Source organism: Niveispirillum sp. GW835-FHT14G11, assembly GCF_058793615.1.
The window spans coordinates 115,344-229,839 of the sequence record NZ_JBXAFZ010000006.1; the positions used below are offsets into that span (position 1 = coordinate 115,344).

Below are 114,496 nucleotides of genomic sequence, written 5' to 3' on the forward strand. Positions count from 1 at the left end.
TGCTCTGGGCGTTCAGCATGCGGGCGATGCGCCCGTCCAGCATGTCGAACAGGGCGCCGACCGCGATGGCGATCACCGCCTCCTGGTACTTGCCCTCCATGGCGAACCGAATGCCGGTCATGCCCGATGCCAGATTGAGCATCGTCAGCATGTTGGGCAGCATGTTGTTCAACGACAGGCCCTTCAGGCGGGGCGGGCGAAGCCCACGGCGCATCCGGTGCCGGTGACCCGCGCGGCTGGGCTGCGGGTTCTCCTCGACCGGCATCAGCGGACCTCGCCCTCGCGCTGTTCCTCGATGCTGTTCAGGTCGGCCAGGATGGTCTCCCCGGCGATCATCTTCTGGCCGACGACGACCAGCGGATGCACGCCATCGGGCAGATAGACGTCGCAGCGGCTGCCGAAACGGATCAGGCCATAGCGTTCACCGGCCTTCAGCGCCTGGGCCGGGGCCACCCACCAGATGATGCGCCGTGCCACCAGACCGGCGATCTGCACGAAGGCCATCTCGCGCCCGTCGGGCAGGCCCAGGCGGATGGACATCCGCTCATTCTCGTCGCTGGCCTTGTCCAGGTCGGCGTTCAGGAACTTGCCGGGCTTGTACTCGGCGGCCTTGACGACGCCATCGGTGGGGCAGCGGTTCACATGCACGTCGAAGACGTTCAGGAACACGCTGATCCGCGTCAGCTTCTCCTCCCCCATGCCCAGTTCGGGCGGGGGTGCGGCCTTGGTGATCAAGGTGACACGGCCGTCGGCCGGGCTGATGACCAGGCCCGGCTTGGTCGGCGTCACGCGATCGGGGTCGCGGAAGAAATAGACGCACCAGGCGGTCAGGACCAGCCCGATCCAGCCCAAAGCCGGCGACCAGGTGGCCAGCAGGGCCGACACCACGGCGAACAGGGCGATGAAAGGCCAGCCGGCCTTGTTGATCGGGACGATGACGGTTTTCAGCGCGGACATGTCTTTCGCGGCTACCCGCTAATGGTGGAACAGGCGGCCATATTAGACAGTCGCGGCCGGGATTAGAAGCGTCATGGCCGATCGGCCCCTAATGCGCCGGGTTTAAGCCGGAATAGCCCGGTCCGGTGACATTGACCCGGTGCCGAAGGCATGATTGAAAAGTCCGATACCATCTCTCTTTGACGGGGACATGATGCGCGCTGCCCTGGTCCGGTGCCTTTGCCTGTGCGGATTGCTGCTGGTCGCCGGATGCGGCGGGGGTCCGCAGCAGGCGGGTGGCCTGCCGCAACCCGTCGCCGATGCACCCCCCGTCCGCGATCCGCGTTTCGTGGCCAGCCTGCCTGACGGGCCGCTGACCATGCCGGCGGATACGGCCGAGGCGGCGCAGGCCCTGGCCGAAGCCCAGACCCAGCAGGGCGCGGCCGCCTTGCCGGCCTTCGCCAAGGCGGCAAAGCTGGGCAGCACGGAGGCCCGGTTCACCTACGCCTTCATGCTGATCAGCGGTATGGGCCAGCCGGAGCAGCTGGGCACGGGCTTCGACATCATGCTGGCCCTGGCCAAACAGGGCCATGGCGCCGCCGCCCTCTATCTCAGCGTCCTGTCACAGAAGACGGACAATCCCGCCATCCATCAGCATGGCCCCTATTGGGCGAACATCGCGCGCCGCGCCGGCAACGAGACGGCCCTGACCGCCTATGCCAAGCAGCTGGAGGAACTACGCGCCAAGGGCGACCTGCCGCCCGGCAGCGGCAACGGCGATTATTTTGACAGCGCCATCACCTTCACCCAGCCCCTGAAGGGCAGCTATCAGGGTGTACCGCTGGAATACAAGACGGCGGCTGCACTGCTCCCCGGCTGGCGGCGCTGGCGGCAATCGCTGCACCAGATCGACGGCAAGGCCTATGACGTGCTGGACATGGCCAATGAGGACGGGCAGGTGGTGAAGCTGTATTTCGACATCACCGCCTGGTTCGCCAAGGAAGTGGTGGACGGCGTTCCGCAGGTGCGGTGAGGCGTCTATCTTCACTGGCCTCGTTTCCGGTCAGCGGCTATAGCATCGCCCCCATGCCCGACTTTCCCGCCCTTCCCATCGATGATGCCCTGCCGGCCCTGTTGTCGGCCCTGGCCCATGGCACCACCGCCGTGTTGCAGGCCCCGCCCGGTGCCGGCAAGACCACGCGCGTGCCGCTGGCCCTGCTGGACCAGCCCTGGGCAGCAACGGGGCGCATCATCATGCTGGAGCCCCGTCGGCTGGCCGCCCGCGGTGCCGCCCGGCGCATGGCGCAGATGCTGGGGCAGGAGGTGGGGCAGACCGTCGGTTACCGTGTGCGCATGGACAGCCGGGTGTCGGCCGCAACCCGGATCGAGGTGGTGACGGAGGGCATCTTCCTGCGCCGCCTGCAATCCGACCCGTCGCTGGAGGGCGTGTCGGCGGTTCTGTTCGATGAATTCCATGAACGCAGCCTGGATGCCGATCTGGCGCTGGCCTTCTGCCTGCAGGCCCGCGCGCTGCTGCGCGACGATCTGCGGCTGGTGGTGATGTCGGCCACGCTGGATGGCGGGCCGGTGGCCGATCTGCTGGGCGGGGCCCCCCTGGTCACCTCGGAGGGCCGCGCCTTCCCCGTGGAGACGCGCTGGGCCGAACCCGGCCCCACCGACCGGCCGGATGAGCATATGGCCCGCACCATCCGCCGCGCGCTGGGGGAGGATGAGGGCTCCATCCTGGCCTTCCTGCCCGGCAGCGGGGAGATCAGGCGGGTGGAACGGCTGCTGGCCGACGCGCGTCTGCCCGCTAATGTCCTGCTGACCCCGCTCTATGGCGATATGAGCCTGGAGGCCCAGGATATCGCTATCCGCCCGGCCCCGGCCGGCCAGCGCAAGGTTGTGCTGTCCACCTCCATCGCCGAGACCAGCCTGACCATCGAGGGCATCCGCATCGTCATCGATAGCGGCCTGTCGCGCCTGGCACGTTTCGATCCGCGCAGCGGCATGGGAAGGCTGGAGACGCTGAAATCATCGCGCGCGTCGGCCGACCAGCGCCGGGGCCGCGCCGGGCGCCTGTCGGCCGGCATCTGTTATCGCCTGTGGTCGGAGGCGTCGGACCGCGCCCTGACCCCCTTCGCCCCGGCGGAGATCACCCGCGCCGATCTGGCGCCGCTGGCCCTGGAACTGGCGCAATGGGGCATCGTCGATGCCGATGAGCTGTCCTGGCTGGACACACCACCTGCCGCCACCCTGGCCCAGGCCCGCCATCTGTTGCAGCAGTTGGGCGCCATCGACGACCATATGCGCATCACAGGGCATGGCAAGGCCATGGCCGGGCTGGGCGTGCATCCGCGTCTGGCGCATCTGGCGCTGCGCGGCAAGGAACTGGGCCGCACGCGGCTGGCCTGCCGCATCGCCGCCTTGATCAGCGAACGCGACATCCTGCGCGGCGGCGGCCGGCGCGATGCCGATCTGCGCACGCGGCTGGAATTCCTGGATGAGCGGGGGCGCGGCGGCTATGTCGATCGCGGCGCCCTGCACCAGGCGCTGGAACAGGCCAGGCAGTTGGAACGACAGCTGGGCGGGCCGCCCGGCGACATGGACCATGGCGATGCCGGTCTGCTGCTGGCGTTGGCCTATCCCGACCGCATCGCCCAGCGCCGGGCGGGGGCGGCGGGGCAGTTCCGCCTGTCGGGCGGGCGCGGGGCGGCGCTGGACCCCACCGACGGGCTGGCAGCGGCCGACCTGCTGGCCGTGGCCGATCTGGACGGGCAGGGCCGCGATGCCCGCATCTATCTGGCCGCCCCCGTCACCCAGGCGGCATTGGAAGAAGCCTTCGCCGATGAAATCCGATCAGAAGCGGAAGTGCTCTGGGACGACCGCCAGCAGATCGTGCAGGCCCGCCGCCGTCGGCGCCTGTTCGAACTGTCGCTGAAGGATGAGCCGCTTTCCAGCCCGCCGGCCGATCTGGTGCTGCCCGCCATGCTGGCAGGCGTGCGGTCGATGGGGCTGTCCTGCCTGCCCTGGAGCAAGGAGCTGGAAGGCTGGCGCCGCCGCGTCGCCTTCCTGCATCGCGCTTCGCCCGACCGCTGGCCTGATGTTTCCGATGAGGGGCTGCTGGCCACGCTGGAAGATTGGCTGGCGCCGTACCTGTCCGGCGTCACCCGCCGGGCGCATCTGGACCGGGTGGATCTGCATGCGGCATTGACCGGCATCCTGGATTGGAACCAGCGCCAGGCCATGGATACCGAGATCCCCACCCACCTGACCGTGCCCACCGGCAACCGCATCCCCATCGATTATAGCGGGGAGGAGCCGGTGCTGGCGGTGCGGTTGCAGGAACTGTTCGGGCTGGCGCAAACCCCGCGCCTGGGCGGCGGGCGCATCCCGGTGCTGCTGCACCTGCTGTCGCCCGCTCACCGGCCGGTCCAGGTGACGCGCGACCTGGCCGGCTTCTGGGCCGGGTCGTACAAGGAGGTGAAGAAGGAACTGGCCGGCCGCTATCCCCGCCATTACTGGCCCGACGACCCGCTGATCGCCGAACCGACGGCCCGGGCCAAGGGGCGGGGGACTTAACGCGCCATGAACAGCCGCAGCCCCCGCACCCCCGGCACCGGTTTCTCCACGAAACCATGGGCCTGCGCATAGTCCAGCAGCGGCTGTTCCAGCACCGCCTCCTCCCGCCCCAGCAGGATGGCGGCCGGCGGACGGCGCTCCAGCAATAATGCCAGATCCCGCCGCCCCACGGCGTTCAACGACCGTAACCTCTCCGGCGGCAGCCGGTCGGCCGTGCGGAAGAAGAACGGCCCCGCCGACAGTTCCGGATAGATGGAAAGCCCCGCCTCCAGCGCCGGGATCGGCGACAGGGTCGCCACCGGCCCGTCCAGCCCGGCCGCCTGCATCTGTGCCCGGATCGCCTCACCCGCGGCGGCAATACGGCTGACCATCCATTTGTCCTGCTGGATCAGGCGCGGGGCGTTGGCCAGCAGGACCAGCGTGCCGGGCAGGGCACCCAGCAGAACGCACGCCGCCAGCAAGGCGCCCCGCACCCGCCCCGTCGGCTGCATCGCCGCCCAAGCCGCTGGCAGGGCCAGCAGGGTGAACGCCGCGAATGGCATGAAATACTGGATATAGGGCGGGCGCGGCAACAGGCCGAACACCAGCGCCCCCAGCATCAGCAGCCCCGGCAATCCCACGCGCGACCGCGTCAGGAAGGCGGCCGTGGCCAGGAACAGCAGCCCGGCCAGCACGGCATCGGTGAACACCCGGCGGTTCAGGAATTCCGCCAGGTACTCCAGCGCGAAATAGGCGGACAATCCGGCTTCTGCATGCCACAGCGCCGGGGTGACGCGGTGATAGGTGAACACCCCCTCCACGAACCCTTCCCAGCCCATCAGCGGCCAGGGCAGCAGGCAGGCCGCGCCCAGCACCCCACCCGCGACAAGACCCGGCACCATTCCCCGCCGCTGCCATAGCAGCCACAGAACCATCACCAGCGGTGCGAAGCCGTAGGACAGCTTCATCCCCACGGCGCCGGCCAGCAGCAGCCCGGCCAGGGCCGCCACCCCATGGCGCACCCGGGGGCGGTCCAATTCGCCCATCACCAGCACTGCCGCCCACAAGGCCAGGGCACAGGGCGCCATGTCATTGCGCAGACTGTCGATGGCCGGCTGCACGGCGGTCGACGCGGCGAACAGCAGGGTCACTGCCATGGCCAGCCGGCGATCATCCGCGCAAGCCCGCGCCTGGCGCCAGAGTGCGGCCAGCGCCAGCAGCGTGAAACCCAGGTTCAGCAGCCGGCCGGCCAGGAAATAGCCACTATCCAGCCCCAGCAGCCGGTAAAGCCCCGACAGCAGCGCCAGATAGGCGGGTGGCTGCAGGTAGAGGAAGTCGCGATAGGGCACCGCGTCCATGGCCAGCACCGAGGCCGCCACGAACTGTTCCTCATCATGATTATAGCCGCGCCCCACCGCGAAGGCCGCCAGCAGCAGGGCCAGCGCCAGCCAATGGAGGACAGAGGGCAGGGGCGTCCTCAATCCAGGTGCCAGGCCAGACCACCCGTCGGCAACGGCCGGCTGTCGGCCGTGGGCGACTGGCCCGCCAGGAACAGCAGCGCCTGTTCATACGATGCCGTGGCATTGGCCACCGTGAAGGCGGACGCCCGGTGACGCAGCACGGCGTCGGCCACGGGATGGGCCAGGGTCGCGTCCATGCCATCGGCCAGCGCGGCGGCGTCATCCACCGGCACCAGCGGCCCCAACGCCCCCTGGCGCAGCAATTCGCGTGAGCCGCCGGGACAGTCGGTAGAGATGACCGGGCAACCCATGGCCATGGCCTCCACCAGCACGCCCGGCATGCCTTCCCAACGCGAGGACAGCACGAACAGGTCCGCCGCCGCCATGCGGGCAAACGGATCGCTGACCAGTCCGGGGAAGCTGACATGGGCGGCGATACCCAGGCTGCCCGCCAGTGCCTGCAGCGCTGCCCGGTCCGGCCCGTCGCCGGCCAGGGTCAGGTGCGCCGGACGGCGCGACAGCAGCCGGGCGAAGGCGCGCAGCAGCGTGTCGAAGCCCTTCTGCTTCACGAACCGGCCCATGGAAAGCAGTTGCGCAGGCTCAGCCGCGCCCCGCTGCGGCCGGGCAGCAAGGGACAGCCGGTCGGGCAGGATCGGGCTGGTGACGGAGATGACGCGGTTATCCGCCATGCCCGTCACGCGGGCGACGTCGCGGGCGACATCGTCGGACACGGCCAGCACCCCGTCGGCGCGGCGCCACAAGGCGGCTTCCGGCAGGCGCCGCAGGCTGACCCCGCCGCCGCGCCGCCGCGACAGATGGTTGCTGGCGCGCAGCACCAGACCCGTATCACGCCGCCCGGCCATGGCGTGGGCCAGGATGGCGGGGACCACCGCATGGTTGGCCATGCCGACCAGCATATCGGGACGCTGGGTGCACAGATAGCGCGAGAGCGGCCGCAATGCGGCGATCAGTTCTCCTGTCCGCGCCCCGCCACTGGCCACAGACCGGGCGTTGGCTTCAGCCAGCGGCAGCCGCATGACATTGCCGGCCACCAGCCCCACCTGCGGTCCGCCATCCAGGGCGGTGACCAGATCGACACGGTGGCCGCGCGCGGCCAGGCCGTTGGCCAGCATGATGGAACGGCGCTGGGCGCCACCGGTGCTGAGCGAATGCAGGAACAGGGCGATATGCATGGGGCGGCTTTGATGGCGGTGGCGATCTCGATCCGCCATCCTAGCGACGCTCCCTGACAGTTTTCTGACCGTTGGGCGTTGCTTGCGTGACCATTGCCATCCAGTACGATACACCACCGGCATGATCCATGCCGGTCAGGCCGGCGACCGCCGGCCCGCGCCTCGTGGCGCGCAAGCCAAGCCCACGGATGTGGGCGCCCGGCGCTTGAGGGCGTACGAAGCCAAGCATGACAAAAATTTAAAGAAATTTCGCCGCAGGGTCTTCGCAGGCGCGGCGTATAAGGCTCATACGCGCCAACCCGTTTGCCAAAGAAGCGATGATGCAGCCTGCGCCCCAAGTGACGACCAAGGCCCATGCCAAGCCACCCGGAGGGCGCCCCAAACGCTCCCTGTTCCGCCGTCGCAACATCCTGCTGGGGCTTGGGCTGTTGGCCATTGCTACCGGTGTCTATTGGTGGCAGGCGGGCAGCACGGCCACTGGCGACGGGGCCGGCGATTACATGACCGCCAGCGTGGACCGCGGCAATATCGAAGACGCGGTGACCGCGGTGGGCAATTTGCAGCCGCGCGACTATGTCGATGTCGGCACCCAGGTGTCGGGCCAGTTGCGCAAGGTGCATGTCGAGGTCGGCCAGCAGGTCAACCAGGGCGACCTGCTGGCGGAGATCGACCCCACCGTGTACCAGACACGGGTGGAGGCCGACCGCGCCCAGCTGGAGAATTTGCAGGCGCAGTTGACGCAGCGCCAGGCCGAACTGGCACTGGCCCAGCAGCAATATACCCGCCAGAAGAACCTGATGGCGGAGAACGCCACCAGCGAGGACGCGTTCCAGAGTGCGGAGAAGACGCTGCGCGCCGCCGACGCCGCCGTGAAGGCGGTGAATGCCCAGATCCGGCAGACCAATTCCACCCTGCGCGGGGATGAGGCGAACCTGGGCTATACCAAGATCTATGCGCCGATGTCGGGCACGGTGGTGTCGCAGAATGCCAAGCAGGGCCAGACCCTGAATGCCAACCAGTCGGCCCCCATCGTGCTGCGCATCGCCGACCTGTCGATCATGACCGTGACCACCCAGGTGTCGGAGGCCGACGTGTCGCGCCTGCGCCTGGGCATGCAGGCCTATTTCACCACGCTGGGCCGGCCGGATCGCCGCTGGCGCGGTACCCTGGCCAAGATCAACCCGACGCCGGAGGTGGTAAACAATGTCGTGCTCTACAACGCGCTGTACGATGTGGAGAATCCGGGTGGCGAGTTGATGACCCAGATGACGGCGCAGACCTTCTTCGTGGTCGCGTCGGCCGAGAATGTCCTGCGCGTGCCCGTTTCCGCCTTCCAGCAGCGCATGCGCCCGCCCGCTGCGGCGGGTTCCCAGGCGGGGCCGCAGGCCGGCGGCCCCCCGGCCGCCGCTCCGCCGCAGGGCGGCCAGCCGCCGGCCGGGGCCGATGGCGAGCAGCGCCGCCGCCGTGACGGCAATGCCCCCGCCGGTGCCCCGGCAGGTGAGGGGGCCCCGCGTGAACGGCCGCGCATGGTGCAGGTGCTGAAGCAAGACGGCACGCTGGAGGAACGCCGCGTCATGGTCGGCGTCAGCGACCGGGTGAATGCCGAGATCGTGTCCGGCCTGGCCGAGGGCGATCAGGTGGTGGTGGGTCGCAAGCCGTCGTCCGGCCAGTTGAAGGCCCAGCAGCAACAGCAGCAGCAGAACATGCAGCGCATGCGCCCGCCGGGGATGCTATGAGCACGCCGCACAATCCGGGGCAGGCCACCCCGCTGATCGAACTGGTGGACATCACCAAGACCTATTCCAACGGCGAGATGGCGGTGCAGGTGCTGAAAGGCATCTCGCTGAAGATCTATCCGGGTGAATTCGTCGCCATCATGGGCCAGTCGGGGTCGGGCAAGTCCACCTTGATGAACATCCTGGGCTGCCTGGACCGGCCGACCACGGGCCAGTACCTGTTCGACGGGCGCGACGTCTCCACCTTCGACCGCGACATGCTGGCCATGCTGCGGCGCGAGGCGTTCGGTTTCGTCTTCCAGTCCTATAACCTGATCCCCATGTCCACGGCCGTGGAGAATGTCGAGGTCCCGGCCATCTATGCCGGCATGAGCAAGGTGGCGCGCCATGAGCGGGCGTCGGAACTGCTGACCACGCTGGGCCTGGCCGAGCGCATGGATCACAGGCCCAGCCAGCTGTCCGGCGGCCAGCAGCAGCGCGTCTCTATCGCCCGCGCCCTGGTCAATGGCGGCCAGGTGATCCTGGCGGACGAGCCGACGGGTGCCTTGGACAGCCGCAGCGGTGAGGAGGTGATGCGCCTGCTGACCGATCTGGCGTCGCGCGGCCATACCGTCATCCTGATCACCCATGACCGCGACGTGGCCAACAATGCCCGCCGTCTGGTGGAGATCAAGGACGGCCAGATCGTCGCCGACCACCCGACCGACCATGCCGTCGAACGGCCCGCCCCGCCGCCCGTGCCTGCCCGCACCATCCAGGTGCCCGAGGAGGGGGAGGATTCGGGCTGGACCGCCAAGGAGGTGTTCGAAGCCTTCATGATGGCCAAGCGCGCGCTGTCGGCGAACCTTTACCGCACCATCCTGACCCTGCTGGGCATCGTCATCGGCGTGGCCTCGGTCGTCACCATGCTGGCGGTGGGCAACGGCTCGCAACAGGCCATGGTGGAGCGGATCAGCGCCATGGGCACCAATCTGCTGGTGGTGCGTCCCGGCGCGCCGGGGCAGCGCAATTCCAATGGCGTGGCGACACTGGTGGCTGAGGATTCCGCGGCCGTCGCGAAGCTACCAAATGTTACCGTTTCGGTGCCGGAATACTCGGGCGGCATGACCGCGCGGGCCGGCAACCTGGACTATCAGACGCAGATTACGGCGACGACGCCGGATGTACAGCAGGCCCGATCCTGGGAACCGTCCAGCGGCACCTTCTTCGACCAGGAGGCGATGACCAGCTATGCCCCCGTGGCCGTCATCGGCCAGACGGTGGCCAACAACCTGTTCCCCGGCCAGGACCCGGTCGGCCGCTACATCCTGCTGCGCAATGTGCCGTTCCAGGTGATCGGGGTGATGTCGCCCAAGGGCGCCAGTCCCGGCGGCCAGGACCAGGATGACGTGGTGTTCGTGCCGCTGACCACCGGTTCCTACCGGCTGTTCGGCCGGCGCGACCTGCGCACCATAACGGTGCTGGTCGATGACCTGGCGCAGATCGACGAGACGCAGGCCCTGATCACCAGCCTGCTGACCGCCCGCCATCAGGCGGAGGATTTCCAGATCCGTAACACTGCTTCCGTTATCGACACGCTGTCGGCGATCCGCGAGACCTTGACCATCCTGCTGGGGTCCATTGCCGCCATCTCTCTGCTGGTGGGGGGTATCGGGGTGATGAACATCATGCTGGTCAATGTCACGGAACGGACACGGGAGATCGGCATCCGCATGGCCACGGGGGCCCGCGCCCGCCATGTCATGCAGCAATTCCTGCTGGAGGCGCTGCTGGTCTCCGCCCTGGGCGGGGTCATCGGCGTGGGGCTGGGCATCGGCATCTCGCTGTTCCTGACCCTGTTCAAGGTCGATATCCAGCTGACCCTGTCGCCTATGCTGCTGGCCTTCTCCTGCGCGTTTGCCACCGGTCTGATCTTCGGCTACACGCCCGCCCGCCGGGCGGCCTTGCTGGATCCCGTCGTGGCGCTGGCGTCTGACTGAACCTTATTTCCTGGATGATCCGCATGATCGCCCGTACCTCCCGCCTGCTTCTGCCCCTGCTGCTGTCCGGCACCGCTTTCCTGTCGGGTTGTGCCGGCGGCGATTACGGTTCCACTGCCAGCCCCGTCGCCCCGCCCCAGGCCTGGAAACAGGCCGATGCGGCCACCGCCGCCACGCCCTGGCCCGCCGCCGACTGGTGGGGCGGGTTCGGGTCGGCGGAACTGGTGTCGCTGCTGGCCGATGCGCGCCAGGCCAATCCCGATCTGGCCGCCGCCGCCGCCCGACTGCTGCAGGCCGATGCCAGGGCGCGTGCCGCCGGTGCCGACCTGCTGCCCAGCCTGACCGGGTCCGCCGGGATCAGCCGGCAGGAAAGCGACGCGTCGGGTGCCGGCGGCCGGTCGGGCCGCACCGGCACCAATGTCGGTCTGTCGGCCAGCTATGAGCTGGATTTCTGGGGCGCCAACCGGGCCGCCGCCGACAGTGCTTCCATCAGTGCCGCCATCAGCCGGCTGGACCAGGAAACAGTGGCGCTGACCGTCACCTCCACCGTCGCCAACACCTATTTCCAGGTTCTGTCGCTGCGCGACCGCATCCGCAGCGCGGAGGAAAACCTGGAACTGGCCGAACGCGTGATGAAGGTGGTCGATGCCCGCTACCGCAATGGTGCCGCCACGGCGTTGGAGGTGGCGCAGCAGCGCACCTCGTTGACCAGCCAGCGCGCCGCACTGCCCGGCCTGCGCCAGCAGGAACTGGCGGCGTTCAACAGTCTGGCCGTGCTGCTGGGCCGGGCGCCGGGTGACCTGCCGGTCGTGGCCACCGGCCTGGGCGGGCTGGGTCTGCCGGCCACCGGCGTGGGCGTGCCGTCCGACCTGCTGGAACGCCGGCCCGACCTGAAGGCCGCGTCACGGCAGCTGGAGGCGGCGGGTGCCGACATCGTCATCGCCAAGGCCGCCCTCTATCCCGCCGCCAGCATCAGCCTGTCGGGCACCTTGTCGGGCACCGGCATCTCCAGCCTGGTCAATGCGCCCACCGCCGTGGCCAATGCCGGCCTGTCCCTGGCCCAGAGCATTTTCGACGGCGGCCGCCGGTCGGCCAGTGTCGAGGCCGCCCAGGCCCGGCGCGTGGAACTGGTGGAGACCTACCGCAAGGCCATCCTGACCGGCTTCTCCGACGTGGAGACGGCCCTGGCCGCCGCCCGCAATGCCGAACGCCAGCGGCAGTACCAGGAAGAAACCGTGCGCCTGTCGCGCGAACTGTTCCGCTTGGCCGAAACCCGCTATCGCGAGGGCGCCACCGACCTGCTGACCCTGCTGGATGCGCAGCGTTCCCTGCTGTCGGCCCAGGACCAGCTGACCCAGGTGCGGCTGGCGGAAATGCAGGCCGCCGTGTCGCTCTACCGCGCGCTGGGCGGGGGTTGGACGGGGGTGTGAGGAACAAGCCCCTCCTTCGCCCAGGGAAGGAGGGGTATCCATGGGGATCGGTCAGAGACCGCCCAGGGCCAGCAGATCGTATGTCTGGCTGCCGATCACCAGCGTCTCGACTGCGCCAGCGCCGACAATGTTTCCATTGTAGAAATTTGAAATCTCGATCAGGTGCGCCAGGACACCGTCCGCCGCATCGGCATCATCATAGATAATCAACGAATTACCACTGCGGGTAATCGTGATACCCCCAGAACTACCTGACAAAATCAACTGATCATTTGTGCCGGACGTATCGGATATATAGTCGTATCCGCCATTTGTAATATTATGGTAATATTTGTCATTTCCGGCACCGCCCACCAGATCATCATTACCACCTTCGCCATACAACGAATCATCGTTCGTGCCGCCATACAGGATGTCGGCGCCGGAACCACCATACAGCGTATCGTTTCCAGCATCCCCTGTCAGTATATCGCTGCCAGATTCACCCATGATAAAGTCATTGCCGGCACCGCCATAAGCTAAGTCATTATCATTTCCGCCATAAATACTGTCGTCATAATTGGCACCAAACAATGTATCATTACCTCCATATCCCTGGATGATATTAGTTTCATTGCTGTAGCCTGATATGTAGTCAGCACTGCTGCCGCCTTGAAATAAAGCCATTTTCCATCTCCATCGGGATTTATAGCCGTCACATAGACGGTTGCGAGTATGTCTATATATGTTATAATCCTATAAGTCAATCAAATGAGGACGCATAAATGTCTATATCATCTATCAATAGGGTTTATTTACCACAGACCGGCATATCCCGTGACCAGGAGCCGGAGAAACCACTGGAAACACGGGAGGAGGCGCCCGCCGTCGATGTGCGGATCAGCGAATTCGCCCGCGGCCTTTCCTCTTCCGGCTCCTCGCTGTTCTCCGCCCTGTCGGATGAAACCAAGAACCTGATCGGCAATCTCATCAGCAGCGGCGGCATGTCCCAGGACACGGCGCTGAACGCCATCAACTATTTCGCCAAGTTGAAGGACAACAGGTCGGTGGCGGACGAAGGCGGGCAGGGAACGGCCACCGCCGCTCCGGGGCTGGATACACTGCTGGCCGGGTTCGAAAAGGGCGGCGGGCTGGACGTGGAGGCGCTGCGCCAGGCATCGGCGGACTACCGGCGCACAACGCTGGACAGCCTGAACAAGTCGCTGGCTGCCGGCAAGACCGGCTACTCGCTGGAGGAACTGTCGGCCGGGGCGGAGGCGCGGCGCCTGGGCCTGGGCAATCTGGTCGCGCGGGACGCGGAGATTGACCTGTCACTGGGCGCGCTGTAATAGAACGGCCTGCGTTCTGACCCGAGCCCCCGGCACCTACGCCGCCAGAACCCGGTTGCGTCCTTCATGTTTGGCACGGTAGAGCGCTTCGTCGGCGCGCCCCAGGGCGGGGCCGATGCTGGCTTCGCCGGGCTGGATGGCGGCGGCCCCCATGCTCACCGTCACCTTGATGGGGCCGCTGTCGGTGGGGACCGGCGCCTGCTCCACGATGCGGCGTAGGCGTTCCCCGGTTTCAACGGCCTGGGCCAGGGTGCTGTCCGGCAGCACCAGGGCGAATTCCTCTCCCCCCAGGCGGGCGAAGACATCCTGAACGCGGATGATCTGGCTGATGCGGTGCGTGAACCCGGCCAGGACCTTGTCACCCGCCGCGTGGCCGTGGCTGTCATTGATCTTCTTGAAATGGTCGATATCCATCAGCAGCACGGCGATGTCGCAGCCCGTGCGGCCTTGCCGCCCGATCTCCCGTTCGCACAGGGAGAAGAAGGTCCGGCGGTTCAGCGTGCCCGTCAGCGGGTCCGTCTGGGCCAGCACGGCGAGGTGGTGGTTGGCCAGGCGCAGCTCCATCTCATCCATCACGATGGCGGCAAGATCGGCCAGGGTCTCGCGTTCCGCCGGTGTCATCGCGCGTGGTTGCAGGTCGATGACGCACAGGGTGCCAAGCGGCTGACCGTCACGGGTGACCAGGGGGGCGCCGGCATAGAACCGGATGCCGGGATCGCCGGTCACCAGTGCATTGCCGGCAAAACGCGGGTCGCTGGCGGCATCCCCCACCACCATCACGGCACGCTGGCGGATGGCGTGGTCACAGAAGGCCAGGGAGCGCGGGGTCTGCGCCACTTCCAGCCCCACGCGCGCCTTGAACCATTGCCGGTCCTGATCGATCAGGGAAATCAGTGCGATCGGCACACGCAACACCCGCTTCGCCATGGCGACAATGCGGTCGAACTGCACTTCGGGCTGGCTGTCGATGATCTGGTAACGCTCAAGCGCATGCAGGCGCAACGCTTCATCCAACCGCACATCACAGCTTTCATCGCCGGAAAGGGTTTCCAAGGTCGCCATCGTCGTCCCCCATTACCCTGTGCGCGGCGGTATGGTTCACCAACCGAACAAAATGTATATCCTTTTGAGAGGGGCGAGATACCTATCCATTCGCTGTGCCGAGGTCGGCGCCCTAGGCCGGATGGGGTGCAGCCGGCAGCAATCGGCCTATGGACAACAGGTTATGACCTGACGACCGTGATCGGCGCCAGCGTGGCCCCCAGCACACGCACGATATCGGCCGGGGCTGCCGCGATCTGCAATCCGCGACGCCCGCCATTCATGATCATCTCCGGCAGGTCGCCGGCGCTGGCATCGATCAGGGTCGGCAGGCGCTTGCGCATGCCCAGCGGGCTGATGCCGCCGATGACGTAACCTGATACCCGCTCCGCCACCTTGGGATCGGCCAGCGCCGCCCGCTTGCCCCCGGCCGCACTGGCCAGGGCCTTCAGGTCCAGCCGGGCAGGCGACGGGATGACGGCGCAGACCAGCCCCATCCCGTCCACATCCGACACCAGCGTCTTGAACAGCATGGCCGGATCGACACCCAGTGCGGCGGCCGCCGCCATGCCGATGGCGTCGGCATCCGGATCGTAATCATATTCCAGCAACCGATGCGCCACGCCGGCGGATTTCAGCGCATTCACGGCGGGCGTGGCCTTGGCGGACATGAGGGTCGGGTCTTCCATCAGGGGAAAGGGGGGCCCATCTTTTGCGGGCGGGACCCGGCGGGTCAAGCCTTATGGCCAGCCTGCCTGAAGCGCTTTGGCGACAGAGCGGCCGCATCAGGGCTGTCATAAACCGATACAATTTGGGACGCGGTCACGCCTTCCCGTGGCGGGCCGGCCGTGCCATGGTCGGGTTCCTGGCGATCCATGAACCCCCGAACCCGATGCAGGCGACAGAGAACCCCCATATCCTTCTGGTCGATGACCACCGCGACATCCGCGAAACCCTGACCCGCTTCCTGGAAAAGCACGGGATGCGCGTGACGGCGGCGGAGGATGCGGCGGCGGCCCGGCGGCGCCTGCGCGCCTGTGCCGCCGACCTGATCGTGCTGGACGTGATGATGCCGGGGGAGGACGGGTTGAGCCTGTTCCGCCATATCCGCGAGACCATGGACACGCCCGTCATCTTCCTGACCGCCATCGGGGAGCCCACCGACCGCATCGTCGGGCTGGAGATGGGGGCGGATGATTACGTCACCAAGCCGTTCGAGCCGCGCGAGCTGCTGGCCCGGGTCCGCGCCGTCCTGCGCCGCGCCCACAGCCTGCCGGTGACCGGCGGCCGCAAGAAGGGGGAGGAAAGCCGCCTGACCTTCGATGGCTGGCTGCTGGACCTGAACCGGCGGGAACTGCTGGGGGCGGACGGCGTCGTCGTCTCGCTCTCCACGGCGGAATTCTCCCTGCTGGAGGCGTTCGTGCGCCATCCCAACATGGTGCTGACGCGCGAACAACTGCTGGACCTGACCAAGGGGCGGGAGGCGGACGTATTCGACCGCTCCATCGACAATCAGGTCAGCCGCCTGCGCCGCAAGATCGAACCCGACCCCCGCAACCCGACCCTGATCAAGACCGTCTGGGGTGGGGGCTATTGCCTGGCGACGGAGGTCAAGGCGGCATGAGGCGGCTGGCCGCCTTTCTGCGCCAGCCGCGCAGCCTGTTCACCCACATGGTGGCACTGCTGGTCGGCGCCATGCTGGTGGCCAAGTTCGGCAGCTGGACGGCGTCGCTGGACGACAAGGCCGCCACCGTGCGCCGCACGCATCTGGAGGAGATGCTGCCCCGCATCGCCAATACCAGCCGCATCATGGGCACTCTGCCGCCGGAACTGCGCGTCACCACCCTGGGCGCCATCCATGCGCGGGAAACCCGCTATACCGTGGATGACCAGCCCCTCATCCGCCCCGACTATGAACTGAAGGACCCGCAGGCCGTCGCGGCGCGCGACCGGCTGATGGACCTGCTGGACCTGCCGCGCAGTGCGGTGCTGTTCAAGATGTGGAACAAGTCGGAGAATGCCGATCCCAGCTGGTTCCACAATCCCTGGGCCGCCATCGCCCCGGTGGAGATGGGGATGAAATTCTCCATCCGCCTGCCCGATGGGCAATGGCTGAACGCCGTCAACCGCCGTGTGATCCAGCCGACGGTGTGGAGCAGCACATCGACCTGGACCCTGCTGACCTCCATCCTGATGGTGGCGCTGGCCACCTTCTATATCTCCCGCCGCCTGTCGCGGCCCCTGCGTGACCTGGCCGACGGCGCCGACCGGCTGGGGCGGGGTGAAAGCGTGCCGCCGCTGGAGACGGAGCGCGGGCCGGACGAGGCGCGCCGCGCCGCGCATGCCTTCAACGCCATGAGTGCGCGCATCCGCCGCTTCGTGGATGACCGCACCCGCATCCTGGCCGCCATTTCCCACGATCTGCGCACCCCCATCACCAATCTGCGCCTGCGGGTGGAGTTGCTGGAGGAGGGGGAGACGAAGGCCCGCATGCTGGAAACGCTCGACGAACTTCGAGCGACGGTGGAGGCCACCCTGTCCTTCACGCGTGAGGAGCTGGGGGAGGAGGCGGTGCGCGCCGACCTGTCCACCCTGGTGGAAAGCGTGTGCGATGATTTCGCCGATACCGGCCACCCGGTCAGCTTCACCGCCGCCGACCGGCTGCCGCTGACCTGCCGCACCAGTTCCCTGCGCCGCGCGGTCCGCAATCTGATCGAAAACGCCCTGGCCTATGGCGGCACGGCGCGCGTTTCCATCCGCAGCGACGGGACGGGGGCGGAGATCATCATCGCCGATGACGGGCCGGGCATCCCGGTGACCGATATGGAGCGGGTGTTCGAACCCTTCGTACGGCTGGAGGCGTCACGCAACCGCCGCACCGGCGGGGTCGGCCTGGGCCTGTCTATCGCCCGTTCCGTGGTGCGCGGCCATGGCGGCGACATCCGCCTGTCCAACCGTCCCGATGGCGGCCTGGACGCCGTCGTCACCCTGCCCATTGTGACCGGTCCGCCGGTGGATGGCTTGGTCTACCGCAAGGCGGCGTGATTGAAGGTCTACATCCCTTTTATTATCGCCTTCCCGGTGACAAGCCGGGACCCAGCGGCCACAGGATCAAACCTCGACGCAGCATCATCAAAGCTGCCGATAGGTCGGGCCTTTGGCTCCTGGGTCCCGGCATTCGCCGGGAAGGCGAGAGAGAAGATTCTATCGAAACCTGAAACACGCTAAAGCCATTTACTGACATCACCATCCCCGCCGCAACCCCTGGTCCCAATCATGGCTGACCCGGCCATACCCCGCCGCAAAGCGCAGGTCCGACAGGCTCAGCGCCCGGTCCAGCCGTTCGGCATGCTCGCGCGCCAGCGGCCGGACCCGCACCCGTGCCAGCGTCTCCACATGCGAACCCAGTCCGGCCAGCGGCAGGGTCAGGCTCAAGCCCAGCCGGCTGGTCCGCAGCGTCGCCGTGCCATCCAATGCCAGTTCCAGCCCTGACCCGAATTGCCGCGACAGGGTGAAGGTGCCGCCCCAGTCGCCGGCCAGGTAGCGGCCCAGCGCCAGTTCCGTGCGGGTGCCGCCGTCGCGCCCCTCCCACCCGGCATTGACGAAGCCCGTGGTCCGGCCCGTGCCGCGATAGATGGTCTGCACGGTCGGCGGCCGCTTCCACACATGATGCGCCACTGCCCCGACCGACCAGCGGGCCTTCAGCGGCTGATAGCGCAGCTCCGCCCCGCCGCCGCCATACATCGCATCCAGATGCCCCCCCTCCACCAGCAGATCCAGCGATGGTGACAGCGCCCGGACATAGGCCATCTGCGCCCGGTCCAGGCTGTACCGCCGGTGCAGGTACAGTGCCGCATCATCCCGCCCCGCCGATGGCGGCTCCCATCTGGGCCAGGGGATATAGGCGGCGGTCGCCACCCGTCCCTCACCGGTCAGGATCAGGCCGGCAAAGGGCAGCAGGTGCAGCCGCAGCCCCGCCGACAGCCGGCTGGCCCAGAGGTCGCCACGCGCCCCCGGCTCCAGCTCCGACATCACGTCCAGCTGTGCTTCCCAATGATGCGACAGGCTGCCGGGCGTATCCGCCCGGCGGAACCGGGCATGGCGCCGCAGTTCCGCCGCACTCAGCCGATGTCGGCGCAGCGCCGCCACATCCGTGCCCAGCAGCCCAACCTCCACACCTGGCAACCCCAGCCGATGGCTGGACAGCGTGACGCGGGGTGGCACCACGGCGTCCTTGGGCAGGGCGGCATGGAAGGCGGCACCGGCTGACTGGAACGGCCCGATATCGGTGAAGGCCCCGCCATCCGGCCGCCGCGACAGGCCGAACAGCGGCTCCGCATGGGCGCTCCCCGCCAGTTGGAACGTGGCCCCCGCCATCAGACCGCGATCCCGGCGCCAGCCAAAGGACAACACCCTGCCGGGCTCCAGCGTCCAGGCCGCCTCCAGCATGGCCCCGTCCGGTCCGCCCAGCCCCCCCGACAGCCAGCCGCGCACACGCGCCACGCGCACTGGCAGACGCAGATGCAGCAGCGGATGCAAGACGCCATCGCCAGCCCGCGCCATGCCGGTGCTGGCTTCCGCATCGCCCAGCCGCGCGCCCAGCAACAGAGCGTCCAGCCGTTCCGTCCGGCTGCCGCCATGTCCGCGGCTGTCCAGCACCAGAAGGGGCAGGGCCCCCCGCCCATCCGCCAGTTCGACCGCGAAATCGGCTTCCGCCCCCGCATCGCCCTGGCGGATGGCGGCCACCAGCGGCCGGATGGGGCGCATGGCGAAGGTCAGGCCGGGAACATTGTCGCTGGGTGTGTGCGTGGCGATCCAGGCTGATCCCGCCGCCGGCAGCCAGGCGCTGGGCTGGTCCGACGGCGGACCCGCGGCCCGGCAGGGCAGGGCCAGCGGCGGCAGCAGGATCAGGGCGAGGATCGGGCGCATGCGGCCTTGGTGATGAACGACACGCCTGCACTATTCATCATGAGTGCCAGGAAAATCAATCACCAGTCGGTGCTTAAACCTGATGCAGATACAATTGGTAGTCGATGTCTGGCACCATCCCCGCCACGCGCAGCAATTCCGCCTGTTTGATCGCCAGAAACGCGCGGTGCAGGTCGGGCCCCAGCGCCCCTTTCAGGAAGTCCGACCCCTGTGCCTGGGTGATGGCGGCGCGCCAGTCGGCGGGCATGGTGCGGGCGAACGGCGTTTCCTGGGTGAAACCCTGATAGTCTGCCGCCGGGCCGGGATCGATGCCTTGGGCGATGCCATGGCGGATGCCGGCAAGCACCGTCGCCGCCACCAGATAGGGATTGGCATCAACGCCGGCTGGCCGGTGTTCCAGCCGCCGGGCCGCGACCGGCCCCGCCGGCACCCGCAGCGCCACCGACCGGTCATTGATGCCCCAGGTCGGCTGCACCGGCGCATAAAGCTTGGCCACGAAACGCCGCCAGGAATTCGCATGCGGCGCGAAGGCCAGCATGCCGTCACCCATGGTTGCCGCCAGCCCGCCGATGGCGTAGCGCAGCAGCGCGGTGGGCAACGCCGCCCCGTCGGCTTCCGCGAACAGGTTGCACCCCTGCCCGTCATTCAGGGAAACATGCAGATGCATCCCCGATCCCGCCTGTCCGGCCAGCGGCTTGGCCATGAAACAGGCCACCATGCCGTGCCGGCGCGCCAGCGCCCGCACCAGCCGCTTCAGCATCACCAGATCGTCGGCCGCGCGCAGCAGATCGGTGCGGTAATGCAGGGTCAGCTCATACTGCCCCGGCGCATATTCGGAAATCAGGGTTTCCAGCGGCAGGCCCTGCGCCTTGGCAGCATCATAGACCGGCCCGAAGAAGGGCTGCATCCCGTCCAGATCGTCCAGCCCGTAGACCTGCACCTGCCCATGCCGCCGCCCGTCCAGCGCCATGGATGCCGGCCTTGGCTTGCCATCGGCACCGGGCGTTGCATCCAGCAGATAGAATTCCAGCTCGAACGCGCCGGCCGGATAGCGCCCGTCGGCCGCCAGCGCCGCCAACTGTGCCGCCAGCGCGTGGCGCGGGTCCGCACCATGGGGCGTGCCGTCCAGATGGTAGAGGCTGACCAGCACCTGGGCGCGGGCCGGGCTGGTCCAGGGCAGGGGGACCAGGGTGCCGGGCACCGGCCAGGCCCGCAGATCGGCATCACCCACCGACCAGACCAGCCCCGTTTCCTCCACATCCTCCCCCGTCACATCCAGCCCAAGGATGGAGGAGGGGAGGTGGCGGCCCTGCTTATAAAGCCCCTCCAGCTCATGCCGGCGGATGATCTTGCCGCGTCCGATGCCATTGGCGTCGGTCAGGACGATATCCACGGCCTCCACGTCCGGATGGGCGGCCAGGAAGGCTTCCGCCTCCGCCCAGGGGGCGATCTGCACCTTCATGCCGCGACCTTCCCTTTGGCCAATATCCCCGCCACCTCGGCGAATGCCGCCACCAGCGCATCGACCTGCGCCATGGTCGTGGCCGGACAGACCAGCATCATATTGTGGAAGGGCGCAATCAGGATGCCGCGGTTCAGCAGGGCCAGATGGATGGCCTGTTCCAGCGGCCCGGCATGCGCCGCCTCCGCCTCACTGCCATTGCGCAGCGGGCCGGGCGCGCAGATGAACTCCACCCTGGCCCCCACCCGCACCACATGCCAGTCCAGCCCCTGGGCGGCGATGGCGTCGCCCAGCCCCGCCGCCAGCCGCCCGGCCAGCGCCTCCATATGGGCATAGGCGTCCGCTGTCATCACCCGCTCCAGCGTTGCCCGCATGCAGGCCAGCGCCAGGGCATTGGCCGACAGGGTGGTGCCCATGCCGGAATGGCCCGCCGGGGTCGCCGCCCGCACCGCGTCCAGCCGCCGCGCCACATTGTCGGTGAAGCCCCAGACACTGGCCGCCACCCCGCCGGCCACCGGCTTGCCCAGCACGAACAGGTCAGGCTCCAGCCCGTGCGCCCCGCAATAGCCGGCGGGGCCGGTGGAGATCGTATGCGTTTCGTCGATCAGCAGCAGCGTGCCCGTATCCCGCGTCACCCGGCGCAGGGCGTCGTGGAAACCCGGATCGGGCAGCACCATGCAGCAATTGGTCAACACCGGTTCGGTAATCACGCACGCCACCTGCCCGTCGGCCAGGGCTGCCTCCAGTGCCGGGATATCGTTGAACTCCACGACGCGCGTATCTGCCGTCAGGTCGGTGACCTGGCCCAGCAGGCCCGGCCGGTTGGCGGGTACGCCATTGACCAGCCGCACGAAGGTTTCGTCCACTGTGCCGTGATAGCAGCCATTGAAGACCAGGATCTTGGCCCGGCCCGTCACCGCGCGGGCCACGCGCAGGGCGAAGCGGTTGGCATCGGTGGCCGTGGTCGCCACCTGCCAGTGCGGCAGCTCGAACCGTTCGGCCAGCAGCCTGCCCACGGCCAGCGCATCCTCGGTGGGCAGCATATAGGTCAGCCCCTTGCCCGCCTGCGCCACCAGCGCGTCGCGCACAGGGGCGGGGGAATGGCCGAACATCGAACCGGTATCGCCCAGGCAGAAATCGGCCAGCACATGGCCGTCGCTGTCGGTCAGGGTCGATCCTTGGGCCGACGTGACCAGCAGGGGGAAGGGCATGGGCCAATCCCGCATCCAATGCATGGGCACGCCCTGATAATAACCGGGCAGGCCAGCGCCGACGCGGGCCCTGGTGTCGGGATGGGTATCGATGAAGCGCTGCCGCTCCAGTGCCGTTAAAGCCTGGATCGTGGCGGCCGCGATGCCGCCGGAACCGTCCCTCATGCAAGCGCTCCCGTAACCCCGACAGTCCGCCAACTGTCGGGGCGTCGCGGGGGACGCGTCAAGGGGCAGGGTGAAACCGCCGTCGGATGGCGGCGCCCGGCACCGGCAGAAACGGCCGAGAAATCAGTGCGGAAACCAGATCCCGACCACGCGGTGCAGCCTGTCCAGGTCATCCATGGACAATTCCACTCGTTTCTTCGACAGGGTCAGGCCATAGATCACGCCCTCGTCATCCTGGCGGACATAGAAGGCCAGGGGCGCGAAATCCATGCGGTTGATCACCAGGTCGCCGACATTGGCCGGCGTGTTGGGGTTGACCAGCAGCGTGGCGCCGATGCCGATGGCCGGCATGTTCGACAGGTCATGCACCGTCACGGCATAGGCACCCTGGACGCCGCGCATTTGCGGCGGGCGGGCGACGATGCCGGCGGCTTTGGCCTCCACGCCTTCGCGCGCCAGGTCGCGGCCCTCATATACAGGCAGTTCCGCGTCAGCCTTGCTCTCGCTCAGCATGGAGCGCAGCGGGCTGGCCGGGGATAGCATCTCGGTGGGGCCGACGCCGAAGATCTTGGCCAGCCGGATCACATGGTCGGGCCGAAAAGGCCTGACACCGTTCTCCAGCTTGGAGATCTCGCTTTTCGACAGGCCAGCGGACGTCGCCAACGCCGCCAGACTCATGCCCCGCGCGGTCCGCATCATGCGCAGATGGACGCCGTCATGATGTTGCACTTGTGGATGTCTCCCCTGACAGACTTCCAAGGAAACATACATCAGCAACGTTTCCCGGAAAGGTCGCGGGATTAGTCCAAACGGATAGGTTGGTTTTTAGGAAAATCCCCGCGTTGTCAGGTAATCTCCATCGAAAGCGGGCGGCCGGCACATGAACCTCTCCCAGCATTCCTGAAATGCCCCTATATTCAAGGCGCCAAGGCAGGAAGGTGTGATTTGACCCAGGTGGTGTACCCATTCATCCAGGCGGCAACGGGCGACGGACCGGCGATCGAGCTGGAAACCAGCGGCTACAAGCTGTCCTATGGCCTCAACCGTCGTGCCGGAAAGCCGGAACTGACGCTGATTCCCGCCATCGGCGCTGGCCACCGCGCCGTGCACAGCAATTATATCGAGCTGGATGATGGGGGGGCAGTGGCCGGCCACCCATCCATCACGCCAGAGGTCGCGGCCTTCATTTTCCAGAATTTCGATCAGCGCGGCCATACGGAGTCGTTCACCATCCATGCCCGCGACTTGGCCAGTGGCCAGGCTTCCGTGGCCCTGACGGCACCCCGGCCGGAGGATGTGCGCCACCAGCTGGGCACGACGGAGAAAAGCTTCACGGCCACCGGTGCCAAGTTGGCGGCGCATTGGCCGATTTTCAACAAGCTGCGCGACACGGGCTTTTCGTCGATCATCCGCGCCACGATGACGAACAGCCAAGTCTGCGCCTCGCGCTGTCATTTCTGTTCGACCATCGCCCGCAACAAGAAGGACAGCATCACGCTGGACGAGGCCAAGCGTTTCGTCACCACCCTCTATGAGGACCAGGCTGCCTTCAACCGGGAGAAGTTCCCCACCTATAATGAGGAATATCGCCGCCTGCATGGCTGTGACATCCGGCTGCGCGGTCTGATCCTGTCGGGTGGCGGGCAGCCGAACCTGTGGCCGCATTTCGTGGAATTCGTGCGCTGGCTGGCTGAACGCGAGATTGACCTGGGGCTGATCACCAACGGCTTTCCGCAATCGATCCCCGATGAAATCTATACCCATTTCAAATGGGTGCGCATTTCCGTGACCCCGCCGGAGGCATCGGCCTTCTATCCCGGCGGCTTGTTCGAGAAGCAATATATCCCCGATGTGCTGAAGCATAATCCGGCCGTCACCGTGGGCCTGTCCTATGTCGACGGGCCCTGGTCGGGCGACGGCATCCTGGCACGCCTGGACAAGGCCGCCGTGGAGAACGGGTTTGAATATGTGCGCGTGCTGACCGATTGCAATCTGGGCCGCTCGGCACAGTTGCTGGCCCACCATCATCTGGCGGAAAAGCTGTTCCGCGCCGGGCTGGTGGATGAAAAGGGCATCGCGACCTCACGCACCTTCCAGCAGCTGAAATATCATGGCACGGAGGGGGAGGCGCTGGACCTGTGGAGCGAGGGGCAATGCTTCCTGCAATCCTACAACGTCTTCTGGGATACGACCGGCCACGATGATAATGGCTATTCCTATTGCTATCCCTGCGACAGCGTCACCGTGCTGACGGAGGAGGGGCCGAAGGATGCGGCCAACAGCTCCGAACGGCGCTTCAATGCCTCCAAATGGGGCACGGTGCGCAATGATCAGGTCGAAAAACTGTATGTGGACCCGCTGCAGCCCTATTTCGACCCACGCGAGATTTGCCATGCCTGCCTTTTCATGCGCAACAATGCCACCGTGAAGGCCTTGAAGAATACCAGCGATTATAGTTCGATCCGAGTGCCGCAGGACCTGCAGCACCAGAACTTCCCTTGAAAGATGGGCACCATGCACAAGCCTGATAATAATTATGGGAAAATGGCTGATACCACGGGCGCGTATGACGAGGATTATTTTGAACGCGGTGTCGTTGTCGGCAAATCAGGATATATGAATTATCGCTGGATGCCGGAAATGACCATCCGCATGGCGCATTTCATGATCCAGAATCTGGGTCTGAAATCGGGGCAGCGGGTGCTGGATTTCGGCTGCGCCAAGGGTTTCCTGGTCAAGGCCCTGCGCCTGCTCGACATCGACGCGGAGGGTATCGATGTTTCCGACTATGCGATCAGCATGGTGGACACCGAACTGCGCGGCCATTGCCGGTTGATCCGCGATGTCGATGACGACCGCTGCTTCGTAGGGCGGTACGAGATGATGATCGCCAAGGATGTGTTCGAACATCTGACGGAGGCGCAGATCCGCACCTTGCTGGCGCATGCCAAGGGCCGCTGCGCCCGTGTCTTCGCCGCGATCCCGCTGGCGGGTGACAATGATTCCGGCAGTTTCATCGTGCCGGAATATAACAAGGACATTACCCACATCACGGCCAAGACCTTCGATTGGTGGCGTGACCTGTTCATCGATTGCGGATGGGCGATCGAGGAAGAGTCCTATACCTGTCACGGTATCAAGGAAAACTGGACACGCTATTGGCCGGACGGCAACGGCTTCTTCACCCTCAAGGCCCGCTGAGGCGGACCGGCACGCCGCCGTTGGTTCTATTGTCCTGTTTCAAGGTACGATGGATGTCTGAAGGGAAAGCAAGGAGCCTGATCCTGGGCGATGCGGCGCAGGTTCTGGCGGGGCTCATTGCCGCTGCTGTGCCCGACCGGTCCGCCATCATGGATGCCGGCGGCAATGTCGGCGCGGTGGCCGATCTGCTGCCCGCCACGGGAACCGGGGCCCGCGTCGTGCTGGCCCTGGGCCTGGCGGAGCGGGTGGCGCCCGAACAGGCGGATTTGCTGCTGAACCAGTTATGCGACGGGGCCACCCACATCGTCTTCGCAGCCTCCGCCCCCGGTCAGGATGGCGACCGGCTGGTGAATTGCCAATGGCCGTCCCATTGGGTGCAGGCCTTTGCCGCCCGCGGTTTCGCGGCCCAGGACATTCTGCGCCGCACCGTGTGGGATGATGAGCGGTTTCCCATCTGGTGCCGGCAGAACCTGCTGCTGTTTGTGCGCGGGGACACGGCCACTTCCGCCTTCCCTTCCCATTTCGATCTGGTGCATCCGCACATGTTCCGCCAGGCCGAGGCAAAGGCAGAAGCGTTGGCGCGCGAGAACCAGCGGCGTCTGGGCATGGGGGCGAACCATCGCCCGGACGGCGTCTCCCCGGGGCAGGCCGGTTGGTGCCATACCGTGATGAACCAGGAAACCCGGCGGCTGATGCAGACGCTGGATTATGCGAACCTTGCCTGCCTGGAAGTGTCAGGCAATGCCTGGCAGAAATTTGGATTCAAGGAATATTCGGTCGCCGGTTTCCCGGAATTCGACATCACCCGGCATGTGGCCCGCCGCGCGGATGGCCAGGGTTTCGACGTGATCATCGCCGAACAGGTCCTCAACCATGTGCCCACCCCCTGGCTGGGGATCACCACGATGCGCGAAGGGCTCAATCCTGGCGGCTATCTGCTGGTCACCACGCCCCTGTTCGTCCGCCTTGATCCCCATCGGCATGACTACACGCGCTGGACGCAATCAGGCCTGCGCAACCTGTTCGAATATGCCGGTTTCGCACCGGAAAACGTGGTCACCGGTTCCTGGGGAAACCGTGCCGACATGGATGCCGGGTTGGTCGGCCCCGTCCACCCGGCGGAAACGGATGATATCGTGATCCATTTACGGGATAAAGAGCCCGATATGCCCATCATGGTATGGGCGTTTGCGCGCAAATGACCGGCAGCAGTTGCATCGAGGGGTTAATTTGATGGCCAAGTTCGAGTTGTTCTACATCAATCTCGACAGCGCCCCGGACCGCCGGGAGACGCTGGAGGCCAGCTATGCCAAGGCCGGCTTTTCGGATAATTGGACGCTGAACCGCTTCGCTGCCTTCAGCAAGGACAGTCCCGAGGTGCTGTCCAACGCGGGCAAGCAGAGCGGGCCCTACAAGGGCAACTATATCAGCCATTATGAATGCGTGATGCGGCAGTCCAGCAGCGACGCCCATATCATGGTCTGTGAGGATGATTGCGATTTCGCACCCGGATGTGGCGATTATATCGAGCAGCTGGTCGATAAACTGCCCCCCGACAAGTGGGATATTCTGCTGACCGAGGTCACCCTGCTCAGCGGTTATGAAGTGCCGGTATTCCTGAAGCTCAAGGAACTGCAATGTCAAAACCAGCTGCGGCTGATCAATCTGGAGAATTTCAATTATGCCTTCACGGGATCGACATCCTATATCGTGAACAAGGCGTCGCGGCATAAATTCGCGGAGGTCTTCGCCGATCAGCGGGCCGTCATCGATTTCCCCTTCGACATCTGCCTGCGGGCTTGCCTCTATCACAAGCAGTTGCTGGGGCTTCTGATCTTTCCCTTCATCACCGCCCCGTCCCGCCATGCAGACCTCAGTCAGGCCCCCTATCTGCGCCTGAGCGGCGACGCGCAGACCATACATCAGTTCCATATGGAGGCACTGAACTGTACCCGCCGCATGCTGTCGATCCATTATGATCCGGAGAATGCGATCAACCAGTGGTTCCTGGATGTCACCGACAATCATATATATGCGCCGGATATGCGGGTCGCCCGCAATGTCGTCTATTGGCTGCAGCTTCTGCAGCACAAAGCCTATTACAATGAGTTCACGCATATTCCCGTCATGGATGTCGGCCTGGAATTGCCCGCCCCGGTCGAGAAGCCGGACTGACGCCGCGACCCGGCATGGGATTTGGCGCACATCCGTTTGTGCCAAACCGCGCCTTGCCGTGCGCCGGCCCCCGTGCCACCTTCCTGGCCAATAACCCGAGGGAGGATCCATTGGTCGAGAAGCTGTACCATTTCATCGGCGGCGCCCGTGTAGAGGGCAAGTCCGGCCGTTACGCCCCCGTCTTCACGCCGATGACGGGTGAGATTTCCGCCGAGGTGCCGCTGGCCAGCACGGTCGAACTGGCCGCAGCCGTGGCCAATGCCAAGGCCGCCCAGCCCCTTTGGGCCGCCACCAATCCGCAGAAGCGCGCCCGCGTGCTGATGAAGTTCCTGGAACTGCTGGCCCGCGATTTCGAAAAGATCGCATGCAAGCTGGCCTTGGAACATGGCAAGACCCTGCCCGACGCGCGTGGCGATATCCAGCGCGGGCTGGAAGTGGTGGAATTCGCCATCGGCATCCCGCACCTGCTGAAGGGCGAGTATACGGAAGGGGCCGGCCCCGGCATCGACATGTATTCGATGCGCCAGCCGCTGGGTGTTGTGGCCGGCATCACGCCGTTCAACTTCCCCGCCATGATCCCGATGTGGAAGTTCGCCCCGGCCATCGCCTGTGGCAATGCCTTCATCCTGAAGCCGTCGGAGCGTGATCCCTCGGTGCCGCTGATGCTGGCCGAACTGATGTATGAGGCGGGCCTGCCCAAGGGCATCCTGAATGTCGTCAACGGCGACAAAGAGGTGGTCGATGCCATTCTGGACCATCCCGACATCAAGGCCATCGGCTTTGTCGGCTCCACCCCCATCGGCGAATATATCTTCACCCGCGGCACGGCCAACGGCAAGCGCGTGCAGGCCTTCGGTGGTGCGAAGAACCACGCCCTGATCATGCCCGATGCCGATCTGGACATGGTGGCCGACGCGTTGATCGGCGCTGGCTACGGCTCGGCCGGCGAACGCTGCATGGCCATCTCCGTCGCCGTGCCGGTGGGGGAGAAGACGGCCGACGCCCTGGTCGAACGCTTGGCCCCGCGCGTCCGTTCGCTGAAGGTCGGCCCCTCCACGGATGAGAAGGCCGATTTCGGCCCGGTGGTGACGAAGCAGCATCTGGAAAAGGTGAAGTCCTACGTCGATATCGGCATCGCGGAAGGGGCCGAACTGGTGGTCGATGGCCGCGAGATCAGCCTGCAGGGCTATGAGGGTGGCTATTATGTCGGCGGCGTGCTGTTCGACCGCGTGACGCCGGCCATGCGCATCTACAAGGAGGAGATTTTCGGCCCCGTCCTGTCGATCGTGCGCGCCCCGGACTATGAGACCGCGCTGGCCCTGCCCAGCGACCATGAATATGGCAATGGCGTCGCCATCTTCACCCGCGACGGCGATACGGCGCGCGATTTCGCGGCCCGCGTCGATGTCGGCATGGTCGGCATCAATGTGCCGATCCCGGTGCCGCTGGCCTATTACACGTTCGGTGGCTGGAAGCGGTCGGGCTTCGGTGACCTGAACCAGCATGGGCCGGACAGCATCCGCTTCTACACCAAGACCAAGACGGTAACGTCGCGCTGGCCGTCGGGCATCCGCTCGGGCGCCAGCTTCGTCATTCCGACCATGGGGTGATCGCGGGTTTCCTGCTCCGCAAAATTCCGCCTTCCCGGCCTTCGCGGGGAAGGCGGTGAAGATGATGTAAATGGGGCGTGCCCCCCTCCCTCTCGACAGGATCGCCCCGTGGATTTCGATCTTTCCGAAGACCAGCGCGCCATCCAGGATCTGGCCCGCGGTTTCGCGGCCGAGCATATGGCGCCGTTCGCCGGCGAATGGGACGAGCATCACATCTTCCCCGTCGACACGCTGCGCAAGGCGGCGGAGCTGGGCTTTGCCGGCATCTATTGTTCGGAAGCCCAGGGCGGCACCGGCCTGGGCCGGCTGGACGCGTCCATCCTGTTTGAGGAATTGTCGGCCGCCTGTCCCTCCACGGCCGCATATCTCTCCATCCACAACATGGCCGCCTGGATGATCGACACGTTCGGTGACGATGCCCAGAAGGCCCGCTGGCTGCCCGACCTGTTCTCCATGGCGACCTTCGCCAGCTATTGCCTGACCGAACCGGGGGCCGGCTCCGACGCCGCCTCCCTTCGCACCAAGGCGGAGCGCGATGGCGACCATTATGTCCTGAACGGGTCCAAGGCCTTCATCTCCGGCGGCGGGGCGTCGGACATCTATGTGGTGATGGTCCGCACCGGTGGCCCCGGCCCCAAGGGCATCTCCTGCCTGGTGGTGGAAAAGGGCACGCCCGGCCTGTCCTTCGGCAAGCCGGAAAAGAAAATGGGCTGGAACAGCCAGCCCACCGCCCAGGTCATCTTTGAAGATTGCCGCGTCCCCGTTGCCAACCGCCTGGGGCAAGAGGGTGACGGGTTCAAGATCGCCATGAAGGGCCTGGATGGCGGCCGCCTCAACATCGCCTCCTGCTCCCTGGGCGGCGCGCGGGCCTGCCTGGAGGCCGCCCGCGCCCACATGGATGTCCGCCAGCAGTTCGGAAAGAAACTGAACGATTTCCAGGCCTTGCAGTTCAAGTTCGCCGACATGGCGACAGAGCTGGAGGCCGCGCGCCTGATGGTCCATCGCGGGGCCACCGCCTTGGATCGCGGCCATCCCGACGCCACCCTCTACTGCGCCATGGCCAAGCGCTTTGCCACCGATGCCGGTTTCACCGTCGCCAATGATGCGCTGCAACTTCATGGCGGTTATGGTTACATCCGGGAATATCCGGTGGAACGCATCCTGCGGGATCTGCGCGTCCACCAGATATTGGAGGGCACCAACGAGATCATGCGCGTGATCATCGCCCGCCGGCTGCTGGCGGGTGCATAAGACAGGTAGGGGAAAATGACCGAGACCTATGAAAACATCCTGGTGGAAACCAAGGGCGCCGTCGGCATCATCCGGCTGAACCGGCCCAAGGCCCTGAACGCGCTTTCCGACGGTCTGGTGACCGACATGGAGAAGGCGCTGAACATTTTCGAGGATGATGCGTCGATCAGCGTCATCGTCGTCACCGGCTCGGAAAAAGCCTTCGCGGCCGGTGCCGACATCAAGGAGATGATGGGCTTCACCTATATGGATGCCTATCTGAACGACTTCATCACCAAGAAATGGGGCCGCCTGGCCACCTGCCGCAAGCCGACCATCGCCGCCGTCGCCGGCTATGCCCTGGGGGGCGGCTGTGAGCTGGCCATGATGGCCGATTTCATCATCGCCGCCGATAATGCCAAGTTCGGCCAGCCGGAGATCACCATCGGCACCATCCCCGGTGCGGGCGGCACCCAGCGCCTGACCCGCGCTATCGGCAAGGCCAAGGCCATGGAAATGTGCCTGACCGGCCGAATGATGGATGCTGTAGAGGCCGAGCGTTCCGGTCTGGTGGCCCGCATCGTGCCGCTGGCCGACCTGATGGACGAGACGCTGAAGACGGCGGAAAAGATCGCCAGCTTCTCCCGCCCCGCCACCATGATGGCCAAGGAGGCGGTGAACCGCTCGTTCGAGGCGACGCTGACCGAGGGTCTGCTGTTCGAACGCCGGGTGTTCCATTCCACCTTCGCCCTGGCCGACCAGAAGGAAGGCATGGCCGCCTTCGCGGAGAAGCGGCCGCCCAGTTTCACGGGCAAGTGAGCGGATCGGACGGGGGCGGAAACAGAGAATGTTTCCGCCCCATTGCTTTTGTAACGGTTGCCAGGGCACTACCGACCGATTATTTATTGCGACGCAAAATAAATGAAACTGGAGGATCACGCCCATGAGCGCCTTGAATGAAGTGGTCATCGTCGCCGGTACCCGCACCGCCATTGGCGGTTTCGGTGGCAGCCTGAAGGACCTGTCCCCGGCGGAGCTGGGCACCCTGGTCATCAAGGAGGCCGTCAGCCGCGCCGGCATCGCGCCCGCCGACGTGCAGCATGTGGTGATGGGCCAGGTGATCCCCAGTGGGCCGCAAGACGCCTATCTGGCGCGTGTGGCGGCCGTGGAGGCTGGCATCCCCGTGGCCACCCCCGCCCTGACGCTGAACCGGCTCTGCGGTTCCGGCGTGCAGGCCATCATCTCGGCCGCGCAGATGATCACGCTGGGTGAATGCGCCGTGGCCGTGGCTGGCGGTGCGGAGAGCATGAGCCGGTCACCGCATATCATGCCGTCGGTGCGCTGGGGCCAGCGCATGGGCGACGCCGCCGTCATCGACGCGCTGGTCACCGCCCTGACCGACCCGTTCCACAAGATCCATATGGGCATCACGGCCGAAAATATCGCCGCCCGCCACGAGATCGACCGCGCCACCCAGGACGCGCTGGCCCTGGAAAGCCATCGCCGCGCCGCCCGCGCGACCGTGGAGGGCCGGTTCAAGTCGCAGATCCTGCCCGTGGAAGTGAAGGTCAAGGGCGGCACCAAGCTGTTCGACACCGATGAGCATTTCCGCCCCGACGCGACTGAGGCCGATTTCGCCAAGCTGAAGCCCGCCTTCAAGAAGGATGGTTCCGTCACCGCCGGCAACGCCTCAGGCGTCAATGACGGTGCCGCCGCCGTCGTCCTGATGTCGGCGGCCGAGGCCGAAAAGCGCGGGGCCAAGCCGATGGCCCGTATCATCAGCTGGGGCCATGCCGGGGTGGAGCCGGAGGTGATGGGCCTGGGTCCCATCCATGCCGTGCCCATCGCCCTGGAACGTGCCGGCCTGACCGTGGCCGACATGGACGTGATCGAGAGCAACGAGGCGTTTGCCGCCCAGGCCTGTGCCGTGGCCAAGGAACTGGGTTTCCCCGCCGACAAGGTCAACCCCAACGGTTCCGGCGTCTCCCTGGGCCATCCGGTGGGCGCCACGGGTGCCATCATCACCGTCAAGGCGCTGTATGAACTGGAGCGTATCGGCGGCCGCTATGGTCTGATCACCATGTGCATCGGTGGCGGCCAGGGCATCGCCATGGTCATCGAACGGCTGTAAGCACCTGCCAAATCCGGTTACGATCGGCCCGCCCACCGGAATGGTGCGGCGGGCCGATTCATTCCGGCCAACCAATAATCAAGATAAAGGTTGGATTCATGCGCATACGTAACATTCTGGTGGCGCTGGCCGTCACCCTGACCTTGCCGGCCGCTGCTGCGTCGGCCGATGATTTCCTGGCCCGGCTCACCGCGCTGTGCGGCCAGGCGTTCGAGGGCAGGATCGTCGCCAATACCGCCCCCAACGCCGCCAACGACCCGTTCGCCGGCAAGGTGCTGACCATGCATGTGCGTGAATGCAGCAAGGATCAGGTGAAGATCCCCTTCCATGTCGGTGACGACCGGTCGCGCACCTGGATCATCACCCGCACGGCCGCCGGCTTGCGCCTGAAGCACGATCACCGGCACAAGGACGGGACGGAGGATGCGGTGACCCAGTATGGCGGCGACACCGCTGCCCCAGGCATGGCGGAGCGGCAGGAATTCCCCGTCGATGCCTTTTCACAGGCGATGTTCACCCAGCAGAAGCTGCCGCCCGGCGCACAGCAGAATGTCTGGGCCATGGAGGTGAAGCCGGGCACGGAATTCACCTATGAATTGTCGCGTCCCGACCGGCTGTTCCGCGTCAGCTTCGACCTGACCAGACCGGTGACGCCGCCGCCGGCGCCGTGGGGGCACGAGTGAGGCTTTGCAGCCGGCAGGGAACGCGCTAGGAAAGGCCATCAAGCAAAAAGGGAAAGCCCCCCATGGCCCGCGTCACCGTCATCGGCTCCATCAATTACGACATCCTGTCCACCATGGTCCGTGCGCCCAAGGCCGGGGAGACGGTGAACGGGGAGACGGTGCAGCTGATGCCCGGTGGCAAGGGCCTGAACCAGGCGGTGGCGGCCGTGCAGCAGGGGGTGCCCGTGCGTTTCGTGGGCAAGGTCGGGCGCGACATGTTCGGCGACCGCATCCTGGATTTCTTTGCCGAAAAGGGCATCGATGCCACCCATGTCGGCCGGTCAGAGACGGAGGCGACGGGATCGGCGCTGATCCTGGTAGATGCGACGGCGGAAAACCGCATCGTCGTCATTCCCGCCGCCAACAAGCATATCGTGCCGGCCGATGCCGACGGCTTGGTCCTCGACCCCGGCGATCTGCTGGTCAGCCAGTTCGAGGTGCCGCGCGCCACCATCGCCGCCTTGTTCGCCCAGGGAAGGGCCGCCGGTGCGCGCACCCTGCTGAACGCCGCCCCGGCCCTGGATGACGCGCCAGACAGCCTGTGGACCGATACCGACATCCTGGTGGTGAACGAGACGGAGCTGGGTCATTTCGCCGGCATGGACCTGTCGGGCGATGCCGAGGTGCCGACCGTGGTCGCGGCGGCCCGCCGCCTGCTGCGCCGTCCGGGCCAGACCATCATCGCCACCCTGGGCGTGCGCGGCGCCCTGGCCGTCACCGATACCGACGAAACACTGGTGCCTGGCCGCAAGGTCGCGGCGGTGGACACGACGGGGGCGGGGGATTGCTTCGTGGGCAGCCTGGCGGCCCGGCTGGCGGCGGGGGATGATCTGGCCACGGCCATGCGCTATGCCAATGTCGCGGCCTCCATCGCCTGCACCCGCATCGGTACCGGCACCGCCATGCCCGTCGCAGACGAGGTAACGGCCGCTCTCTGACGCGAAATAGCTTGGGAATCCCGGTGTTGCTTGGCTAATCTACAAATCTTGATCCATCCAGGAGGACCGGGCCATGAGCGACACCTATGTCACGCTCAAGATCCGTGAGGCGTTGAAGGCGGCCCAGGGCAGCCGCAGCCAGGCGCAGCGCGTGCTGATCGCCTGGGCGCTGGATGACGAGCAATTGCTGCGCGGCCTGTGCAAGCCCTTCCTGAAGGCCATCGCCGGCAGTGCCGTGGACCGCGTGGCCCGTGGCGGGTCCATCACCACGGCCGCGCCGGCCCCCGGCCAGGGCGTGGTCAAATCCGGCCGGCCCAGCACGGGGCCGAAGAAATTGTCGCCACAGATGCTGGACGCCATCATCTCGCGCATGGGGGCCGGTGGTGGTGGTGCCGGTGGGGCGGCGGGCGATGACGGTCATGAACAGGCCGACAACCTGAAGGCCCTGGCCGCCGCCTTCATGCAGCGCAAGAAGCCGTGATGAGGCGGGCTCTGGCCCTGGCGGCGGCCCTGGCGCTGCTGCCCCTGATGCCGGCCGCCGCCCAGCAGGCCGAGGCCAAGGCCACGGCCCTGGCGGCCAATTGCAAGCCGACCAAGCTGGAAGTGCTGAAGCAGGTCACCGGCCGCATGGCGGAGATCACCTACAAGATTGGCTGCGGCAACCTGAAGGACGGATTCGTGGTCATCCAGTGCCGCGACCGCACCTGCACCGTGATGCGGTGATTACAGGTCAGGTCGGGGCAATCTCAAGCCACCTGGCTTTCCATCAGCGCCGCCGCCACCAGTTCATGCCGGTGATCCTCCAGATATGTCGCCACGGCGCGATAGATGGCCAGACCCATGCCCTCCACGAATCGTTCGCCCGGCGTACGGTGGGCGGTGGTGCCCTCCAGCTCCAGGGTCACGATCATGTGGCGATAGTCGCTGATCCGGTCGCCGATGATGCGGTCCAGATGGCGCGGCGGCAGCAGATGGCCGAAGCTCAGAATGAACATCAGGTCGGAACGCAGCTTGTCCGCTGATGGGACCTTGATCAGCGACTGATACAGCGCGTGCCGGCCCGAGGGCGTGATGCGGTACAGTTTCTTGTCCGGACGGCCATCGCCATTGTGCGGCAGCATGGTGATCTGCCCGTCATCCAGCAGCCGCTTCAGCGCCGGATAGATGGAACCGAAGCCGGCGTCGCTGAAATGGCTGAGCGGCCCTTCCTCGAATTCTTTACGAATTTCATAGCCGGAGGCATCGCCCCGACTCAACACACCAAGGCACAAGGTCTTAACGTCAATCATCACACACCTGTCTGACAATTCCGGCACGATAGAGATTGCCACGACATAGTCAAGTGATGCATCGAATCGATATATGTCAATCCGTTAATCATTAATCGAGGCGTAATAGATGCACGGAGATGGTGACGCAAAACTGTCGTTCGGCATCGGCTTCGGCCGCGAGATCCGTCTTGATCCGGTCGTGCAAGGCCGCCTGCTCCGCCGGCGACAGGGGGGCCAGCAGCGGGTTGAAGGCCATTTCCAGGGTTGGCCGCCAGAAGGGCTGGTCCAGGCGGGCCGCATGGCGCAGCACCAGCGGCTCATGCCGGACGGCCCTGAAGCCGGCCGTCCGCGCCATCATCATCAGTTCCGCCGGATCGGCGAAGCGGAACAGCGGGGACAGGACCGCCGTCACCTTGCGGCCATACTGCCCCTCCAGGCACCGGCCCAGCCGGTCGAAAAGGCTGTTATGGTGGCGCGGACCCCAGACCGCCAGGACCGCCGCCCCGCCGGGGCGCAGCACCCGCCGCATCTCCGCCAGTGCCAGGGCCACATCTGGCACGAACATCACCCCGAAGCGGCAGAGCACGCGGTCGAAACCCGCCGTGGCGAAGGGCAGGGCGGTCATGTCGGCCGCCACGGCCAGGGGCGGGTGGTCCAAGACCGCTGCCCGCCGCGCGAGGCCCGCCAGCATGGCGGGCACCAGGTCGCAGGCCACCACCAGGCCATCACCTTGCAGCCGCCGGGCCTGGCTCAGCGCCGGCTCGCCCACACCCGCCGCCAGGTCCAGCACACGCTGGCCGGGTGCGGCCGCGGCAAGATCAAGGAGGGGGCGATTGATGCGGTCGGCAGGATTGGCCATTCCGTCCGCCCAGCGGTCCCACGCAGAGGCGCTGTCGGTCCAACGCTGGGATTCATCAACGTCGCTGGTTCCGATCATGCCCGATCCACTGTCCTTCATTAAGGTTTTATTTACTTCGCGCTATCGGGGAAGATAGTGGGGTTACGTGCGGATGAATGGTCATGTTAACGTTGTATAAATATCAACAGATATTCACGACTGCACACTGGATTTCTGCGAACTTATGCTTTGGGTGAGGTTGTCCGGCCTTGATTTCACCGGACGGATCGCGATAGCTGTGACAGATGGTTCTCTACGAACCTCTGCTGCCCGGGCCCTGTTGAGCCGATGTCCAAGCCATCCAACGGTAAATATTATCGCTTTGACGGGTTGTCCGTGCTGGTCGCGGATGACAACCGCTTCGTGCGCTCCATCATGGTGACGATCTTCAAGGCACTTGGCATCGGCAAAGTGTTGCAGGCCGACAATGGCGAGGAGGCGATGGCCATCCTGGACGTGTCGGCCCAGATGGACAGCGTCGCCGGCCGCGATGTCGACATCGTCTTCGCCGATCACCTGATGGAACCGATGGACGGCATCGGCCTGCTGAAATGGGTGCGCGAGCATGAAAGCGACAAGATTCGCTTTCTGCCCGTGGTGATGATGAGCGGGGAGGCGGATGAGGCCGCCGTGCGCTTGGCGCGTGACAGCGGCGTCACCGAATATCTGGCCAAGCCGATGTCGGTGATCAATGTGGCCAGCCGGCTGCTGTCCATCATCGACAAGCCGCGGTCCTTTGTGCGGGCGCCGAACTATTTCGGTCCCGACCGCCGGCGCCAGACCCTGCCCCATGAGGGTTCCGACCGCCGCCTGATGAGCCCGGAAGATGTGCGCGTCGTGGACGAGGGCGCGCATATGGTTATCGACAGCCAGACCGGATCAGGAGAGAATCAGGTTGAATCTGTCGATGGAGAAGCCGATGTTGCGGTGGAAGCCGACGCGCGGCTGGCGGCAAGCGCATGAACGACAATTTGAAGCCGGAGGCCCGAGTGTCGGGCGTTGAGATTATCAAGCGGCCCAACAAGCTGCGGGAGAAGGTTGGCGGTTCCGCCGATGGCAAGCCGGGCATGATCGACCCGGCGGCGCTGGCGCGCGCCAGCACGCATGTCTCGCGTATGTCGGACGCCCATATCGCCCAGACGCGCGTCGATCTGACAGATCTGCAGGAAGCCTATCGCCGCGCCATGACGGATGCGGAGAATCGCCCCGCCCACCTGAAGCGCGTGATCAAGATCAGTGACGGTATCATGACACTGGGCAAGACCTTCGGGTATGACCTGCTGTCGGACTTCGCCAATTCGCTGAACCATTTCCTGGTGCCGCTGGCCACGCCGTCGGTGGCCCAGCTGGCCGTGGTTGGCTTGCATATCGATGCCATGCATGTGCTGGTCCGCGACGATATCAAGGGCGATGGCGGAGAGATCGGACAGGCTCTTTCCGTGTCGTTGAACATGGCCCGGGCCAAGCTGGGCGCCCGCCGTCCGGCGTGACCGGGCCGCCATCCCGGCGCGGGACTCCCTTTTCTGTGCAATTTGCATTTTTACGACGTTTCTTTCCGAACGGGTTATGGTTTTTGTCTAGGCATAACGCCTGATCGTGTTAAAAGGCGGTCATTAAAAACGCTCTATTTCACGCGTTCGACGGCCCGGAATCGATGGAGATGGCGTTGCGTCAACCCTATTACGACAGCATCCTGCTTATCGAGAGGCTGCATCGTCACTTCCTGGAAGTCCTCAAGATCGAACTCGACCGTCTTGGCATGCAGGACATCAACAATGTCCAGAGCCTCATCCTCTACAATATCGGCGATGACGAACTGACGGTCGGGGAGCTGACGGCGCGGGGCTATTATCTGGGCTCCAACGTTTCCTACAATGTGAAGAAGATGCATGAGAACGGTTACCTGACCCAGGAACGTTCCACGCATGACCGCCGGTCGGTGCGCGTGCGCCTCTCCGACAAGGGGCTGAAGCTGCGCGATCGCATTTCGGAACTGTTCGCCCGCCAGGTGGAGTCGCTGGACAGGTCCGGCCTGTCGGCAGAGGAATTGTCCCGCGCCAATGAGACGATGCGCACGCTGGAGCGGTTCTGGACTTCGTCGCTGTCCTACGGCGCCTATGCGCCGTCCAGCCTGGGCTGACGCGGGAGCGGCACCATGGGGCGGCCGCCGCTCAATGAACGCGACGTGCTGATCGAATTCCATGCGGTCGGCAATATTGTGCGCGTCAGCGCCATCGACCCCGTGACCAATACGGAAGTCGTCATCCAGGGGCCGGCCAGTGCCGGCAAGCCCGTGCTGGCCCGTAATGCGCTGGCCAAGCTCAACTATGTGTTGCGCAAGACGTCGTCATAGGCTGCGTTCGGCCCTGCCCGGACCGCGCCCTGTCAACACATGAAGGCCGGCGATGGCCGACCCGGGGAGGGAATGAAGCGGCACCCGATCAGTCGGGATCAAATGCCGCCTGTGATTTGAATCCATTTACCCACGACGTCGGGTGGTACGGGTGTCGCCCCGGCCCAGACCGATCTTCTTGGCGAATTCCGACCGTTGTGCCGCGTAATTGGGGGCCACCATCGGATAGTCGGGCGGCAGGCCCCACTTGGCCCGATACTCGTCGGGCGACATGTTGTAGGTGGAGCGCAGATGCCGCTTCAGCATCTTCAGCTTCTTACCGTCTTCCAGGCAGACGATATGTTCCGGCGTCACCGACTTCTTGATCGGCACGGCCGGACGGGCCGGCTCGGTCGACATTTCCACCGGTGCGCCCTGCAGCCCGGTCAGCGTCGCATGGACGACATTGATCACGTCGGGCAATTGCTGCGCCGCGAGCGTGTTCTGCCCCACATAAGCGGAAACAATCTCTGCCGTCATGCGTAGCAGATCGCCCGCCAGTATCTCATTGCCCTGCTGTTCCATCGCTCCCAACGCTCTTGAACGGTTAACCAACAACGAATGGACGCTTCGCACGAGGACAATTCCCTGTCAATGCAGAACAGAACGTGTCTGTATGTTTTTTACTTGGTTATATGTGATCATATCAATTGTTACAGCGGGAGCAGGCCCCTGCATCTGATAAGGCTTCTGTGTTTGATGCCCCGGCGCAATGATGATGGTCCGGCAAGATGCTGGCTTTTTGCTTGATTATCACAAACATTTTAGACATTTGCCAAATTGTCTTCTTTGTCGGCCGTATCATCGCTGCGGTGACGGCGTAAGGTGACCTGCTTCAATTTGCCGTAACCATGTTTCAATTATTTCCATTTCTAACCGCATGCGGAATTGCCGTAAAGGCAGGCGCGCGTCACCGGCAGGGCGGGGCTGCTTTCACGGCCCTGGGCGGGAACTGGCACGGCGGCGACACTTCTGCTAGGGTCGGCCGCGTCGGCGACCCCCTATCGATGGGGGGTCGTCATGGATTCCAGGGTGCCGGGCGGCCTCGCCCGGAAAAGGGTGGAAACATGGGCGTCCAGACCATCGCCATCGCCGGCGATCATGCCAGTCCGGAACTGAAGAAGATCCTGGCCGATCAGCTGCGCGCCGCCGGGCATACGGTGCTCGACCTGGGCACCAACGGCCCGGAATCGGTGGATTATCCCAGCTTTGCCGACGCTGTCGCCACAGCATTGGCCGATGGCCGGGCCACATCCGGCGTGCTGATCTGCGGCACCGGCATCGGCATTTCCATCGCCGCCAACCGCCATCGCCATGTCCGCGCCGCCCTGTGCCATACATCGACCGAGGCGCGGCTGACCCGTTTGCATAATGACGCCAATGTGCTGTGCCTGGGTGCGCGCACCATCGGCGTGGAGGTGGCCAAGGATTGCGTGGCCGCCTTCTTCACCACCCCATTCGAAGGCGGCCGACATGCCCGCCGTGTTGCCATGTTGGGTTGAACAGCCTGACCGGTAGTGCCAAAGGACCAGACGCACATGAGCATTCAGGGTTTCTTTTCCGATAAGCTGGCTGATGCCGATCCCGACCTGTACGCCGCCCTCCGGAAGGAGCTGGGCCGCCAGCAGGACCAGATCGAGCTGATCGCCTCGGAGAACATCGTGTCGGCCGCCGTGCTGGAGGCGCAGGGCTCGGTCCTGACCAACAAATATGCCGAAGGCTATTCGGGCAAGCGCTATTACGGCGGTTGCGAATTTGTGGATGTGGCGGAAACGCTGGCGATCGAGCGCGCCAAGGCGCTGTTCGGCTGTGAATATGTGAATGTCCAGCCCCATTCCGGCGCCCAGGCCAATCAGGCCGTGTTCATGGCGCTGTTGCAGCCCGGCGACACCTTCATGGGCATGGATCTGGCGGCCGGCGGCCACCTGACCCATGGCTCGCCCGCCAACCAGTCGGGCAAGTGGTTCAAGGTCGTGTCCTATGGCGTGACCCGCGACACCAACCTGATCGATTATGACGAGGTTGAGGCCAAGGCCCGTGAGCATAAGCCCAAGCTGATCATCGCCGGCGGTTCCGCCTATCCGCGCCAGATCGATTTCGCCCGCTTCCGCCGAATCGCGGATGAGATCGGGGCCTATCTGATGGTGGACATGGCGCATTATGCCGGCCTGGTTGCCGCCGGTGTCTATCCCTCGCCGCTGCCGCATGCCCATGTCGTCACCACCACCACGCACAAGACCCTGCGCGGTCCGCGTGGCGGCATGATCCTGTCCAACGATCTGGATTTGGGCAAGAAGATCAATTCCGCCGTGTTCCCCGGCCTGCAGGGCGGCCCGCTGATGCATGTCATCGCCGCCAAGGCCGTGTCCTTCGGCGAGGCGCTGAAGCCGGAATTCAAGACCTACGCCACCAACGTCGTTGCCAACGCCAAGGTCCTGGCGGAGCGTCTGATCGCCGGTGGGCTGGATATCGTGTCCGGCGGCACCGACAGCCATATCGTGCTGGTCGACCTGCGCCCCAAGAAGCTGACCGGCAAGGCTGCCGAGCATGCTTTGGAAAATGCCGGCATGACCTGCAACAAGAATGGCGTGCCGTTCGATCCGGAAAAGCCGTTCGTGACCTCGGGCGTGCGCCTGGGTACCCCGGCGGCCACCACCCGCGGCTTCGGTACCACCGAATTCGCCCAGGTCGGCGACATGATCGTGGAAGTGCTGGATGCGCTGGCCGTCAGCAATGGCGATAACAGCGCCGCGGAAGGCCGGGTGCGGGCGCGGGTACAGGAACTGTGCCGCCGCTTCCCGATCTACCCGACGCTCTGATGTTGACAAGAACCCCGGTTCCGGCCATGCCGGAACCGGGGTTTCTGTTTGGCAATGATAATAACGACGGAGGGGTTTCATGCGCTGCCCGTTCTGCGGGAATGACGATACCCAGGTGAAGGACTCGCGCCCCACCGATGACGGTTCCGCCATCCGCCGCCGCCGCTTCTGCCCGGCCTGCGGTGCCCGCTTCACTACCTTCGAACGGGTGCAGCTGCGTGAACTCTATGTCGTGAAAGCGTCCGGTCAGAAGGAACCGTTTGACCGGGAAAAGCTGCTGCGCTCCATGCGCATTTCGCTGCGCAAGCGGCCCGTGGATGCCGACCGCGTCGATCGCGTCGTCAATTCCATCGTGCGCCAACTGGAAAGCAGCGGGGAAACCGAAATCCCCTCCACCCAGATCGGCGAGATGGTGATGAACCAACTGGCCGGCATCGACAAGGTTGCCTATATCCGCTACGCATCGGTCTATCGCGATTTCCGCGAAGCCGCCGATTTCAACGAATTCGTCGAGAAGCTGCGGCCCGAGGCCGAAAACTGACGGGAGGCCCGGCTTGACCGACGCACCCGACTTCACGGACGCCGATCACGGCCATATGCAGGCAGCATTGGGCCTGGCCCGGCGCAACCTGGGCCGTGTCTGGCCCAACCCGTCGGTCGGCTGCATCGTGGTCAAGGACGGCATCGTGCGGGGCCGCGGCGTCACCGCCCCTGGCGGCCGCCCGCATGGCGAGCCCCAGGCCCTGGCCCAGGCGGGCGACGACACGCGCGGCGCCACCGTCTATGTCAGCCTGGAACCCTGCAACCACCATGGCAAGACGCCGCCCTGTTCGGAGGCTTTGATCGATGCCGGCATCGCCCGCATCATGGTGGCGTGCGAGGACCCCGACCCGCGCGTGTCGGGCGGCGGCATCCGGCGGCTGCGCGAGGCCGGTATCCAGGTCGATGTCGGCCTGTGCGCCGACGACGCGCTGGACGTCAATTTCGGCTTCATTACCCGCATCCTGAAGGGTCGCCCCGGCGTCACCCTGAAGCTGGCCACCAGTCTGGACGCGCGGGTGGCGACATCCACCGGCCACAGCCAATGGATCACCGGTCCCGAAAGCCGGGCCCGTGGCCACCTGCTGCGCGCCAACCATGACGCCATCCTGGTCGGCATCGGCACGGCCCTGGCCGACGATCCGGAACTGACCTGCCGCCTGCCCGGACTGGAAGGGTGCAGTCCCGTCCGCGTCGTGCTGGACAGCGGCTTGCGCCTGCCCGTGACATCCAAACTGGCCCAGGGTGCCTCCAGCGTGGCACCAACCTGGGTGGTGACCCTGACCGGTGCCGACCCGGACCGCGCGGCGGCACTGGAGGCGCTCGGCGTCCGCATCCTGCGCGTCGATCCCGACACCAACGGCCGCCTGCCCGTAGCTGCCAGCCTGACCGCCATCGCGGGGCAGGGCATCACGCGTTTGCTGGTCGAAGGCGGGCCGGCGGTGGCCACCTCCTTCCTGAAGGCGGGGTTGGTGGACCGGGTGGAGTGGTTCCGCGCACCGATGCTGATCGGTGGCGATGGGTTGCCGGCTGTGGGGGAATTGGACATCGTATCTCTAAATTATATAGAAAAGTGGAATACCGTCACTCACAATCACGTTCCGCCCGATACTCACATATTGTATAATATAGAATAAACCACTAAAAATATGCGAAGGAAGGAAAATTGAGCAACGAATATAAATTTAAACTTAATTGGATTTCTCCGCTTCAAAAAAGCGCAGAGAAATTTTCAGCATTGCTGAGCAATAAAAATAATCTCGAGATATTTAAAGGCTTGCTGCCAAATTACCAAGAAAAATATAAAAATTTATCCGATTGGCAAGACAAATTGTTAATACTCTCATCATTTCTTTGGGTTTTGATGTTTTCGTACAGTATATCTGGAGACATGGAATCGGAATTCATAGGAATACACGCCAAAGATATAGGGAGATTTAAAGAAATTTCATTGATAATTGTCTCTTTGATGACCACCGCATCGTTTATCATTGTGATTAAATTACGACAAGTATCAATGATTATAATGGAAATAATTAAGAAAAGCTACGGCGATGATCTGCAGCCATTTTTATATACTGCTTTTATAGACGGAACAACAAGTCTGCAGATAAGATCTGAGGACTCTCTTTCCGATCACGCAGTTAGAAAGATTATATCTTTTATCTATAATATTCTTGCGGTAACAATATTTTCTATTGTTTCCGGCGGATATTTTTTGATTATTATAAGCGTTATTATGGACGTTTATATGCATCCTGTCATCTTGAGTCCGCTACATGAAATTAGCTTAATAGTTTCTATATCCTGCCTGATGTTTAATGTATTTTTAATGCTTCTATTGTTTCCATTTCCGGAGAGAGACTATTCAGCGCTTGGTAAACTAAAAAAGCTGAAAGAAGAAAATGAAGATGCGTATACAGAACATGTAAAAGTTTTTGCATCTTCACATGATCGATATATTATAACAAATCTTAAGATTATATCATATTTATTTACTGGGTTTTTTTATGTAGTAATTCCGTTTACTATGGGAGTTGGCCACGTCCTGTTAAATGGAAAATACATTGTCAGTGCTTTATTTATTTTTGCTGGATCAGCTCCACTAGCGCCTAAATTGTTATTTTTTGCTTATATAAAGATTAGAACATCTCTTTACATTTCAGTTTCGAAATCGAATACCGGTAATTCATGGGCGAGATTTTCCATATCGCACCTTGAAACGGTCTTTTATGTTTTGCAAATTATAGTACCATTTTCAGTTGTCCTGCGTGTGGCGCTTTTGATTGGCAGCTCATGAAACACTCCCAAGAATGACTGATCTCCGGTCCCCCGCCATGCGCCCCGCGCATCCATCGCCCCCTCGCGCAAAGGCGCGTCAAGCCCTAGGGTAGGCCCCATGTTTACCGGAATCATCACCGATGTCGGCCGCGTCGTGGAGATCGAGCGCCGTGGCGACCTGAGACTGACCGTCGAGACGCGGTTCGACCTGTCGACCGTTGCCATGGGCGCGTCCATTGCTTCCAACGGGGTCTGCCTGACCGTGGTGGAGAAGCTGGTCAACGCCTATAGGGTCGATGTGTCCGCTGAAACCATCGCCAAGACCACGGTCGGCGACTGGGTGGTGGGCACACCGCTTAACCTGGAACGCTCCCTGAAGCTGGGGGACGAGCTAGGGGGGCATCTGGTCTATGGCCATGTCGATGCCGTGGCCGAGGTCGTGTCGGTGACGCCCGACGGCGACAGCCATCGCTGGCGCTTCCGTGTGCCGCAGAAGCTGAAGAATTTCATCGCCGCCAAGGGCTCCGTCGCGCTGAACGGCGTCTCCCTGACGGTGAATGAGGTCGATGACGATGTGTTCGGCGTCAATATCATCCCGCATACGGCGGTACAGACGACCTTCGGCCTGATCGGGCCGGGGGCACGCATCAACCTGGAAGTGGACATGCTGGCGCGCTACGTCGCCCGGCTGGTGGGGAAGGACGCTTAAAACCATGTCGATCACCGAAACCCGCCTGACGGAGGAAGATCGTCCCGTGCTGTCCAGCACCGAGGAACTGATCGAAGAGGCGCGCCAGGGCCGCATGTTCATCCTGGTCGATGACGAGGACCGGGAGAATGAGGGCGATCTGGTGATCCCCGCGTCGGCCGCCACGCCGGAAGCCATCAATTTCATGGCCCGTTTCGGCCGTGGCCTGATCTGCTTGGCCATTGACAGCGCCCATAATGACCGCCTGCGCCTGCCGCTGATGGCGCAGCAGAATGGCACCCGCCACCAGACGGCCTTTACCGTCTCGATCGAGGCGCGGACCGGTGTCACGACCGGCATCAGTGCGGCCGACCGGGCCCGCACCATCCAGGTCGCCATCGACGAGAATGTCGACAGCCGCGATATTGTCACGCCGGGTCATGTCTTCCCGCTGCTGGCCCGTGACGGCGGTACCCTGGTCCGCGCTGGCCATACCGAGGCGTCGGTGGATTTCTCCCGCCTGGCGGGATTGCCAGCCGCCGGGGTGATCTGCGAGATCATGAATGATGACGGCACCATGGCCCGCATGCCGGATCTGGTGAAATTCGCGCAGCTGCACGGGCTGAAGGTCGGCACCATCGCCGACCTGATTGCCTATCGCCGCCGTACCGAGACGATCATCGAGCGCAGCTACCGCACCGTGCTGGACAGCCATTTCGGCGGCCGGTTCGAAATGATCGTCTATCGCAACCGCATCAGCGGCGCCGAGCATCTCGCCCTGGTCAAGGGCGACATCCATGATGGCGTGCCGGTGCCCGTGCGCATGCATTCGCTGAACATCGTCAAGGATCTGCTGGCCGACAGCCGCCATGGCCCGGTGGGCAGCCTGGAAGCCGCCATGAAGGCGGTGGGGGAGGAAGGGCGCGGCGTCATCGTCCTGATGCGCGATGCCCAGCCCTTCTCGCTGGCCGACCGGCTGCGCGCCATTGATGACGGCAATGCCGATCTGAACGGCGAGCTGCGCGATTATGGTATCGGCGCCCAGATCCTGAACGACCTGGGCGTGAAGAAGATGGTGCTGCTGAGCAATACCAAAAAGACGGTGGTGGGCCTCGAAGGCTATGGGTTGACCATTGTCGGCCAACGGGCCATACCCACCCCCTTCTGATCCTTTCAACATGACGGACTGGATGGCCCCCATGGCTGACGCGCCCCATATCATGATCGTCGAGGCCCGTTTCTATGACGACCTCGCCGATGAGCTGGTGAAGGGCGCCGTGGCGGCGCTGGACGCGGTGGGCGCCACCTATGAAATCTTCCAGGTGCCTGGCGCTCTGGAGATTCCGGCCGCCATCCAGTTCTCCGTCCGCTCCATGGATTTCTATTCCGGTCGCCGCCGTTTCGATGGCTATGTGGCGCTGGGCTGCGTGATCCGGGGTGAGACCACCCATTACGACTATGTCTGCCAGGAAAGCGCCCATGGCCTGGCCCAGCTGTCGCTGAACCACACGCTGGCCATCGGCAACGGCATTCTCACCACCGAGAATTTCGAGCAGGCCTGGGCGCGGGCCGCCGTGAACCAGAAGAACAAGGGCGGGTTCGCCGCTAATGCCTGCCTTCAGATGATCGAGCTGAAGAAGCAGTTCCGTCTCTATTCCCGCTGAGTTTCCAGGTTCAACATGCCCCCCCGCAAGAAGACCACCGCCCCGGTCGCCGCTACCGAGCCGGCGCCCAAGATCAAGCCCACCGGGTCCGCCAAGGCCCGGCGTTCGGCTGCCCGTCTGGCGGCCGTGCAGGGCCTGTACCAGATCGATCTGGCCGGTGCGTCCAGCGATACGGTGATCCACGAATTCGCCCGCCACCGCATCGGGCAGGAACAGGATGGGGAAGAGTTCGTGACCGCCGACCCGACCCTGTTCGCCGACATCGTGCGCGGTGTGCAGGGGCGTCTGGCCGAGGTGGATCAGCATCTGGGCGGTCTGCTGGACCGGCAATGGTCGCTGGAACGCATGGAAATGCTGCTGCGCGCCATCCTGCGCGCCGGGGCCTGGGAGCTGCTGGCCAATATCGCCGTGGCCCCGCACATCATCATCAATGACTATATCGATGTCGCCCACGCCTTCTTTGCCGGGCGCGAGCCCGGCATGGTCAATGGCGTGCTGGACAAGCTGGCCCGCACCCTGCGCACTGCGGAGATGGATGCCAAGGCCAAGGGTGGCGCGTCGTGACATCCCTCGCGGTGGCAACCGCCGGTTTGGGTGAATTCGGCCGGATCGAACGTTTCTTCCGGCCCCTGGCCGTGGGCGTGCCCGGCGCCTTCGACCTGACCGACGATGCCGCCGTGCTGGACGTGCCCTATGACCAGCAGCTGGTGGTGACCACCGACGCCATGGTCGGCGGCGTGCATTTCCTGCCCCAGGACAATCCCGCCGATCTGGGCCACAAGATCCTGGCCGTCAACATGTCGGACCTGGCGGCCAAGGGTGCCGAACCCCTGGCCTATTCCCTGACCACCTGCCTGCCCAAAAGCATCGGCGATGATTGGGTGGAAGCCTTTGCCAGGGGGCTGGGCGAGGCGCAGCGGGAGTTCAAGGTCAACCTGGCCGGCGGCGACAGCGTCTCCACCTCCGGTCCCGTGTCGCTGACCATCACCGCCTTGGGCCTGGTACCGCGCAACCGCATGATCCGCCGCAAGGGTGCGAAGCTGGGCGATGCCCTGTTCGTCACCGGCTGCATCGGCGATGCGGCCCTGGGGCTGAAGCTGGCATTGGGGGCGCCGACCCAGCCGATCAGCGATGCCGACCGCGCCTATCTGCTGTCGCGCCTGCGCCGGCCCACGCCGCGCCTGGATCTTGTCGCCTCGCTGCGGGTGTTCGGCACGGCGGCCCTGGATGTGTCCGACGGGCTGGTCGCCGATCTGCGCCATCTGGCGCTGGCCAGCAAGGTGCGTTTGCAGCTGGACACCCAGGCCGTGCCCATGTCGGGTGCCGCCCTGCGCCTGCTGCTGAACGCGCCCGCCCTGCGCAGTGCGGTGCTGACCGGTGGCGATGATTACGAGATCGCCTTCACAGCACCGGCCGACAAGGCGGAGGACATCGCCGCCGCCGCCATCAATGCCGGCATCAAGGTGACCCGCATCGGCAAGGTAATTGAGGGCGAGCCCGGCCTGGACATACTGGGCCTGGAAGGGGCCGAGGCCGAACTGGGTGCCGGCGGCTGGCGGCACTTCTAAGATCTTTTCAAATCTAAAGCGCCGCTTTCAGCTCCACATTATTGCCCTCCGGGTCGGTCAGATAAATCGACAACCCCTCGCCGCGCGCACCATTGCGCATGCCCGTGGTGCCGATCTCCACCCCATGCGCCGCCAGATGCGCGCGGATGGTGCCATCGTCGAAGGGCGACACTTCCAGGCAGAAATGCTCCAGATTGCGGCCCTCCGTCCCCGGACCGGCGCCGCCCATCCGGCCCAGCTTGCCGTCCAACGGCACCAGATCGATCAGCTGCCGGCCTGCGCGCAGCTGGTAAAGCCCGATCTCCGCCTGGATCTTTTCCAACGAACAACCCAGAACCTCCTGGTAGAAGCCCATCATCCGTTCGATATCGCGCACCCGCAGCACGATATGGTCCAGGCCCAGCAAGGTGAACGGAACGGTCATTTCTCTTGCCTCCACCCGCCATTCCGGCGGCTTGGCTTGCGCGCACATCAGTGCGCGGGCCGGCGGTCGGTTTCGGTCAGCGGTATTGTATATTAAGGGCGGGCTACCCCGCCAGTTCCCCGCACTCCCCCTCGCCCAGTAACCGGGCGCTGATCAGGCCGTCGGCGTCGGCGGTATCCCGTTTGCCGGGCGGCGGATCGAACACGCGGACCATGCCCATCACCTGCGTCGGCGGTGCTGCCGGTTCCACCGATACCGGCAGCAGCAGCCGGTTGAACCCGCGCCAGCCGCGCCCGGCCGGCACCAGATAGCCGCGATAGAACATCGGCAGGCCATTGTCCAAACTCTCATGGAACAGGGCGCTGCGGCCGGGGACCGAGGACGGGACCATCATCTGGTCCAGATACAGGCCGGTGCCGTCCACTCCGAACATCTCGCGCATCCGGGTGCCCGACAGGCGGCAGCGCAGGCGATGGTCCGCGTCGCGTTCATAGATGAACATCAAGGGCAGGATGGATCGGGGCAGGGCGCCCGGGTCCATCTGCCGGCGGGTGGGCAGGATCACCCCGCCATTGGCCTGTTTCAGCCGCCACCAGAACAGCAGCAGCGCCAGCATGCCGCGATCCTGCACCAGGATCATCCGGTCCGTCGCCCAGCCGCTGTCTTCCGCCTGCATACATGCCCCTTCTTGAATGAGGGCAGCATAGTGGAGCGGCGGCATGATCGTGAACTATCTTTCTTTCGCGTCGCCCGTGACGGTCGATGGCGCCGTGATAAGATGATTGAGCTGCATTACACCCGAGGGATATCCATGATCCGCCGCCTGCCGTCCGCCTGCCTGGTCCTGTCGCTGCTGGTCGCATTGCCGGGCTGTCTGACGCCGCGCTGGGCCCAGCCGGTCAATCCCTTCATGAATGATGACAATGACCGGGGCAAGGCGGCGCTGAAGGCCAAGGATCATGTCATGGCCCTGGAATTCTATGGGCGCCTGGCGGCCGAGGACCCGGAGAACATGCAGGCCCGCTATCAGCTGGCCCTGATCAACCACGAACTGGGCCGCTATGACGAGGCCTATGGGCTTTACCGTATCGTCTATGTCTCGGCCAGCGAGGAGGGCGCACCCCGTGCCGACGGGTCGATCAGCGACGAGCCGCTCTATGCCGCCGCCGACCGCAATCTCAACCTGCTGAGCGCCCGGCTGGCCAAGAACGATCCTGATCTGAAGATGATCAAGGAAGATCGCGCCCGCAAGATCGCGGAGGCGCAGGCCAAGCTGAAGGCGGAAGCCGAAGCCGAGAAGGTGGAGGAAGCGGCCCGGCTGGAAGCGCGCAAGGCCATGCGGGAGGAGCTGAAGAAGGGCCCCTGCAACCCCACCAATCTGAAGGGCTGTTAGTGTTTTTCTGGGGGGCGAGTAGAAGCGAATTCATCGGCATCCCGGCGAAAGCCGGGAGACGAGGGATAAGGAATGGAAGCAATCTCACTCCGCCGCGATGGCGGGGGACAGGCCGGCGCAGGTGCCGGTATTGGCGGCCTCACCCACCATCTCGCGGATGGTGGTGAAGCAGCGACCGCATTGGGGGGTCTTGCCGCATGCCTTGAACACGCTGGCAATGCTGCCGGCGCCATTGTTCACGCTGTGACGCACTGTCTTGCAGTTGATGGCGTTGCAGATGCAGACATACATGATCGGACAGCGAACCCCGGTCAGCGATGATGCAGCATGGATACTGCAAATCAGTCGCATGCGCCAGGGTGAAAATGCGAATCCATCGCAAGGTTCCCATGCTGTATCGACGGGGCGATATATCGGGCCCGCTTGATCCCCGATCCCTGCTATAAGCGAAAACGGATCAAGGGGGGACCGGATGACGATCAAGGATGACATCGTGGTGCGCATGGCCCAACGCCGGGACGTGCCCGAGATGGTGGCGCTGCTGGTGGATGACATGCTGGGGCAGGGGCGGGAGGACACCACCGACCTGGAACCCTATTACGAGGCCTGGGACGAGATCATGCTGGACCCCAGCGCCGAGATCCTGGTCCTGGACCTGGATGGCCGGGTGGTCGGCATGGCCCAGCTGAACTATGCGCGCGGGCTGGGGCGCAAGGGCCTGCGCCGCTGCACCATTGAGGCGGTGCGGATCGCGGCGAACCTGCGATCCAAGGGTCTGGGCGCCATCCTGATGGAAAATTGCCTGGACATGGCGCGGGCGCGCGGTTGCGGACTGGTGCAACTGACCACGGACAAGCAGCGGACCGATGCGCACAGGTTCTACCAGCGCCTAGGCTTTGCTGCTTCGCATGAGGGCATGAAGCTGTATTTGTAACGGACGGGTGCGATGGTATCGCCCCATCCGTTGATGCCAGGAGCTTGCAGCACATGACCGCCTCTGCCGCCACCCCCCCCGTCCGCGTCGCCATTCTGGGCGCTTCCGGCTATACGGGCGCGGAACTGATGCGATTGCTGCTGCGCCATCCCCATGTGCGCATCACGGCATTGACGGGGGAGCGCGCGGCCGGCAAGCCGGTGGCCGAGGTGTTTCCGCACCTGGCCCCCTATGATCTGCCGGTCCTGACCAAGATCGCCGATGTGAACTGGGACGATGTCGATTTCGTGTTCTGCGGCCTGCCACACGGCACGACGCAGGAGGTGATCGCCGGCTTGCCCGACCATGTCCGCATCTGCGACCTGTCGGCCGATTTCCGGCTGTTCGACGTGGACACCTATGCCGAATGGTATGGCCATGCCCACAAGGCCACCGACCTGCAGCAAACGGCCGTTTATGGCTTGGCGGAGGTGGCGCGCGAACAGGTGGCCAATGCCCGGCTGGTCGCCAATCCCGGCTGTTATCCCACCGCCTCTCTGCTGCCGCTGCTGCCGCTGCTGCAGGGCGGGCTGATCAGCGCCGACGATATCATCATCGATGCCAAGTCGGGCGTATCCGGTGCCGGCCGCGATGCCAAGCAGGGCAGCCTTTATTGCGAGGTGGCGGAAGGCATGCATGCCTATGGCATCGCATCGCACCGCCACGCGCCGGAGATTGAACAGAGCCTGGGCTGGGCGGCGGAGCGTGCCGATGTGCGCATCGCCTTTACCCCGCACCTGATCCCGATGAATCGCGGCATGATGGCCACCACCTATGTCCGACTGCGCGACGGGGTGACCGCCGCCGACCTGCGCGCCAGCCTGGAAAAGGCCTATGCGGGTGAGGCGTTCGTGAAGCTGCTGCCCCCCGGCGTCGGGCCGCAGACCCGGCATGTGGCCGGTTCCAACCTCTGCCTGCTGAACGTCTTTCCAGACCGTATTCCCGGCCGCGCCATTCTGGTCTCCGTCATCGACAATCTGATGAAGGGTGCCTCGGGCCAGGCCGTCCAGAATTTCAACATCATGCAGGGCTTTGCCGAAACGCTGGGCCTGGATGTGGTGCCGGTGTTCCCATGATCCATAACCGCCCCATCCCCACCATCCTGCCCTTCAAGGGCAAGCTGCCGGTGATCGACCCCACGGTGTTCCTGGCCAATGCCACGATCATCGGCGATGTCGAGATCGGGGCGGGCAGCAATATCTGGTTCGGCGTCACCATCCGCGGCGATGTGCATTCCATCCGCATCGGCAAGAACACCAACATCCAGGATGGCAGTGTCGTCCATTGCACCCGCAACCGCTTCAGCACGACCATCGGCGACAATGTCACGGTGGGCCATCTGGCCCTGCTGCATGGTTGCGTGGTGGAGGATGGGGCCTTCATCGGCATGAAGGCCTGCATCATGGATGGGGTGGTGGTGGAGAAGGGCGCCATGGTCGCTGCCGGTGCCCTGGTCACGCCGGGCAAGCGGGTGAAGGCCGGCGAACTGTGGGGCGGGGCGCCTGCGAAATTCCTGCGCCTGCTGACCGAGGACGACATCAAATCCCAGATGTCCATCGCCCCGCATTATGCAGAAATGGCCAAGGTCTATCTGGAAGAGGTAGGTGGCGGGCCGGGGTGAGACGCGCCATGTCGGGTGAGATACACCGATAACGCTCTCTCATCGCCTTTCAATCCTGCCGCCTTCAATTTTATCGCCTTCCCGGCGAAGGCCGGGAAGGCGATAGAGAAGATATTGTCTGAACCTGACAGGATCTAAAAACCCTCACGCCACCACCGCCATCTCCATCAGGAATTCCCGCTCGAACCGCTCCGCCGGCATCGGCTTGGCCAGCAGATAGCCCTGGGCCAGGTTGCAGCCCTCCAGGCGCAGCCATTCCTTCTGCCGTTCGGTTTCCACCCCTTCGGCGATGGTGGTCAGGCCCAGGCGCTTGCCCAGGGCGATCACCGTGGCGGCGATGGCCGGATCTTCCGGCAGGTCGTTCACGAAGCTGCGGTCGATCTTCAGCATGGTGACCGGCAGCTGCTTCAGATAGGAGAGCGAGGAGTACCCGGTCCCGAAATCATCCACCGCCACCCCGAACCCGAATCCGCGAAGCGCGTTCAGCACGGCCATCTGGCGGGCCACGTCGCGCATCACCACGGTCTCGGTGATCTCCAGGATGAAATTGCGGGGCAGCATTCCGGCTTCCGACACGATGCGCACGGCGCGCTCGGGAAAATCCGGTTCCGCCAACTGCCGGGCCGATACATTGACCGCCACGGTGACCGGCCCGCGCAGATGGCGCCAGCGGGCCGAATCGCGGCTGGCGCGGCGTAGCACCCATTCGCCCAGCTCCACGATCAGGCCCGTCTCCTCCGCCACCGGAATGAATTCGGCCGGGGAGATCATGCGGTCGCCATGCGGCCAACGCACCAGCGCCTCCACCCCCGCCAGTGCGCCCGTGGCCAGGTCGATCTTGGGCTGGTAATGCACTTCCAGCCGGTCGCCGGCCAGCGCGTCGCGCAAGGACGCCTCGGTGCGCAGCATGACCAGGGCGCGTTCCGTCATGGCCTTGTCAAAGAATTTGAAGGCCCCGCCGCCCACCGCCTTGGCCGCATACATGGCCACGTCGGCATGGCGCATCAGGGTGACGGCGTCGGGCCCGTCCTGGGGATGCATGGCGATGCCGATGCTGGCCCCGGCATGCACCGTCTGCCCGCCCACGCCGAACGGCCGTGACAGGGCCGACAGCAGGCGGGCGGCCGATTGCGCCACCTCCTCCACCGTGCCGACATTTTCCAGCACCACCAGGAACTCGTCCCCGCCCAGGCGCCCCACGACATGGGCCTGGCGCAGGGCACCGCGCAGCCGTCCGCCTACCTCGCGCAGCAACTCGTCGCCCGCCCCATGGCCCAGACTGTCATTGACATGCTTGAACCGGTCCAGGTCCAGGAACAGCACGGCCAGCTGCGTGTCCTCGCTGCCCGCCCGACCCAGGGCGACGTTCAGCGTCTCCGTCATCAGCACGCGGTTGGGCAGGTCGGTCAGCGGGTCGCGCGTGGCCAGCCGCCGCAGCTCCGTCTGTGACCGGTGCAGCTGCGCCAACAGTTCGTTGATGCGCGACGCGACATAGCCCAGCTCGTCATTGCGGTGGCCCCTGGGCACCCGGATCGGGTTGGCCAGCGGCTCCGCCGGGCGCACCCGGATCAGGTCGCGGCCCAGCGCGATCAGCGGCCGGGTCAGGAACAGGTGGAAGATCACCGATAGAAGCGCGCCCAGGATCAGGTTGCGCAGCAGCCCGCCAACCAGCGAGCCCAGCACATAGGTGTGCAGATCATCGCCGATAGCGATCGGATCGATATGCAGCACCAGACTGCCGATGGTCTTGCGCCCGCCATCCTGGGCGATGATCACCAGCGGCCGCTGCGCCTGCAAAAGATCGTCGAAGATGAAGCCCGTCCAGCCGCCCGCTGTCCGGGCCGTGCCATCGGCCGCGAACACCGCGCCCTGGCTGTCGCGGATCTCGATTCGGTCCACCAGATCCAGGCTCAGCACCGGCGCGAACAGGTTGCGGGCCAGGCTGTCGTCGAAATTCCACAGGGCCGTGGCGGCAGGCCCGGCGATCAGGTTGGTGATCTGGTCGATGCGGCGCTCGGCCTTGTCCCGCTCCCGCCCGATGGCGAACCCGCCCTCGGCCAGCGTCAGGACAAGCCCGACCAGCAGCGCGCCGGTCAGGGTCACCAGCGCCTGCCGCCAGGTCAGGCTTCTCAATGTGCCACGGGCCACTTGTCACCAGTCCGTCCAGAACCGGCCGACTATCGCACCGCAACCGTGACGCTGTGATGACACACCCTACCGCGGCCGCATACCCTGAAACAGGATGCCGATCGACGTGTCGATCCAGCGGTCCACTGGCGTGAAGTTGCCGGCCCCCTTGGTGATGATCAGCGACACGATGCCGTGGCCCATGGCCCAGACGCTGTCGGCGAAACCTTCCGGGTCGTCGGCGCGCAACAGGCCGGCCGCGGCCAGCTGGGTGATGCCGGACTGCAGGATGCCGAAGGATTGCATGGCCTTGGCGTGCTTGCGGTCGGTCGGATTCTCCGCCCCGGTTTCCGCAAACGGGCAATTGCGGTGGCCCAGCATGGGGATGAAGCGCGACAGGGTGGTCATGAACACCAACCGGTATTCATTGGGATGCTCCAGCCCGTAGCGGACATAATTGACCATCAGCTGGCGCAGGCTGTTCAGCGGATCGGCCGCATCCACCGGCACATCCATGGCCGCCACCAGCCCGTCGAAGAATTCCTCGGCAATGGCGGTCAGCAGCGCCTCCTTGTCGGCGAAATGATCATAGATGGCGGTGGGTGTGATGCCGGCCGCATCGGCAATGCGCCGCATGCTGGCATGTTCGATCCCCTGGCTGACGAACAGGTCGCGCGCCACGGCCAGAATCTGTGCCCGCCGCTCCGCCGCCGGCAGGCGGGTGCGCTTTCCCGGTTTGGCTGCACGCGTGCCTATTTCGTCCGTCATCTGCCCTGCCTTCGGAATCCCTATTGACGTATAACGCGGCCGGCGTAAACCTAACAGTGTAAACTTATCGGCGTTAGGTTGGATCGACCATGCTGCGCACGCCCCTCCCGCTTCTCCTCCTCCTGGTCCTGGCCGGCTGCGGCAAGCCCACGCCCGACGCGGCGCAGGCCGCACCGACGGCCGCACCCGTGCCCGTGTCGGTCAGTGCCGCCCGGCCGGCACCGGAGGCGCGGATGGTCAAGGCCACCGGCGCGGTCGCCTTCAAGCGCGAAATCCCGCTCTCCTTCAAGGTGGCGGGCAAGGTGGAGGGGTTCCAGGTCGACATCGCCGATCCGGTGAGCCGCGGCCAGCGCCTGGCCCGCATCCAGGGGACGGAGGTCGATGCCCAGCTGCGCGCCGCCGATGCCCGCGTCACCAAGGCCCGCCAGGACCTCGACCGGCTGTTGCCGCTGGTCGCCAATGGCTATGTGGAGAAGGCGCGGGTGGATGCCGCCCGCTCGGCGCTGGACACGGCCCAGGCCGACCGCGACGCCATGGCCTTCAACCGGGGCCTGTCGGAGATCATGGCGCCGGCCGACGGCGTCGTCCTGGCCCGGCCGCTGGAGCCCGGCCAGATCGTGCAGCCTGGCACCACCGCCCTGGTCATCGGTGATCGCGAAAGCGGGGTGATCGTCCGCGCCGGCCTGTCCGACCGCGACGTGGCCCGTATCGCCACCGGCAATGACGTCACCCTGGATCTGCCGGAGGGCCGGCTGACCGGCAAGGTCACCCGCATCGCCGCCAAGAGTGCGATCGGCACCGGCGTGTTCGATGTGGAGGTGACGCTACCCGATGCACCCCTGTATCTCTCCAGCGGCCGCATCGTCACCCTGTATATCGCCCCCCGGCCGGGCGGGGAGAAGCCACCGCTGGCTGTGCCGGCGTCGAGCATCATCGAAGCTTTCGGCGATCTGGCCACGCTGTATGTGGTGAGGCCGGATGGCAAGTCGGTGGAGCGCCGCCAGGTGAAGGTGGCCGGTCTGCGCGGGCCCGACCTGCTGGTGGCCGGGGGATTGGCGGAGGGGGAGCGGGTGGTATCGGCCGGCGGCGCCTATCTGCGCCCCGACAGCGCCATCGCCATCGCCCGGCCGGGGGCCTGAACCATGGGCAACATTGCCGCCTTCTCGGTCCGCCAGTGGCAATTCACCCTGGTGCTGTTCGCCATGCTGGCCGCCATGGGCGTCAGCTCGCTGACGTCCATTCCGCGCGCCGAAGATCCCAGCTTTCCCATCCCCACCGTGCTGGTGGTGGCCGTGCTGCCCGGCGCGGACCCGGTGGACCTGGAAAAGCAGGTCACCGACCCGCTGGAAGACGCCATCGACAGTTTGGATGACATCACCAAGCTGACCTCGCGCACCCGTGACGGCATCGCCGTCATCACGGTGGAGTTCGACTGGTCCAGCGACGCGGAGCGCAAATACGATCAGGTGGTGCGGGAGGTGAATGCCATCCGCCCGACCCTGCCGGCCGGATTGGTCCGGCTGGAGGTGAAGAAGTTCAACACCGCCCTGACCAATTTCATGCAGGTGGCGCTGATCGGCGACGGCGCCTCGGCCCTGGAACTGCGCAAGCGCGCCGACGATCTGCGCGACATCATCGACCGCGTCCCCGGTGTCTGGGAAAGCGATATCTGGGGGGAGGAGCGGACGGAGGTCCGTGTCGCCATCGATGCCGGTCGCTTGGCCGAACTGCGCCTGCCCGTGACAGCCGTGGCAGACGCGCTGAAGGCCGAAGGGGCGGCCGTGCCGCTGGGCGCCCTGCATGCCGGCGACCGCCGCTTCACGGTGAAGACAGAGGGCGATTTCGACACGCTGGACGACATCGCCGACACCGTCGTCCGCGCCACCGATGGCCGTGTGGTGCGGGTCAGGGATGTGGCGGAGGTGACCTGGGCGGCGGATGAGCCAAACCATATCGCCCGCTTCAACGGCAAGCGCGCCGTGTTCATCACCGCCAACCAGAAGCCCGGGCAGAACATCTTCGACCTGAAGAAAAACACCTATGCCGCACTTGATGAATTCGAGCGGACCCTGCCGCCCGGCATCACCCTGGAACGCGGCTTCGACCAGTCGGAAAATGTGTCGCGCCGCCTGTCCGCCCTGTTCCGCGACTTCGCCATCGCGCTGGGCCTGGTGCTGGTCACGCTGATCCCGCTGGGTCTGCGCGCCTCGCTGGTGGTGATGCTGGCCATCCCGCTGTCGCTGGCCATCGGCGTCACGGTGCTGCACTATACCGGCTTCACCTTGAACCAGCTGTCCATTGCCGGCTTCGTCCTGTCGCTGGGCTTGCTGGTCGATGACAGCATCGTGGTGACCGAAAACATCGCCCGCCATCTGCGCATGGGCAAAAGCCGGGAGGAGGCGGCGATCGAGGGCACGCGCCAGATTGCCGTCGCCGTCCTGGGCTGTACCGCCACCTTGCTGCTGGCCTTCCTGCCGCTGATGTTCCTGCCGGAAGGGTCGGGCAAGTTCATCAAGTCGCTGCCCGTGGCCGTGCTGTCGACGGTCGCCGCCTCGCTGTTCGTGGCGCTGACCATGATCCCGTTCCTGGCCGCCCGTCTGTTGAGCCGGCATGAGGATCCCGAAGGCAACAGGGTGTTGCAGCTGGTCATGGGCGCCATCCATGCCACCTACCGCCCCGTGCTGCACCGGGCGCTCGATCGGCCCGGCCTGACCGTGCTGATCGCCACTTTGCTGTTCGTCGGGTCCGTGGCCCTGGTGCCGCGCATCGGGTTCAGCCTGTTTCCATCCGCCGACATCCCGCAATTCATGGTGGAGATCGACCTGCCCGACGGCGCGCCTTTGGCCGAAACCGACAAGGCGGTGCGTTTCGTGGAAGCCGAGCTGAAGGCGCTGCCCGACCTGCGCTTCGTCATGGCCAATGCCGGCCACGGCAATCCCCGCATCTATTACAACATCACCCCGCGGGAGGATGACCCCACCCACGGCGCCATCTTCGTGGGCCTGACGGAATGGAAGGGGGAGAAAAGCACGGCGGAGCTGGACAAGCTGCGCAGCCGGCTGGCCGCATATCCCGGCGCCCAGATCATCGTGCGGGTGTTCGAGAACGGCCCGCCGATCGAAGCACCCATCGCCGTGCGCATCCTGGGTCCCGAACTGCCCGTGCTGAAGGAACTGGCCGCCAAGGTCGCCGATATCATTGAGCGTACACCGGGCAGCCGCGACGTGGTCAACCCGCTGCGCCTGGACCGCACCGACCTGGATCTGGGCATCGATCTGGACAAGGCGGGGGTGCTGGGCGTGCCGGCCGGTGCCGTGGACCGCGCCGTGCGCCTGTCTTTGTCGGGCGAAGCAGTCGCCACCTTCCGGGAAAGCGATGGCGACGATTACCCCGTCACAATGCGCCTGCCCATGGATGGCCGGCATGAGCTGGCGGTGCTGGGCGACATCCGTGTGCCCGGTGCGGCGGGTGCGGTGCCGCTATCGGCCGTCAGCGACCCGCATTTCGTCACCGCCCCCGGCCGCATCGACCGGTTCAACCGCGAGCGTGCGGTGACCATCACTGCCTTCACTGCCACCGGCCATAATACCGATCGCGTGACCCGCGCCATCGGCGACCAGCTGTCGGCCCTGGCCCTGCCGCCCGGGTACCGCCTGATGACGGGGGGCGAGGCAGAGACGCGGTCGAAAAGCTTCGCCGGCCTGTCGGGTGCCATCCTGGTGGCCCTGTTCGGCATCCTGGCGGTGCTGATCCTGGAATTCCGCAGCTTCGCCACCACAGCGGTGGTGGCCGGCGTCATCCCGCTGGGGGTGATCGGCGGCATGGTGGCCCTGTTCCTGACCGGCTATACCTTGTCCTTCACCTCGGTCATCGGCTTCGTGGCCCTGATCGGCATCGAGATCAAGAATTCCATCCTGCTGGTGGATTTCACCACCCAGCTGCGCCGCGCCGGCGCGCCGCTGAAGGCCGCGATCGAGGAGGCGGGCGAGGTCCGCTTCCTGCCCGTCCTGCTGACCTCGGTCACCGCCATCGGCGGGCTGATGCCCCTGGCGCTGGGCGGATCAGGGCTCTATTCGCCGCTGGCGGTGGTGATCATCGGCGGGTTGGTCTCCTCCACCGTGCTGTCGCGCCTGGTAACGCCGGCCATGTATCTGCTGCTGGCGCCCAAGGAGGTGGAGTGAAGAGGGAGGAATCGTAGGTCAGGTCGAGCCGAAGGCGAGCCCTGACATCATTGCTCTAAGCGTTTTCTGTCAGGGCTCGGCTTACGCCTCGACCTGACCTACAGTTATAGGGATGAACCCTACCGCCGGAACTTGTCCGACAGCACCAGCGATGACATGGTGCGCTCCACGCCTTGCACCTGGCCCAGCAGGTCCAGCACCCGGTCGATATCCTGCACCGACGGGGCGGCGATCACGGCCATCATGTCATAGGTGCCGGCGATGGCCGACAGGCTCTCCACCTCGGGGATGCGCTTGACCTCGGCCACGATGCGCGCCAGCAGCTTGGGATTGGTAGACAGCAGCACATAGGCGCGGACCAGCCGGCTGCTGCCCGGGTCCTGGCGCAACGTATAGCCCTGGATGATGCCCAGCCGCTCCAGCCGCGCGATGCGCGCCTGCACCGATGACCTTGCCAGCCCCAATTTACGCGCCAGCGACGCCGCCGGCTCCCGCGCATTGGCCTTCAGCAGGGTCAGAAGTGCGGTATCGACGGCATCCTGTTGGGTGTCGGCGGGTTCCATGGGGGTCCTTAGAGATACGTCCGAACAGATTTCAACCGTTAGAGTCTGTCAGTTAAGATGGAACCTTCTTTTCCGCCTTTTAACCTTACTTGCCTTCCCGGCGAAGGCCGGGACCCAGGGGCCAAACGCCCAACCTATCGGCAGCTTTGATGGACGCTGCATGAAGGTTTGAGCCTGTGGCCCCTGGGTCCCGGCCTTCGCCGGGAAGGCGGATAAAGGGGCGCTTCTATTTAAATCTGACAGACTCCAACACCTTCACAGCTCCGGAAACTCGATCCCCTGCGCCAGCGGCAGCGAGGTGCCGTAATTGATGGCCGAAGTCTGGCGGCGCATATATTGCCGCCAGCTGTCCGACCCGCTCTCACGTCCGCCGCCGGTTTCCTTCTCGCCGCCAAACGCGCCGCCGATCTCGGCCCCGCTGGGACCCATATTGACATTGGCGATGCCGCAATCGGACCCGTCGGGCGCCAGGAAACGCTCGGCCTCCAGCAGGTCACGGGTGACGATGCTGGATGACAGGCCCTGGGGCACGCCGTTCTGCAGGGCGATGGCGTCGTCGAATTCCGCATAGCGCAGGACATAGAGGATGGGCCCGAACGTCTCGTGCCGCACGATCTCGCTCTGCGCCGGCATCTCGACCAGCGCCGGATAAGTGTAATACGCATCCGGGAACGTCTCGACCAGGGCGCGGCCGCCGCCATGCACGGTGCCGCCCTGCGCCTTGGCACTCTCCAGCGCCCGGGTCACGGCATCGAACGCCGCCTTGTCGATCAGCGGGCCCATCAGGGTGCCCGTTTCGCGCGGGTCGGCCGGCTGGATGGCGGCGAAGGCATTCTTCACGGCGCCCACCACCTTGTCATAGCAATCATTGTGGACGATCAGGCGGCGCAGGGTGGTGCAGCGTTGGCCGGCCGTGCCCACGGCGGCGAACAGGATGGCGCGCACGGCCAGCTTCAGATCGGCCGACGGGGTGACGATCATGGCATTGTTGCCGCCCAGCTCCAGGATCGACCGGCCGAAACGCGCGGCGACCACCGGGGCGACCTCGCGGCCCATGCGGGTGGAACCCGTGGCGCTGACCAGCGGCACGCGGACATCGGCTGCGATCTGCTCTCCCACCTCTTTCAGGCCGAACAGCAGCTGCGACAGGCCGGCGGGCGCATCGCCGAACCGGGCCAGCGCCTTGTCGAACAGGGCCTGGGTGGCGACGGCGGTCAGCGGCGTCTTCTCCGACGGCTTCCAGATCACCGGGTCGCCGCAGACGACGGCCAGAGCCGCGTTCCAGGCCCAGACGGCGACGGGGAAGTTGAAGGCGGTGATGATGGCCACGGGTCCCAGCGGCTGCCAATTCTCCACCATGTGATGGCGCGGCCGCTCCGACGCGATGGTCAGGCCATGCAGCTGGCGCGACAGCCCGACCGCGAAGTCGCAGATATCGATCATCTCCTGCACCTCGCCCAGGCCCTCCTGGACGATCTTGCCAGCTTCCAGTGTCACCAGGGCGCCCAGATCGGCCTTGTGCTCGCGCAGCACCTCGCCGAACAGGCGGATCAGCTCACCCCGGCGCGGGGCCGGCACGGTGCGCCATTCCTTGAAGGCGGCGGCCGACCGGGCCAGGGCGGCATCAACCTCGGCCGCGCCGTGGGCCTTCACCGCGCCCAGGCGCGCACCATCGATGGGGGAGCGGGAGACGATGTCACCCTCCGCGACAAGATGGGCGATGCCCAGGCGATCCAGAAGGGCGGTGGTAGCGGACATGGGGTGAACTCCGGGTGTTGGATGGCTGGGTGGTTTTTTGCGGTTGGGGCCGTGTCGCTTCCGCCCTCTCTACCGTCACCCCGGCGAAGGCCGGGGCCCAGTATCGTAGGGTGAGGCGCCTGTGGCCCCTGGACCCCGGCCTTCGCCGGGGTGACGGTTGGAGGAAGGCGTTGATGTTACGGCACAACGCCCCCCTCAAACCTCACGCATAAACCTTCCCGAAGCGGTTGGAAAGGAACAGGTCCAGCGGCATCTGCTCCTGGCGGACGAAGCCCTTGGCCGGCAAGTGGCCGGCGGCCTGCAGGTCCAGCATGGCGCAGATGCCGGCAGCCGTGCTCATCTGGATGGCGGACAGGAACTGGCCCTCCACCTCTTCGCCATGAATGTGGCGGACGATGCTTTCCTGTTCCAGGCGACCATGGCGCTTGCCGGAAACCGTGCAGAACACCAGCACCACATCCTGCATGGTGATGGGCAGCGCTTCTTCCAGCACTTCCTTCAGCAGGTCGCGGCGGCGGCCCAAGCGCAGGTCTTCGACCAGCAGCTTGATGATGGCGCAATGGCCGGGATAGCGCACCGACTTGTAGGTCAGGTTCTCCACCTTGCCGGCCAGCGTCTCGGTCAGCGACCCCAGGCCGCCAGAGGTGTTGAACGCCTCATAGGCAACACCTTCCAGCACGAATTCCTCCAGGTCCTCCAGCGGCGGCAGCTCGACATTGCGGCCGTCCTGCACCGCCTCGCACGGGTTCAGATATTCGTTGATCAGGCCGTCGGTGGACCAGGTCAGGTTATATTTCAGGGCATTGGTGGGATAGCGGGGCAGGGCGCCGACGCGCAGCTGTACATCGCGCAGGCTGTCGAAGCCGGACGCCAGACCATGGGCGGCGATGGAGACGAAGCCCGGCGCCAGGCCGCACTGGGGCACGAAGGCGCTGTTGGCCTTGGCCGCCACTTCCTTGACGACGCGGGTGCTGGCCACATCCTCGGTCAGGTCGAAATAATGGATGCCGGCATCATAGGCGCCATAGGCGACGGTGGCTGTCGTATGGAAGGGCAGGGCGTTCAGCACGGCATACTGGCCGGACATGGCCTTGCGCAGGGACGGGCCGTCATTGATGTCCAGCTGCAGCGTATCCACGCCCAGGGCCGTGAAGCGCTTCAGCGCATCGGCACTGTGGTCGGCGACGGTGACCTTGTACTCACCGGTGCGGCGCAGCAGCAGGGTGATGGCGATCCCGATCTTACCGGCGCCCAGCAGCAGGATGTTCTTCATATCGTTCCCCGTTTCCCCTAATTGGCATGGGGAATGGTGCCGCCCGCCGCCGCCGATCGGAAGGCGGCGATGTGTCGATATGCAGGGCAAATCCCGTCATATCGACAGGATTTCTGGCGAATCGACGGTGGCATTCTAGCAACCGTGGGTCAGGTCGAGCGAAGCGAGCCCTGACGGAAACGGCATCAAGCGATGCAGTCAGGGCTCGGGCTGCGCCCTCGACCTGACCTACGAAGCCGCCATCTGCTCCAGGGTGGCCATCAGGGCGTTGATGCTGGTCGGCTTGGTCAGCATCCGGGCGCCGGGCGGCAGGCGGGAATTGTCGGCGCGGTCGACATAGCCGGTCAGGAACAGGATCTTCAGGTGCGGCCAGCGCGCATGGGCCTGTTCGGCCAGGTGCCAGCCATTGGTGCCGGGCAGGCCGACATCGGTCACCAGGAACCCGATATCCGGGGTGGCTTCCAGGATGGTCAGCGCCTCGTCGGCGGTGCCGGCCTGATGGGTGGTGTGGCCCATATCGCCCAGCGCCTCGGCCAGGACCAGGCGGATCAGCACCTCGTCTTCCACCAGCAGCACATTGTAAGGCGACGGGGCGGCCTGCGCCGCCTGCTCGGACGGGGGGGATTCGGCGGCGCCCGTTTCGGGCCCGCGATGGCGGGGCAGGTGCAAGCTGACCATGGTTCCATGTCCTTCCCGGCTGTCCAATGTCAGGAACCCTCCCGACTGGCGCGCGAATCCGTAAAGCTGGCTGAGGCCCAGGCCCGTGCCGTGGCCGACGGGCTTGGTGGTGAAGAAAGGTTCGACGGCGCGAGCCAGTACGTCGGGCGACATGCCGATGCCGGTGTCGCGGACCGTCAGGCAGGCATAGTCGCCGGGCTCCACCTCATGCAGGGCGGCGGCGGCCGGCTCCAGCAGGGTCATGCCGGTCGCGATGGTCAGGGTGCCGCCATCGGGCATGGCGTCGCGGGCATTCACCGCCAGGTTCAGCAGGCCGCTTTCCACCTGATGCGGGTCGGCCCAGGCCGGCCATAGCCCGTTGGTCAGGTCCAGCCGCAGCACCACATCCTCCCCCACCGACCGGCGCACCAGATCGGCCATGCTGGTGGCCAGCCGGTTCAGGTCGACCGGTTCCGGCCGCAGGGGCTGGCGCCTTGCGAAGGCCAGCAGGCGCTGGGTCACCGCCCGTGCCGTTTCCAGGGCGGCGCGCGCCGTGGCCAGATGGCGATGGCTGTCGGGCTGGCCCGGCGCCAGGCGGGCGGCCAGCATTTCCAGGCTGTTGCCGATCACCTGCAGAAGATTGTTGAAATCATGGGCCACGCTGCCGGTCAGCCGGCCCACCGTCTCCAGCTTCTGCGCCTGGAACAGGGCCTCGCGTGCCTCTTCCAGCGCCTGCTGGGACTGGCGGCGCTCGGTGATGTCGCGGGTGACCTTGGCGAAGCCGATCAGGCCGCCATCATCGTCGCGGATGGGCTCGACCACGACATTGGCCCAGAACCGCCCGCCATCCTGGCGCACGCGCCACCCCTCCGCCTCGAACCGCCCCTCGGCCAGGGCCGTGGCCAGGATGCGGGCGGGCAGGCCGTCACGCACATCGTCTTCGGTAAAGAAACGGGAGAAATGCTGGCCGATGATCTCCGCCGCGCGATAGCCCTTGAAGCGCTGGGCGCCGCTGTTCCAGCTGCTGACGATCCCGTCGGGGTCCAGCATATAGATGGCATAATCATGCACGCTGTCGATCAGAACGCGCAGGTGCCGTTCCCCCACCTGGGTGTCCCGGACGAGGGTGGCGAGCGTATGGTTCAAGTGGATATCTTCCCGGACAGGAGGAAGCCGGCAATGTCGGACTTATGGCTTTTGTCGTCAATCCGGCCGATGGTTCTAGACATCGGTGCAGATAGGCATAATAGATCGCATTCAAAGCAATAATGCGCGTCGAATGTGGACGCCTTTGACAATGTCACAGCCGCCCGACATGCGTTTTCAGGTAGTCGACCAGCCGCGAGACCTTGGGCGACAAGTGTCGACGATGGGGATAGACCGCCCATATACCCTCATCGGGCGGCCGCTTCTCCTCCAGAAGGCTGATCAGCGCGCCGCTATCCAGATCGTTTCCCACATAGAAATCCGGCAGCTGGCAGATGCCCAGCCCCTGGCGTGCCGCGTCCAGCACGGCGAAGCCGCTGTTGCAGCGCCAGGTGCCGGATGGCCGGAATTCCACCGGCCGCCCCTCGTCGCTGAAATGCCAGAGGTCGGCCGTGCCGGTCAGGCAATCATGCATCGGCAGCGCCTCCAGGCTGGGCGGCACGCCGCGTTGGGCCAGATAGGCCGGGGCCGCGCACAGATACCGCCGCCGTGACGCCAGCCGCACGGCGATCAGCCGGCTGTCATCCAGGCTGGTGCCCGTGCGCACCGCCAGATCGAACCCTTCGCCCACCAGATCGACGATGCGGTTGGTCAGGTCGATGCTGACGGACAGCTGCGGATGGGCCAGCAGGAAGCGGTTGACCAGCGGCACAATGAACCGCTCCCCATAGGCGATGGAGCAGGTCAGGCGCAGATGGCCGCGCGCCGCCCCGTCGCTCTCGCTGACCGTGGCGAAGGCTTCCTCGCGCTCCTCCACCAGCCGGCGGCAGCGTTCCAGGAACACCCGGCCGGCATCGGTGACGCTGACGCGCCGCGTGGTGCGGTAGAGCAGCCGCACCTGCAGCCGGTCCTCCAGCCGCGCCACCTCCCGGCTGACATGGGAGGTGGAAACACCCAGCCGCAATGCTGCGGCGGAGAAGCTTTCCGCCTCGCAGACCGCGATGAAAGCGTCGATCCCGTCCCAGGAACCCATGTGATTGTTCCCCCACGGCAATAATCATTTGTCAAAATGCATGATCGTTGCCGCCGCTTTCAAGCTATAGTCGGCACCCTTATTGATCGACCCTGACCGGAACGAAACCGCCATGAAGACCCGCGCCGCCGTCGCTTTCGAGGCCAAGAAGCCGCTGGAAATCGTCGAACTGGACCTGGAAGGCCCCAAGGCGGGCGAGGTGCTGGTGGAGATCATGGCCACCGGCATCTGCCATACCGATGCCTACACCCTGGACGGTTTCGACAGCGAAGGCATCTTCCCCTCCATCCTGGGGCATGAAGGGGCGGGCATCGTGCGCGAGGTCGGGGCCGGCGTCACCAGCCTGAAGCCGGGCGACCATGTCATCCCGCTCTACACCCCGGAATGCCGCCAGTGCAAAAGCTGCCTGTCGCGCAAGACCAACCTGTGCACATCGATCCGCGCCACCCAAGGCAAGGGTCTGATGCCCGACGGCACCTCGCGCTTTTCCTATAAGGGCACGCCGGTCTTCCATTACATGGGCTGTTCCACCTTCTCCAACTTCACCGTCCTGCCGGAGATCGCGCTGGCCAAGATCCGTGAGGACGCGCCGTTCCAGTCCGCCTGCTATATCGGCTGCGGCGTGACCACGGGCGTGGGGGCGGTGACCAACACCGCCAAGGTGGAGCCTGGTTCCAACGTCGTGATCTTCGGCTTGGGCGGCATCGGCCTGAACGTCATCCAGGCGGCCCGTATGGTGGGTGCCGACAAGATCATCGGCGTCGATATCAATGACCGCAAGGAAGAGTGGGGGCGCCGCTTCGGCATGACCCATTTCGTCAACCCGAAGAAGGTCGAGGGCGATATCGTCCAGCATCTGGTGGCGCTGACCGAGGGCGGGGCCGATTATACCTTCGACTGCACCGGCAATACGCTGGTGATGCGCCAGGCGCTGGAGGCCTGCCATCGCGGCTGGGGCGTGTCGGTGGTCATCGGCGTGGCCGAGGCCGGCAAGGAGATTTCCACGCGGCCCTTCCAGCTGGTCACCGGCCGCGTCTGGAAAGGTTCGGCCTTCGGCGGGGCGCGGGGCCGCACCGATGTGCCGAAGATCGTGGACTGGTACATGCAGGGCAAGATCGAGATCGACCCGATGATCACCCATGTCCTGACCCTGGAGGAGATCAACAAGGGTTTCGACCTGATGCATGCCGGCGAGAGCATCCGTTCCGTCGTGGTGTTCTGACCCATGACCCTGGAAACGATCTCCACCACCCGTTCCCATGGCGGGGTGCAGGGCGTGTACCGCCACAGTTCCACCGCCACGGGCACGCCTATGGTGTTCAGCGTCTTCACCCCGCCCCAGGCGGCCGATGGCACGAAATTCCCGGTGGTCTGGTATCTGTCGGGCCTGACCTGCACCCATGCCAATGTCACGGAGAAGGGGGAGTTCCGGCGCTGGGCGGCGGAACTGGGCCTGATCATCGTCTGTCCCGATACCAGCCCGCGCGGCGAGGGCGTGGCCGATGATGCCGGCTGGGACCTGGGCCAGGGTGCCGGCTTCTATGTGGACGCGACGCAAGCGCCCTGGGCCCCGCATTTCCGCATGTGGTCCTATGTGACCCAGGAATTGCCGGCGCTGGTGGCGGCGCATTTCCCTGTGGACATGGACCGCCAGGGCATCACCGGCCATTCCATGGGCGGCCATGGCGCCCTGACGGTGGCCCTGCGCCATCCCGGCCGCTTCAAATCCGTCTCCGCCTTCGCCCCCATTGTGGCGCCGAGCCAGGTGCCCTGGGGACAGAAGGCGTTTCCCGCCTATCTGGGCGATGACGAAAGCCTGTGGCGCCAGCATGACGCGGTAGCCCTGATCGGGGCCGGTGCCCGCGTCCCCGACCTGCTGGTCGATCAGGGGGCGGCCGACGGGTTCCTGGAAAACCAGCTGCGCCCGCAGCTGCTGGCCGATGCCTGCGCTGCGGCCGGCATTCCGCTGACTCTGCGGATGCAGGATGGCTACGACCATTCCTACTATTTCATCTCCAGCTTCATGGAAGACCATCTGCGCTGGCATGCGGCGCGGCTGGGGAACTGAGCACTCCACACTTCCCTATCTCTTCCCGTCATCCCGGCGCAAGCCGGGACCCAGGGGTCAAGCGCCCGACCGTTCGGCAGCGTTGATCGACGCCGCGTAGAGGGTAGTTCTTGTGGCCCCTGGGTCCCGGCTTTCGCCGGGATGACGAGGAAGCAGCGTCTATCACCCCCCACATTCCCCCGCCAGCCACGCCGAAAACGCCGTCAGCGCCGGCCCCGGCAGCCGCGATTTCGGCCAGACCAGCCAGTAGCGCCCGGTGACGATGGTGGGTGTGAATGGCTGCACCAGCCGCCCCGCCGTCACTTCCCGGGCGAACATCATCACCGGCGCGATGGCCACCCCATGGCCCTGCAGCGCTGCCTCGACCATGATCCAGGAACTGTCGAACACCGGCCCGCGCAGCGGCGGACACGCTGCCCCCGCCGCCGCGAGCCAGCGCGGCCATTCATCGGCGCGGTAGGAGCGCAGCAGCCGCTCCCCCGCCAGATCGCTTGGCCCTTGCAGCCGCGCCGCCATCCCTGGCGTGCAAAGCGGCGCCATGGGTGCTTCCAGCAGCGGCTGCACATCCATGCCGTGCCAGGCGCCGTCCCCGAACTTGATGGCCGCGTCCAAACCTTCTGCCTGGATATCGACGCGGTTATTGTTGGTGGACAGGCGCAGATCGATGAAGGGATAGGCTGTCAGGAACGCATCGATGCGCGGCAGCAGCCAGCCCGCCGCGAACGTCCCCACCACCCCCACCGACAGAACCTCCGTCACCGGCCCGCCATCGAACCGGTGCAGCAGTCGGGCGATCTGGTCGAAACTGTCGCGCACACCGGGCAGCAGCGCCATGCCCTCATCCGTCAGCACCAGCCCGCGCGGCAGGCGGCGGAACAGGCTGGCCCCCAGCCGTGCCTCCAGCCCCTTCACCTGATGGCTGACGGCGGCCTGGGTCACGCACAGCTCGATCGCCGCCTTGGTGAAGGACAGGTGCCGGGCCGACGCCTCGAAGGCACGCAAAGCGTTGAGGGGCAGGTGCGGGCGGGTCATGATGGCCTAGTTTTTCTAAGGATAAACCCGATTTATCACAGTTTGCCGATGGGTGTCAGCCTGGATAGCGTGGCCGGGCAATCAGGGAGACAGATGATGCTGACGCGACGCCAGTTGATTGGAAATACGGTGATTTTCTCCGCCCTCGCCGGTATTGGCCTAGGCGCGCCCAGGCCTGTGACCGCCAGCACCAAGCCACTGTCCGGCATGAAGGAAGCTATTGGCGCGCTGGAAAAGGCGCGGGGCGGAAGGCTGGGTGTGGCCCTGCTGGACACCAGCACCGGCACCGCCGCCGACTGGCGCGGGGACGAGCGGTTCGGCATGTGCAGCACCTTCAAATTCCTGCTGGCCGCCTATATTCTGTCGCGTGTCGATGCCGGGCAGGAGCGGCTGGACCGTATCGCCCCCTTCACCAAGGCCGATCTGGTGCAATGGTCCCCGCTGACCGAGCCGCATGCCGGCCAGGGGATGAGCGTGGAGGCGCTGTGCGAGGCCATCATCATCCAGTCCGACAATACCGGCGCCAATGTCCTGATGCGCGACAGCGGCGGGCCGGCGGCCCTGACCCAGTTCCTGCGCCGCATCGGTGATGAGGTCACCCGCATCGACCGGATCGAGCCGGAGATGAACAAGGTTCCGCCGGGTGAGCAGCGGGACACGACCACGCCCCTCTCCATGCTGGGCCTGATGCGCACGCTGCTGCTGGGCGACGTGCTGACGCCCGAATCCCGCCAGCGCCTGACCGCCTGGTTGATCGACAACCGTACCGGTGGTGCCCGCCTGCGTGCCGGCCTGCCCGGCACCTGGCGAGTGGGTGACAAGACCGGCTCCTACAGTCCGATGGCCCACGACATCGCCATCCTCTGGCCCCCGGCCGGCGGCCCGCTGCTGCTGACCAGCTATTACTGGAACCCGGCTGTCACGGCCGACCAGCGCAACGCCGTGCATGCAGACCTGGCCACCCTGGTGGCGCGCTTCTACATGACGGCATGACGGGGGCAGGGAAATCGGTTACCAAGGAGGCAATGAACAAGGCCACCGGGGAGGGCCGCCCATGATGATCGCCAGACGGCTGTTGCTGGCAGCATCCCTGCTGCTGGCCGCACCTGGGGTGCGGGCGCAGGAACAGGTGCATCTGCGCATGTCCTGGTGGGGCGGCAGCGACGTCCACCGGGCGCAGTTGCGCGCGCTGGAGGCGTTCGAGGCACGGTACCCCCATATCAAGGTCACGGCCGAATATACCGGCTGGGTCGGGCATCTGGAACGGCTGACCACCCAGATCGCCGGCGACACCGCGCCCGATGTGATGATGGTCAACTGGAACTGGCTGAAGCTGTTCTCCCGCGATGGCGACGGCTTCCTGAACCTGCATTCCATGGCTGACATCATCGATCTGGGGCAGTTCGACCATGACGCGCTGTCCATGTCGTCGGTGCGCGGCAAGCTGAACGGCCTGCCGCCCAACATGACGGCGCGGCTGTTCTGGTTCAACGAGACCACCTTCCGCAAGGCGGGCCTGAAAGTGCCCGACAGCTGGGAGGCGCTGATGGCAGCCGGCCCGATCTTCCGCCAGCGGCTGGGCCCGGACTATTACCCGCTGGACATGAATTTCCAGGACACGCTGGCCCTGCTGTACAGCTGGATGAGCCAGCGCAGCCAGGCGGCCTTCATCGATGAGGAGGGGCGCCGCCTGCTGCCCGACCGCGACCTGCTGACTGCGGCGGCCCGGCTCTACCAGCAGCTGGTCGATAATCACGTCGTGCCCTCGGCGCGCGAACGCGCCAGTTTCGGGCATGTGCAGTTGCAGGAGACACGACCCTGGATCACGGGCCGCTATGCCGGGGCGTATCAATGGACCAGCGCCATCGGCAAATATGTCGAAACGCTGGAGCCGGGGCAGAAGATGGTGCTGGCCCCCTATCCCCTGCTGCCCGGCGCCACCGATCCCGGCCTCTTGTACAAGCCGGCCATGATGTACGCCATCAACCGCGATACCAGGCACCCGCGCGAATCCGCCTTGCTGCTGCAATTCCTGCTGAATGATCCGGAGGGGGTGCGCATCCTGGGCGCCCGGCGCGGGGTGCCGGCCAGTGCGGCGGCGCGGCGCACGCTGGAGGAGGATGGGCAACTGACCGGCCTGGCCCTGGAAGGCCAGCGCCAGATCGAAAGCCTGCCACGCTCCATCGTGCTGTCCGGCTATTACGAGCATGCCCGCGTGCGCGACGGCTTCAACGACATATTGGAGAAACAGGGCTATGGCATGCTGACCCCGGAAGAGGCCGGCACCGCCATGGAGCGGGAAATCAACGGCATCCTGCGCAGGGTGATCAGGTGAGGATGCGATTGATGACACCGGTTTCCGGTTCGGTTAGAAAGAAGGACCGCCCCTGGCTCTCCCGCCCCTGGTGCCGACCCCATCATGCATGATTTCCGCCGTTTCGGACCCTCGGTCCTGCCGTTCCTGCGTCATTACCTGGCGGAATGGGATTTCTTCAAGCCGACCTGGAATTATGAGGATGGCTGCGTCTTCAAGGGCTGCCTGGATCTGGCCGACGCCACCGGTCGTTCCGAATTCTCGGATTTCGTTCACGACAAGGTCGGCGCCCGGGTGGATGAGGATGGCGGGATCGAGGGGTTCGATCCGGCCGAGTACAATATCGACAATGTGAAGCCGGGGAAGCTGTTCTTCCCGCTCTATGACCGCACGGGGGAGGAACGGTTCCGCCGCGCCATTGACACCCAGATCGCCCAGTTGCGGACCCATCCGCGCACGAAATCGGGCAATTACTGGCACAAGCAGATCTATCCCTGGCAGGTCTGGCTGGATGGGCTATACATGGCCCAGCCGCTGGTCACCGCCCAGGCCGTCGCCGATGGCGACCGCGCCGCGTGGGAGGATGTGGTCCATCAGTTCATCGAGGTGCGCGACCGGCTGCGCGATGCCCGCACCGGCCTCTACTATCATGGCTGGGACGAAAGCCGGCAGGAACGCTGGGCCGATCCGGTCACCGGCTGTTCAGCCTGCTTCTGGGGCCGGGCCATGGGCTGGTTCATGATGGCCATGGTCGATTGCATCGAACTGGCCGCCGCCTTCGACGGTCCCGGCCGCGCCGCCCTGATCGCCATGTTCCAGGATACCTCCATCGCCCTGATGCAGGTGCGCAGCGCACGGGGCCTGTGGTGGCAGGTGCTGGATCGCGGCGAGGATGAGGGCAATTACGAGGAAACCTCGGCCAGTCTGATGATCGGCTATGCCATGATGGCCGGTGCCCGCCTGGGCCTGCTGCCGGCGGATCACGGACGGGCGGGGGAGCAGGCCCTGCGGGTGGTCATCCGTGACTTCCTGACGGAAACGGAACTGGGCGGCATCTGCGGCGTCGCGGGGTTGGGCAACGACCCGTACCGCGACGGCAGCTACGAATATTACCTGTCGGAACCGGTGGTGCCCAACGACCCCAAGGGCGTGGGGGCGCTGATGATGGCGCTGGCGGAAGGGTTGAGAAGGTAGAGTTTGTCTGGGTTAAGTATAATCACTACTTTATTCGCCTTCCCGGCGAAGGCCGGGACCCAGGGGCCACGGGATCAACCTCTACGCAGCGTCTATCAAAGCTGCCGAAAGGTCGGGCATTTGGCCCCTGGGTCCCGGCCTTCGCCGGGAAGGCGGGAGAGGTGATCCCATCCAATTCGGATAGACACCAATACCCCTTTACACAATCCTGCCGCGGTTGCGGCGATAGGCGTTGAACAGCATCAGGCAGACGATGGCGAAGCCCAGAAAGCCGCCGGCGATGGCGGCGCCCGCCAGGGTCAGCAGCCGGCGCGGCGAGGCCGGCTTCTCGCCGGCATGCAGGCTCTCGATCATGCGGAAGCTGAACGGCTCGTTGGTCTGGCTGGTCATCAGCTCATGCTCGACCTCCAGCAGGTTCTTCACCAGGGCGTCGCGCTGATAGGAATTGGTGGTCTGGTCCAGGGAGCGCAGCAGCACCTCGCGCTGGGCGGTCTTCGACTCGCGGACCTGGCGGCGGATGATCTCGTCCGACAAGGCGAAGATGCGGGCCAACACCTTCTGGGCAAAAGCCGGGTCCGCATGCAGAAGGGTGATCTCCGTGAAGGTCGTGTCTTCCAGCGGCGCGTTGCGCAGCTTGTTGACCGCCATGATGCCCTTCAGCGTGTCGGCCATCATCCCGGCCGTCACCGTCACGCCCTCCTTGGGATCGACGATGCGCTTGGCCATCTCCTTGTCCGCCGCCAGCAAGGCCGCGATGTCATAGGAATTGACCGTCTGCAGGAACTGCTTATGCAGAGTGGAGCTGCCGCCATCCCCCAGCGCCGCGCCCAAACCGAACGGCAAGGCCAGATTGCTGCCCTTGGATGAATTGGCCGACGAGGTGGAAGGACCGACCGTGGCCGAAGCCTTGTACAGCGGCGTGGTGACGAACAGGTACAGGACCGCGATGCCCACGGCGACGATGCCGGCCGCCACGAACACCAGCCAGCGGCGCAGGAAGAAGAAGACGATGTCGCCGATATAGATGGTGTCCGCGTCCGCCTGGGGGCTGATCTGGGCCTGCATCGTCACTTGTTTCCTCCGGTCCTTAATGGACGCGACCCTACGATCATTGATGGCGGCTGTCCATCACCCCAGCAGGGCGTAGAGCGAAGCCGTTTCCGCCGCACAGCGGTCCCAGCCGAAATCCCCGACCCGCGCCCGCCCGCTTGCCATCAGCCCATCGCGCAAGCCGGCATCATCCAGCAGGCTTTCCAACAGATGCGCCGTGGCCGCCGGGTCGTCGGCGTCATAGGTCAAGGCCGCACCGCCCGCCACCTCGACCAGGGCCGCATCCTCCGCCGCGATGGCGACGGGGCAGCCTACGGCCATGGCCTCCAGCACCGGCAGCCCGAATCCCTCGCACCGCGACGGATAGACGAACAGCGCGGCGTCGCGATAGGCCCGCATCATGGTCTCGTCATCGCCACCCAGCCAGGTGACGTGGGTGCCCATGCCGGTTTCCGCCAGCAGCGCATGATCGGCCGGTCCGAAATCGCCGCCGCCAAAGCACAGCAGGGACACGCCCCGGCCGGGCAGCGCGCTTTGCGCATAGCCCCTCAGGAAATTGGCGAAATTCTTGTATCCGCCACGCCGCCCCACGAACAGTACATAGGGCCGCCCGTCCAGCAGGTGGCTTCCATCATCGGGCGGCGGGGAAGGGGCCGTGAAGCCGTGATTGACCACATGCACACGGGTCTCGGGCACGGACCAGAGGCGGCACAGGTCGCGCTTGGTGGCTTGCGTCGGCGCGATGATCAGGTCGGCCCTGTCCACGGCCTTGCGCTTGAGGCCGCTGTTGATGGCGAAGGACCGCGCCTCCCCCGCAAACAGCTCCCAGACCATGTCATGGACCGTGGTCACCAGGGGCCGGCGGCCGCCCATCAGATCCAGCAGCGGGTAATAGGTGCGGTGGAGGATGCCGCGCGGAGGGGTGGATGCCGCCGCCCAGGCCTCGTTGCGCAGCCGCAGCAGCTGTGCCGGCAGCTTTGTCGGCGCCTCGTACCGGCCTTTGATCCAGGGGGGGGCGTCGGATTGCAGGGCGCGCAGATGCTGGTTGCGGTGCCTCCCGGCAACGATCTCCACCTCGTCCCCCCTGGCCGCCAGGGCCAGTGCCAGTTCCACGAAATAGCGGGAGATGCCGCCCACGGTTTGGGAGGTGAAGATATCGTGGCTGAAGGTGATGGGCAGGGACACGGATTCTCAGCCCGCTGCCAGCAGCGCATCGACGGCCCGGTCCAGCGACGGGCGCCAGTCGGGCAGCACCGCACCGGGCAGGGCCAGATACCGGTTGCAGGACAGGACGGAATTGGCCGGACGCCGGGCCGGGGTCGGATAATCTGCCGTTGTGATCGGGTGCACCTGGGGCACGGGCCGGCCATGGCGGGCGGCACTGGCGAACACCGCCTGGGCAAATTCATGCCAGGTGGTGGGCTCCGCCCCCCCGAAATGGAAGATGCCCCGGGCCGTGCCATCGGCCACGAACGGCGCCATCAGCAGGATGGCGTCGGCAATGTCATGCGCCGCCGTGGGCCGGCCGCGCTGGTCGGCCACCACGCGCAGTTCCGGCCGGTCGGCGCCCAGGCGCAGCATGGTCCGCACGAAATTGGCGCCATAGGGGCTGAACACCCAGGAGGTGCGCAGGATGGCGTTGCGGGCCGGCCCCAGCGCCGCGATGGCCTGCTCGCCAGCCAGTTTGGATGCGCCATAGGTGCCCAGCGGGGCCGTCGCATCATCCTCACGCCAGGGCCGCTCGCCCATACCGTCGAAGACATAGTCGGTGGAGACATGAATGAAAGGAATGTCCCCATCCCTGGCTGCCGCGGCGATATGGCGGGTGCCATCGCGGTTGACGGCAAACGCCTCCTCCCCCTCGCTCTCCGCCCTGTCCACCGCCGTATAGGCGGCGGCATTGACGATCAGGTCGGGGGCATGGGACCGCACGGCCACCGCGACGGCTTCACCGTCGGCGATGGACAGGCTCTCGCGGCCAAGGCAGGTGACCATATGGCCGGCAGCCTCGCCTTGGTCGCGCAGCGCCAGGGCCAATTGGCCGCCACGGCCGAAAACCAGGACCTTCATGGATGGCTTCCCTTGTTGGGACGGGCGCTCAGGCGCCCGCCTCGCTCAGGATCTTCAGCAGATACTGGCCGTATTCGTTCTTCAGCAGCGGCTTGGCCAGCTTTTCCACCTGTTCGGCGGTGATCAGGCCGCGGCGGAAGGCGATCTCTTCCGGACAGGCGATCTTCAGGCCCTGACGGCGTTCCACGGTCTGCACGAAATGCGTGGCTTCCACCAGGCTGTCATGGGTGCCGGTGTCCAGCCAGGCATAGCCACGGCCCATGCGCTCCACCCGCAGTTTGCCCTGCTGGAGATAGACATTGTTGACGTCGGTGATCTCCAGCTCCCCACGCGGGGACGGCTTGATGGAAGCGGCGATATCCAGCACCGAATTGTCGTAGAAATAGAGGCCGGTGACGGCATAGTTCGATTTCGGCGCCTTGGGCTTCTCCTCGATGGTCAGGGCATTGCCCTCGCCATCGAAGCTGACCACGCCATAGCGCTCGGGATCATTGACGTGATAGGCGAAGACGGTGGCGCCCGCGTCCCGGCTGTGGGCGTTGCCGAGCAGCTTCTCGAACCCGTCGCCATAGAAGATGTTGTCGCCCAGCACCAGCGCCGCCGGATCATTGCCGACAAAGCCGCGGCCGATGATGAAGGCCTGGGCCAGCCCGTCCGGACTGGGCTGGATGGCATAGGACAGGTTCACGCCCCATTGCGAGCCATCACCCAGCAGATGGCTGAACTGCGGCATGTCATGGGGGGTGGAGATGACCAGGATCTCCGTGATGCCGGCCTGCATCAGCGCCGACAGCGGATAATAGATCATTGGCTTGTCATAGACCGGCAGCAGCTGCTTCGACACGCCCATGGTGATGGGATAGAGGCGCGTGCCCGAGCCGCCGGCCAGGATGATGCCCTTGCGGTTAGCCATTATTTCTTGCCCTCTCCACGGCGCTTATGGGCTTCTTCCCGCAGGGGGCCCCACCACCATTCATTTTCCAGATACCAGCGCACGGTGCGCTCCAGCCCGGTCTCGAAGCTTTCCTGCGGCTCCCAGCCTAACTCACGCCGGATCTTGGCGGCGTCGATGGCGTAGCGATGGTCGTGGCCGGGCCGGTCCTTGACGAAGGTGATCAGCTCCCGCCGCGGCCCGCCATCGGGGCGCAGGGCGTCCAGGATATCGCAGATGCGCTCCACGACCTCCAGGTTGGTCTTCTCGTTATTGCCGCCGATATTGAACCGCTCGCCCACCGGGCCGCGGGTCAGCACCTGCCACAGGGCGCGAGCATGATCCTCGACATAGAGCCAGTCACGCACATTGTCGCCCTTGCCATAGACGGGCAGGGGCCGGCGCTCCAGCGCGTTCAGGATGACCAGCGGGATCAGCTTTTCCGGGAAATGGAACGGGCCGTAATTGTTGGAGCAATTGGTCAGGACGACCGGCAGCCCATAGGTGTGATGCCAGGCATCGACCAGATGGTCTGATGACGCCTTGGACGCGGAATAGGGCGAGCGCGGGGCATAGGGCGTGGTCTCGGTAAAGAAGCCTTCCTCGCCCAAGGACCCGAACACCTCGTCCGTGGAGACATGGTGGAAGCGGAAATCCGCCTTCTTCTGTCCGTCCAGCCCCTGCCAGTAATCGCGCGCCGCCGACAGCAGCACGCCCGTGCCCACCACATTGGTCTGGATGAAGGCGTCGGGTCCATCGATGGACCGGTCGACATGGCTTTCGGCGGCCAGATGCACGATGGCGTCCGGCTGGTAGTTGGCGAAGATCGCGTCGATGGCCGGGCGGTCGCAGATGTCCGCCTGCTCGAAATGATAGAGCGGACTGTCCTGCACCGACCGGACATTCTCCAGGTTGGCGGCATAGGTCAGCTTGTCGATATTGACGACGGCGCAGCCCTTCTCGCCCACCGCATGGCGGATGAAGGCGGAACCGATGAAGCCGGCGCCCCCGGTGACGAGGATCAGTTTGGGGGAAAGCATGGTCATGCCTGGGCTCTTTCGAAGGACGGCAGATCAGAAAATCGGCGGCAGGTCGGACAGGCGCGGCAGCTTCATGTCCTTGTCGGACAGGGTCAGCTGATCGGCCGGGAAGGGCCACTGAATGCCCAGGTCGGGATCGTTCCAGAGGACGCCGCCATCATCGGCCGGGCTGTAATAGTCGGTGACCTTGTAGACGAATTCCGTGTCCGGCAGCAGCGTGCAGAAGGCATGCGCGAAGCCGGCGGGAATCCACAGTTGCTCACCATTCTCGGCGGAAAGCTCGACCGCCACATGCCGGCCGAAAGTGGGGGAGGCCCGGCGCAGATCGACAGCCACGTCCAGGACGGCACCTCGCACCACGCGCACCAGCTTGCCCTGCGCCGTGGGCGGGCGCTGGAAATGCAGGCCGCGCAGCGTGCCGACATCACGGGACAGCGAGTGATTGTCCTGCACGAAATCTACATCGATACCCACGGCTTCCTGGAAGCGGCGGCGGCTGTAGGTTTCGGCGAAATAGCCGCGATGGTCGCCGAAGCGGGCCGGCTTCAGCAGGGCGAGGCCGTCAATGTCATATCTGGTCACGTGCATGCGGATCTATCCGGCGAAGGGAAGGGACAGGAAACCAATTCTGGCCGCCCGCGACCGCCCCCTCGCCCCAGGGCACGGATCGGGACTGGCGGCTTTATGCACTTTTCAGGCAGGGCAGGCAACAAGGGCTCAACCCCTGGACTTGCGCACATCCTCGAACCGGATGCTGGGAAAGCGCCAGAGGATGCGCCACAGCATGGGCAGGCGGTCGGCCTGACCCCGGCGCAGGCGGTTCAGCGCCGTCACGCACAGCCCGGCCAGGATGGTGGGCATGGCATAGGGGAAATGCCGCCAGGTGACGCGCAGCCGGTTGCGCAGATTGTAGAAATCGGCCAGCCAGCTGATCTGGTCGCGGTGCCCGCCGGTGGTGCCGCCTTCCTTGTGCAGGACGATGCTGGCCGGTGCATAGCCCAGGTCGAACAGGGTGCGGCCGCGCCGGCAATAATCAATCTCCTCGAAATAGAGGAAATAGCTGTCATCCATCAGCCCCACCTGTTCCAGCCAGGCACGGCGGATGAACATGGCGGCTCCGACCACGTAATCCATCGGGCTATCGGCGAAGCTCTCCGCCTCCACGCGCGGCCGGTTCCAGCCCAGATGGTGGCTGAGGCCCGTCCAGCGATTGTACCGAGCCCCCCCGGCTGCCTGAATCAGATCGGGATTGGCGGCATAGAGCAGGGTGGAGCCGATCATGCCCTGGCGCGGATATGCCGCCGCATGGGCCAGCAGCGCCGACAGGGCCCCCGGATCGGGCACCGTGTCATTGTTCAAGATCCAGGTGAAATCCATGTCCGGGTCGCGCAGCGCCAGCCGCACCCCGACATTGTTGCCGCCGGCATAGCCGTGGTTGCCGGCATTGCGGATCAGATAGATATCACGGTCGGGCATGGTCGTTGCCACTTCCGTCTCGGCCAGTTCGGCGAAACGGTCACCGAACCGTTCTGCCAGGGCCGCACGCAGGTGGGGCAGCGAATCGTCGGCCGACGCATTGTCGCAGATCGCCAGCCGCCAGCGCCGCCCGACCTGGGAGCGCACCCCATCGATGCAGCCGATCGTATCTTCCGCACCGTTCCAGTTCAGGACGATGATCCAGGTCAGGGGCGATCGGTCGGCAGGGGGCAGGGTGGACATCAGGCCGTTTGCGCGGGTGGAAAGGGCGCCCGCCTGAAGACGGGCGCCATCACTCTATCCGACGCCGGGGTACTGGATGCAAAGCTTAAAAGCGCGTGGGGCGTCAGGCGTGCCCGTGCCGGGCGTTCCAGGCTGCCTCCACTTCCGGCGGGCGCTGCAGGATCAGCCCGTACCAGCCCAGGCCCTTATAGGTCTCGTAACCCGGGGTCAGGGCGAAGGCCACCAGGGTCCCATCCTCGGCGGCGTAATAGCCCATGTCACGGCCGCCGGTCTGCAACGGGTAGCGGCCCATCAGCAGATAGCGTTCGTCACTGGCGGCCATGACGCGGAAATTGCTGTCCACGATCAGGCACTTGGTGCGGCTTTCCAGCTTCTCCTCATCCGTCAGCCGCACGGATTTGACCACGGTACCGGCCTGTGGAGCCCAGTCAAAGAAGATGCCCAGCACGCCCAGCGCCTTGCCATTCTCCGCCCCGCCTTCGCGGATGGCGGTGGAATAGATGGCCACGGGCTGGCTGTTCAACCCCTCATGCGGGGCGACGTCGGCCACGGCGAATTCATTGCCGTCGCGCGTCGCCATGGCATCCTTGAACCAGCTTTCATTGGCGACCGACCGGCCGGCCACCCGGTACTTGTCGGGGCGACCGCTGGCCAGGACGCGGCCCTGGGCATCCGCCACCCAGATGTCCAGATAGACCGTATAGGATTTCAGGATGACGCCCAGCCGGCGGCAGGCATGATCCGTGCTGTGTGCGTCCGGCTTTTCCAGAAGATCGACCACGGCGCTGTCGGTGGCCCACCACCTTACATCGCAGGACCGTTCGTAGAGGTTGCGATCGATGATGTCGATCATGTTCAAGGCGAGATCGGCCAAGCGCTGCCCGCGCATGGATCCGACCAGCCCTTGCCCGAGTTGATGCAGGCGGTTGGCGCTGCCCACGATCTCGTCCCGCATCTGGCTGGCGGCTTGATCGATCTCTGATGAGATGGTCTGTACCTCCGCCGCGACGACGCCGAACCCGGCCCCGTGGATGCCGGCGCGTGCCGCCTCGATCTTGGCGTTCAGCGCCAGGATCTTGGTGCGCCGCGTGATGTCGCCGATGGCGCTGGTGCGCTGGGCCGACACCTCGGCCACCGCGCGGGCCAGTTCGATGATCGTTTCAGGCGAGGCTTCCTGATCAGCGCCCGCCCTCTGATTTGCGGAATAATCCGCCATGAAGTCTTTCGGCATGTGAACCACGGTTCTTGATTCGGGATTGCGATTTCTTGGGATACGTTGGGTTCCCTGCGTCACGCCTTCTGGCGCGATGGGGTGGCTTGACACCATCTACATGGATATAAATTATCAATTGCTTAAAAAGCATCCAAGCCAGAATATTGATTAAAATATGTGCAAATTAAACTTTCATACAGACTTCAGCTGATCTGTATGGCGATTGGGTGTCCAAACCAATTTCACTTAAGTGCAGTGCCGCGACATATCTGCCCACGAATGGGCCAAAACCCCACCATGCCGCAGACCCCCTTTTCAGCGGGCGCGGCTTGCGCTACCTCCCCAGGATAGGGCCCGCCGTTGGCAGGGCGTCTGACTTTCAGGGAACCCCGATCATGGCCACCATCTTCGTCGCCCGCAGCGCCAATCTCAGCCAGTGGGGCTCTGACGTGGGACTGGGCAAGAACCTGTTCAAGGTCGGTGTCAGCGAAGAGGACCCGGCCGCGCTGCTGGCCGATGGTTTCGCGGGCGAGAAGGACTGGGCCCTGATCAAGCAGCAGGCCGATGTCGCGGTGACGCAGGACGAGGTGCTGGAGCGCCTGGCCAAGCGGATGAAGCGCGTCGATCCCACCTATTATCCCCGCATCAAGGGAGAGATGGGCTTGTTTAAGGTGCTGGAGAACGACGTTACGCGCCATATCGTGCTGGCCCGCGCCATGGAGGGGGAAAGCGAGCGTGCCGCGATCAAGCTGAAGGTGGCGGATTATGCCACCTATCTGATCAATAACGCACTGCGTTGAGGTCACCCGCCGCGGCGGAATGACAAGCCCGGCCCTGTTCAAAGAGTGGCCGTCTTGGGAATTCATTGATTCAGGCACTTCGCCAACGGTACTACTGCATCCATGGCAATCCTTCGGGAGAAGAAGCGGTGCAGAAGTCGGGCGTCAATCAGAAGGTGCTGGCGGAACTGAATGCCGCCAAGCAGATGCATGTGGCCGGCAACGTCGCCGAGGCGGAAGCGCGCTACCGCGCCCTGCTGACCCGCAATCCCGGACTGAGCGAGGCTTTCCACCCGCTGGGCATCGCCCTGCAGCAGCTTGGCCGCCATGCCGAGGCGGAGGCGATCATCGCCCGCTGGCTGGCCGTGTCGCCGCGTGACCATGACGCGCTGATCAACCATGCCAACTCGCTGGTCGCCCTGGGGCGCATCGCCGACGGTGCCGCAGCTTATCAGAAGGCCCTGTCCGTTCGCCCGCAATCGGCCGATGCCCGCTGTTTCCTGGCCAACGCCCAGTACGTGATGGGCGATTATACAAGGGCGGAGGAGAATTACCGGCAGGTCCTGAAGGACGTGCCCGCGCAGGTGAACGCCATGTTCAATCTGGCCAACCTGCTGTGCGATACCGGCCGCCCGGACGAGGGCATGAAATATTACGAGGAGGTGCTGCGCCTCAATCCCGACATGGTCGAGGCCATGGTCAACCTGGGCAACCAATGGTCCCGGCGTGGCGAGGGGGAGAAGGCGGTGGCCATGCTGGAGGAGGCGGTGCGCAGGCGGCCGGCCATGCCGGAGGCGCTGGCCAATCTGGGCAGTGCGCTCTACGATCACCGGGGCGACATAGAAGGAGCGCAACGCTGCTTCCTGGAGACGGTGCGGGTGGCCCCGACCTATCGCGAGGGCCTGAACAACCTGGCCAACATCTACATGAACCAGGGACTGATGGCGGAGGCGGAGGAGGTCATCCGCCGGATGCTGGCGCTGTTCCCCGACAACCCCATGGTCCATGGCACGGCTGCGGGCCTGTTCCTGGTGGCCGGCAAGATGGAGCAGGGCTGGGCTCATTTCGAATGGCGGTGGCTGCGACCCAACTTGCCGGTGCCGCTGCGCGACTTCGGCAAGCCGGAATGGCAGGGAGAGGATATTTCGACCAAGACCATCCTGCTGCATCATGAGCAGGGGCTGGGCGACAGCATCCAGTTCGTGCGCTTCGCCGCCGATATCGCGGCCCGCGCCCACCATGTGATCCTGGAAGTTCCGCACAACCTGCGGGCGCTTTATGCCTGCCTCAAGAATGTAACGCTGGTCACCTTCCGGGAGCCGATGCCGCCCTTCGATGTGCATCTGCCGATCATGAGTGTGCCCTTCGTCCTGGGCTATGCCATCGACACGATCCCGGCACCCATCCCCTATCTGTTCGCCGATCCGGACCGGGTGGAGAAATGGCGCGACCGGCTGCCCAAGGGCGGGTTCCGTATCGGCATCGTCTGGCAGGGCAAGGCCGGGGTCAGTGTCGACAAGGGCCGTTCCTATTCGCTGGCCCATCTGGCGCCCATCGCCCGTATCCCGGGTGTCATCCTGATCAGCCTGCAGAAAGGGTACGGCCTGGATCAGCTGGAAAACCTGCCCGAAGGCATGCGGGTGGAGACGCTGGGCGACGATTTCGATGAGGGCAAGGACGCCTTTCTCGACACGGCCGCCGTCATGCAGCACATGGACCTGATCATCTCTTCCGACACGTCGGTGGCGCATCTGGCGGGCGCGCTGGGGCGGCCGGTCTGGGTGCCGCTGAAATTCGCGCCCGACTGGCGCTGGCTGATGTGGCGGGAGGACAGCCCCTGGTACCCCACCAACATGCGCCTGTTCCGGCAGCGCACGCACAACGGCTGGACCGAGGTGTTCGAGCGGCTGGCCGCCGCCGTGACGGCCCTGAAGGGGGGCGACCTCTCGCAGCTGACGCCGCCGGCCCCGCCGCCGCGCGCGCCGTTGGAACCGTTCGAGCCCATCCCGCGCCCGCCGCTGCCCGCCATCCGCCCGCCCATCATGCTTCAGTTGCCGGAAGCGTCGTTCCTGAGCGTGTCGGACAATGTGCGTGAGGCTGTCACGCGCTATGGCACCCTGCGCTATCCCGCCGGCGACCCGGTCGTGGGCCGTAGCCTGGAAGCCTATGGCGAATGGATGGAGGCCGAGCTGGCCGCCTGCCTGAGCCTGGTGTCCAGCGGCGACGTGGTTGTGGAGGCCGGCGCCCATGTCGGTATGCATGCCGTGCCGTTGGCGGCGCATTCCCAGTTACATCTGTTCGAGGGCAATCCGCTGCTGCGTGAATTGCTGGTCTGGAATCTCGCCCACAATACCAACGGTTCCGCCCGGCTGCATGATGGCGACGGGTTTGCCATCGACGCCCTGAACCTGCCGCGCGTGCGGTTGATCAAGGCGGCGATGGAGGGGGAGGAACTGGCGCTGCTGCGGGGGGCCGCGGCCACCATCCAGCGCTGCCGCCCCTATCTCTATCTGCGCAGCGACCGGCCCGAGCGGGAGCCGGAGTTGGTCGCCCAGCTGCGTTCCATGGGCTATCGGATGTGGTCGCACCGGCCGCGCCTGTTCCATCCTGGTAATTTCCGGGGCGAGAGCCAGGATTTCTTCCCCGAGATCGGTACCCTGAACCTGCTTTGCGCGCCGCGGGAGAAGGATTGCGTGGTGGTGGGTATGCCGCAATTGCCCGACGCCTGATGGGGGCCAAGCCGGGTCGGTGATGTCCGACCCGGCTTGTGACGTCAGATCTTGGCGATGCGCAGGTTGTTGGTGCTGCCGGCCTGGCCGAAGGGGATGCCGGCGACGATGACGATGCGATCACCCGGCCGTACGAATTCCTCCTTCACGGCGAGCGTGCGGGCGCGGTCCACCATTTCCTCATAGGTGCCGACATCGCCGGAATGGATGGCGTGCGCGCCCCAGACCAGGGCCAGACGGCGGGCCACGCCGGCATGCGGGGTGGCGGCCAGCACCGGCACGTCCGGCCGCTTGCGGGCGATGCGGGCCACGGTGTTGCCGCTGGCCGTATAGGCGAAGATGGCCGCCGCATCGATCGTGCCGGCCAGGTCGGCCGCCACACCGGCCACGGCGTGCGACGGCGTGTGGTCCACCTCCGGCTCCAGCGCGGTGATGATGGGGCGGTAGGTGGGGTGATGCTCGGTCGAGGTGATGATGCGGCTCATCATCGACACGGCTTCCACCGGATACTGGCCGGACGCACTTTCGGCGGACAGCATCACGGCGTCGGCGCCGTCATAGACGGCGGTGGCGACGTCCGACGCCTCGGCGCGGGTCGGGGTCGGGCTGGATACCATGCTGTCCAGCATCTGGGTGGCGACGATCACCGGCTTGGCGGCCAACCGCGCCGCGCGGACCAGTTCCTTCTGCCGGCCGGGCACATCCTCATGCGGGATTTCCACGCCCAGGTCGCCGCGTGCCACCATGATGGCATCCGACAGGCGGATGATATCCTCAATCTTCTCCAGCGCCTGCGGCTTTTCGATCTTCGACACCAGACCGGCCTTGTCGCCGATCAGGGCCTTGGCCTCGATCACGTCGGACGGGCGCTGCACGAAGGACAGGGCCACCCAGTCCATGCCCAGCGACAGGCCGAAGGCCAGATCGGCGCGGTCCTTCTCCGTCAGGGGTGACAGGTCCAACGCCGTGCCGGGCAGGTTCACGCCCTTGCGGTTGGAGATCACGCCGCCCACGATCACCTCGGCATCGATCCGGTCGTCGGTCAGGCCGCGCACGCGCACCCGGACACGGCCATCATCGATCAGCAGATCCTGGCCCGGCATGATGGCCTTGAAGATCTCCGGATGCGGCAGGGGGATCGACTGCTTGTCCCCCGGCTCCCGCCCCAGCAGGAACCGCACCCGCTCCCCCGTCACCAGCTCTTCCTTGCCGGCGGAGAGCGTGCCGATGCGGATCTTGGGGCCCTGAAGGTCCTGCAGGATGGAGATGGGGCGGCCCACCTCCTTCTCCAGGTCGCGGATGGCGGCATGGACCTTGGCATGGTCCTCATGCGTGCCATGGCTGAAATTCAGGCGGAACACATCGACACCGGCCAGGAACAGCTCCTTCAACCGCTCCGGCGTATTGCTGGCGGGGCCGACGGTGGCGACGATCTTGGCGTGGCGGTGGCGGCGCATGGGGGCGTTCCTTGGGCTCTGGTGGTGCGGTCAATTGTGTCGCGGGCGCTGTCGCCCGTCCATTGTCGGCACCATAGCATGGTTCGCCTGGGATTTGATCCCCCCAGTTACAAAATACCGCTCATATCCGGTAATTCAGTTACCAGTTCGTACCAGCGGGTCCGGCTGGGGGCCGCCTGCGCAACATTGTGCGACGGAATGGCGGGGACGTTTCGGAGCGGGCGGGGTGATGGCTCCGAATGGGAGCGGCGCCGTGCACCTGAGTGAAACACAAAAGCGCGATGTTTCAGAGCGGGGAGGGAGCCCGCTCCGAATGCTGGGCGCGGAAATGGCGCGACGGGGCGGAGTATAGCAGGCCGGCGAGGGAAAGTCAGCGTTTGGGCGCGGCGACCAGCCCGAACAGTTTGCGCGTCGACTTTCTGCTATGGCGCTGTCTCATCCATCGGCTGAATGGAAAGTTGCCGGATTCCCACCTGAAAGCCGCCCGACGCGACAAGGCGGACTTCCACCTCGCCAGCGCGACCATCTAGTGTAAATTCACCGGAAATTCTACCTTCCAACAAATCGGATGGCAGCAATTCCTGCAAATAGACGACATGTCCCCCTCCGGTGTGACATACGTCAATGGTCATCGTCTCTGCTGGCCGCACCTCTCCGTCAAGAAGGAAATCAAATCTGTATTTTCCTTTTGAAAGCTGCAGATAGGGGCCGAAAACCACATGCGTGGGGCCTGTGCCTTCAGGAACATCAATGTGCAGGACGCTATTTTTAATAGTTCCGCAGTTGAACAGCATCCGGCCTTCGGAGGGCGAAATGATGATCGGGTCGTATTTTCGCGCTGCAAACCAGAAGTGAGCGTCAACGCAGGTGCCCCGCCATCCGGTCCGGAGCAGCAACTCCTCAAAAAAATCATCATGAAAACCAAGTTCCATCCAGCCATTGCGGCGGACAACGAACAGCGCCTCTCCATCAAGGCGCACGCCCCAGGGCATCGGGAATTCCGTATTGATAGGCTCCCCGCCAAAATAAATCTTTCCACCTGGATTTATCACCCTGTGTAAAGATAGCAGAAGGCGTTCAAACTCCCAACAATGATGAAAAGATTCAAAAAAACAAACGGCCTGATACGTTTCTTCTGTTTTCTCAACCCACATATAATCAGAGTTTACAACGTTGATCTCAACTTGATTGATTTTTGCTCTGCGCCTTATTACTTCACAATAAGCATCGGCGATATCCAGTGCAGTAACATTGCACCCAAGCATCGCCAATGCCATCGTGGTGTTTCCAAAACCAACACCGCATTCCAGAACGGAATCGCCTGCCTTGACATCCATCATTCCCAAAAACTTACCAATCAAAGAATAATGTTGAGCAGTAAGCTTCACGCTTCCCGTAAAAAAGGGAAATGGCCGAATAGTAAATTCATCAATATCAAAATCTGCAACTTCATTACTAACGTAATAATGTTCCTTGTTGGAAATTACCTTGTAAATCTCCATGACTCTATCAGCGTATTCACTGGAAAAAGGATCGGCTGGCATATCGTCTGGCGGACTAATCCTGACCTCGGAAAATCTCCTGTATGCCTCATCTTGAGACGTTTCGTACCCTTCTTCAAAATATTTCATCAGTTCGTTAATTTCATTAAATGGAGCATATCGCATAATTATCCCCTTCAATCAATTTAACACCATGAACGATCTTGACTCCAACGTCAAGTATGTTCATCGTTTAATTTTCCAGGTAGTTTCCAGTAAACTTCAAATAAAAATCATACATACTATAAATTTTCTAGTATTGATTTTAAGTATAATTGACATATGTAACGTAAGTTTGCGAATTATATTGTCAGAACCTACATCCGTGTGCTTGGCGACGCGACACATGCCGTGCGGGCGCCAAGCGCCTGAGCGAACACGAAATCCGCCTTGATCGGTCACGAGCAAGGCGGATTGGTATTACAGGAAGGTCTGGGTTTCTTCAAATCGGAAACCTGAACATCTGCGGAAAGCGCCGATTTCTGGTTGATGTGGCGTAGGGCCTGTAGCGGGATTGGTTATTTCAGGACGCGTCCGCGTGACGCCAAAGCCGCCATGACGGCACCTTGCCGCCCAAATTCCGCACCGGCATCACCGTCGCGAACGGTTACCGGAGGTATCAATCTTCGGCTGTGGCCCCTGCGTCCCGCCCCTCGCCGGGGAGGCGACAAGGGCGGGTCCGCAAAGGCATCACGGGACCGTTACCCGCGCGCCGGACGGCGCAGGAACTCCGGTGTCCAGTCGCCGCCGCCAGCCTCGGTGACGTCACGTGCCGGGCGCTGGCCCTGCGGGCGGTTGCCGGGCTTGGCCGGGGCCTTCTGGCCCTGGGGGCGGTCGCCACCGCCCTGCGGCTTGTTGTTGCCGGCGGGGCGGGAATGCTGTTGCGGCTTGCCCTGCTGCGGGGGGCGCTGGCCCTGGGGGCGGGGCTGCTGCGGACGCGCCTGCTGGGTGGTCGCGACCAAAGCCTCACCGGTGCGGGCCGGCTGTTCGCCGCGCGGGGCGTCGGGACGCGGACCCTCGGCCCGGCGCTGGCCCTGCGGCTGGCGGTCGCGGTCCGGACGGGGCGGGCGGTTGCCCTGCTGCGGCTGACCACCGGCACCGGCCGGCTTGGGCCGGGCGCGCTTGGGCTGGGGCTGCGGCGGGCGGTCCGGCTTCAACTGCGGCAGCAGGGCGGCGGCGGCCGGCTCCATCGGGTGGCGCGGGATCGACTGGCGCGTCACCTTCTCGATCTGCTTCAGCAGCGGCCGGTCGGCCGGGGTGACCAGGGACACGGCGGTGCCGGAACGTCCCGCACGGCCGGTGCGGCCGATGCGGTGGACATAGGCCTCTGCCACTTCCGGCAGGTCGAAATTGAAGACATGGGTGATCAGATCGACATCGATGCCGCGCGCCGCGATGTCGGTGGCGACCAGGGCGCGGGTCTTGCCGGCGCGGAAGGCGTCCAGCGCCCGCTCACGCGCGTTCTGCGACTTGTTGGCGTGATAGGCGTCGGCGCCCAGGCCGGCCCCCGCCAACTGGGCGGCCAGCTTGTTGGCGCCATGCTTGGTGCGGGTGAAGATGATGGCGGTTTCCACGGCCGGATCGGACAGCAGCTTGACCAGGGTCGGCGCCTTCTGGGCCATGTCCAGATAGATCACCGACTGGTCGATGCGCTCCACCGTCGTGGCCTGCGGCGTCACTTCCACCCGCACATGATTGTGCAGCAGGCTGACGGCCAGGCCCGACACCTCGTTGGGCATGGTGGCGGAGAAGAACATGGTCTGGCGGCCGGTCTTGGGCAGCTTGGCCACCAGCTTCTTCACGGCCGGCAGGAAGCCCATGTCCAGCATGCGGTCCGCCTCGTCCAGGACGAACAGGCCGACATTGTCCAGCTTGCACTTGCCCTGGTCCATCAGGTCGATCAGGCGGCCCGGCGTGGCGATCAGGATATCGACGCCGGCGGCCAGCGCCTTGATCTGCGGGTTCAGCGAGACGCCGCCATGCACCACGGTATTGGTGAAGGGCAGTTGCACACCCAGCAGGTCGAACACCGTGCCGACCTGCAAGGCCAGCTCACGCGTCGGCAGCACGATCAGGGCGCGGGGATGGCCCGGCCGGGCGCGCTTGTCGGCCTTGGCCAGCGATTGCAGCACGGGCAGGGCAAAGGCCGCCGTCTTGCCGGTACCGGTCTGGGCCAGACCCAGCACGTCGCGACCCTCCAGGGCCGCCGGCAGCGCCTGGGCCTGGATGGGCGTGGGAACCGTGTAACCCGCCGTCAACAGACCGGCGGACAACGGGGGCAGCAGGCCGAAGCCATTGAAATCTTGCATATCTTGAAACGTAACCCTGGAACGGGCCCGGCGCAGGATGCAGCCAGGCGTCATAAGCACCGCCGGAACGGTGGCGGCCCGTTGGGGCGGCGGTTCCAGAATGTAGCTTTATGGAGGACTTATCGCATGGGTTTGTGCGCTGCGACAATCGCGGATGTCGGGGGGCAGGGGTGCAAGGGCGGGGGTGGGGGGCTTGGATCGGTCTATTCTTGACGGAAAACGCCCCTTTCCCGTCATCCCGGCGACAAGCCGGGACCCAGGGACCACGCGCCCGACCTATCGGCAGCTTTGAAGAAAGCTGCGTAGAGGTTTGCGCCTGTGGCCCCTGGGTCCCGGCTTGTCGCCGGGAAGGCGGCCAGGGGGGCGTCGTTACTTCATCCGGAACCGGTTACGCAGGCCGAGGCCGATCAGGAACAGGAGGATCAGGCCCAGAACCATCTGCGCCCCGCTTAAAAAGCGCAGCCAGCGGGACAGTTCCGGCAGGGCCCCCGGTTCAATCAGTTCCTTGCGCAGCCCCAGCGGCCCCAGCGTGTTCGCCGTGCTGACCCCCAGCGACAGCAGGAAATCCCACCCCAGCACCGGCCAGAACTGCACCGCCCCGACCAGGATCAGGGCCAGAAGCCAGCCGAGCGGCCGCAGATAGCTTTGTCCGTAGTGGCATAGGACACCATAAATCCCAATCGGCAGACCCCTGAACTGTCCTGCCGCCACCCGGCGGCATTCCAGTTCCTTGGAGAAGAACATGAGTTCATCCTCATGCTTCTTCAGCCGGTCCATCTCCAGCTTCAGGCGTTCGTATGCGTCGGTGAAAGCACCGGCTTCGCCAGGGTCCACCGGCGGTCGGGGCCAGGATACCTCACGCCAGACCGTTCCCTCATGCAGCTTGGCGCCGGGGAACATTGGGGGACGCCCTTCAAAACGACATCCCTCGAAATAGGTAGGCGCCTTCATTTCGGCATTGGTGAAAACCACCTTATGGCCGAATGCGGCGCTGCTGAAATCGGCATACCCGGAGATTGTGGCGCTGCTGAAATCGACGTCCCCGGAGAATGTGGCGCTGTTGAAATCGGCATACTCGGGGAATGTGGCGCTGCTGAAATCGACGTCCCCGGAGAATGTGGCGCTGCTGAAATCGGCATACCCGGAGAATGTGGCGTTGCTGAAATCGGCGTCCCTGGAGAATGTGGCGCTGCTAAAATCAACGCTCACAAAAGCATATCCGTTAAAACACACAGCATCATTGAAATGACATGAGCGAAAGCCGATCGCCAAATCAGGCGCAGGCATGTTGATCGACCATTCCCCCGCCCGATCGACAAATTTCTGCCGAAGTTGCGCCAGTTCCTGTTCATCAAAGGGCCTAAGCTCTTCCCCCGTAACCCGGTCCTTCAACCGCTCACGTTCTTCCGCTGTCCATTGGGACGCATGGTAACGATTCCATGCAACACGGTTCTGGGCCTGACGCTCGTCATCAATCCAACCCGGCACACCAACGTCCGGCACCCCATACAAAGTCGCCAGCAGATACCACGGGTTATCCTCGGCGGGCGTCAATCCGCTCTGTGCTTCAGCGATAGGCATCGGCATTGCCTGCTTGCGGTTGTGCAGTTGCAGGATGGTACCGTAGCCTTCGAGTGAAAGACAGAGATGCGGGCGGCATTTGCGTTTCTCCCTCAGAGTATCAGCGCCGAAGTGCCGATGGATCATCCACGCTCGCCTGACCGCCGCCGCCGATAGGTCGGGCGCGTGGCCCCTGGGTCCCGGCCTTCGCCGGGAAGGCGAAAAAGGGGTGCCGCTCCGTCATCCGCAACCGGCGTCAGCCGTTGAACGAGTCGTATCGGCGCTGATCGCGCCTTGCGCTGGGCCCCGGCTTTCGCCGGGGTGACGGTGGAGAGAGCGGGAAACGGCGGCGCCACTGGGTCCCGGCCTTCGCCGGGGAGGCGGCAAGGGGGTGGCCGCTCCGTCATCCGCTACCGGCGTCGGCCGTTGAACGAGTCATATCGGCGCTGATCCCGCCTTGCGCTGGGCCCCGGCTTTTGCCGGGGTGACGGTGGAGACAGCGGGAAACGGCGGTGCCACTTCGCGCACGTCTTTCCGAAATCCCGCACAAACCCCACTACCTCTGTCCGGCATTCCAGACAAACCACCCGTCCGCCCCCCGCCAAACCCTTGATTCACCGTCAACCCAGCCCCTGGCACGGCGCATGCCTATAGGCCCCCGAAAGCGGGACGGGGCCGGGTGGCTCCCAACCCGATCGTGATATCGATCTTGGGAGAAGCGACATGGCCCAGAGTGCCAGCATCGCCGCCAGCCCGGCGGCGCCGAAGAAGTTTTATCAAAGCCTTTATGTGCAGGTGCTGGCGGCCATCGCCATCGGTATCGCGCTGGGCCATTTCTACCCCCATGTCGGCGAGAGCATGAAGCCGCTGGGCGATGCCTTCATCAAGCTGATCAAGATGCTGATCGCGCCGATCATCTTCTTCACCGTCGTGCATGGCATTGCCGGCATGGAGGATATGAAGAAGGTGGGCCGCGTCGGCTTCAAGGCCATCATCTATTTCGAGGTGCTGACCACCATCGCCCTGGTGCTGGGCATGGTCATCGTCAATGTCTGGCAGCCCGGTGCCGGCATGAATGTCGATCCGGCCACGCTGGACACCAAATCGATCGCATCCTATGCCGCCAAGGCGCAGGAGCAGGGCACCGTTGCCTTTCTGATGCATATCATCCCCGCCACGGTGGTCGGCGCCTTTGCCGAAGGCGAGATCCTGCAGGTGCTGTTCATCGCCATCCTGTTCGCCTTCGGCCTGCACAGCCTGGGTGACAAGGGGCGGCCGATCCTGAACCTGATCGACCAGATGTCGGGCGTGTTCTTCAAGATCGTCGCCATCCTGATGAAGGCCGCCCCCATCGGCGCCTTCGGGGCCATGGCCTTCACCATCGGCAAATACGGGGTGGAGACGCTGGTGTCGCTGGGGCAGCTGATGGCCGCCTTCTATGCCACCTGCCTGATCTTCATCTTCGGCGTGCTGGGCGTGGTGGCGCGGGTCTGCGGTTTCTCCATCACCCGCTTCATCCGCTATATCCGTGAAGAGCTGCTGATCGTGCTGGGTACGTCCTCGTCGGAAAGCGCCCTGCCGCGCCTGATGGCCAAGCTGAACAAGCTGGGCGTGGAAAGGTCGGTGGTGGGTCTGGTCGTGCCGACGGGTTATTCGTTCAATCTGGACGGCACCTGCATCTATCTGACCATGGCCGCCATCTTCCTGGCCCAGGCCACCAATACCGACCTGACCATCTGGCAGGAGCTGGGCATCCTGGCCGTGCTGCTGCTGACCTCGAAGGGGGCGGCCGGTGTCACGGGTTCCGGCTTCATCGTGCTGGCGGCGACGCTGGCCAGTGTGGGCCATATCCCCGTCGCCTCCATCGCCCTGATCCTGGGTGTGGACCGGTTCATGTCGGAAGCGCGCGCCCTGACCAACCTGATCGGCAATGGCGTGGCCACGCTGGTGGTCGCCAAGTGGGAAGGGGCCTTGGACATGGACAAGCTGCAGGCCGAGCTGGCCAACCCGACCAGCATCGAGGAGGCGGAGCAGCGCCCCCGCGTGGCGATGGCGCCGGCGGAGTAAGCCCTTCCGCAAAACCTGTTTCATCCTCTATCCTTTGCCGCCATGACCTCCCCCCTTTCCATGCGCGGCCGCAACAGGGTGAAGACCGGCCTGATCGGGCTGGTCTTCGCCCTGTTGGCGTTCCTGCTGGCCTGGGCCGGGGGGGAGCTGGCGTCGGGCATGGCGCGGCAGTCGCTGCTGGATCAGGCGGGGCCGCGCCGGGCGCTGCTGATCGCCGGGCTGCGCAGCGAGCTGACGCGGCATGAGACGACGCCGGCCATCCTGGGCCTGTCGCGCACGCTGCGCAGCGCCCTGCAAAGCCCGGACGATGCGGCCGCCATCCAGGCCGCCAATCTCTATATGGAACAGATTGCCGACCGCACCGGCGCGGCGGCGCTGTACCTGATGGACACGGGCGGCACGACGCTGGCGGCCAGCAACTGGCGCCAGACGGACAGTTTCGTGGGGCGCAACTTTGCCTATCGCCCCTATTTCCGCGAGGCGCTGGCCGGCGGGTCCGGCCGTTTCTATGGCATCGGCACCACCAGCCGGGAGCCGGGCCATTATTTCGCCCGCGCGCTGGAGGAGGGGGGGCTGACGCTGGGCATTACTGTGGTCAAGGTGTCGCTGGCGCCGGTGGAGAAAAGCTGGGCCGGGCTGTCGGACCGCATCCTGGTGGTGGATGGCAATGGCGTCGTCATCCTGTCATCCGTACCCGACTGGACCTTCCGCACCCTGTCGCCCCTGTCGGACGCGGAGAAGGTGCGGCTGGCCGATACAAGGCAATATGAGAGCGTGAGCCTGCGGGCCCTGGACTGGCGGCCGGGGGTGGATGGGACGGTGGCGCTGGTGGGCGGGCCCACACGCTATCTGGCCAGCGACAGCGTGGTGGAAGGCACGAACTGGCGGCTCTACCTGCTGTCCAGCCTGGACGGCGTGGTCTTGGCGCGCGACGTGGGGCGGGTCGGCGGGGTCGGTGTGGCGGCGCTGTGCCTGCTGGGCTGGCTTTATTGGCGGCAGCGGCGGCGGACAAGGCTGGCCTGGAAACGGTCGGCCGACGCGCTGGAGCGGGAGGTGGCGGCGCGCACGGCGCAGCTGGTGGCCGCCAATGACGATCTTCGCCGGGCCCAGGATGATCTGGTGCAGGCGGCCAAGCTGGCGGCGCTGGGGCAATTATCGGCCGGTATCACGCATGAGCTGAACCAGCCGCTGGCAGCACTGCGCACCTTTTCCGACAATGCCGCCGCCTTTCTGGGGCGCGGCAAGCTGGACCGGGTGGCGGAGAACCTGGGCCATATCGCGGCGCTGACCGAGCGCATGGCGCGGATCACCGGGCAGCTGCGCACCTTCGCCCGGCGGTCGGAGAACCGGCCGGAGGATGTGGCCGTGGGCCGCGCCATCGACAATGCCCTGACCATCCTGGCCGAAAAGGTGCGGCGGGTGGGCGCGGATGTGGAGATATCCGTGCCGGCGGGCCTGTGCGTGCGGTGTGATGCGCTGAGGTTGGAACAGGTGCTGGTCAACCTGATCGGCAATGCCCTGGACGCGGTGGCGGGGCGGGAGGTGCGGGTTGTGCGGGTGACGGGGGAGGGCGCTGAGGGGCGCGTACTGCTGCGCGTGGCGGATAGCGGACCGGGCATCGCGGACGCGCATATGCCGCATTTGTTCGAGCCGTTCTTCACCACCAAGCCGCCGGGCCTGGGTCTTGGCCTGGGGCTGGTGATTTCGGCCGGCATCATCCGCGACCATGATGGTACGCTCACCGCCGGCAACGGGCCGGAGGGGGGAGCGGTGTTCGCCATCGACCTGCCGGCGGGGGAAGGGGAGTGAGCATCATGGGGGCCATCCTGCTGGTGGAGGATGATGATGCCGTCCGCCTGGGCGTGGAACAGGCGCTGGAACTGGCCGACCTGCCCGCCACCTGCTTCGCGGCCGCCGAACCGGCCCTGGACGCGCTGAAGCGGGGCGGGGTCGACCTGCTGGTCACCGATGTGCGGTTGCCGGGGATGGATGGTCTGGCGCTGCTGAAGGCCGCACTGGCGGTCGATGCGGGGCTGCCGGTGATCCTGATGACCGGGCATGGCGACATCGCCATGGCGGTGGGGGCCATGCGTGACGGCGCCTATGATTTCATCGAGAAGCCATTTGCGTCCGACCGGCTGGTCGCCACCGTGACGCGGGCGCTGGAGAAGCGGCGCCTGTCGGCGGAGGTGGGGGCACTGCGCCAGGAACTGGCGCGTCAGGATGGGCTGGACGCCGCGCTGCTGGGGCGGTCGGCGGGCATGATGGCGGTGAAGAAGCTGATCCGCCAGGTGGCGGATACCGGCGCCGACGTCCTGATCCTGGGGGAGACGGGCAGCGGCAAGGAGATGGTGGCCCGTGCCCTGCACCAGTTCTCATCCCGCGCGGCCAAGCCGTTTGTCGCCATCAATTGCGGCGCTATCCCCGACAGCATGGTGGAAAGCGAGCTGTTCGGGCATGAGGCCGGCGCCTTCACGGGTGCCGCCAAGACCCGCATCGGCAAGCTGGAATTCGCCGATGGCGGCACCGTGTTCCTGGACGAGATCGAGAGCATGCCGCTGGCCGCCCAGGTCAAGCTGCTGCGGGTGCTGCAGGACCGGCGGGTGGAGCGGCTGGGGTCCAACCGGTCCATCGCCCTGGATATCCGCTTCGTGGCGGCCACCAAGGAGGATCTGGGGGCGCTGTCGCGGCAGGGGCGGTTCCGTGAGGATCTGTACTTTCGCCTGAATGTCGTGCCGCTGTCGCTGCCGCCGCTGCGCGACCGGCGCGAGGATGTGGGCATGCTGCTGGACCATTTCCTGCTGGCCGCCAGCGACCGGCTGGGCCGGGCGCCGGTGCCCGTGCCGGCAGCGGATCGCCAGGCGTTGCTGGCCCATCGCTGGCCGGGCAATGTCCGCGAGCTGCGCAATGTCGCCGACCGCCTGGCCCTGGGTCTGCCGGCCCTGCTGGGCGGTGCCCCGGCGGAGGTGGGGCTGGCGGCACAGGTGGAAGCGTTCGAGCGGCAATTGATCAATGCCGCGCTGGCCGACCATAAGGGCGATGTCGGGGCGGCGGCGGAGACCCTGGCCGTGCCCCGGAAAACGCTATACGACAAGCTGAAACGTTTCGGGATCGAAATAGATAAATTCCGGTGATCGTTATCATTTCTGTTTCGAAACAATATTCCGGTTTCGACCATTCACAACCCCGCGTTGACGGATAGAGCATATGCTCATATAAACCTAAACGATAATATGTTTGGGGAGAGCATCATGCTGCAAAGTGTAGCACCGTCGCGTCGTCATTTCCTGGTGGGATTGGGAAAGTTCGCGGCGGTGGCGCCGCTGGTCCCATCGCTGCCTTGGGCTGTGGCGGCCAATGCCGCGACGCCGCGCGATGCCTGTCCGCCGCCATCGGCCTGGAAGGATCTGGCCGCCCAGGTCAGCGGCGGGGTGCTGACGCCGCTGGACCCGTTCTTCGCCGATGTCTGCCGGCCCAATAATCTGCGCTATGGCACCCTGCCTATGGGCATCGCCCGCTGTCTGAAGACCGAGGACGTGCAGGCCGCCATCCGCTGGGTGCGGCAGCAGGGGCTGCCGTTCCGGGTGCGGTCGGGCGGGCATAATTATGCCGGATATTCGGCCACCAACGGCCTGCTGATCGACATGTCGCTGATGGCCGGGGTGGAGGTGGTGGACAAGAAGGCCGGCATCGTCCGGGTCAAGGGCGGCACCGGCAACGCCCTGGTCTATAAGGAGCTGGAGCGGCTGGGCCGTACCATCACCCATGGCCGCTGCGACGCGGTGGGGGCGGCGGGCTTCCTGCTGGGCGGCGGCATCGGCTTCAACATGCGCCATTACGGGGTGGCATCGGACCTGCTGCGGGCCACGTCGCTGGTCACCGCCGACGGGGAACGCCACGAGGCCAATGACAAGGACGATAGTGGCCTGTTCTGGGCCTGCCGCGGCGGGGCCGGGGGCAATTTCGGCATCAATACCGAGTTCACCTTGCAGACCTATGCCGTGGACAATGTGTCGGTCTGCCAGCTGACCTGGACCAAGGATCAGGCCGATGTGCTGTACCGGCTGCTGCGCGACCTGCCCAACGCCCCCAACAGCTTCGGCAGCAAGGTGAACGTCACCCTGCCCAGCATCCAGCAGCGCTGCCAGGGCACCGGCAGCAATGTGTCCATCCTGGCGCAGCTGCACAATACCAGGGGCACCAGCCTGGAGAAGATCTTCGGTGATCTATGGGAACGCGCCGACAAGCGCGTCGTGCACACGAACATCCCTTATTGGGTGGCGCAGGATTTCCTGTCGGAGACGACCTTCCCCTATTATTACCAGGAGAAGTCCAACTACATGCATGCCGCCGCCATCACGCGGGAGGCGGTGGATGCCATGTTCGAAGCGGCCCGGGCCCAGCCCGGCACCTCCATGCCCGTGGCCTTCAAGTTCTTCCAGGCGGGCGGGGCCATCAATAATGTGCAGGCCGACGCCACCGCCTATGTCCATCGCGGCTATGACTGGCTGTTCTCGGTCGAAATGAACTGGTGGCAGCCGTCGGACCCGCAGGGGCTGATCGACGAGAACCTGGCCTGGCAGAAGGATTTCTACGCCCTGGCCAACAAGAGCTGTTCGGCCGTCGGCGCCTATCAGAATTTCCCCGACCCGACGCTGGACGATTGGGCGACCGCCTATTATGGCGCGAACTATGCCCGCCTGCGGGAAGTGAAGAAGCAGGTCGATCCGGCCAGTTTCTTCAATTACGGGCAGGGTATCCGGCCGATCTAAGCGCTCCCTCAGTCGCCGGGCGCCGCCTCCGGCGGCTTGGCTGCGCGCACACGAGTGCGCGGGCGCTCAACGCGCCAACCAACCTGTGGCGAGCCAAGCTCGCCACAGGTTGGTATTGGAATGACGTCAACCCGCGCGCATCTGGGCCACGAAGCCGCCAATCTCCCGGTCGGCGGCGCCGGCGCTGTCGCGGACCCTGGCGGCATTGTCCAGGGCCGTCACCGCGGCCTCGGTCACGGCCAGCACCTTGTCGGCGATGCCCTGGATGGCGCGCGAGGCGTCGTCCGTGCCAAGAGCAGCCTCGTTCACGTTGCGGGCGATCTCCTGCGTAGCGGCGGTCTGTTCCTCCACCGCCCCGGCGATGGCCGTCGTCGTCTCGCTGATGGTGCGGATGGTGGTGACGATGCCGACCATGGCCTTGGCGGCTTCGGCCGATGAGGTGCGGATGGAGCCCACCAGTTCGGCAATCTCCTCCGTCGCCTTGGCGGTTTGGGTGGCCAGGTTCTTCACCTCCGACGCCACCACGGCGAAGCCCTTGCCGGCCTCTCCCGCCCGCGCCGCCTCGATCGTCGCATTCAGGGCCAGCAGGTTGGTCTGACTGGCAATGTCGCTGATCAACTGCACGACGGCGCCGATGCGCTCGGCATTCTGCGTCAGGGCATCCACCGTGCCGGTGGCATTGCCCGCCTCCTCCTCGGCGCGCGACGCCACGGTGGCCGACATCTGCACCTGGTTCCCGATCTCCGCGATCGAGGCGCGCAGCTGTTCGGCGGCCGACGCCACGGTCTGTACATTGCTGGCCGCCTCCGTCACCGCCGATGCCCCCAGGGCCGTGCTCTGTTGTGTATCGGCGCAGTCGGTGGACATCAGCTGTGCCACCCCCACCATCTGTTCCGCACTGTCGGAGACGCCGCGCAGCAGGGCCCCCACCTCGCGCTCGAACCGGTCGGCCAGGGCCAGACGGTCGGCCTTCAGCTTGGCATCAGCCTCGGCATCCTTGCGATCCGCCTCCATGCGCAGACGCTCGGCCTGCGCCAGCCCGTCGCGGAATTCGACCACGGCTTCCGCCATATGCCCGATCTCATCCACCCGGTCGGTGCCGGGGATGGCGGATGTCAGGTCGCCGCGCCGCACGCGGGCCATGGCGTCGGTCAGGGCCAGGATGGGCCGGGCCAGGCTGTTGCCCATCAGCACGAACAGGCCGGCAGCCAGCGCGACCATCACGATGGCGATGATGGACAGGGTGGTGACGGACCGGGTCAGGGCCGCGTCGATCACGCGGGTCGGAACCGTGGTGACCAGCACCCAGCGTTCCTGAACGTCCTTGAAGCGCAAGGGCACGGCGGTGACCAGCCGTTCCTCCCCCTCCAGCCGGATGCTGGCCTGGATGGCATGGTCTTCCTGCTGGGCCTGGGCCACCAGATCGGCCAGGGGGCCCTTTTCCATTGGCTTGTTCAACTGCTCGGCCGTCGGATGCACCACCCAGTGGCCGTTCTGGGCCAGCAGGCGCACATCGCCCTGTTCCAGCGGGCGGAAGGCGGCGAACTGCTTCTGCAGGGCGGTCAGGGCCATGTCGGTGGTGGTGATGCCCACGGGCTTGCCGTCACGCCGGATCGGTGTGCTGACGGTGACCATCAGCACATCCTTGCCTTCCACCGGATAGATATAGGGAGCGGTCAGCATGGTACGGTTGGCGGCCAGCGGGTCCAGGTACCATTCCTTGATCCCGGCCTCCAGGGTCATCACCAGCGGTTCAACCCCTACCGTCCCGTCGGACTTGCGGAAGAAATAGGGCACGAAGCGGCCCGATGCATCAGCACCCTCCAGACCCTTGCCGGCCGTGTCGTCCCCGTCGAAACCACCGGGCTCGAACGCCACGGTTACGCCGACAATGTCGGGGTTGGCGGCCACGGCAGCGGTGGTCTGGCCCGCCAGCAGTTGCCGCGTGAAACCCCCTGTCCGCAGCCCGCCTTCGGCCTGAGCGTTGACAATGCGGACATTGTCGATGGCGTTTTCCACCAGATCGGACGCGATCAGGGTGAAGCCCGTCGTCGCCTCCGCCAGGGCCTGTCGTACCTGCCCGCCGGTGGTACGCTGCGACTGGACGGCGGCACCGATGGTCAGCGCGATGCCCAGACCCAGGCAAAGCCCGACGCCGGACAGGACGAGACGTGTCTTCAGGGAGGAACGGAGCGACCGGATCATGGGCATTTTCCCTTGGGGGCTTCGGGGGAATGGCTGCGCCCGCGTGCTTGCCGGATCCTTTCCCACCGCAGGGTGAGAATAGCGGCGCTTTGTTCAAGCTTTTTGACGGTGGTGCCGATTTTCGCCCGAGGCGGCGCATTGTTGTCCCCATGCCACATGGACGGGGGTGACATGCCGGGGCGGCTCCAAGGGTTTCCTTGCGCCCCCTTCGCGGGCGCGGTAAGACCCGTGCATCGATGGTTCCCCCGGCAACGGGGGTGAAAAGGGAATGCGGTTAAATTCCGCAGCTGCCCCCGCAACTGTAAGCGGCGAGCGAAGCCCGACATGGCCACTGGGAAACTGGGAAGGCCGGGCTGATGCTGTGACCCGTGAGCCAGGAGACCTGCCGTCGGCAATGCGTCGCGCGGCCATTGGGCGGGGTGCCCCGATGGGACGGTTTACCGTTTCGCGCCGGCGCTTCCGAAGGAGTGCGCGGGTGGAACGTTTGTTTGGAAAGGGGCCCGTGGCGGCCATCATCAGGTCCAGCATATCGGTGTGAAGGCAGAGGTTCCGCCATGGCGGAGCGCTGTCGATGCCGACCGCACGCACATCCCTCCGGATTCGTCAGAAAAGAACGGATCGGAGCCTTAGAAGTGAGCCACATTACCCATTTGCGCGCCACCCTGCTGGGTGCCGCCGCCATTCTGACCGCCATGCCGGCATGGGCCGACCCGACCCAGGTCGCCGAAATCATCGTCACCGCCAACAAGGTGCCGACCGCGCAGGCCCGCGTGGGCAGCACGGTCAATGTCATCGACGCCGCCGAGATCGAGCGCCGGCAGCAGGTGCAGGCCATCGATCTGCTGAAGCGCCTGCCGGGCGTGTCCATCTCCCGCAATGGCGGGCTGGGCAGCACCTCCACCGTCCGCCTGCGCGGGTCGGAAAGCGGCATGGTCAAGGTGCTGATCGACGGCGTGGAAGTGAACGACGCGTCGGGTGCCAACAACGAATTCGACTTCAACAGCCTGATGACCGGCGATATCGAGAAGATTGAGGTGCTGAAGGGTCCGCAAAGCGCGCTTTACGGCAATGACGCCATGGCCGGCGTGATCAATGTCATCACCCGGCGCGGCGAAGGCGAGACCCGGATCCGCGGCACGATCGAGGGCGGTTCCTATGGCACCTTCCGCCAGCAGGCCTCGCTGACTGGCGGCACCGAACAGGCTGATTACGCCCTGTCGGCCGCCAACCTGTCCACCGACGGTTTTTCCCGCACCTTCGTGGGCGACGAGAAGGATGGCACCGATGCCCGCTCCGTCAGCGGCCGGGTCGGTTTCCAGGCCAGCGAGATACTGCGCTTCGACCTGAATGCCGGCTGGTCCTGGCTGGACACCGAATTCGATCCGTTCGGCGGCGATGGCCCGTCGGACCAGGAGAAGGAGACGTGGCAGGTCCGCGGTGCGGCCAGCCTGTCACTGCTGGATGGCAAGTTCGAGAACAGCCTGGCGGCATCCTATGCCGGCACCGACCGCGATTTCGACGAACCCACGGGCTTCTATCGCTTCTCCACCTTCGACAGCCGGCGCAAGGCGCTGGATTATCAGGGCAATCTGCATCTGCGCGACAAGGATGTGGCCACCATCGGCCTGTCGGTGGATGAGGAGGATGCCAAGACCACCAACACGGTGGGCACCACCACCACCACCGGCCTGGATGACAAGGTCACCACCAAGTCGGCCTTTGCCCAGTATCAGGCGGCCCTGACCGATGACCTGACCGTCACCCTGGGCGGGCGCGTCGATGATCATGAGCAGTTCGGGACGGAAGGCACCTGGCGCGCCACCGGTGCGTATGAGGTGCCGACCACGGGCACCATCCTGCGCGCCAGCTATGGCACTGCCAACAAGGCGCCGACGCTGTATCAGCTGTACGACCCGTTCTATGGCAATGCCAGCCTGAAGGCCGAAGAGGGCAAAGGCGTGGATGCCGGGTTCGAGCAGCCGTTGCTGGATGGGCGTGTCAGCTTCGGCGCCAGCCTGTTCCGCAATGTTTATGACAACATGATCGCGTTTTCCAACGGCTATATCAATGTCGCCAAGGCGCGGACCAAGGGTGTGGAACTGACCTTCCAGGCGCAGCCGGTGGAAAGCGTGCTGATCCAGGCCAACTATACCTATCTGGAAGCCAAGGACCGCCGTACGGGCCGCGACCTGCCGCGCCGGCCGCAGGACACGATCAACGCGTCGGTGGACTGGACCGTCGCCCAGGGCATCGATCTGGGGGCCGCCCTGCGCTATGCCGGCAAGCAGCGCGACACGGCGTCCGCCACCGCGCCCATCCTGGATGATTACACCGTCGTGGACTTCACGGCCCGCTGGGCGGTGCTGGACAATGTCAGCCTGTTCGGCCGGGTGGAGAACCTGTTCGATGAGGATTACCAGGAGGTTCGCACCTATCGCGCGCCGGGCCGGTCGGCCTATGGCGGCGTGACGGTGACGTTCTGATGCGGATCGGCGTCGCCCTGCTTCTGGCAGCCCTGACGGCCACCCCGGTAGGGGCGGCGCCGAACCCACATCCCGCTGGGCGTGTGGTTTCGCTGTCGCTTTGCGCTGACCAGTTCCTGCTGGCGCTGGGCGTGCCGAGCCAGATCGCCGGGCTGACGCGGCTGGCGGGGGACGACCATCTGTCGCCCTATGCCGCGCAGGCCGCCGGGATGGTGACGCATGACGGGACGGCGGAAGCCGTGCTGATGCTGAAGCCCGATCTGGTGGTGGCCGGTGGATACGCCAGGGCCCAGACGGTGGGCATGCTGGAACGGCTGGGCGTGCCGGTGCTGAAGCTGAAATCGGCGCAGCGGCTGGACGAGATCCCGGCGCAGATCGAACAGGTGGCCAAGGCCCTGGGCAGGGATGCCGAGGGCCAGCGCCTTGCCGACGATCTGCGGGCCCGCCTGGCCGGCCCCGGACCGGGCCCACGGCCCACGGCGGCACTCTACCGGCCGGGGAGTGAGGTGCCGGGCACGCGCGGCATCGTCAATGACATGATGAATGCCGCCGGGCTGGAGAATATCGGTGGGCGGATGACGGGCCGGCCCAATGGAAGGGTGGCGGTGGAAACGCTGCTGCTGAACCCGCCCGACCTGCTGGTGGTGGACAGCCTGCGCCCCGACCGGCCGGGCATCGGGCAATCGGTGCTGGACCACCCGGCCCTGACACGGACGCGGGGCGGGATGGCGGTGGCGGGCTTTCCCATCGCCTATTGGCTGTGCGCCACGCCAGCCTCGATCGAGGGGGTGGCGTTGCTGGAGAAGGTGGCGGGGGAAGCGTTGGGGGATCAGGAATGAACGTCGCCATCACTATCGCCTCCCCGGCGAAGGCCGGGGCCCAGGGGCCAAAGGGTCAAACATTCCCGCATGCCCCGATCCACGCTGCCGACGGGTCGGGCTTGCGGCCCCTGGGCCCCGGCCTTCGCCGGGGAGGCGAAGAGAGTGCGGATATGGGAGGTGCCACATGACTGCCGTCACGCAGCCGGTGTCCACATCGACCTTCCCCATCCTCCCGGTCCTCCTGATCCTGTTCCCCATCCTGCTGGTCGCGTCCTTCCTGGTCGGCCCGGCGGACGTGCCGGCCGGGGATCTGCTGTCGGGCCTGTTCTCCGACCAGGCCAGCCCCGCCGCCCTGATCGCGCGGGAAATAAGGCTGCCGCGGGCATTGCTGGGGGCGCTGGTCGGGGCCGGGCTGGGCATGGCGGGGGCGGCTTTGCAGGGGTATCTGCGTAACCCGCTGGCCGAACCATCGCTGATCGGGGCGTCGTCATCAGCCTCGCTGGGGGCGGTGCTGGCCATTTATTTCGGGCTGTCGGCGACGGCACCGCTGGCCCTGCCGCTGGCGGGGATGGCGGGGGCGGCGCTGGCCATGGCGCTGATCCAGGGGCTGGCGGGGCGCGATGCGTCGGTGCTGATGCTGATCCTGGCCGGGCTGGCGGTGCAGACGCTGGCCGGGTCGCTGACCTCCCTGGCGCTCAACCTGGCGCCCAATCCGCATGCGGCACTGGAAATCGCCTTCTGGCTGCTGGGCAGTCTGACCGACCGCACCAACGACCATCTGCTGGTCTCCGCCCCCTTCATCCTGGCCGGTATTCTGGTGCTGGGGGGCAGCGGCCGGGCGCTGGATGCGCTGGGGCTGGGCGAACGCACGGCGGCCAGCATGGGCGTGGACCTGAACCGGCTGCGCTGGCGCGTCATTGCCGGCACGGTGCTGGCGGTGGGGGCGGCGGTGGCGGTGACGGGCAGCATCGGCTTTGTCGGGCTGGTGGTGCCGCACCTGCTGCGCCGGGTCACGGGCAACCAGCCGTCCAAGCTTTTGTGGCCGTCGGCGCTGGCCGGGGCCTGCCTGCTGATCGCGGCGGATATCATGGTGCGGCTGCTGCCCACCAATGACGAATTGAAATTGGGCGTCGTTACGGGCTTGATCGGCGCGCCCTTCTTCTTCCATCTGTTGCTGCAAACCAGGGAGCGGATGCGATGAGCCTGCTGTCGGTCCGGAATATCAGCGTGGCGCGCGGCGGTCGGCCGGTGCTGGACAGGGTGGACCTGTCGGTGGGTGCCGGGGAATGCGTGGGCCTGATCGGGCCGAACGGGGCGGGCAAATCCACGCTGCTATCGGTGATGGCCGGGCTGCTGCCGGCCCAGGGCGCGGTGGCGCTGGACGGCAAGGCGCTGGCCGACTGGCCCAGGGCGGAGCGGGCGCGGCGCATCGGGTTTCTGGAGCAGGGGGCGACCTGCCACTGGCCGCTAACGGTGGAGCGGGTGGTGACCTTGGGCCGCCTGCCGCATGCCAGCCCCTGGGGTGGGGAGCAGGCGTCCGACCGGGCCGCCATCGACCGTGCCATGGCGCAGTGCGACGTCACACAGTTCGCCACCCGCAATGTCACCACCCTGTCGGGCGGGGAGCGGGCGCGGGTCATGCTGGCCCGCGCGCTGGCCGGCGATCCGGCCGTGCTGCTGGCCGATGAGCCGGCCGCCGGTTTGGACCCGTATCACCAGTTGCAGGTGATGGAACTGCTGGCCGAGCTGGCGGCGGGCGGCATGGCGGTGGTCGTGGTGCTGCACGACCTGACGCTGGCCCTGCGCCATTGCACGCGGCTGTGCCTGCTGGACGAGGCCGGGCGAGTGGCGGGCGATACCGGGCCGGAGGCGCTGCTGGACAGCGGGGCGCTGGGCCGGGTCTATGGGATCGAGCTGGTGCGCGGCGGGCATGAGGGGGCGCCGTTCGCGCTGCCCTGGCGGAGGTTGCGGGTGGAGGCGCGGGCATGAACGCGGCGCTGACCCTGGTGCTGGGCGGGGCGCGGTCGGGCAAGAGCCGGATGGCGGAAAGCCTGGTCACGGCCCGGCCCGGCCCCTGGACCTATATCGCCACAGCGCAGGCGTTTGACGAGGAGATGCGCGAGCGTATCCGCCATCATCGCGGCGACCGGGGCGAGGGCTGGGTGACCATCGAGGAGCCGATGGATCTGGTCGGCGCCCTGATCCGCGCCAATGCTGCCGGCCGCCCCGTGCTGGTCGACTGCCTGACCCTGTGGCTGACCAACATCATGCTGGAGGGGCGTGACGTGACGACGGAAAGCGCGCGGCTGCTGGACCTGCTGCCCCGGCTGGCGGTGCCCGCTGTGATGGTCGGCAATGAGGTCGGGCTGGGCATCGTGCCCGACAACCGCTTGTCGCGCCTGTTCCGTGACCATGCCGGCCGCCTGCACCAGGATATCGCCCGCATTGCGGACAAGGTGCTGTTCATGGCCGCCGGCCTGCCCATGCATTTGAAATAAGGAGCAACCCATGGACCCGATCATCACGCCGGAGGAGGCGGAGCGCCACAAGGCCAAGATGCAGAAGCGCAAGGCCCTGATGGATCGCCGCATCGCGGAGCGGAGCCATGAGAAGGGCCTGCTGATGGTCCATACCGGGCCCGGCAAGGGCAAATCCACGGCGGCCATCGGCCTGATGGTGCGCGCCGCCGGCCATGGGTTCCGGGTCGGTTTCATCCAGTTCATCAAGGGCGCCTGGGCCACGGGCGAGCAGGTGGCGCTGGAGCGGTTCGAGGATCTGATCGAACATCACGCCATGGGGGAGGGTTTCACCTGGGAAACCCAGGACAAGGAGCGCGACATCCAGGCGGCGCGCCGCGCCTGGGACAAGGCGTGCCAGATGATGGCCGACCCGCGCTATCGCCTGGTGGTGCTGGACGAGATGAACATCGCGCTGCGCTACGGGTATCTGCCGGTCGATGAAGTGGTGGCCACACTGGTATCCCGCCGGCCCGACCTGCATGTGCTGGTTACCGGCCGCAACGCCAACCCGGCGCTGATGGAGGCGGCCGATCTGGTGACGGAGTTCCAGGCGGTGAAGCATCCGTTCAGCGCCGGGATCAAGTCCCAGGCGGGGATCGAGTTCTGATGCGCACCCGGCCGCGCGCCCTGATGATCCAGGGGACGGGATCGGATGTGGGCAAGTCGCTGCTGGTGGCAGCACTGGCCCGCGCCTTTGCCAATCGCGGCCTGTCCGTGCGACCCTTCAAGCCGCAGAACATGTCCAACAATGCCGCCGTAACGGCCGATGGCGGGGAGATCGGACGGGCCCAGGCGCTGCAGGCACGCGCCGCACGGGTGGAACCGTCGGTGCATATGAACCCCGTGCTGCTGAAGCCGCAGAGCGATGTCGGCGCGCAGGTGGTGGTGCAGGGCCGTATGCTGGGCACCGCCAGGGCGGCGGAATATCAGGCACGCAAGGGTGAGCTGCTGTCCGCCGTGCTGGACAGTTTCGCGCGCGTGGGCGAGGGCGCCGATCTGGTGCTGGTGGAGGGGGCGGGCAGTCCGGCGGAGATCAATCTGCGCGCCCGCGACATCGCCAATATGGGCTTCGCGCTGGCGGCAGAGGTGCCGGTGGTGCTGGCGGGTGACATCGACAGGGGCGGAGTGATCGCCAGTCTGGTGGGCACGCATGCGGTGCTGGACGATGCCGACCGGGCCGCCATCAAGGGCTTCATCATCAACAAGTTCCGGGGCGATATCCGGCTGTTCGATGACGGGCTGGTGGAGATCGAGCGGCGCACGGGCTGGCGCGGCTACGGGGTGCTGCCGTTCCTGCCGGCTGCGGCAAGGCTGCCGGCGGAGGATGCGGTGGCGCTGGACCATTGGCGCGACGGGCCGGGCAAGGGGCTGCGGGTGGTGGTGCCGATGTTGTCCCGTATCGCCAATTTCGATGATTTCGATCCGCTGCGGCTGGAACCGTCGGTATCGGTGACCATGGTGCCGCCGGGACGGCCGCTGCCGCTGGATGCGGACCTGATCATCCTGCCGGGCAGCAAATCCACCATCGCCGATCTGGCCTTCCTGCGCGCCCAGGGCTGGGACGTGGATCTGCACGCCCATATCAGGCGCGGCGGGCGGGTGCTGGGCATCTGCGGCGGGTACCAGATGCTGGGCCGCACCATCGCCGATCCGGGTGGCATCGAAGGGCCGGCAGGCGCGGTCCAGGGGCTGGGCTGGCTGGATGTGGAGACGGTGCTGACCGGGTCCAAGGTGCTGAAGCCTGTCACCGGGATAGGGGCGGCGGGGGAGGGCGGTTTCGCCGGGTATGAGATGCATGTCGGCGTGACCGAGGGCGCAGGACGGGCCCGACCGATGCTGCTGCTGGACGGGTCCGGGCCGGAGGGGGCGCTGTCGGCCGATGGGCGCATCGCCGGCTGCTATATCCACGGGCTTTTCGGGGCCGACGGGTTCCGGGCGGGGTACCTGGCCGGGTTCGGGCAGGCGTCGGAGCTGTCTTATGAGACGTCGGTGGATGCGGCGCTGGATGAATGCGCCGCCGGGGTGGAAGCGGCGTTGGATTTGGATGGGCTGCTGGCCCTGGCGGGGTAGGTAATGGCGACGTGCGCCTTCTCCTTTCCGTCATCCCGGCGCAAGCCGGGACCCAGGGGGCACAAGCCCGACCGACTCGCCATATCGGTGAAAGCGGCTTCACCGTTCTTCATTTGGCCCCTGGATCCCGGCTTGCGCCGGGATGACGGGGAAGGGGTGACGGGCGCGTCAGAGCATTGCCCAACCCGCCGCCAGCACCCACATCAACCCCAGCGACCGGCGATAGAGCCGCAAGCCCGCCTCTATATCGCCCGCCGTGACATCGGCCCTGCCGTCACCCATCCAATGATCCTCGACGACTGTGCCCGCATAACGCCGGGGACCCGCCAGACGCAGGCCCAAGGCACCAGCCATCGCCGCTTCCGGCCAGCCGGCGTTGGGGCTGCGATGCTTGCCCGCATCGCGCTTCACCGCCCGCAAGGCCGCCCCCATCCGGGGGCCGGATGCCAGGGCCAGCAGCAGCGCCGTCAGGCGGGAGGCGGGCAGGTTGACCAGATCGTCCAGGCGGGCGGCCGCCCAGCCGAAGGCTTCGTGTCTTGGCGTGCGGTGGCCGATCATGCTGTCGGCGGTGTTGATCGCCTTATAGGCCAGGATGCCCGGCAGGCCGCCCACCGCCAGCCAGAAGGCGGGGGCGGTAATGCCGTCGGAGAAATTCTCCGCCAGGCTTTCAATGGCCGCGCGGGCCACACCCGCCTCATCCAGACTTTCCGGGTCGCGGCCGACGATATGGGCCACGGCGGTGCGGCCACCGGCCAGTCCGCCGGTCTGCAGGCCAACGGCGACGGCCTTGACGAAGCGGTAGAGGCTGCGCTGGGCCAGCAGGCTGGAGGCAAGCAGTGCCAGCAACAGCCAGCCATAGGGCAGGGACAGCAGCCACACGTGCAGCGCCGCGCCGATGGCGATGGCCCCGCCCACCAGGATCAGCACGGTGACCACACCGCCCAGCCGCCGCGCCGGGGCCGGACCCCGGTTCAAGCTGCGGTCCAGAGTGGAAATGATCGCGCCGATCCAGGTCACGGGGTGACGGATGGAGCGGTAAAGCGCGTCCGGGTAGGACAGCAGCGCTTCCAGCATCAGGGCGCACAAGAGCAGGGGTGGGAAAATCTCCATGATGGAACAAGGTGATAGCATGGATGATGCCGGCGCGCAGCCCCATGGCGGCGATCTGGGCACGATGGCGGCCCTGTTCCCCGACGCCCCCCGCCCCTGGGTGGACCTGTCCACCGGCATCAATCCCTGGCCCTATAAGCTGCCCGCCCTGGACCCGGCGCTGTGGACGCGGCTGCCGTCGGCGGCGGACGAACGGGCGCTGAAGCACGCGGCCATGGGCGCCTATGGCGTGGCCGACCCGGACGCGATCCTGGCGGCACCGGGGTCGCAGGTGCTGATCAGCGGGTTGCCCTTCCTGCGCAAGCCGGGTGCGGATGTGGCCATCGTCGGCCCGACCTATGGGGAGCATGCGCCGGCCTGGGCGCGGGCGGGGCACAGGGTGCGGATGATCACCGACCTGCCCGATCCGGACGGGTCGTTGCCCGACGTGCTGCTGCTGGTCAATCCCAACAACCCGGACGGGCGGGTGCATGATCCGGCCCGGCTGCTGGGGCTGCTGACGGCAATGTCGCAGCGGGGCGGATGGTTGGTGGTGGACGAGGCGTTCTGCGACCTGCGCCCCGACCTGTCGCTGGCAGCATATGCCGGGCGGCCGGGGCTGATCGTGCTGCGATCTTTCGGCAAGTTCTATGGGCTGGGCGGATTGCGGCTGGGGTTCCTGCTGGGGCCGGCGGGGCTGCTGCGTGCGATGGCGGCGCGGCTGGGGCCCTGGGCGGTGGCGGGACCGGCGCTGGCGGTGGGGACTGTGGCACTGGCGGATGCCGCCTGGCGGGTGGCGACGCGTGAACGGCTGGCGGCTGCAACCGCAGCGTCGCTGGGCCTCTATGCAGGAGCAGGGGTTGAACGGGTTGGCGGCACCGATCTCTTCACCCTGATCCGCTGCGATCCGGCGCTTGATCTCTTCACCATCCTGGGGCGGGGCGGGCTGCTGGCACGGGCGTTTGGGAACCGTCCCGGTCTGTTAAGGCTGGGTCTTCCCCCTGACGCCGCCACTTTTGACAGGCTGTCGCGGGCGCTGGCGTGCCGATGATGCCTATCCCCAAAGCCCCACTTTGACCGTCGCGCATTCTCCCATTATATGATCGATCATATCGATAAATGGGAGGAAACACATGCGTGCGACGGGATTGAGGACCCTTCTGGCGGCAGCGCTGGTGATGGGCCTTTCGGCCTGCGCCTGGGGCGGAGCCGGGACGGACAAGGCAGCCTTGGTATGGCGGCCGGCCTGGGCGCTGGCGCCGCTGCCGCCGGGTGACGGGCCCACCTATGACAGGCAGACGGTGCGTCAGACCCTGGTGCTGGATGCCGGCGGACAGGCGCTGCGCCTGCGCTTCACCAATGAACTGGGCACGCAGCCGGTGGCTTTCGGGCCCGTGCGCCTGACGCCGCTGGATGAAAAGGGCCAGCCGGCGGGATCACCGGTCGCCGTCACCTTCGGCGGACAGCCGGGCGCCAGCCTGGCCGTGGCGGCACCATTGCTGAGCGACGTGGTGGCGCTGCCGGTGCGCAAGGGTCAGGGGCTGGCCCTGTCCATCCATTATCCAGGCTCCACCATCATCGCCGGCCATCGGCCGCAGGTGGAGGTGGCGTCGGGCGACCAGACAAGCCTGCCGGGCGCGCTGCCGGGGGCGGAGGTGAAACGGTCGCCCAGCCCGCTGGCGAGCGTGGAGGTGCTGGGGGCGCCCGCGCGCGTGCTGGTGGCCATCGGCGACAGCATCACGGAGGGCGATGTCACCCATCAGGCGCCGGGTGGTACCTATCCACGCCGGCTGTCGGCGCATCTGGCGGCGCGCGGGGCCGCAGCGGCGTCGACCATCGTCCTGAACCAGGGCATATCGGGCAACCGGCTGCTGCGCCCCAATGCCGGGGCCAACATGCTGGCCCGTTTCGACCGCGACGCCCTGGCCCAGAACGGCGCCACCGATATCGTGCTGCTGATCGGCATCAACGATATCGGCAACGGGTCCATCAAGCCGGGCGAGGCAGTGACGGCGGAACAGGTTATCCAGGGTCTGGCGCAGCTGCGCGACCGGGCCCAGGCGAAAGGTCTGCGCATCCATGCCGGCACCCTGCTGCCCTATGAAGGGGCGAAATATTTCCGGCCCGATGGCGAAGCGCTGCGCCAGGCGGTGAACGCATGGATACGGTCACAAGAGGCGCAGTTCGACGGGGTGGTGGATTTCGACAAGGGCATGCAGGACCCGGCACGCCCCACCCGCCTGCTGCCGGCCTATGATATTGGCGACAATCTGCATCCCAGCGAGGCGGGGTACGAGGCGATGGCGGTACTGGTGGAAAAGGCATTGTTCGGACGCTGAACTTCCGCCATGCCGGAATAGCGGGCACAGGGAGCGGCGTGCTATGGGTTCGCGCACCAGAACAGGGCCGGTGAACGGCCCATTGCGATCCATAGACACGGCCCCAGGGATGGCACGCCAGAAATGACCGTCAGCGTATTCGACCTGTTCAAGATCGGCGTCGGGCCCAGTTCGTCGCACACGATGGGGCCGATGACCGCCGCCTTCCGCTTCGGTGAACGGGTGGGGGCGGCGGGGCTGCTATCCCGCGTGGCCCGCGTCACCGTCACGCTCTATGCCTCGCTGGCGCTGACCGGCAAGGGCCATGCCACCGACCGCGCCGCCATCGTCGGTTTGGCCGGGTTCCAGCCGGCCACCGTCGATCCCGATGACAGCGACCGGCTGGTGGCGGGGATCGAAGCCGGGGACAAGCTGCTGTTCGCGGGCCGGCAGCCCGTGGATTTCGTCCCGGCCCGCGATATCCTCTGGCGCGGCGGGGAACGGCTGACCTTCCATCCCAACGGCATCCTGTTCGCGGCCTTGGACGCGGATGGCAATGAGCTGGCCAGCCGCACCTATTTCTCGGTTGGCGGCGGGTTCGTGGTGGATGAGGATGAGGCGCGGTCCAACCAGCCGGCCGAGGCCGGGCCGGGCATGCCCCACCAGTACCGCACGGCGGATGAGCTGATCCGGCTGGCCGATGGGCGCGGCATGACGATTGCCCAATTGGTGATGGAGAATGAATGCGCCTTGCTGCCGGAAGCCGGGGTGCGTGACGGGCTGGACCGGATTTGGGCCGCCATGGATGCCTGCATCGACCGCGGCATGCGCCAGGGCGGCACCCTGCCGGGCGGGCTGAATGTCCGCCGTCGGGCGGCAAAGCAGTATGAGGAATTGCTGGCCAAGCGCGAACGCATGCTGACCGACCCGCTGTCGGCGCTGGACTGGATCAACCTCTGGGCACTGGCGGTGAATGAGGAGAATGCCGCCGGCGGCAAGGTGGTGACCAGCCCCACCAACGGGGCGGCCGGCATCGTGCCGGCCGTGCTGCGCTATTACGACAGGCTCTGCCAGGGCACGGTGACCGGGCGGCACAATTTCCTGCTGACCGCCGCCGCCATCGGCGGGCTGTACAAGCGCAATGCCAGCATCTCCGCCGCCGAGGTGGGGTGCCAGGGGGAGGTGGGGGTGGCCTGCTCCATGGCGGCCGGCGGGCTGGTCGCGGCCCAGGGCGGCACCAACGCCCAGATCGAGAACGCGGCGGAGATCGGCATGGAGCATAATCTGGGCCTGACCTGCGACCCGATCGGCGGGCTGGTGCAGATCCCCTGCATCGAACGCAACGCCATGGGCGCCATCAAGGCCATCGACGCCGCCCGCCTGGCCCTGATGGGCGACGGCACCCACCATGTCTCGCTGGACCGGGTGATCGAGACCATGCGGCGCACGGGCGCCGACATGTCGGAGCGGTATAAGGAAACATCGCTGGGCGGGCTGGCGGTGAACCTGCCGGAATGCTGATCAGCGCTGGTCGCGGTCCTTGCGGCGGCTCTTGCGCTGCAGGAAGACGAACAGGGTGAACAGCAGGCCCGCCCCGATGAAGGCGGCGAACACGGCGCCGCGCCCGGCCGTGGGCAACGGCGCCAGCATCTCCGTCGTGCGGAAGGTGGCATATGTCAGGGCACCCAGGCCCAGGGCGGCACCCACCAGCACCAGCAGAAAGGGGCGCACGTCCGGTCTCCATCCATCATCGGTCATGAGGCGCGTGCAGAATATCCCCTTTATGGAAGCGTTCAATGGTGGATCGGACGACGCTGCTATCCAGATGGACCATCAGGCCGGCAGATAGAAGGCTGTGGCTATGACGTCAGCACCAGACGCAGGGCGCGGTCGGGGCCGCGCCCGTGGGGCTGCCACTGGCGGGGATAACCCAGCGACACTTCCTCGAACCGCACGCCGTCGCGCCAATGGGTGCCGGGCACGTGCAGATGGCCGTGGATGCAGGCGAGGGCGCGAAAGCGCAGGTGCCAGTCGGTGGTGGCGCTGGTTCCGCACCAGGGGCTGAAGCGCGGGATGCGGCGCAGGGTCACCAGATCGGCGCGCAAGGGATAGTGGTTGATCAGGATGCTGCCCATGCCGGATGGCAGTTCCGCCTGCAGCCGACCTTCCGTCCAGGCGACGCGGGCGGCACACCAATCCTGGCGGGTGGGATAGGGTGCCGGCGACAGGCGCCGTTCATCGGCGCTGCGCAGCCGCTTCTCCCACGCCCAGTCCAACACCCTTTCCAGTGGCACGTCGTCGGGTCGGAAGCTGTAATCGTAGCCCAGGAACAAGGGTGCCAGCAGCACGGGCCCGCCCGGCCCCTGCCAGATGGGATAGGGGTCTTCGGGCGTCACCACGCCCCAGGCGCGGGCGATTTCCACCAATGCCCGGTACTTGGCATCCCCGCCCAGGGGGCCGTCGGGCAGGTCGGTTGTCCATAGTTCATGATTGCCGGGCACCCATAGCAGGCGCCTGAACCGGCGGGACAGGGTGTCGAAGGCGCGGGTCAGGTCGTCGGGCCGTTCGGCCACGTCGCCAGCCAGGATCAGCCAGTCATCGCCATGGTCGGGCAGTTGTTCCAGTGCTTCCCGATTGGCCGACAGTGACAAATGCAAATCACTGATCGCCC

Annotated in this window: 102 protein-coding genes and 1 riboswitch (2 of these 103 only partly in view); of the genes, 61 read left to right on the forward strand and 41 right to left on the reverse strand. The window is 65.5% G+C overall.

Features of this window, described 5'->3' with window-relative positions; translation table 11 throughout:
- Together pssA and AC1Q7F_RS12860 are read right to left on the reverse strand one after the other, a co-directional pair.
- A protein-coding gene (pssA, locus tag AC1Q7F_RS12855; protein WP_492507354.1) for a CDP-diacylglycerol--serine O-phosphatidyltransferase crosses the window boundary here: on the reverse strand, positions 1–265 show its 5' end (the start). The gene continues 617 nt to the left of window position 1, outside the view; 265 of the gene's 882 nt are visible here — the first part of the coding sequence; it begins with the start codon at positions 263–265; its stop codon lies off the left edge, out of view.
- Positions 265–957, reverse strand: a complete 693-nt coding sequence (locus AC1Q7F_RS12860) for a phosphatidylserine decarboxylase (protein WP_492507356.1) — start codon at positions 955–957, stop codon at positions 265–267. Before AC1Q7F_RS12860 ends, pssA begins: the two co-directional genes overlap by 1 nt.
- 190 nt (positions 958–1,147) lie before the next feature.
- On the opposite strand from AC1Q7F_RS12860, the gene AC1Q7F_RS12865 reads away from it, so the two are divergent.
- Both AC1Q7F_RS12865 and hrpB read left to right on the forward strand, forming a co-directional pair.
- Entirely contained in the window at positions 1,148–1,969 is an 822-nt protein-coding gene (locus AC1Q7F_RS12865) for a hypothetical protein (RefSeq protein ID WP_492507358.1), read from the forward strand.
- A 53-nt stretch (positions 1,970–2,022) separates the two neighbouring features.
- Positions 2,023–4,518 carry an ATP-dependent helicase HrpB gene (gene hrpB / locus AC1Q7F_RS12870; protein WP_492507360.1) on the forward strand — a complete coding sequence of 832 codons (2,496 nt, stop codon included), beginning with the start codon at positions 2,023–2,025 and terminating at the stop codon, positions 4,516–4,518.
- Here hrpB and AC1Q7F_RS12875 read toward each other — a convergent pair.
- The gene (locus AC1Q7F_RS12875) at positions 4,515–5,978 is read right to left on the reverse strand and encodes a hypothetical protein (protein ID WP_492507362.1); all 1,464 of its coding nucleotides are present in this window, start codon (positions 5,976–5,978) and stop codon (positions 4,515–4,517) included. The genes hrpB and AC1Q7F_RS12875 overlap by 4 nt on opposite strands.
- On the reverse strand, positions 5,975–7,189 hold the full coding sequence (locus AC1Q7F_RS12880; protein ID WP_492507365.1) for a glycosyltransferase: 1,215 nt from the start codon (positions 7,187–7,189) through the stop codon (positions 5,975–5,977). Before AC1Q7F_RS12880 ends, AC1Q7F_RS12875 begins: the two co-directional genes overlap by 4 nt.
- A 281-nt stretch (positions 7,190–7,470) precedes the next feature.
- Between AC1Q7F_RS12880 and AC1Q7F_RS12885 the strand changes: the two genes are divergently transcribed.
- Genes AC1Q7F_RS12885 through AC1Q7F_RS12895 form a run of 3 tightly spaced genes read left to right on the forward strand, consistent with a single transcriptional unit; the run spans position 7,471 to position 12,295 of the window.
- Complete coding sequence (locus tag AC1Q7F_RS12885; protein WP_492507367.1) at positions 7,471–8,886, forward strand: efflux RND transporter periplasmic adaptor subunit; 1,416 nt, start codon at positions 7,471–7,473, stop codon at positions 8,884–8,886.
- Complete coding sequence (locus AC1Q7F_RS12890) at positions 8,883–10,865, forward strand: MacB family efflux pump subunit (protein WP_492507369.1); 1,983 nt, start codon at positions 8,883–8,885, stop codon at positions 10,863–10,865. The genes AC1Q7F_RS12885 and AC1Q7F_RS12890 overlap by 4 nt, the downstream gene beginning before the upstream one ends.
- Before the next feature lie 23 nt (positions 10,866–10,888).
- Entirely contained in the window at positions 10,889–12,295 is a 1,407-nt protein-coding gene (locus tag AC1Q7F_RS12895; RefSeq protein ID WP_492507371.1) for an efflux transporter outer membrane subunit, read from the forward strand.
- A 51-nt stretch (positions 12,296–12,346) separates the two neighbouring features.
- Here AC1Q7F_RS12895 and AC1Q7F_RS12900 read toward each other — a convergent pair whose 3' ends face one another.
- On the reverse strand, positions 12,347–12,961 hold the full coding sequence (locus AC1Q7F_RS12900; RefSeq protein WP_492507373.1) for a calcium-binding protein: 615 nt from the start codon (positions 12,959–12,961) through the stop codon (positions 12,347–12,349).
- A 98-nt stretch (positions 12,962–13,059) separates the two neighbouring features.
- Here AC1Q7F_RS12900 and AC1Q7F_RS12905 point away from each other — a divergent pair, with 98 nt between their 5' ends.
- The gene (locus AC1Q7F_RS12905; RefSeq protein ID WP_492507375.1) at positions 13,060–13,623 is read left to right on the forward strand and encodes a hypothetical protein; all 564 of its coding nucleotides are present in this window, start codon (positions 13,060–13,062) and stop codon (positions 13,621–13,623) included.
- Positions 13,624–13,659: 36 nt separating this feature from the next.
- Here AC1Q7F_RS12905 and AC1Q7F_RS12910 read toward each other — a convergent pair whose 3' ends face one another.
- Positions 13,660–14,685 (reverse strand): GGDEF domain-containing protein, encoded by a 1,026-nt coding sequence (locus AC1Q7F_RS12910; protein WP_492507377.1) that lies wholly within the window; start codon positions 14,683–14,685, stop codon positions 13,660–13,662.
- A gap of 161 nt (positions 14,686–14,846) precedes the next feature.
- Positions 14,847–15,335, reverse strand: coding sequence for a Cys-tRNA(Pro) deacylase (gene ybaK / locus AC1Q7F_RS12915; protein ID WP_492507379.1), 489 nt, complete (start codon positions 15,333–15,335; stop codon positions 14,847–14,849).
- 182 nt (positions 15,336–15,517) lie between these two features.
- Here ybaK and AC1Q7F_RS12920 point away from each other — a divergent pair, with 182 nt between their 5' ends.
- Both AC1Q7F_RS12920 and AC1Q7F_RS12925 read left to right on the forward strand, forming a co-directional pair.
- A complete protein-coding gene (locus tag AC1Q7F_RS12920; protein ID WP_492507380.1) occupies positions 15,518–16,288 on the forward strand; it encodes a response regulator in 771 nt (256 codons plus the stop codon).
- On the forward strand, positions 16,285–17,709 hold the full coding sequence (locus AC1Q7F_RS12925) for an ATP-binding protein (RefSeq protein WP_492507382.1): 1,425 nt from the start codon (positions 16,285–16,287) through the stop codon (positions 17,707–17,709). Before AC1Q7F_RS12920 ends, AC1Q7F_RS12925 begins: the two co-directional genes overlap by 4 nt.
- Before the next feature lie 198 nt (positions 17,710–17,907).
- Here the strand turns inward: AC1Q7F_RS12925 and AC1Q7F_RS12930 are convergent, their stop codons facing one another.
- The 4 genes from AC1Q7F_RS12930 to AC1Q7F_RS12945 all read right to left on the reverse strand — a co-directional run bounded on the left by AC1Q7F_RS12930 (position 17,908) and on the right by AC1Q7F_RS12945 (position 23,160).
- On the reverse strand, positions 17,908–19,593 hold the full coding sequence (locus AC1Q7F_RS12930; protein WP_492507384.1) for a YjbH domain-containing protein: 1,686 nt from the start codon (positions 19,591–19,593) through the stop codon (positions 17,908–17,910).
- 73 nt (positions 19,594–19,666) lie between these two features.
- Positions 19,667–21,055: a glutamine synthetase family protein gene (locus tag AC1Q7F_RS12935; RefSeq protein ID WP_492507386.1), complete on the reverse strand. Its 1,389-nt coding sequence runs from the start codon at positions 21,053–21,055 to the stop codon at positions 19,667–19,669.
- Positions 21,052–22,431, reverse strand: a complete 1,380-nt coding sequence (locus AC1Q7F_RS12940; protein ID WP_492507388.1) for an aspartate aminotransferase family protein — start codon at positions 22,429–22,431, stop codon at positions 21,052–21,054. Before AC1Q7F_RS12940 ends, AC1Q7F_RS12935 begins: the two co-directional genes overlap by 4 nt.
- 123 nt (positions 22,432–22,554) lie before the next feature.
- Complete coding sequence (locus AC1Q7F_RS12945; RefSeq protein ID WP_492507390.1) at positions 22,555–23,160, reverse strand: helix-turn-helix domain-containing protein; 606 nt, start codon at positions 23,158–23,160, stop codon at positions 22,555–22,557.
- A gap of 216 nt (positions 23,161–23,376) precedes the next feature.
- Here AC1Q7F_RS12945 and AC1Q7F_RS12950 point away from each other — a divergent pair, with 216 nt between their 5' ends.
- The 12 genes from AC1Q7F_RS12950 (at position 23,377) to AC1Q7F_RS13005 (ending at position 35,161) form a co-directional block, all read left to right on the forward strand.
- Positions 23,377–24,933, forward strand: a complete 1,557-nt coding sequence (locus AC1Q7F_RS12950) for a hypothetical protein (RefSeq protein WP_492507392.1) — start codon at positions 23,377–23,379, stop codon at positions 24,931–24,933.
- Between the two features lie 42 nt (positions 24,934–24,975).
- A complete protein-coding gene (locus tag AC1Q7F_RS12955) occupies positions 24,976–25,632 on the forward strand; it encodes an SAM-dependent methyltransferase (RefSeq protein ID WP_492507394.1) in 657 nt (218 codons plus the stop codon).
- Positions 25,633–25,685: 53 nt separating this feature from the next.
- Complete coding sequence (locus AC1Q7F_RS12960; RefSeq protein WP_492507395.1) at positions 25,686–26,834, forward strand: class I SAM-dependent methyltransferase; 1,149 nt, start codon at positions 25,686–25,688, stop codon at positions 26,832–26,834.
- A gap of 31 nt (positions 26,835–26,865) precedes the next feature.
- Entirely contained in the window at positions 26,866–27,807 is a 942-nt protein-coding gene (locus AC1Q7F_RS12965; RefSeq protein WP_492507397.1) for a glycosyltransferase family 25 protein, read from the forward strand.
- 110 nt (positions 27,808–27,917) lie between these two features.
- Complete coding sequence (locus tag AC1Q7F_RS12970) at positions 27,918–29,417, forward strand: CoA-acylating methylmalonate-semialdehyde dehydrogenase (protein ID WP_492507399.1); 1,500 nt, start codon at positions 27,918–27,920, stop codon at positions 29,415–29,417.
- Between the two features lie 108 nt (positions 29,418–29,525).
- Positions 29,526–30,668: an isobutyryl-CoA dehydrogenase gene (locus AC1Q7F_RS12975; RefSeq protein ID WP_492507401.1), complete on the forward strand. Its 1,143-nt coding sequence runs from the start codon at positions 29,526–29,528 to the stop codon at positions 30,666–30,668.
- A 15-nt stretch (positions 30,669–30,683) separates the two neighbouring features.
- On the forward strand, positions 30,684–31,466 hold the full coding sequence (locus AC1Q7F_RS12980; protein ID WP_492507403.1) for an enoyl-CoA hydratase: 783 nt from the start codon (positions 30,684–30,686) through the stop codon (positions 31,464–31,466).
- A 124-nt stretch (positions 31,467–31,590) separates the two neighbouring features.
- Positions 31,591–32,778 carry a beta-ketothiolase BktB gene (bktB, locus tag AC1Q7F_RS12985; RefSeq protein WP_492507405.1) on the forward strand — a complete coding sequence of 396 codons (1,188 nt, stop codon included), beginning with the start codon at positions 31,591–31,593 and terminating at the stop codon, positions 32,776–32,778.
- 98 nt (positions 32,779–32,876) lie between these two features.
- A complete protein-coding gene (locus AC1Q7F_RS12990; RefSeq protein WP_492507407.1) occupies positions 32,877–33,461 on the forward strand; it encodes a hypothetical protein in 585 nt (194 codons plus the stop codon).
- 62 nt (positions 33,462–33,523) lie between these two features.
- The gene (locus tag AC1Q7F_RS12995) at positions 33,524–34,438 is read left to right on the forward strand and encodes a ribokinase (protein WP_492507409.1); all 915 of its coding nucleotides are present in this window, start codon (positions 33,524–33,526) and stop codon (positions 34,436–34,438) included.
- A 73-nt stretch (positions 34,439–34,511) separates the two neighbouring features.
- Positions 34,512–34,919: a hypothetical protein gene (locus AC1Q7F_RS13000; RefSeq protein ID WP_492507411.1), complete on the forward strand. Its 408-nt coding sequence runs from the start codon at positions 34,512–34,514 to the stop codon at positions 34,917–34,919.
- Positions 34,919–35,161, forward strand: coding sequence for a hypothetical protein (locus AC1Q7F_RS13005; RefSeq protein ID WP_492507413.1), 243 nt, complete (start codon positions 34,919–34,921; stop codon positions 35,159–35,161). The genes AC1Q7F_RS13000 and AC1Q7F_RS13005 overlap by 1 nt, the downstream gene beginning before the upstream one ends.
- Positions 35,162–35,184: 23 nt before the next feature.
- Here AC1Q7F_RS13005 and AC1Q7F_RS13010 read toward each other — a convergent pair whose 3' ends face one another.
- A complete protein-coding gene (locus tag AC1Q7F_RS13010; RefSeq protein WP_492507415.1) occupies positions 35,185–35,727 on the reverse strand; it encodes a PadR family transcriptional regulator in 543 nt (180 codons plus the stop codon).
- A 91-nt stretch (positions 35,728–35,818) separates the two neighbouring features.
- Positions 35,819–36,646, reverse strand: a complete 828-nt coding sequence (locus AC1Q7F_RS13015; protein WP_492507417.1) for a class I SAM-dependent methyltransferase — start codon at positions 36,644–36,646, stop codon at positions 35,819–35,821.
- A 249-nt stretch (positions 36,647–36,895) separates the two neighbouring features.
- Here AC1Q7F_RS13015 and AC1Q7F_RS13020 point away from each other — a divergent pair, with 249 nt between their 5' ends.
- From AC1Q7F_RS13020 to AC1Q7F_RS13035, 4 genes are all read left to right on the forward strand, one after another.
- Positions 36,896–37,570 carry a response regulator gene (locus AC1Q7F_RS13020; protein ID WP_492507419.1) on the forward strand — a complete coding sequence of 225 codons (675 nt, stop codon included), beginning with the start codon at positions 36,896–36,898 and terminating at the stop codon, positions 37,568–37,570.
- Entirely contained in the window at positions 37,567–38,097 is a 531-nt protein-coding gene (locus AC1Q7F_RS13025) for a hypothetical protein (RefSeq protein ID WP_492507421.1), read from the forward strand. Before AC1Q7F_RS13020 ends, AC1Q7F_RS13025 begins: the two co-directional genes overlap by 4 nt.
- A gap of 164 nt (positions 38,098–38,261) precedes the next feature.
- Positions 38,262–38,747 (forward strand): MarR family winged helix-turn-helix transcriptional regulator, encoded by a 486-nt coding sequence (locus AC1Q7F_RS13030; protein ID WP_492507423.1) that lies wholly within the window; start codon positions 38,262–38,264, stop codon positions 38,745–38,747.
- Positions 38,748–38,762: 15 nt separating this feature from the next.
- Positions 38,763–38,960, forward strand: coding sequence for a DUF6898 family protein (locus AC1Q7F_RS13035; protein ID WP_492507425.1), 198 nt, complete (start codon positions 38,763–38,765; stop codon positions 38,958–38,960).
- Positions 38,961–39,086: 126 nt separating this feature from the next.
- Here AC1Q7F_RS13035 and AC1Q7F_RS13040 read toward each other — a convergent pair whose 3' ends face one another.
- Positions 39,087–39,524 carry a Ros/MucR family transcriptional regulator gene (locus AC1Q7F_RS13040; protein WP_492507427.1) on the reverse strand — a complete coding sequence of 146 codons (438 nt, stop codon included), beginning with the start codon at positions 39,522–39,524 and terminating at the stop codon, positions 39,087–39,089.
- A gap of 542 nt (positions 39,525–40,066) precedes the next feature.
- Between AC1Q7F_RS13040 and rpiB the strand changes: the two genes are divergently transcribed.
- From rpiB to thiL, 10 genes are all read left to right on the forward strand, one after another.
- Positions 40,067–40,501 carry a ribose 5-phosphate isomerase B gene (gene rpiB, locus AC1Q7F_RS13045; protein WP_492507429.1) on the forward strand — a complete coding sequence of 145 codons (435 nt, stop codon included), beginning with the start codon at positions 40,067–40,069 and terminating at the stop codon, positions 40,499–40,501.
- Positions 40,502–40,537: 36 nt separating this feature from the next.
- On the forward strand, positions 40,538–41,818 hold the full coding sequence (glyA, locus tag AC1Q7F_RS13050) for a serine hydroxymethyltransferase (protein WP_492507431.1): 1,281 nt from the start codon (positions 40,538–40,540) through the stop codon (positions 41,816–41,818).
- 79 nt (positions 41,819–41,897) lie between these two features.
- Entirely contained in the window at positions 41,898–42,359 is a 462-nt protein-coding gene (nrdR, locus tag AC1Q7F_RS13055; RefSeq protein WP_492507433.1) for a transcriptional regulator NrdR, read from the forward strand.
- A 13-nt stretch (positions 42,360–42,372) separates the two neighbouring features.
- Positions 42,373–43,494, forward strand: coding sequence for a bifunctional diaminohydroxyphosphoribosylaminopyrimidine deaminase/5-amino-6-(5-phosphoribosylamino)uracil reductase RibD (gene ribD, locus AC1Q7F_RS13060; RefSeq protein WP_492507435.1), 1,122 nt, complete (start codon positions 42,373–42,375; stop codon positions 43,492–43,494).
- Between the two features lie 29 nt (positions 43,495–43,523).
- Positions 43,524–44,657, forward strand: coding sequence for a hypothetical protein (locus AC1Q7F_RS13065; RefSeq protein WP_492507437.1), 1,134 nt, complete (start codon positions 43,524–43,526; stop codon positions 44,655–44,657).
- 99 nt (positions 44,658–44,756) lie between these two features.
- A complete protein-coding gene (locus AC1Q7F_RS13070) occupies positions 44,757–45,347 on the forward strand; it encodes a riboflavin synthase (RefSeq protein ID WP_492507439.1) in 591 nt (196 codons plus the stop codon).
- 4 nt (positions 45,348–45,351) lie between these two features.
- The gene (gene ribB, locus AC1Q7F_RS13075) at positions 45,352–46,494 is read left to right on the forward strand and encodes a 3,4-dihydroxy-2-butanone-4-phosphate synthase (protein ID WP_492507441.1); all 1,143 of its coding nucleotides are present in this window, start codon (positions 45,352–45,354) and stop codon (positions 46,492–46,494) included.
- A 31-nt stretch (positions 46,495–46,525) separates the two neighbouring features.
- Positions 46,526–46,990, forward strand: coding sequence for a 6,7-dimethyl-8-ribityllumazine synthase (locus AC1Q7F_RS13080; RefSeq protein WP_492507443.1), 465 nt, complete (start codon positions 46,526–46,528; stop codon positions 46,988–46,990).
- 15 nt (positions 46,991–47,005) lie between these two features.
- Complete coding sequence (gene nusB, locus AC1Q7F_RS13085; RefSeq protein WP_492507445.1) at positions 47,006–47,554, forward strand: transcription antitermination factor NusB; 549 nt, start codon at positions 47,006–47,008, stop codon at positions 47,552–47,554.
- Positions 47,551–48,558 (forward strand): thiamine-phosphate kinase, encoded by a 1,008-nt coding sequence (gene thiL / locus AC1Q7F_RS13090; RefSeq protein WP_492507447.1) that lies wholly within the window; start codon positions 47,551–47,553, stop codon positions 48,556–48,558. Before nusB ends, thiL begins: the two co-directional genes overlap by 4 nt.
- A gap of 13 nt (positions 48,559–48,571) precedes the next feature.
- On the opposite strand, the gene AC1Q7F_RS13095 is transcribed toward thiL, so the two are convergent.
- Together AC1Q7F_RS13095 and AC1Q7F_RS13100 are read right to left on the reverse strand one after the other, a co-directional pair.
- Complete coding sequence (locus AC1Q7F_RS13095; protein ID WP_492507449.1) at positions 48,572–48,982, reverse strand: VOC family protein; 411 nt, start codon at positions 48,980–48,982, stop codon at positions 48,572–48,574.
- Positions 48,983–49,085: 103 nt separating this feature from the next.
- Complete coding sequence (locus AC1Q7F_RS13100; protein WP_492507451.1) at positions 49,086–49,658, reverse strand: PAS domain-containing protein; 573 nt, start codon at positions 49,656–49,658, stop codon at positions 49,086–49,088.
- Positions 49,659–49,793: 135 nt separating this feature from the next.
- On the opposite strand from AC1Q7F_RS13100, the gene AC1Q7F_RS13105 reads away from it, so the two are divergent.
- A complete protein-coding gene (locus AC1Q7F_RS13105) occupies positions 49,794–50,375 on the forward strand; it encodes a hypothetical protein (protein ID WP_492507453.1) in 582 nt (193 codons plus the stop codon).
- 84 nt (positions 50,376–50,459) lie between these two features.
- Here the strand turns inward: AC1Q7F_RS13105 and AC1Q7F_RS13110 are convergent, their stop codons facing one another.
- On the reverse strand, positions 50,460–50,666 hold the full coding sequence (locus AC1Q7F_RS13110; protein WP_492507455.1) for a (2Fe-2S)-binding protein: 207 nt from the start codon (positions 50,664–50,666) through the stop codon (positions 50,460–50,462).
- 181 nt (positions 50,667–50,847) lie between these two features.
- On the opposite strand from AC1Q7F_RS13110, the gene AC1Q7F_RS13115 reads away from it, so the two are divergent.
- The 3 genes from AC1Q7F_RS13115 to AC1Q7F_RS13125 are packed head-to-tail and all read left to right on the forward strand — an operon-like array spanning position 50,848 to position 52,969.
- Entirely contained in the window at positions 50,848–51,309 is a 462-nt protein-coding gene (locus AC1Q7F_RS13115; RefSeq protein WP_492507457.1) for a GNAT family N-acetyltransferase, read from the forward strand.
- Between the two features lie 53 nt (positions 51,310–51,362).
- On the forward strand, positions 51,363–52,424 hold the full coding sequence (gene argC / locus AC1Q7F_RS13120; RefSeq protein ID WP_492507459.1) for an N-acetyl-gamma-glutamyl-phosphate reductase: 1,062 nt from the start codon (positions 51,363–51,365) through the stop codon (positions 52,422–52,424).
- Positions 52,421–52,969, forward strand: a complete 549-nt coding sequence (locus AC1Q7F_RS13125) for a gamma carbonic anhydrase family protein (RefSeq protein ID WP_492507461.1) — start codon at positions 52,421–52,423, stop codon at positions 52,967–52,969. The genes argC and AC1Q7F_RS13125 overlap by 4 nt, the downstream gene beginning before the upstream one ends.
- Positions 52,970–53,113: 144 nt before the next feature.
- On the opposite strand, the gene AC1Q7F_RS13130 is transcribed toward AC1Q7F_RS13125, so the two are convergent.
- The gene (locus tag AC1Q7F_RS13130; protein ID WP_492507463.1) at positions 53,114–55,117 is read right to left on the reverse strand and encodes a putative bifunctional diguanylate cyclase/phosphodiesterase; all 2,004 of its coding nucleotides are present in this window, start codon (positions 55,115–55,117) and stop codon (positions 53,114–53,116) included.
- A 66-nt stretch (positions 55,118–55,183) separates the two neighbouring features.
- Complete coding sequence (locus AC1Q7F_RS13135) at positions 55,184–55,864, reverse strand: TetR/AcrR family transcriptional regulator (protein WP_492507465.1); 681 nt, start codon at positions 55,862–55,864, stop codon at positions 55,184–55,186.
- An 89-nt stretch (positions 55,865–55,953) separates the two neighbouring features.
- Between AC1Q7F_RS13135 and AC1Q7F_RS13140 the strand changes: the two genes are divergently transcribed.
- The gene (locus tag AC1Q7F_RS13140; protein ID WP_492507467.1) at positions 55,954–57,003 is read left to right on the forward strand and encodes an efflux RND transporter periplasmic adaptor subunit; all 1,050 of its coding nucleotides are present in this window, start codon (positions 55,954–55,956) and stop codon (positions 57,001–57,003) included.
- A gap of 3 nt (positions 57,004–57,006) precedes the next feature.
- Positions 57,007–60,045 carry an efflux RND transporter permease subunit gene (locus AC1Q7F_RS13145; protein WP_492507469.1) on the forward strand — a complete coding sequence of 1,013 codons (3,039 nt, stop codon included), beginning with the start codon at positions 57,007–57,009 and terminating at the stop codon, positions 60,043–60,045.
- 119 nt (positions 60,046–60,164) lie between these two features.
- Here the strand turns inward: AC1Q7F_RS13145 and AC1Q7F_RS13150 are convergent, their stop codons facing one another.
- The 5 genes from AC1Q7F_RS13150 to AC1Q7F_RS13170 form a co-directional block, all read right to left on the reverse strand.
- Positions 60,165–60,608: an Lrp/AsnC family transcriptional regulator gene (locus tag AC1Q7F_RS13150; RefSeq protein ID WP_492507471.1), complete on the reverse strand. Its 444-nt coding sequence runs from the start codon at positions 60,606–60,608 to the stop codon at positions 60,165–60,167.
- Between the two features lie 255 nt (positions 60,609–60,863).
- Positions 60,864–62,366 carry an L-piperidine-6-carboxylate dehydrogenase gene (gene amaB, locus AC1Q7F_RS13155; protein WP_492507473.1) on the reverse strand — a complete coding sequence of 501 codons (1,503 nt, stop codon included), beginning with the start codon at positions 62,364–62,366 and terminating at the stop codon, positions 60,864–60,866.
- Between the two features lie 202 nt (positions 62,367–62,568).
- Positions 62,569–63,639 (reverse strand): saccharopine dehydrogenase family protein, encoded by a 1,071-nt coding sequence (locus AC1Q7F_RS13160; RefSeq protein WP_492507475.1) that lies wholly within the window; start codon positions 63,637–63,639, stop codon positions 62,569–62,571.
- 228 nt (positions 63,640–63,867) lie between these two features.
- Positions 63,868–65,442, reverse strand: a complete 1,575-nt coding sequence (locus tag AC1Q7F_RS13165) for a PAS domain-containing sensor histidine kinase (protein WP_492507477.1) — start codon at positions 65,440–65,442, stop codon at positions 63,868–63,870.
- 154 nt (positions 65,443–65,596) lie between these two features.
- Complete coding sequence (locus AC1Q7F_RS13170) at positions 65,597–66,475, reverse strand: LysR family transcriptional regulator (protein WP_492507479.1); 879 nt, start codon at positions 66,473–66,475, stop codon at positions 65,597–65,599.
- A gap of 112 nt (positions 66,476–66,587) precedes the next feature.
- Between AC1Q7F_RS13170 and AC1Q7F_RS13175 the strand changes: the two genes are divergently transcribed.
- Together AC1Q7F_RS13175 and fghA are read left to right on the forward strand one after the other, a co-directional pair.
- Positions 66,588–67,697: an S-(hydroxymethyl)glutathione dehydrogenase/class III alcohol dehydrogenase gene (locus AC1Q7F_RS13175; protein WP_492507481.1), complete on the forward strand. Its 1,110-nt coding sequence runs from the start codon at positions 66,588–66,590 to the stop codon at positions 67,695–67,697.
- Positions 67,698–67,700: 3 nt separating this feature from the next.
- On the forward strand, positions 67,701–68,543 hold the full coding sequence (gene fghA, locus AC1Q7F_RS13180) for an S-formylglutathione hydrolase (protein WP_492507483.1): 843 nt from the start codon (positions 67,701–67,703) through the stop codon (positions 68,541–68,543).
- Between the two features lie 162 nt (positions 68,544–68,705).
- Here the strand turns inward: fghA and AC1Q7F_RS13185 are convergent, their stop codons facing one another.
- The gene (locus AC1Q7F_RS13185; protein WP_492507485.1) at positions 68,706–69,575 is read right to left on the reverse strand and encodes a LysR family transcriptional regulator; all 870 of its coding nucleotides are present in this window, start codon (positions 69,573–69,575) and stop codon (positions 68,706–68,708) included.
- Between the two features lie 96 nt (positions 69,576–69,671).
- Between AC1Q7F_RS13185 and bla the strand changes: the two genes are divergently transcribed.
- From bla to AC1Q7F_RS13200, 3 genes are all read left to right on the forward strand, one after another.
- Positions 69,672–70,568 (forward strand): class A beta-lactamase, encoded by an 897-nt coding sequence (bla, locus tag AC1Q7F_RS13190; protein ID WP_492507487.1) that lies wholly within the window; start codon positions 69,672–69,674, stop codon positions 70,566–70,568.
- Between the two features lie 61 nt (positions 70,569–70,629).
- Positions 70,630–71,910 carry an ABC transporter substrate-binding protein gene (locus AC1Q7F_RS13195; RefSeq protein WP_492507489.1) on the forward strand — a complete coding sequence of 427 codons (1,281 nt, stop codon included), beginning with the start codon at positions 70,630–70,632 and terminating at the stop codon, positions 71,908–71,910.
- An 84-nt stretch (positions 71,911–71,994) separates the two neighbouring features.
- Complete coding sequence (locus AC1Q7F_RS13200; RefSeq protein ID WP_492507491.1) at positions 71,995–73,083, forward strand: glycoside hydrolase family 88/105 protein; 1,089 nt, start codon at positions 71,995–71,997, stop codon at positions 73,081–73,083.
- A gap of 198 nt (positions 73,084–73,281) precedes the next feature.
- On the opposite strand, the gene AC1Q7F_RS13205 is transcribed toward AC1Q7F_RS13200, so the two are convergent.
- From AC1Q7F_RS13205 to AC1Q7F_RS13240, 8 genes are all read right to left on the reverse strand, one after another.
- Complete coding sequence (locus AC1Q7F_RS13205) at positions 73,282–74,148, reverse strand: Wzz/FepE/Etk N-terminal domain-containing protein (RefSeq protein WP_492507800.1); 867 nt, start codon at positions 74,146–74,148, stop codon at positions 73,282–73,284.
- 63 nt (positions 74,149–74,211) lie between these two features.
- A complete protein-coding gene (locus tag AC1Q7F_RS13210; RefSeq protein WP_492507493.1) occupies positions 74,212–75,318 on the reverse strand; it encodes a glycosyltransferase family 4 protein in 1,107 nt (368 codons plus the stop codon).
- Between the two features lie 6 nt (positions 75,319–75,324).
- Positions 75,325–76,203 carry a dTDP-4-dehydrorhamnose reductase gene (gene rfbD, locus AC1Q7F_RS13215; RefSeq protein WP_492507495.1) on the reverse strand — a complete coding sequence of 293 codons (879 nt, stop codon included), beginning with the start codon at positions 76,201–76,203 and terminating at the stop codon, positions 75,325–75,327.
- A gap of 28 nt (positions 76,204–76,231) precedes the next feature.
- Positions 76,232–77,116: a glucose-1-phosphate thymidylyltransferase RfbA gene (gene rfbA, locus AC1Q7F_RS13220; protein WP_492507497.1), complete on the reverse strand. Its 885-nt coding sequence runs from the start codon at positions 77,114–77,116 to the stop codon at positions 76,232–76,234.
- Positions 77,116–78,174 (reverse strand): dTDP-glucose 4,6-dehydratase, encoded by a 1,059-nt coding sequence (rfbB, locus tag AC1Q7F_RS13225; protein WP_492507802.1) that lies wholly within the window; start codon positions 78,172–78,174, stop codon positions 77,116–77,118. The genes rfbA and rfbB overlap by 1 nt, the downstream gene beginning before the upstream one ends.
- A gap of 33 nt (positions 78,175–78,207) precedes the next feature.
- The gene (rfbC, locus tag AC1Q7F_RS13230) at positions 78,208–78,762 is read right to left on the reverse strand and encodes a dTDP-4-dehydrorhamnose 3,5-epimerase (protein ID WP_492507499.1); all 555 of its coding nucleotides are present in this window, start codon (positions 78,760–78,762) and stop codon (positions 78,208–78,210) included.
- A gap of 129 nt (positions 78,763–78,891) precedes the next feature.
- A complete protein-coding gene (locus AC1Q7F_RS13235) occupies positions 78,892–79,893 on the reverse strand; it encodes a glycosyltransferase family 2 protein (protein ID WP_492507501.1) in 1,002 nt (333 codons plus the stop codon).
- A gap of 103 nt (positions 79,894–79,996) precedes the next feature.
- A complete protein-coding gene (locus tag AC1Q7F_RS13240) occupies positions 79,997–81,109 on the reverse strand; it encodes a cache domain-containing protein (protein ID WP_492507503.1) in 1,113 nt (370 codons plus the stop codon).
- Between the two features lie 392 nt (positions 81,110–81,501).
- On the opposite strand from AC1Q7F_RS13240, the gene AC1Q7F_RS13245 reads away from it, so the two are divergent.
- Together AC1Q7F_RS13245 and AC1Q7F_RS13250 are read left to right on the forward strand one after the other, a co-directional pair.
- Positions 81,502–81,906, forward strand: a complete 405-nt coding sequence (locus AC1Q7F_RS13245) for a hypothetical protein (RefSeq protein WP_492507505.1) — start codon at positions 81,502–81,504, stop codon at positions 81,904–81,906.
- Positions 81,907–82,034: 128 nt separating this feature from the next.
- Positions 82,035–84,614, forward strand: coding sequence for a tetratricopeptide repeat protein (locus AC1Q7F_RS13250; protein WP_492507507.1), 2,580 nt, complete (start codon positions 82,035–82,037; stop codon positions 84,612–84,614).
- 44 nt (positions 84,615–84,658) lie between these two features.
- Here AC1Q7F_RS13250 and pyk read toward each other — a convergent pair whose 3' ends face one another.
- From pyk to AC1Q7F_RS13270, 4 genes are all read right to left on the reverse strand, one after another.
- Positions 84,659–86,071, reverse strand: coding sequence for a pyruvate kinase (gene pyk / locus AC1Q7F_RS13255; protein ID WP_492507509.1), 1,413 nt, complete (start codon positions 86,069–86,071; stop codon positions 84,659–84,661).
- Positions 86,072–86,493: 422 nt separating this feature from the next.
- On the reverse strand, positions 86,494–87,738 hold the full coding sequence (locus tag AC1Q7F_RS13260) for a class I SAM-dependent methyltransferase (protein ID WP_492507511.1): 1,245 nt from the start codon (positions 87,736–87,738) through the stop codon (positions 86,494–86,496).
- Positions 87,739–88,313: 575 nt separating this feature from the next.
- Positions 88,314–89,921, reverse strand: coding sequence for a DEAD/DEAH box helicase (locus AC1Q7F_RS13265; RefSeq protein ID WP_492507513.1), 1,608 nt, complete (start codon positions 89,919–89,921; stop codon positions 88,314–88,316).
- Positions 89,922–90,290: 369 nt separating this feature from the next.
- Positions 90,291–91,628: a pentapeptide repeat-containing protein gene (locus tag AC1Q7F_RS13270; protein WP_492507515.1), complete on the reverse strand. Its 1,338-nt coding sequence runs from the start codon at positions 91,626–91,628 to the stop codon at positions 90,291–90,293.
- Positions 91,629–92,204: 576 nt separating this feature from the next.
- Here AC1Q7F_RS13270 and AC1Q7F_RS13275 point away from each other — a divergent pair.
- The 4 genes from AC1Q7F_RS13275 (at position 92,205) to AC1Q7F_RS13290 (ending at position 98,320) form a co-directional block, all read left to right on the forward strand.
- Positions 92,205–93,548, forward strand: coding sequence for a dicarboxylate/amino acid:cation symporter (locus AC1Q7F_RS13275; protein ID WP_492507517.1), 1,344 nt, complete (start codon positions 92,205–92,207; stop codon positions 93,546–93,548).
- Between the two features lie 42 nt (positions 93,549–93,590).
- The gene (locus AC1Q7F_RS13280) at positions 93,591–95,357 is read left to right on the forward strand and encodes a sensor histidine kinase (protein WP_492507519.1); all 1,767 of its coding nucleotides are present in this window, start codon (positions 93,591–93,593) and stop codon (positions 95,355–95,357) included.
- A 5-nt stretch (positions 95,358–95,362) separates the two neighbouring features.
- Positions 95,363–96,682: a sigma-54-dependent transcriptional regulator gene (locus AC1Q7F_RS13285; RefSeq protein ID WP_492507803.1), complete on the forward strand. Its 1,320-nt coding sequence runs from the start codon at positions 95,363–95,365 to the stop codon at positions 96,680–96,682.
- Positions 96,683–96,799: 117 nt separating this feature from the next.
- Positions 96,800–98,320: an FAD-binding oxidoreductase gene (locus AC1Q7F_RS13290; RefSeq protein ID WP_492507521.1), complete on the forward strand. Its 1,521-nt coding sequence runs from the start codon at positions 96,800–96,802 to the stop codon at positions 98,318–98,320.
- Between the two features lie 126 nt (positions 98,321–98,446).
- Here the strand turns inward: AC1Q7F_RS13290 and AC1Q7F_RS13295 are convergent, their stop codons facing one another.
- Entirely contained in the window at positions 98,447–100,525 is a 2,079-nt protein-coding gene (locus tag AC1Q7F_RS13295; protein WP_492507523.1) for a methyl-accepting chemotaxis protein, read from the reverse strand.
- 220 nt (positions 100,526–100,745) lie between these two features.
- A riboswitch (cobalamin riboswitch) is annotated at positions 100,746–100,929 on the forward strand.
- 228 nt (positions 100,930–101,157) lie between these two features.
- Here AC1Q7F_RS13295 and AC1Q7F_RS13300 point away from each other — a divergent pair.
- The 7 genes from AC1Q7F_RS13300 (at position 101,158) to AC1Q7F_RS13330 (ending at position 108,418) form a co-directional block, all read left to right on the forward strand.
- Complete coding sequence (locus AC1Q7F_RS13300) at positions 101,158–103,008, forward strand: TonB-dependent receptor plug domain-containing protein (protein WP_492507525.1); 1,851 nt, start codon at positions 101,158–101,160, stop codon at positions 103,006–103,008.
- The gene (locus tag AC1Q7F_RS13305; RefSeq protein WP_492507527.1) at positions 103,008–103,847 is read left to right on the forward strand and encodes an ABC transporter substrate-binding protein; all 840 of its coding nucleotides are present in this window, start codon (positions 103,008–103,010) and stop codon (positions 103,845–103,847) included. Before AC1Q7F_RS13300 ends, AC1Q7F_RS13305 begins: the two co-directional genes overlap by 1 nt.
- A gap of 166 nt (positions 103,848–104,013) precedes the next feature.
- Entirely contained in the window at positions 104,014–105,030 is a 1,017-nt protein-coding gene (locus AC1Q7F_RS13310; RefSeq protein ID WP_492507529.1) for a FecCD family ABC transporter permease, read from the forward strand.
- Positions 105,027–105,818 (forward strand): ABC transporter ATP-binding protein, encoded by a 792-nt coding sequence (locus AC1Q7F_RS13315; RefSeq protein ID WP_492507531.1) that lies wholly within the window; start codon positions 105,027–105,029, stop codon positions 105,816–105,818. Before AC1Q7F_RS13310 ends, AC1Q7F_RS13315 begins: the two co-directional genes overlap by 4 nt.
- On the forward strand, positions 105,815–106,327 hold the full coding sequence (cobU, locus tag AC1Q7F_RS13320; protein ID WP_492507533.1) for a bifunctional adenosylcobinamide kinase/adenosylcobinamide-phosphate guanylyltransferase: 513 nt from the start codon (positions 105,815–105,817) through the stop codon (positions 106,325–106,327). The genes AC1Q7F_RS13315 and cobU overlap by 4 nt, the downstream gene beginning before the upstream one ends.
- A 10-nt stretch (positions 106,328–106,337) precedes the next feature.
- A complete protein-coding gene (gene cobO / locus AC1Q7F_RS13325) occupies positions 106,338–106,955 on the forward strand; it encodes a cob(I)yrinic acid a,c-diamide adenosyltransferase (RefSeq protein WP_492507535.1) in 618 nt (205 codons plus the stop codon).
- Positions 106,955–108,418: a cobyric acid synthase gene (locus AC1Q7F_RS13330; RefSeq protein ID WP_492507537.1), complete on the forward strand. Its 1,464-nt coding sequence runs from the start codon at positions 106,955–106,957 to the stop codon at positions 108,416–108,418. The genes cobO and AC1Q7F_RS13330 overlap by 1 nt, the downstream gene beginning before the upstream one ends.
- Positions 108,419–108,586: 168 nt before the next feature.
- Here the strand turns inward: AC1Q7F_RS13330 and cbiB are convergent, their stop codons facing one another.
- Positions 108,587–109,528 carry an adenosylcobinamide-phosphate synthase CbiB gene (cbiB, locus tag AC1Q7F_RS13335; protein ID WP_492507539.1) on the reverse strand — a complete coding sequence of 314 codons (942 nt, stop codon included), beginning with the start codon at positions 109,526–109,528 and terminating at the stop codon, positions 108,587–108,589.
- A 1-nt stretch (position 109,529) separates the two neighbouring features.
- Here cbiB and cobD point away from each other — a divergent pair, with 1 nt between their 5' ends.
- From cobD to AC1Q7F_RS13350, 3 genes are all read left to right on the forward strand, one after another.
- Complete coding sequence (gene cobD / locus AC1Q7F_RS13340) at positions 109,530–110,558, forward strand: threonine-phosphate decarboxylase CobD (RefSeq protein ID WP_492507541.1); 1,029 nt, start codon at positions 109,530–109,532, stop codon at positions 110,556–110,558.
- An 82-nt stretch (positions 110,559–110,640) separates the two neighbouring features.
- Positions 110,641–111,846 (forward strand): GDSL-type esterase/lipase family protein, encoded by a 1,206-nt coding sequence (locus AC1Q7F_RS13345; protein ID WP_492507543.1) that lies wholly within the window; start codon positions 110,641–110,643, stop codon positions 111,844–111,846.
- Positions 111,847–111,969: 123 nt separating this feature from the next.
- Positions 111,970–113,346, forward strand: a complete 1,377-nt coding sequence (locus AC1Q7F_RS13350; RefSeq protein ID WP_492507545.1) for an L-serine ammonia-lyase — start codon at positions 111,970–111,972, stop codon at positions 113,344–113,346.
- On the opposite strand, the gene AC1Q7F_RS13355 is transcribed toward AC1Q7F_RS13350, so the two are convergent.
- Together AC1Q7F_RS13355 and AC1Q7F_RS13360 are read right to left on the reverse strand one after the other, a co-directional pair.
- Positions 113,347–113,556, reverse strand: a complete 210-nt coding sequence (locus AC1Q7F_RS13355; protein WP_492507547.1) for a hypothetical protein — start codon at positions 113,554–113,556, stop codon at positions 113,347–113,349.
- A gap of 128 nt (positions 113,557–113,684) precedes the next feature.
- Positions 113,685–114,496 carry the 3' portion of a metallophosphoesterase family protein gene (locus AC1Q7F_RS13360; RefSeq protein WP_492507549.1) on the reverse strand. Its footprint extends 49 nt past the window's final position, so only the last 812 of its 861 coding nucleotides appear in the window; its start codon lies off the right edge, out of view — the gene reads right to left on this strand; it ends in the stop codon at positions 113,685–113,687.

Coding starts and splice junctions, on each gene's coding strand:
- AC1Q7F_RS13140 (WP_492507467.1), top strand. CDS start 55,954: ATGCTGCGCACGCCCCTCCCGCTTCTCCTCCTCCTGGTCCTGGCCGGC.
- AC1Q7F_RS13245 (WP_492507505.1), top strand. CDS start 81,502: ATGGCCACCATCTTCGTCGCCCGCAGCGCCAATCTCAGCCAGTGGGGC.
- AC1Q7F_RS13040 (WP_492507427.1), bottom strand. CDS start 39,524: ATGGAACAGCAGGGCAATGAGATACTGGCGGGCGATCTGCTACGCATG.
- AC1Q7F_RS13265 (WP_492507513.1), bottom strand. CDS start 89,921: ATGCAAGATTTCAATGGCTTCGGCCTGCTGCCCCCGTTGTCCGCCGGT.
- glyA (WP_492507431.1), top strand. CDS start 40,538: ATGAGCATTCAGGGTTTCTTTTCCGATAAGCTGGCTGATGCCGATCCC.
- AC1Q7F_RS13305 (WP_492507527.1), top strand. CDS start 103,008: ATGCGGATCGGCGTCGCCCTGCTTCTGGCAGCCCTGACGGCCACCCCG.
- AC1Q7F_RS13295 (WP_492507523.1), bottom strand. CDS start 100,525: ATGATCCGGTCGCTCCGTTCCTCCCTGAAGACACGTCTCGTCCTGTCC.
- AC1Q7F_RS12900 (WP_492507373.1), bottom strand. CDS start 12,961: ATGGCTTTATTTCAAGGCGGCAGCAGTGCTGACTACATATCAGGCTAC.
- ribB (WP_492507441.1), top strand. CDS start 45,352: ATGTCGATCACCGAAACCCGCCTGACGGAGGAAGATCGTCCCGTGCTG.
- AC1Q7F_RS13205 (WP_492507800.1), bottom strand. CDS start 74,148: ATGCAGGCCCAGATCAGCCCCCAGGCGGACGCGGACACCATCTATATC.
- fghA (WP_492507483.1), top strand. CDS start 67,701: ATGACCCTGGAAACGATCTCCACCACCCGTTCCCATGGCGGGGTGCAG.
- AC1Q7F_RS13260 (WP_492507511.1), bottom strand. CDS start 87,738: ATGCGATATGCTCCATTTAATGAAATTAACGAACTGATGAAATATTTT.
- rfbD (WP_492507495.1), bottom strand. CDS start 76,203: ATGAAGGTCCTGGTTTTCGGCCGTGGCGGCCAATTGGCCCTGGCGCTG.
- AC1Q7F_RS12905 (WP_492507375.1), top strand. CDS start 13,060: ATGTCTATATCATCTATCAATAGGGTTTATTTACCACAGACCGGCATA.
- AC1Q7F_RS13100 (WP_492507451.1), bottom strand. CDS start 49,658: ATGCAGGCGGAAGACAGCGGCTGGGCGACGGACCGGATGATCCTGGTG.
- AC1Q7F_RS13310 (WP_492507529.1), top strand. CDS start 104,014: ATGACTGCCGTCACGCAGCCGGTGTCCACATCGACCTTCCCCATCCTC.
- AC1Q7F_RS13025 (WP_492507421.1), top strand. CDS start 37,567: ATGAACGACAATTTGAAGCCGGAGGCCCGAGTGTCGGGCGTTGAGATT.
- AC1Q7F_RS13170 (WP_492507479.1), bottom strand. CDS start 66,475: ATGGGTTCCTGGGACGGGATCGACGCTTTCATCGCGGTCTGCGAGGCG.
- AC1Q7F_RS12885 (WP_492507367.1), top strand. CDS start 7,471: ATGCAGCCTGCGCCCCAAGTGACGACCAAGGCCCATGCCAAGCCACCC.
- argC (WP_492507459.1), top strand. CDS start 51,363: ATGACCGCCTCTGCCGCCACCCCCCCCGTCCGCGTCGCCATTCTGGGC.
- AC1Q7F_RS12995 (WP_492507409.1), top strand. CDS start 33,524: ATGGCCCGCGTCACCGTCATCGGCTCCATCAATTACGACATCCTGTCC.
- cobO (WP_492507535.1), top strand. CDS start 106,338: ATGGACCCGATCATCACGCCGGAGGAGGCGGAGCGCCACAAGGCCAAG.
- rfbC (WP_492507499.1), bottom strand. CDS start 78,762: ATGCACGTGACCAGATATGACATTGACGGCCTCGCCCTGCTGAAGCCG.
- AC1Q7F_RS13010 (WP_492507415.1), bottom strand. CDS start 35,727: ATGATTGACGTTAAGACCTTGTGCCTTGGTGTGTTGAGTCGGGGCGAT.
- rfbB (WP_492507802.1), bottom strand. CDS start 78,174: ATGCTTTCCCCCAAACTGATCCTCGTCACCGGGGGCGCCGGCTTCATC.
- AC1Q7F_RS12865 (WP_492507358.1), top strand. CDS start 1,148: ATGATGCGCGCTGCCCTGGTCCGGTGCCTTTGCCTGTGCGGATTGCTG.
- AC1Q7F_RS13145 (WP_492507469.1), top strand. CDS start 57,007: ATGGGCAACATTGCCGCCTTCTCGGTCCGCCAGTGGCAATTCACCCTG.
- cbiB (WP_492507539.1), bottom strand. CDS start 109,528: ATGGAGATTTTCCCACCCCTGCTCTTGTGCGCCCTGATGCTGGAAGCG.
- bktB (WP_492507405.1), top strand. CDS start 31,591: ATGAGCGCCTTGAATGAAGTGGTCATCGTCGCCGGTACCCGCACCGCC.
- AC1Q7F_RS12990 (WP_492507407.1), top strand. CDS start 32,877: ATGCGCATACGTAACATTCTGGTGGCGCTGGCCGTCACCCTGACCTTG.
- AC1Q7F_RS13290 (WP_492507521.1), top strand. CDS start 96,800: ATGCTGCAAAGTGTAGCACCGTCGCGTCGTCATTTCCTGGTGGGATTG.
- nusB (WP_492507445.1), top strand. CDS start 47,006: ATGCCCCCCCGCAAGAAGACCACCGCCCCGGTCGCCGCTACCGAGCCG.
- pyk (WP_492507509.1), bottom strand. CDS start 86,071: ATGCGCCGCCACCGCCACGCCAAGATCGTCGCCACCGTCGGCCCCGCC.
- AC1Q7F_RS12955 (WP_492507394.1), top strand. CDS start 24,976: ATGGCTGATACCACGGGCGCGTATGACGAGGATTATTTTGAACGCGGT.
- amaB (WP_492507473.1), bottom strand. CDS start 62,366: ATGTCCGCTACCACCGCCCTTCTGGATCGCCTGGGCATCGCCCATCTT.
- AC1Q7F_RS13020 (WP_492507419.1), top strand. CDS start 36,896: ATGTCCAAGCCATCCAACGGTAAATATTATCGCTTTGACGGGTTGTCC.
- AC1Q7F_RS13240 (WP_492507503.1), bottom strand. CDS start 81,109: ATGGCGGATTATTCCGCAAATCAGAGGGCGGGCGCTGATCAGGAAGCC.
- AC1Q7F_RS13330 (WP_492507537.1), top strand. CDS start 106,955: ATGCGCACCCGGCCGCGCGCCCTGATGATCCAGGGGACGGGATCGGAT.
- AC1Q7F_RS13125 (WP_492507461.1), top strand. CDS start 52,421: ATGATCCATAACCGCCCCATCCCCACCATCCTGCCCTTCAAGGGCAAG.
- AC1Q7F_RS13035 (WP_492507425.1), top strand. CDS start 38,763: ATGGGGCGGCCGCCGCTCAATGAACGCGACGTGCTGATCGAATTCCAT.
- AC1Q7F_RS13095 (WP_492507449.1), bottom strand. CDS start 48,982: ATGACCGTTCCGTTCACCTTGCTGGGCCTGGACCATATCGTGCTGCGG.
- AC1Q7F_RS13000 (WP_492507411.1), top strand. CDS start 34,512: ATGAGCGACACCTATGTCACGCTCAAGATCCGTGAGGCGTTGAAGGCG.
- AC1Q7F_RS13015 (WP_492507417.1), bottom strand. CDS start 36,646: ATGATCGGAACCAGCGACGTTGATGAATCCCAGCGTTGGACCGACAGC.
- AC1Q7F_RS13150 (WP_492507471.1), bottom strand. CDS start 60,608: ATGGAACCCGCCGACACCCAACAGGATGCCGTCGATACCGCACTTCTG.
- AC1Q7F_RS13235 (WP_492507501.1), bottom strand. CDS start 79,893: ATGTCCACCCTGCCCCCTGCCGACCGATCGCCCCTGACCTGGATCATC.
- ybaK (WP_492507379.1), bottom strand. CDS start 15,335: ATGTCCGCCAAGGCCACGCCCGCCGTGAATGCGCTGAAATCCGCCGGC.
- AC1Q7F_RS12890 (WP_492507369.1), top strand. CDS start 8,883: ATGAGCACGCCGCACAATCCGGGGCAGGCCACCCCGCTGATCGAACTG.
- AC1Q7F_RS13200 (WP_492507491.1), top strand. CDS start 71,995: ATGCATGATTTCCGCCGTTTCGGACCCTCGGTCCTGCCGTTCCTGCGT.
- AC1Q7F_RS13285 (WP_492507803.1), top strand. CDS start 95,363: ATGGGGGCCATCCTGCTGGTGGAGGATGATGATGCCGTCCGCCTGGGC.
- AC1Q7F_RS13105 (WP_492507453.1), top strand. CDS start 49,794: ATGATCCGCCGCCTGCCGTCCGCCTGCCTGGTCCTGTCGCTGCTGGTC.
- AC1Q7F_RS13315 (WP_492507531.1), top strand. CDS start 105,027: ATGAGCCTGCTGTCGGTCCGGAATATCAGCGTGGCGCGCGGCGGTCGG.
- hrpB (WP_492507360.1), top strand. CDS start 2,023: ATGCCCGACTTTCCCGCCCTTCCCATCGATGATGCCCTGCCGGCCCTG.
- AC1Q7F_RS12930 (WP_492507384.1), bottom strand. CDS start 19,593: ATGCGCCCGATCCTCGCCCTGATCCTGCTGCCGCCGCTGGCCCTGCCC.
- AC1Q7F_RS13270 (WP_492507515.1), bottom strand. CDS start 91,628: ATGATCCATCGGCACTTCGGCGCTGATACTCTGAGGGAGAAACGCAAA.
- AC1Q7F_RS12980 (WP_492507403.1), top strand. CDS start 30,684: ATGACCGAGACCTATGAAAACATCCTGGTGGAAACCAAGGGCGCCGTC.
- AC1Q7F_RS13275 (WP_492507517.1), top strand. CDS start 92,205: ATGGCCCAGAGTGCCAGCATCGCCGCCAGCCCGGCGGCGCCGAAGAAG.
- AC1Q7F_RS13175 (WP_492507481.1), top strand. CDS start 66,588: ATGAAGACCCGCGCCGCCGTCGCTTTCGAGGCCAAGAAGCCGCTGGAA.
- AC1Q7F_RS12880 (WP_492507365.1), bottom strand. CDS start 7,189: ATGGCGGATCGAGATCGCCACCGCCATCAAAGCCGCCCCATGCATATC.
- AC1Q7F_RS13030 (WP_492507423.1), top strand. CDS start 38,262: ATGGAGATGGCGTTGCGTCAACCCTATTACGACAGCATCCTGCTTATC.
- AC1Q7F_RS12860 (WP_492507356.1), bottom strand. CDS start 957: ATGTCCGCGCTGAAAACCGTCATCGTCCCGATCAACAAGGCCGGCTGG.
- AC1Q7F_RS12960 (WP_492507395.1), top strand. CDS start 25,686: ATGTCTGAAGGGAAAGCAAGGAGCCTGATCCTGGGCGATGCGGCGCAG.
- AC1Q7F_RS13110 (WP_492507455.1), bottom strand. CDS start 50,666: ATGTATGTCTGCATCTGCAACGCCATCAACTGCAAGACAGTGCGTCAC.
- rfbA (WP_492507497.1), bottom strand. CDS start 77,116: ATGGCTAACCGCAAGGGCATCATCCTGGCCGGCGGCTCGGGCACGCGC.
- AC1Q7F_RS13005 (WP_492507413.1), top strand. CDS start 34,919: ATGAGGCGGGCTCTGGCCCTGGCGGCGGCCCTGGCGCTGCTGCCCCTG.
- AC1Q7F_RS12910 (WP_492507377.1), bottom strand. CDS start 14,685: ATGGCGACCTTGGAAACCCTTTCCGGCGATGAAAGCTGTGATGTGCGG.
- bla (WP_492507487.1), top strand. CDS start 69,672: ATGCTGACGCGACGCCAGTTGATTGGAAATACGGTGATTTTCTCCGCC.
- AC1Q7F_RS13195 (WP_492507489.1), top strand. CDS start 70,630: ATGATGATCGCCAGACGGCTGTTGCTGGCAGCATCCCTGCTGCTGGCC.
- AC1Q7F_RS13280 (WP_492507519.1), top strand. CDS start 93,591: ATGACCTCCCCCCTTTCCATGCGCGGCCGCAACAGGGTGAAGACCGGC.
- cobU (WP_492507533.1), top strand. CDS start 105,815: ATGAACGCGGCGCTGACCCTGGTGCTGGGCGGGGCGCGGTCGGGCAAG.
- AC1Q7F_RS13185 (WP_492507485.1), bottom strand. CDS start 69,575: ATGACCCGCCCGCACCTGCCCCTCAACGCTTTGCGTGCCTTCGAGGCG.
- AC1Q7F_RS13345 (WP_492507543.1), top strand. CDS start 110,641: ATGCGTGCGACGGGATTGAGGACCCTTCTGGCGGCAGCGCTGGTGATG.
- AC1Q7F_RS12940 (WP_492507388.1), bottom strand. CDS start 22,431: ATGAGGGACGGTTCCGGCGGCATCGCGGCCGCCACGATCCAGGCTTTA.
- AC1Q7F_RS13070 (WP_492507439.1), top strand. CDS start 44,757: ATGTTTACCGGAATCATCACCGATGTCGGCCGCGTCGTGGAGATCGAG.
- AC1Q7F_RS13350 (WP_492507545.1), top strand. CDS start 111,970: ATGACCGTCAGCGTATTCGACCTGTTCAAGATCGGCGTCGGGCCCAGT.
- AC1Q7F_RS13080 (WP_492507443.1), top strand. CDS start 46,526: ATGGCTGACGCGCCCCATATCATGATCGTCGAGGCCCGTTTCTATGAC.
- AC1Q7F_RS13160 (WP_492507475.1), bottom strand. CDS start 63,639: ATGAAGAACATCCTGCTGCTGGGCGCCGGTAAGATCGGGATCGCCATC.
- AC1Q7F_RS13135 (WP_492507465.1), bottom strand. CDS start 55,864: ATGACGGACGAAATAGGCACGCGTGCAGCCAAACCGGGAAAGCGCACC.
- AC1Q7F_RS12965 (WP_492507397.1), top strand. CDS start 26,866: ATGGCCAAGTTCGAGTTGTTCTACATCAATCTCGACAGCGCCCCGGAC.
- nrdR (WP_492507433.1), top strand. CDS start 41,898: ATGCGCTGCCCGTTCTGCGGGAATGACGATACCCAGGTGAAGGACTCG.
- AC1Q7F_RS12920 (WP_492507380.1), top strand. CDS start 15,518: ATGGTCGGGTTCCTGGCGATCCATGAACCCCCGAACCCGATGCAGGCG.
- AC1Q7F_RS13115 (WP_492507457.1), top strand. CDS start 50,848: ATGACGATCAAGGATGACATCGTGGTGCGCATGGCCCAACGCCGGGAC.
- AC1Q7F_RS12935 (WP_492507386.1), bottom strand. CDS start 21,055: ATGAAGGTGCAGATCGCCCCCTGGGCGGAGGCGGAAGCCTTCCTGGCC.
- cobD (WP_492507541.1), top strand. CDS start 109,530: ATGGAACAAGGTGATAGCATGGATGATGCCGGCGCGCAGCCCCATGGC.
- AC1Q7F_RS12925 (WP_492507382.1), top strand. CDS start 16,285: ATGAGGCGGCTGGCCGCCTTTCTGCGCCAGCCGCGCAGCCTGTTCACC.
- AC1Q7F_RS12895 (WP_492507371.1), top strand. CDS start 10,889: ATGATCGCCCGTACCTCCCGCCTGCTTCTGCCCCTGCTGCTGTCCGGC.
- rpiB (WP_492507429.1), top strand. CDS start 40,067: ATGGGCGTCCAGACCATCGCCATCGCCGGCGATCATGCCAGTCCGGAA.